Genomic DNA, 115,343 nt, shown 5'->3' with positions numbered 1-115,343 from the left:
GTGGCGTGAGGAGACCGTGGTGCCGTACGGGCGCATGCAGCTGGTCGAGGTGACCTCCGGGCCCGTCGAACGTCACTTCGGGCTCGCCAGCGTGCAGCTGCACACGGCCGCCGCGGCGACCGACGCGTGCATCCCGGGTCTCGACCCGGCCGAGGCCGAACGGCTGCGGGACCGGCTGACCGAACTGGGCGAGGCACGATCGGCGGGACTGTGAGCACGGCCTCCCCGCGCGATGCGGACTCCGCGGACTCCCTGGGGAACCTCCCTGCCGCGTCCCTCGTTCCGGCCGGAACGAGATCCCTGCCGGGCGACGACGGCCCCGCACGGGAGGAAAAGCCGCTGTACGAGCGCCGGTTGCACCCGGTGACCCCGTTCCGGCGCGCCTGGGCGCCGGTCACCGTGATCGCCGGCTGGGCCGTCCACGACCCCAACCAGGCGCAGGAGCAGCTGACCAGACTCACCACGACCGCCCTGATCGTCGGACTCGCCGTGATCGTCCCGGGCGCCGCCCTCTACGGCTTTCTGAGCTGGTGGTTCACGCACTTCGCGGTGACCGACACCGAACTGCGCATCCGTACCGGCCTGTTGTTCCGCCGTACCGCGCACATCCGGCTCGAACGGCTCCAGGCCGTCGACGTCACCCAGCCGTTGCTGGCCCGCGTCGCGGGCGTCGCCAAGCTCAAGCTCGATGTCGTCGGTGCGGACAAGAAGGACGAGCTGGCCTACCTGGGCGAGGGCGAGGCCCGGATGCTGCGCGCCGAACTCCTCGCCCGGGCCGCCGGTTTCGCACCCGAATCCGCCCACGAGGTCGGCGAGGCGCCGGTGCGCCGGCTGCTGCACGTCCCGCCCGGCGTCCTCGCCGTCTCGCTGGTGCTCACCGGCGCCACCTGGGGCTCCCTCCTCGCCGCCGTCGTCGTCCCCACGTTCCTGTGGCTCCTCACGCACAGCGTGTGGACGGTCCTCGCGACCGGACTGCCGCTGCTCGGCGCGGCGGGCGCGAGCAGCGTGGGACGGTTCGTCGGCGAGTACGACTGGACGGTGGGCGAGTCGCCCGACGGACTCCGCATCGACCACGGGCTCCTGGACCGCACGCACGAGACGGTGCCGCCCGGCCGCGTGCAGACCGTGCGGATCGTCGAACCCCTGCTGTGGCGGCGCCGCGGGTGGGTGCGCGTCGAGCTGGACGTGGCCGGGTCCTCGAACTCGGTCCTCGTGCCCGTCGCTCCGCGCGAGGTCGCCGGGACCGTGATCACCGCGGTGCTGCCCGGGGTGACCGTTCCGGTGTCCCTGGACCGGCCGCCGCGGCGGGCCGGCTGGTGCCTGCCGTTCTGGTGGCGCGGGTACGGACTCGCCGTCACCGACACCGTCTTCGCGGCGCGCCACGGGCTGCTGCGGCGCAGCCTCTCCCTCGTCCCGCACGCGAAGGCGCAGAGCGTACGGCTGACACAGGGGCCGTGGGAGCGCCTCAAGGGACTCGCCGACGTCCACATCGACACCGGCGCCGACAAGACGGTGACGGCACGGCTGCGGGACGCCGCGGAGGCGGCGGAACTCCTCAGGGCCCAGGCCGACCGGTCCCGCACAGGGCGGCGGGAAGCCCGGCCGGACCGGTGGATGGCCTGAGGCCTCGCACGGCCGCGAAGCCCGCCCACGGGCGGACCGAGGCGGCGGACCCAAGGTCCACGCCGGTCCACGCCGGAAACGGACCGATGAGACGGACCGACGGCTTGCGCCCGAAAAACGCCCGAAAAAAGGAGTGAGGGCAGTGGCGTGGTGCCACTGCCCTCACTCCGTCACGTCCGTCACGTCTGTCGGCCCGGGACGCGGGCGGCTCAGGAAGCCGCGCTCCGCAGCCCTGCCAGGTCGATGTGCTCCGTCTCGTCGTGCGCGGTCAGGTCGATGACCTGACGGCCGACATCGCGCGAACCCTCGCTCGCGGGCTTGAACCCGGACTCGGCCTCGGCCTTGTGCAGGGCGAGCGCCTCCTGGCCGACCACATCGGCCAGGTCCTCGTTCTGTACGGCTTCCATCGCGGCGGCGTCGGACGACTCCTTCTGCGTACCGAAGAAGTCGAACCCGCCCTCGACCGAGGGCCGTCGCACCGGCGCGGTGGGCGGGACGACGGCCACCGCCGTCGGCACGGTGAAGTGCCCGGACCGCTGGGCGGGCTTGGCGGAATGCGACGCCCGGGCCGGCTGCGCCGCCTCGGCCTGCGCCGCCGTGGCGGTTGCGGCGGATTCGGCGGACTGCGAAGGCTTGGCCTCGGCGACCGCGCGCTGATGCTCGCCGGCCGCCTCGGGCTTCCCCTGCGCCCCACCCGCTTCCGCGACGGCGTCCGGGGACGGACCCGTCTCGCCTGCCGAAGCACGCCTCGTGGGCTCGGCCTTCACGACCGTGTCCTTCGTCGCGACGGCGTCCTTGGTCGCGACCGCACCCCTCGCCGCCGCGTCCCTCTTCGCGGCCGCGTCCCGCTTGACGGCCGCGTCCAGCGCGGACTCGCCACGCGCGGGCGCCTCGCTCAGGGGTTCGGCCGTCGCGGAGCCGGCGTCCGCTTCGGAAACGGCATCGGCATCGGCATCCGAGTCCGGCTCCGAGTCGGGCAGCGCCAGGGCCACGGACCCCGAGATCGTCGAGGCCTCGGTGCCTTCCGCGTCCCGAGTACCGCCGGCTATCCGGCTCAGCGCCGCGCCGGCCCGCAGAAAGAGCGACGACCCGGCCGGAGAGAAGACCTCGGGAGACTCGTCGGCCGCGGCCTCGACCCCGGCGTCTGCCTCTCCGTCCGCCTCCGCCTCCGTGGAAGCCGTGTCGTCATCAGCCGTCGTGAAGGCCGCGATGGCCTCCGCCCCGCTCCCGGACACCGCGCCCTCGGAGCCGCCCGACTCCTCGGACTCCTCGGACTCCTCCGGCTCCTCGGACGTCTCGGGCGCGTCCGGCGAATCCACCGCGTCGGCGGAGCCCTCCGCGCCAGGGGAATCCGGCGTCTCCGGGGAGTCCGGCGCCCCTTCCGCATCCGGAGCCGTCCGCGCGGCCGGCAGGGCGCGCGTCGGCACTGCAGCCTCTATGGCGAGCTGCCTGCGGCCCTCCAGAGCGGTCGCCCGCTCCGTCTCCGCCGTGGCGTACCGCCGCAGCAGCGCCGCGTGTTCGTTGCGCAGGCCGGCCAGCTCGGTGCGCTTGGCGCGCAGCTTCTGCTCCAGCTTGACCCGCAGCTCCCGCGACTCGTCGAGGTCGGTCTCCAGTTCGGCGACACGCTCCTCATGGCGCCACTCGTCGCTCGCTCGCGCGCGCGTGAGGTCGGCGACGCGTTTACCGGCCGAGGTGTCCCAGCGGCGCATGACGACCGCACCGGCGACCGCTGTCGCCGCGGCGCCCGCGGCCAGCACACGGAGCACGAACGCCTCCGTGAACAGCCAGGGCCCTACGGCGCAGACGAGCGACACGCCGGCGATCGCCGAAGGAGGCAGCACCCTGTGCAAGGGCGGGGAATGGCGGTGGCGTCCACGTGGCATGGCCAGAAACTTACCGCGCGTAGGCGAATCTTGGTGCCCCGCCCGGTAAAAACACAGTCACCCCGGAACGATTGTCCCGTACCAGCCGCCGACAGGGCACACCGCTTGTCCCACAAGGCCCGTCATACCCCCGGTCACTCCGGCTCCTCGATCAATTCCGCGGCTCCGGACGGTTCACCGAATCGGAATCATCGGGGCACGACATTTCCCCGAGGGGCGACATTTCTCCGTGCCGGACACAGAATTCTTCCGGGGGCCCGGTCCGACACGACCCACTACACGGCCCGGCCCCGGCCCGACCGCAGCGGCCCGCACGACAAGGCAAGGCAAGGCAAGGCAAGGCTGGGCAGGGCAGGGCAGAGCAGGGCTGGACAGGGCAGGGATCGGCTGGGCGCGCGTCAGCGGTCGCTCAGCCGCCCGCTGATCCACTGAAGCGCCGCGGGGATCTCCCGCCGCCACGTGTTGAAGTTGTGGCCGCCGCTGTCGAGGATGATCGACGAGATCCTGGTACGCCCGTTGGACTTCACGAGGTCTATGAAGTCCAGCGTTTCCTTGTAGTTGGATTCGCCCGCCCTGCTGCTGCTGACGAGCAGTGAAGTGTCGGGCGCGGGCTTGTTCCTGAGATACCAGCGCAGGTCGGCGCTGTCGCGCAGCGCCTTGTCGCCATGGAAGAGATCGCCCGTCGTCCGGTCGACCGCCGCCTTGTAGTACGGCGACAGGCCCGCGCCGGCGGCGAACACCTCGGGGTGGTGGACGGCGAGCTTCAGCGCGCAGTATCCGCCCGTCGAATCGCCGATGACGCCCCAGCTCCCGGGCTTCCGGCCCACCCTGTAGTGGGCCGATACGGCGTCGGGGAGGTCCTTGGCGAAGAAGGACTCGGTCTGCGGACCGCCGGGCACGTCCACGCACTCGGTGTCCCTCGGGGGTGCCACGGTCGGCCGCAGCATGACCAGGATCATCGGCTGGATCTGGCCGTTCTTGGCCAGCCGGTTCGCCGTCTGCGGGAAGTGGAGGCCCTTGATGAGCGCTTCGGCGGTGCCGGGGTAGCCGGTCAGCACGGTCGTGACCGGGAACGTACGGGTGCGGGACCGCGGCTGGAAGTACTCCGGTGGCAGGTAGACGTACGCCGATGTGGCGATACGGGTGGTACGGCCGATGATGTCGATCTTCTGGATCTGGCCGCCCACCTGCGGCCGGGACCCGCCCGAGACATTCACCCGCCGGGTGTCCACCACCTGGAGGGGGCCGCCGCCCGGACCGCCCGCCCCGTTGTGGTCGACGACCACGCCCTCACCGCGCTCCCTGCCGAGGAGATCCGCCCAGCTGGCGTAGAACCCGAACGCCTGGTTGGCGCACAGCCCGACCGAGGCGAACAGCGCCACCTGGGTGGCCAGCAGCAGGCCCACACGTCCGCCGACGGACCGCCAGGTGCGCCGGGCCAGCCGGGGCCACCACCACACCGTGCCGACGAACAGCAGCACGGCGAGCAGGACCGCCAGAACCAGCACCTTGTTGCTCGTGAGACCCATCGCCTGTTCCCGCCTGCGCTTTCCGCCCGGGCCGGTCCCGCTCCTTCGCGAGTCCTTGCCCTGGACTTTTCTTGCCTTTTGAACCGGCTTTCCGGAGAGGAGTGAACCTGTCTCCCCAAGACACCGTCCTAGAGGGCGCAATGTCGCCGGATGCCGGATTGGCACCGGGTTCAAGGTCTCTCGCAGAACCACGGGATGCGATGTCTGTCAGGATAGATGGGGAATTGTCGGGCGAGGTTCCGGGCCGAACAGGCCGGACGCGGCGCATACTCCGCGGTCCGAGCCCCGAGGCCGTTCCCGCCCTGGTCGCCAGGGCCTGCACGCTCGTGGGCCTCCTGGACATCGCCGCGGGCGTGTTCCCGCGCTTCCGTCACAGCCGTATGCACGCCCTGGCGGAGGTGCTGCCCGGCTCGTTCGGCCCGTTCGCCGCGGCGCTCTCGCTCAGCGCCGGGGTGCTTCTGCTGCTGCTCGCCCACGGGCTGCGCCGCCGCAAACGGCGGGCGTGGCGCGCCGCGGTCGCGCTGCTCCCGGCAGGCGCCGCCGCGCAGTTCGCGTACCGCCACTCGTTGATCGGCGTCGTCATCTCGGCCGCGCTGCTCGCACCGCTGCTGCGCCACCGCGATGAGTTCGCGGCCCTGCCCGATCCACGCAGCCGCTGGCGCGCGCTGGCCAACTTCGTTCTCATGGGCGCCGGTTCCCTCGTCCTCGGACTCGTCATCGTCAGCGTCCACGAGAACCGCATGATCGGCGACCCGAGCCTGGCCGACCGCATCAGCCACGTCCTGTACGGCCTGGTCGGCTTCGAAGGCCCCGTCGACTACGCCGGACCCACCTCCTGGACGGTCGCCTTCTCCCTCGGCGCCCTCGGCTGGCTGACCGCCGTCACCACCGTCTACTTCGCCTTCCGCCCCGAACACCCCGCCGCCCGCCTCACGGAGGACGACGAGACCCGGCTGCGCGTCCTCCTGGACAAGCACGGCGCCCGCGACTCCCTCGGCCACTTCGCGCTCCGCCGCGACAAGGCGGTCGTCTTCTCGCCCAGCGGCAAGGCGGCGGTGACCTACCGGGTCGTCTCCGGGGTGATGCTCGCCAGCGGCGACCCCATCGGCGACGTGGAGGCCTGGCCCGGTGCGATCGAACGCTTCATGGACGAGGCCAAGGCACACTCCTGGACGCCCGCCGTCATGGGCTGCTCCGAGACGGGCGGCGAAGTGTGGACCCGCGAGACCGGCCTCGACGCCCTCGAACTGGGGGACGAGGCGGTGGTGGATGTCGCGGATTTCTCCCTCTGCGGACGCGCGATGCGAAACGTCCGCCAGATGGTGAAGCGCATCGAGCGGGCTGGTTACGAGACGCGGGTACGGCGCATCCGTGACCTCGGAGAGGGAGAACTGGACCGGATACGCCGGGCCGCGGACGACTGGCGCGGCACCGACACCGAGCGCGGCTTCTCCATGGCGCTCGGCCGCGTCGGCGACCCGTCCGACGGAAACTGCCTGATCGCCACCGCGCACAAGACCGACGACCCGCTAGGCCCGTACGGCGACCTGAAGGCCGTCCTGCACTTCGTCCCCTGGGGCACGGACGGTGTGTCGCTCGACCTCATGCGCCGCGACCGCGCGGCCGACCCCGGAATGAACGAACTCCTCATCGTGGCGGCGCTCCAGGCCTCGCCCCGCCTCGGCATCAACCGGATCTCGCTCAACTTCGCGATGTTCCGCGCGGCACTGGCCCGCGGCGAGAAGATCGGCGCAGGGCCGGTGCTGCGCGCCTGGCGCGGACTGCTGGTCTTCCTGTCCCGCTGGTTCCAGATCGAGTCGCTGTACAAGTTCAACGCCAAGTTCCGCCCGCGCTGGGAGCCGCGCTTCGTCGTCTACGGCTCCTCCCGCGACCTCCCCCGCATCGGCTTCGCCGCCATGCAGGCCGAGGGCTTCGTGAACCTGGCCCTGCCCCGGGTGCTGCGCCGCCGCGCACCGGCTCCGCGTCCGTGCCCGCACGCGGTGGCGGAGCGGGGGGTGAGAGCGGCGTAGCCGGCGGGCGGGCGGCCCGCGTCCGCGCACCGGGAACCGCTGAGACCGGCAGGGGGCGATTCCGCCCCTCGGCGGAGGCCTAGGCTGGACGTATGAGTATTGAGCGCGGGCGCGGCCGAGTCGCGGGACTGCCGACGTGGGACCGCTGCGCGGTCATGGGGGTCGTGAACGTCACCCCCGATTCCTTCTCCGACGGCGGCCACTGGTTCGACACGACGGCCGCGGTCAAGCACGGCCTGGAGCTCGTCGCCGAGGGCGCCGACCTCGTGGACGTGGGCGGCGAGTCCACCCGCCCCGGCGCCACCCGCGTCGACGAGACGGAGGAGCTCAAGCGCGTCATCCCCGTCGTGCGCGGCCTCGCCTCCGAGGGCGTCACCGTCTCCGTGGACACCATGCGCGCCTCCGTCGCCGAGCAGTCCCTCGCCGCGGGCGCGGCCCTCGTCAACGACGTCAGCGGCGGCCTCGCCGACCCCGCGATGATCCCGGCCGTCGCGGCCGCGGGCGCCCCCTTCGTGGTCATGCACTGGCGTGGCTTCCTGGCGGGCGGGAACGTCCAGGGGGCGTACGAGGACGTGGTCTCCGAAGTCCTAGACGAACTGCACGCACGCGTGGAGGCCGTTCTGGCGGGCGGCATCGCCCCCGACCGCGTCGTCGTCGACCCCGGGCTCGGTTTCTCCAAGGACCCCGAGCACGACCTGGCCCTCCTCGCCCATCTCGACCGCCTCCGCGCCCTCGGCCACCCCCTGCTGGTCGCCGCCTCCCGCAAGCGTTTCCTCGGCCGCGTACTGGCCGGTTCCGATGGCGCCCCGCCACCCGCGCGCGAGCGCGACGCCGCCACGGCCGCCGTCTCGGCGATCGCCGCCCAGCAGGGCGCCTGGGCGGTCCGCGTGCACGAGGTACGGGCCACCGCCGACGCCGTACGGGTCGCGCGCGCCGTCGAGGGTGCCCGGACCGGCGGGGCATCGGACGCCGCCGGCGGTCCGGCCGCAGAGGGAGCCCGGTGAGCACACCGCGTACCGACGTCGAGCAGGTCGAACTCGCCAACACCGCGTTCTACGAGGCGATGGAACGGGGTGACTTCGAGGAACTGTCCTCGCTGTGGCTGGCCCCGCTGGACACGTCCGACGACGACTTCGAGGGCGAGGGCGCGGTCGTCTCCTGCGTCCACCCCGGCTGGCCCGTCCTCAACGGCCGCGGCGAGGTCCTCCGCTCGTACGCGCTGATCATGGCGAACACGGAGTACATCCAGTTCTTCCTCACCGACGTGCGCGTCTCCGTGTCCGGCGACACGGCCCTGGTCACCTGCACCGAGAACATCCTCAGCGGCGGTCCCGCCCCCGACGAGGGCGAGGAGCTCGGCCCGCTCGTCGGCCAGCTGGTCGTCGCCACGAACGTGTTCCGCCGTACCGCCGACGGCTGGAAACTCTGGTCCCACCACGCCTCCCCCGTGCTCGCCGAATCCGGCGAGGAAGAGGACGAGGACACCGCCGGTTGAGTGGGTATACGGCCCGCAGGGACCAAAAGGTGGTTGGAATCACCAGCCCGGGGTAGGGGCGGCTATCAACCCGTGAGCCGCCGTGTTCCCCAGGGGAAACGCCCGGTGAAGCCTCGTGGCCTTCGCCCGGCGCCCGCCTCCGTGGGCGAACGTTGTCAGTGCCCGCAGGTAGATTCGTTCGAGGCCGGTGTGCCGACCGCATTCGGCGCACGACGGGCCGTCACCGACGATTGCAGGAGTGATTCGCGTGGATCGTGTCGCGCTGCGCGGCCTCAAGGCCCGCGGGCACCACGGCGTCTTCCAGAAGGAACGCGAGGAGGGCCAGACCTTCATCGTGGATCTGACGCTGGGCCTGGACACCCGGCAGGCCGCGGCCGACGACGACCTGGCGAAGACCGTGCACTACGGCATCGTCGCGGAGCAGGTCGTGGCCGTCGTCGAGGGTGAGCCCGTCGATCTGATCGAGACGCTCGCCGAGCGCATCGCCCAGACGTGTCTCAAGCACGACGGGGTCCAGGAGGTCGAGGTCTGCGTCCACAAACCGGACGCGCCGATCACGGTCCCCTTCGACGACGTGACCGTCACCATCATCCGGAGCCGAGTATGACCGCGTTCTTCACCGAGGGTCAGAGCGACCCGACCGTCCAGCCGGTCCCCGCCTCCGTGGTCGAGCAGGTGGACGCCGCGGACACGACCCTGTCCAACCCCAGGCGCGCGGTGATCTCCCTCGGTTCGAACCTGGGCAACCGCCTGGAGACGCTCCAGGGCGCCATCGACGCCCTGGAGGACACCCCGGGCGTCCGGGTCAAAGCGGTCTCCCCCGTCTACGAGACGGAGCCGTGGGGCGTCGAACCGGGCAGCCAGCCGTCGTACTTCAACGCGGTCGTGGTGCTCAGGACCACCCTCCCCCCGTCCTCGCTCCTGGAGCGGGCGCACGCGGTCGAGGAGGCCTTCCACCGCGTACGGGACGAGCGCTGGGGCCCGCGCACGATCGACGTGGACATCGTGGCCTACGCCGACGTCGTCTCCGACGACCCGGTGCTGACCCTCCCTCACCCGCGCGCCCACGAGCGGGCCTTCGTGCTCGCCCCCTGGCACGACGTGGATCCCGAGGCCCAGCTCCCCGGCCGCGGCGCCGTCGCCCAGCTCCTCGCCGCCGTCACCCAGGACGGTGTCGCGGAACGTCCCGACCTGGAACTCCGGCTGCCCGAGTAGTCGTTAAGGTCAAGACGACCACACGCCGGCCGGCCCGACACAGGCCCCGGCCACAGGCGGGCTACCGAAGGGGCATCGTGAAAGAGCTGCGCATCAGGACACTGGCCGCCGTGTTCGTGGTGGCCGGAGTGCTGTCATGGGCGGGCGCCCGCCTGTGGGCCGCGGTGGGCACGCTGCCCCGGGTCCCGCTGGCCGCCCCCATCGTCCTGGCCCTGATCGCGATCGTCCTTCTCGCGACGGCACTCTCGCTGCGTGCCCGCCTCAAGGCTCAGCGCGAGCGCCGCCCCGGCGCCAAGGGCGTCGATCCGCTGATGGCCGCCCGCGCGGTCGTCTTCGGCCAGGCGAGCGCCCTGGTGGCCGCCCTGGTGGCGGGCATGTACGGCGGCACGGGCGTGTTCCTCCTGGAATCCCTGGAGGTCCCCGCCCGCCGCGACCAGGCCATCTACGCCGGCCTGTCCGTCGTCGCCGGAATCGGCGTGATAGCGGCGGCCTTCTTCCTGGAGCGCGTCTGCAAGCTCCCCGAGGACGACGACGAGCACCACGGCGGCGTCGCTCCGGTGGCGTAGCCCCGAAGCAGGCCCGCGCCTGGGGGCCTGCCCGGCGTCCGTCCCGGCTAGCGGGCCATGATGAGGCTCATCGCCTCGTTGCGCGTCGCGGCGTCCCGCAGCTGTCCGCGCACCGCCGACGTGATGGTCTTCGCGCCCGGCTTGCGGATGCCGCGCATGGACATGCACATGTGCTCGCACTCGACGACCACGATCACACCGCGCGGCTCCAGGATCTCCATCAGGGAGTCGGCGATCTGTGTCGTCAGCCGCTCCTGCACCTGGGGGCGCCGGGCATAGACGTCGACCAGGCGGGCCAGCTTGGACAGGCCGGTGATCTTGCCGCTGGTGGCCGGGATGTAACCCACGTGCGCGACCCCCCTGAACGGCACCAGATGGTGTTCACAGGTGCTGAAGACCTCGATGTCCTTCACCAGGACCATCTCGTCGTGTCCGATGTCGAACGTCGTCGTCAACACGTCCTCCGGCTGCTGCCACAGGCCCGCGAATATCTCCTTGTACGCCCGCGCCACCCGCCCCGGCGTCTCCCTCAGGCCCTCGCGGTCCGGGTCCTCGCCGACAGCGATCAGGAGCTCCCGTACGGCGTTCTCGGCACGCTTCTCGTCGAACTCGCTGATAACTCCCTCGCCGTCCAGCGTCACGGGGTCGGTCATCTGGTCCTCGTTCCTGTGGATCCTGCGCGTGCCTCGACGCGTCCAAAAGGTGCGGGCACCCGAAAATGCCGCGCCCCCCAGGCTAGAACCTGGGGGGCACGGCATCCATTCCGGGCCTGGTGAGGCCGCCGGGAGCCGAACGATGTCAGCTCTCGGTGCGGTCCTCCGGGGCCGCCTCCGCCGCCGGGACGGACTCCGTCGCGGCGGCGATGGCCGCCGCCGAGCCGTTCGCCCCGTTCGTCAGTGACAGCTCCTTGGGGGAGAGCACCGGCGGGCGGGTGGACGGCGTACGACGGGAGGAGCCGGTCCACGCGGGGCGGGCCGGGCGCTTCACGATGGGAGCGAAGACCTCGGCGATCTGCTCCTTGCTCAGCGTCTCCTTCTCCAGCAGCTGGAGCACCAGCGCGTCGAGGACGTCACGGTTCTCGACCAGGATTTCCCAGGCCTCGTTGTGCGCGTTCTCGATGAGCTTCTTGACCTCTTCGTCGACGAGCGCGGCGACCTCTTCCGAGTAGTCGCGCGGGTGCGACATCTCCCGGCCCAGGAAGGGCTCGGTGTTGTCGCCGCCGAACTTGATCGCGCCCAGACGCTCGGTCATGCCGTACTGCGTGACCATCGCGCGAGCGGTGGCCGTGGCCTTCTCGATGTCGTTCGCGGCGCCGGTGGTCGGGTCGTGGAAGACGAGCTCCTCCGCGGCGCGGCCGCCCAGCATGTACGCGAGCTGGTCCAGCATCTCGTTGCGCGTGGTGGAGTACTTGTCCTCGTCCGGCAGGACCATCGTGTAGCCGAGAGCACGGCCGCGCGAGAGGATCGTGATCTTGTGGACCGGGTCGGAGTTGGGGGAAGCCGCCGCGACCAGGGCGTGGCCGCCCTCGTGGTACGCGGTGATCTTCTTCTCCTTGTCCGACATGATCCGGGTCCGCTTCTGCGGGCCCGCGACCACACGGTCGATCGCCTCGTCCAGCATGGAGTTGTCGATCAGCTTCATGTTGCTGCGCGCGGTGAGCAGCGCCGCTTCGTTCAGCACGTTCGACAGGTCGGCACCCGTGAAGCCGGGGGTCCGACGCGCCACCGCGGACAGGTCGACGTCCGGAGCGACCGGCTTGCCCTTCTGGTGGACCTTGAGGATCTCCAGACGGCCCTGCATGTCCGGGCGGTCGACCGCGATCTGGCGGTCGAAGCGGCCGGGGCGCAGGAGGGCCGGGTCGAGGATGTCGGGCCGGTTCGTGGCGGCGATCAGGATGACGCCGCCCTTCACATCGAAGCCGTCCATCTCGACGAGCAGCTGGTTGAGGGTCTGCTCGCGCTCGTCGTGACCACCGCCGAGGCCGGCGCCGCGATGGCGGCCGACCGCGTCGATCTCGTCGACGAAGACGATCGCCGGAGCGTTCGCCTTGGCCTGCTCGAACAGGTCACGGACTCGGGAGGCACCGACACCGACGAACATCTCGACGAAGTCGGAACCGGAGATGGAGTAGAAGGGAACGCCGGCCTCACCCGCGACGGCGCGTGCGAGCAGCGTCTTGCCCGTACCAGGAGGCCCGTAGAGCAGGACGCCCTTGGGGATCTTCGCTCCGACGGCCTGGAACTTCGCCGGCTCCTGGAGGAACTCCTTGATCTCGTGGAGCTCTTCGACGGCCTCGTCCGAGCCCGCGACGTCCGCGAACGTCGTCTTCGGGGTGTCCTTGGTGATGAGCTTCGCCTTGGACTTCCCGAAGTTCATGACCCGGGAGCCGCCGCCCTGCATCTGATTCATCAGGAACAGGAAGACGACGACGATGAGGACGAAGGGAAGCAGAGACAGCAGGATGCCCACGAAGGGGTTCTGCTTGGACGGCGAGACGGTGTAGCCGTCCGGGATCTGCTTGTTCTCGAATTTGTTCTGGAGTGTGCTGGCCAGGGACACGCCCTGGTCGCCGATGTAGCTCGCCTGGATCTTCGAGCTGTCGTCAACCTTCTCGCCGTCCTTCAGCGAGACCTTGATGACCTGCTCGTCGCCAGTGGTGATCTTGGCCGACTCGACCTGGTTGTCGTTGATCGCCTTGACGACCTGGCCGGTGTCCACCGTCTTGTAGCCGCCGGACGAACCGACGACCTGCATCAACACGACCACGGCAAGGACGGCCAGCACGATCCACATGACCGGCCCACGGAAGTATCGCTTCACGTCCATCCATACGGAGCGGAGCCGCCCCGTCCCTCCTGCCATAGTGAGTTTGATAAAGACTGTTCTTCGGACGGTACCCCAGCATTGTCACCCGAAGCCGCAGGGGACTGCTGGCAATCCCGTCCACGCATGCTCCAACGGCGCGAAACCCGCTGGGGTTCCCGAACGTCCCGCAAGGACTGAGACGCCCTCAGAAAGGGGGCGCTCAGCCGCCGTAGACGTGAGGCGCGAGCGTACCGACGAACGGGAGGTTGCGGTACTTCTCGGCGTAGTCCAGGCCGTACCCGATGACGAACTCGTTCGGGATGTCGAAGCCGACCCACTCCACGTCGATCGCGACCTTGGCCGCGTCCGGCTTGCGCAGCAGCGTGCACACCTTGAGCGAGGCGGGCTCGCGGGAGCCGAGGTTGGAGATCAGCCAGGACAGGGTCAGTCCTGAGTCGATGATGTCCTCGACGATCAGGACGTGCTTGCCCTTGATGTCGGTGTCGAGGTCCTTGAGAATCCGCACCACGCCGGAGGACTGGGTGCCCGCGCCGTACGACGACACGGCCATCCAGTCCATGGTGACGGGGGTGGACAGCGCACGCGCGAGGTCCGCCATGACCATCACGGCGCCCTTGAGCACTCCGACGATCAGCAGGTCCTTGCCCGCGTACTCCGCGTCGATCTTCGCGGCCAGCTCAACCAGCTTCGCGTCGATCTCTTCCTTGGTGATGAGCACCGACTTGAGGTCGGTGCCCATGTCTTTCGCGTCCACCCGCATCACTTTCGGTCGTCCGTCCCACTTTTTTGGGCTCGTTCACCTACGGGGCGCCTGTGTTGGCGGCGGTCCCCTTCGGCTCACCCGCGCACGGCCGCTCGGACCGCCCGCGACCCGAGTGAAGGGGTCCCGGGGAGCCGCGTGAGCGGCCCCGGTGCAGGGTCCGGTTTCAGCCTTGCCGAATCACCAGTCTGCCACCCTGGCGCTGAGCGACGACTTTGCCCGGGAGATTGATGGCCCCCTGACCGCGCCATCCGGTGATCAGCCGGTCGATTTCCTCGATGTGGCGGGCGAACAGCGAACCGGCCGGAGCGCCCGCCTCGATGGCCGCGCGGCGCAGGATCCGGCGGCGTACGGCGGGCGGCAGGGCGTAGAGCTTGGCGCACTCCAGGAGGCCGGCCGCGTCACGCACGGACGCCTCCGCCTGACTGGCCCACGCGTCGAGGGCGTCGGCATCGTCCCGGGAGAGCTGGGCCGTACGGGCGAGTGCCTCGACGACTCCCTTGCCGAGCGCCTTCTCCAGGGCGGGCAGGCCCTCGTGGCGGAGCCGGGAGCGGGTGTAGGCCGGATCGGCGTTGTGCGGGTCGTCCCAGACGGGCAGCGACTGGACCATGCACGCCTTGCGGGCGGTCTGCCGGTCCAGGTGCAGGAAGGGACGGCGGTAGCGGCCGTCGGCCCCCGAGACCGCGGCCATTCCGGACAGGGAGCGGATGCCGGAGCCGCGGGCGAGGCCGAGCAGGACCGTCTCCGCCTGGTCGTCGCGGGTGTGGCCGAGGAGGATCGCGCGAGCGCCATGGCGCTCGGCGGCGGAGTCCAGGGCGGCGTACCGGGCGTCGCGGGCGGCGGCCTCGGGGCCTCCGTCGCGGCCGACGGTGACCGTGATGGACTCGGCCGGGGCGAGCCCCAGCTCGGTGAGGCGCAGCACGACTTCGTCGGCGCGCAGGTCGGAGCCGGGCTGCAGACCGTGGTCGACGGTGATGCCACCGGCGCGGATGCCGAGTTTGGGGGCTTCGAAGGCGAGGGCGGAGGCGAGCGCCATGGAGTCGGCGCCGCCGGAGCACGCGACGAGCACGAGCGGCGCGGGGGGCGCCTCCCCGCCCGCTCGCGGCAGGGAGCCGGCGGGATGCCCGTCGTGCGTGGCGCGGGCGGGCGCGGGCATGCTGCGTCGTGTTCCGGGTGCGGGTACGCGCTCCGCGTCGGGCGCGCAGGGGCGCGCGGCACCGCGTGCGGGCGTACGCCGGGTGTCGGGGGTGGGCGGTTGCTCGGTCAGGATGTCGTGGAGTACGCGGCGGACCGCCAGGCGTATCGCCGCGACCGCAGGATGGGGACCCATGTCCGGTTCCCTTCATGAAGTTTTCGGGGGGTTAGCCCGGGATCGGTCACTCAGAGTGTGTCGATGGTGACAGAACCGGGGCGTTCCCCGAGCATTGCACGCCTACCCATGCCCCACGGTCCCTCGGACGGGTGATTGGAGGGGCGTTTGCCTGCCATCGGCCGGATTCCTTTCACGACCGTCCCGTAGGGTTCACGACTCCGCCTTGCGGTGCACCCGCGCGACCCAGTCCGCCGGTTTGGCGATCTCCGCCTTGGTCGGGAGCGTGTTCGGAGAGGTCCACACACGGTTGAAGCCGTCCATGCCGACCTCGTCGACGACCGCCCGCACGAACCGCTCGCCGTCCCTGTACTGCCTGAGTTTGGCGTCCAGACCGAGCAGCTTGCGCAGGGCGAGGTCCAGCCGGGAGGCGCCCCTGGCGCGGCGCTGCTGGAACTTCTCGCGGATCTCGGCGACGGAGGGGACCACGGCGGGTCCGACGCCGTCCATCACGAAGTCGGCGTGTCCCTCCAGGAGGGACATGACGGCGGTGAGCCTTCCGAGGATCTCCCGCTGCGCGGGAGTCTGGACGATTTCCACGAGGGAACGGCCTCCGTCGTCCTCCTCGGTGTCGGGGCGGGAGCCGGCGAGCGACTGGGCGGCTTCCCGGATGCGTTCCAGGACGGTCATGGGGTCGACTTCCGTCTCCGCCAAGAAAGACTGGATTTCGCCCTCCAGGTGGTCGCGCAACCAGGGCACGGCCGTGAACTGGGTGCGGTGCGTCTCCTCGTGGAGGCACACCCACAGGCGGAAGTCGTGGGGCTGGACGTCGAGTTCGCGCTCCACGTGCACGATGTTCGGGGCGACCAGCAGAAGCCTGCCGCCGCCATTACCCGAGCCGGTGGGGGCCCCGGCGGGCAGGTCCCGGGTCGCGGGGGCGAACGTCTCGTACTGCCCGAGGACCCTCGACGACAGGAACGACAGCAGCATGCCCAGCTCGACGCCGGTGACCTTGCCGCCGACGGCGCCGAGGACGGATCCGCCCGGGGAGCTGCCGCGCCGTTCCTGCATCTTGTCCAGAAGGGGCTTGAGGATCTCCCGGAACCCGGCGACGTTCGCCCGTACCCAACCGGGGCGGTCGACGACGAGGACGGGGGTGTCGTGCACGACGTCGTCACCCATACGGGTAAAGCCCCGGACGTGTTCCTCCGAGGCCTTGGCGTGCCGGCGCAGCTCCGCGACGATGGCGCGGGCCTCGTCGCGGCTCACCTCGGGGCCCGGCCGCACGAGTCGGGTCGCGGTCGCCACCGCGAGATTCCAGTCGACCATCCCAGTAGATGCAGCACCACCGATGCTCGTCATGCGTCAACCGTACGTGAGCGGGTCCGGCTGCGGTTAGGGGTACGGCGCCGTATGCCCCCCGGGCGAGGGGCCGGTGGTGCTCCTGGTGCTCGCGGGTCGGGCGGGTCGCACTCTCCCGTCGTGCGGCTACCGGCAGCCGCACGCCGCCAGTGCCGTCGCCGTGTGGTCCAACGCCGCCCGCGCCTCCAGGGGGTTCGGCGGGTGGGCCTCGTCGGAGGTCAGGAAGGCGAAGGCCAGGAGCCGGCCGTCCTTGTCGACGACGGTGCCGGCGAGGGTGTTGACGCCGGTCAGGGTGCCGGTCTTGGCCCGGACGACGCCGGTGGCGGTGGGGGCGTCGGCGTACCGGGTGCTCAGGGTGCCGGTGAAGCCGGCGACGGGCAGGCCGGTGAGGACCGAACGGAGCTCGGGGTGGGCCGGGTCTCCGGCCTTGGCCAGCAGGGCGGCGAGCAGGTCGGCGGAGAGCTTGTCGGCGCGGTTCAGACCGCTGCCGTCCGCGAACTGCGCACCGGACAGCGGGAGTCCCAGCTTCTTCAGCTGGGCACGGATCGCCTTCGCGTCGCCCTCGAAGCTGGGTTCCTCGCCGGTGGCGATGGCCACCTGGCGGGCCAGGGCCTCGGCGATGTCGTTGTCGCTGTTGGTCAGCATCCGCTCGACCAGGGCGGACAGCGGCGGCGAGGAGACGGAGGCGAGGGCCTGCGAGCGGCTCGTCGCCTTCGAGGGGCCGGGCGATGTCGTCTTGATGCCGGCGTCGTGGAGCAGGTCCGCGAACTTCCGCGCGGCGTCCGCCGCCGGGTCCGGGGCGCGCCCGGCCGTACCGCTGGTCGTGTCGTCCTGGCGGCCCTCGTCGGCCATCAGGGCGGTGACCTTCGCGATGTTCTCGTTGACGCCGATGGGGTGAAGGTCGGGGCCGGTGTACAGCGAGGTGTCGTAGGAGAGCGTCACATGGTCCATGTGACGGGCCTTCAGGGCGGTGGCCGTCTTCTCCGCGAGGGTGCGCAGGTCCGCCCAGCCGTCGGCGGGCTTGCGGGCGGTCAGCGTCGGGTCGCCGCCGCCGACGAGCACGAGCTCCTTGGTGTCGGGCTCGAGGACCGTACGCGTCCGGATGCGGTGGTCGGGGCCCGGTGCCGTGAGGGCGGCGACGGCGGTGGCGATCTTCGTGGTGGAGGCGGGTGTCTGGACCTGTTCGGCGCCCTTGCCGTAGAGCCGCTTGCCGGTCGCCACGTCGACCACGACGGCGGTGCGCAGCGAGCCGAGGACGGGGTTGTCCAGGAGGGGGTCGAGGACGTCCTTGAGGGCCTTCTCGGCGGGCGCGGGCACGGCGCCCGTGGAACCGCCGAGTCCGGCCAGGACGGAGGCGGCGCTGGGGGCGGGCCGGGGTGACGTTCGGGGCGTACGGGATTTACGTGCGTGATCTGTGCCACCCTCCGGCTCCCGCGATGCGGCCCAGTCGCGCTCGGCCGTACGCTGACCGGTGGAGTCCCAGGGACCGGCCGCGGTCACCGCCCCGGCCGCGAGGGCCAGGCCAACGGTGGCGGCAACGGCCGTGAGCTGCGGTGTCGTGAACCGAACGGCACGGGGCCGCATGGCTCGGGTGACCCGCGCCACACGCGGTTTCACCGTCCGCGCGACCCGCACCACATGCGGTCTCGCGGCCCGCCAAGCCCTCAGCTCTGGCACGACCACCAGCCCCTTTCGCGATCACCCACCTGCGTGAGGGACACTTAACCACCAGAACTATGTGCTGATCATGGAGGAGCCACCGGTGGAGTTCGACGTCACGATCGAGATTCCGAAGGGTTCACGGAACAAGTACGAGGTGGACCACGAGACCGGTCGGATCCGTCTGGACCGTCGACTCTTCACCTCGACCAGCTACCCGGCCGACTACGGCTTCGTCGAGAACACTCTCGGCGAGGACGGCGACCCGCTGGACGCCCTGGTCATCCTGGACGAGCCGACCTTCCCGGGTTGCCTCATCCAGTGCCGCACCATCGGCATGTTCCGTATGACGGACGAGGCCGGCGGCGACGACAAGCTGCTGTGCGTCCCGGCGCACGACCCGCGTGTGGAGCACCTGCGCGACATCCACCACGTGTCGGAGTTCGACCGCCTGGAGATCCAGCACTTCTTCGAGGTCTACAAGGACCTGGAGCCGGGCAAGTCCGTCGAGGGCGCCAACTGGGTCGGCCGCACGGACGCCGAGGCCGAGATCGAGCGTTCGTACAAGCGCTTCAAGGAGACGGGCGGTCACTGACCTCCCTCGCTTCCGAACGGGCCGCGCGATCCCCATGGGGGTCGCGCGGCCCGTTCGTGTATCCGTACGCATACTGAGGCATACGGAAGGCAAGTAGGAGAACCACACGGACGCGAAAGGCGAGGCTGGAGTTGGTGGCGGACCCGGAAGCGGAAGACCGCAAGCCGCAGTCGGACGAGGCGAGGAGTGCCTTCAGCCCTCCCGCCGGTGTGGCGGCGCCGGGACCGGCGGTGGCCGACGAGGAGTCGTCGACGACGTCGGAGTTCGCGCTCCCCGACGGTCTCGACGCTCTGCAGCCGCCCGGGCCGGAGCAGGAGGGCTCGGCGTTCAGCACCCCGCGCACCTACAACGCCAGGCAGGCGCCGCCCGCCTTCACACCGGCGACCGGCATCCCCCTGGTCAGTCTGACCAAGGACGCGCCGTGGCAGGACCGGATGCGCACGATGCTGCGCATGCCGGTCACCGAGCGGCCCGCGCCCGAACCGGTGCACAAGGAGGACGAGTCGGGGCCCGCCGTCCCGCGCGTGCTCGACCTGACCCTGCGCATCGGCGAGCTGCTGCTCGCGGGCGGTGAGGGCGCCGAGGACGTGGAGACGGCGATGTTCGCCGTCTGCCGCTCCTACGGTCTTGACCGCTGCGAGCCGAACGTCACCTTCACCCTGCTGTCGATCTCGCACCAGCCGTCCCTGGTGGACGACCCGGTGACGGCGTCACGGACCGTGCGCCGCCGGGGCACCGACTACACGCGCCTGGGGGCCGTCTACCGGCTCGTCGACGACCTGAGCGACCCGGAGACCGCGATCTCCCTGGAGGAGTCCTACGGGCGCCTCGCGGAGATCCGGCGCAACCGGCACCCGTATCCCGGCTGGGTGCTGACCGCCTCCGGAGGGCTGCTCGCCGGCGCGGCCTCCGTCCTCGTCGGCGGCGACGCGATCGTGTTCGTCGCCGCGGCGCTCGGCGCGATGCTGGGCGACCGGCTCGCGTGGCTGTGCGCGGGGCGCGGGCTGCCGGAGTTCTACCAGTTCACGGTGGCCGCGATGCCGCCCGCCGCGATAGGGGTCGCGCTCACGCTGGCGCACGTCGATGTGAACGCCTCCGCGGTGATCACCGGTGGGCTCTTCGCGCTGCTGCCGGGGCGGGCCCTCGTCGCGGGGGTGCAGGACGGGCTGACCGGCTTCTACATCACCGCGTCCGCGCGGCTGCTCGAAGTCATGTACTTCTTCGTGGGCATCGTCTCCGGCGTCCTGCTGGTGCTCTATTTCGGCGTGAAGCTGGGTACGCAGCTCAACCCGGACGCGGGGCTGAGCCTCTCCGAGCGGCCGGTGCTCCAGATCGCCGCGTCCATGCTGCTGTCGCTCACCTTCGCGATCCTGCTCCAGCAGGAACGGTCGACCGTCCTCGCGGTGACCCTCAACGGCGGTGTGGCCTGGTCGGTGTACGGGGCGATGCACTACGCGGGCGGCATCTCGCCGGTGGCCTCCACGGCCGTCGCCGCGGGCCTGGTGGGTCTCTTCGGGCAGCTGCTCTCGCGCTACCGGTTCGCGTCCGCGCTGCCGTACACGACGGCCGCGATCGGGCCCCTGCTGCCCGGTTCGGCGACCTACTTCGGTCTGCTGTCGATCGCCCAGAACGAGGTCGACAAGGGCCTGGTGTCGCTCACCAAGGCGGCGGCCCTCGCCATGGCCATCGCGATCGGCGTGAATCTGGGTTCGGAGATCTCGCGGCTGTTCCTGCGCCTGCCGGGCGGCTCCGCCGGGGGGCGGCGGGCCGCCAAGCGGACACGCGGGTTCTGAGGACTGGTCCCGGGAGGACCGGTCGCCGGAGGGCGGGGCCTCAGTTCTGCGCGGGGCCCTGGCCGTAGCGGTACTGCTCCGAGCCGTACTGCTCCGAGCCGTACTGCTGCTGCGGGTGGCCCTGGGGGTGCTGCTGCGGCGGGTAGGTCCGGCCCTGGTCGTAGCCCTGCTGGTAACCCTGGTCGTACTGCTGGTCGTAGCCGTAGCCCTGGTCCGAGCCGTACGGCTGCTGGTACGGCTCCTGGTGCTGCTGCTGGTGCGGGTAGCCGTTGCCCTGCTGGCCCTGCTGGCCCTGCTGGCCCCGGTGGTTGCCCTGCTGGCCGTAGCCCTGGCCGTGACCCTGGCCCTGGTTCCCGTATGCGTCGTGCTCCTGGTTCCCGTGGTTCCCGTACGACGCGTCGTGACCCTGGTGGCCGTACGACTGGCCGTGGCCCTGGTAGCCGTACGACGAGTCCTGGCCCTCCTGGACCGGCGGCACGCGCAGCGGCCTGGTCGCGTCGTCCATGACGGGCGCGGCGGGGCGGGTGCGGTCGGCCGCGGGCTGGGCCGGGGCGGGCTCCTGGGGCGGGTTCTTCTTGGCCTGGGAGCGGGCGCGCAGGAACTCGATGATGATCGGGACCACCGAGACGAGGACGATCAGGATCAGGATCGCCTCGATGTTCTTGTTCACGAAGTCGATCCCGCCGAGCCAGGAACCGAGCAGTGTGACGCCCGCGCCCCACAGGACGCCGCCGATGATGTTGAAGATGAGGAAGGGCCGGTACTTCATGCCGCTGACGCCGGCGATGATCGGCGTGAAGGTGCGCACGATGGGCACGAAGCGGGCCAGCACCAGGGACTTCGGCCCGTACTTCTCGAAGAACTCGTGGGCCTTGACCACGTTCTCCTGCTTGAAGAGGCGGGAGTTCGGGCGGGTGAAGAGCGAGGGTCCGACCTTCTTGCCGAAGAGGTAGCCCGCCTGGTCGCCCAGGATCGCGGCGAGGCAGATCAGCGGGATCGCCGCCCACAGCGGGAAGTCCATGGTGCCCGCGGTGATCAGCAGACCGCAGGTGAACAGCAGCGAGTCGCCCGGCAGGAAGAAGCCGATGAGCAGGCCCGACTCGGCGAAGACGATGAGCAGCAGGCCCCAGATGCCGAAGTTGTCCAGGAGCGTGTTCGGATCCAGCCAGCTGGGACCGAGGGCAAGCGTCGTCACGGTTCCGGGCTCCTGAGGGGTGAAGGGAGGTACGGCGGTCCTGTACGGCCGACCAAAGCTATCAACGCAATGTGTCCACGCCAGGTTCCACCCGTGACTCCAGGATGCACTGTGCGGCGACTGGGACAAAGCTGTGAGCCATGGGCATCGATGAATACGGCGGCGGCCAGGGTCCCCACGCGGACGTCCTGGTCGTGACGACGAACGACGTACCCGGCCATCGCGTCGAGCAGGTCATCGGAGAGGTCTTCGGCCTCACCGTGCGCTCGCGCCATCTGGGCAGCCAGATCGGCGCGGGTCTGAAGTCGATGATCGGCGGTGAGCTCAAGGGGCTCACCAAGACGCTGGTGGAGACCCGCAACCAGGCCATGGAGCGGCTCGTGGAGCAGGCACGCGCGCGGGGCGGCAACGGCGTGCTCATGTTCCGCTTCGACGTGTCGGAGGCGGCGGACGTGGGCACGGAGGTGTGCGCCTACGGCACGGCCGTGGTCCTGGTGAAGGAGTAGCGCGTACCGGTAAGGGGCGCCCGCAATGGCGGACGCCCCTTACCGGCGGCGACGGCACCTGCCCCGCACGGGCGGCACGGCGGCGCCCTCCTGCTCGGGCGGCGCCCGACCGGGCCGGCGCCAGTCGCCGTCACGGACGCCTCCCTGGTCAGGCTTCCCGGGGGTGCCGGGCGGCGTTCGCCGTGATCGCGTCCCTCAGGTGCTCGGCCAGCCCCGGCCGCATGGAGTCGTAGAACTCCTTGAACCGCTCGTCGGCGACGTACAGGTCGCCGAGCCCCTGGTGGATCTCGTAGGTGCACGCGTAGAACCACCGGGTGATGTGCAGCCGGTGCTCCTCGGCCATGTCCATGGCCCGCTCGCCGTCCGGCAGCTCACCGGCCTCCATCAGGGCGTCGTACCGCTCTCCCCAGGAGGCCACCTCGGCCTGCATGCGCTTCCAGTCGTCCTTGGTGTAGCGGGCGGCGCGGCGCTGCGACTCGGCGTACGTCTCCGTGCCGCCCCAGCGGCGCTCGGCCTCCTCCGCGTGCGCCTCCGGGTCCTTGTCCCCGAAGACCTCGAACTTCTCCTCGGGCGTGAGGTTGATGCCCATCGTGCGTGCCTCCATGGCGTGCTCCACGGCCGCGGCCATCTTCTGCAGCTTCTCGATCCGGGCGGTCAGCAGGTCGTGCTGGCGGCGCAGATGCGCGCGCGGGTCCGCTTCCGGGTCGTCGAGCAGGGCGGCGACCTCGTCGAGCGGGAAGCCGAGCTCTCGGTAGAACAGGATCTGCTGCAGCCGGTCGAGGTCGGCGTCGTTGTAACGCCGGTGACCCGCATGGCTGCGTTCGCCGGGCGCGAGGAGACCGATCTCGTCGTAGTGGTGCAGGGTGCGCACCGTGACTCCGGCGAACCCGGCGACCTGGCCCACTGAGTAGCCCACTTCCGCTCCTTCCTCGGTACGCCCTTCACGATGAGGCCTGACGTGACGTGAGGTGCAAGCCCGGAATTCCGGGATCGGGCGCGGACACCCGGGATGTTATGTCCGTTTCGCGCGTTTAGGGTGAGCCCGTGACCGACGACGCGGCTCCCCCGGGACCGGCCCCGACCCGGGCGACGCCAGCGCGGACCCTGCTGCCTCTGTTCCTTCCGTCCGTGGTCGTCGGCGCGGTCTCGGCCCTTCTCTACGTGGGTGTGAGCAAGCTGGCCGACCAGCTCAAGGACGTGCTGTGGACGGACCTTCCGGACGCGCTCGGCATCGGCGGGTACTCCTCCCTGTGGATGATCGTCATGCTCACCACCACCGGCATCCTGGTCGGTCTGGTGGTGTGGAAGGCGCCGGGGCACGCGGGACCCGATCCGGCCACCGTGGGGCTCCAGGCGGAGCCGATGGCCCTCTTCATCCTGCCCGGGCTGCTGGTGGCGACCGCGCTGATGCTGGCGGGCGGCCCGAGCCTCGGCCCCGAGAACCCGATCATCGCCGTCAACGTCGCGCTGGCGTTCTGGGCGGGCCGCAGGTTCGCGCCCAAGGCACCCGGCGCGCTGTGGGTGATGCTGGCCGAGGCGGGGACGATCGGCGCCCTGTTCGGTACACCGGTCGCGGCGGCGCTGGTCATCTCCGAGGCGCTCGCCGGACGGCAGATCAAGGGCCTGTTGTGGGACAACCTCTTCGCGCCGCTGACCGCGGCCGCCGTGGGCTCGATCACCACGTCGCTGATCGGCCATCCGAGTTTCGACCTGGATCTGCCCCCGCTCGGCGATCCCGGCTGGGCCGATGTGCTGTCCGCGCTGGTGATCGCCTCCGCCGCGGCGGTGCTCGGCATGGCCGCGGTCTACGTCTTCCCCTATGTCCACAAGGTCTTCACGCGCCTGCGGCACCCCATGGTGATGCTTCCCGTCGGCGGCCTCGTCCTCGGCCTGCTGGGCTGTCTGGGCGGCCCGCTGACGCTGTTCAAGGGCCTTGACCAGGTCGTCGAGCTGGCCCGGGACCCGGACGGCTATTCGGCGGGCCGCCTCGGGCTGATGGCCGTGGTGAAGCTGGCCGCGCTGGTCGTCGCGGCGTCCTGCGGGTTCCGGGGCGGCCGGATCTTCCCGGCCGTCTTCGCCGGTTCCGCGTTCGGCCTGTGCGCCCACGCGCTCGTGCCCTCGGTCCCGGCGTCGCTGGGCCTGGCCGCCGGAGTACTGGGCGTGCTCCTCGCGACCACCCGGCAGGGCTGGGTGAGCCTGTTCACGGCCGCCGTCCTGGTGTCCTCGCCCACGATCATCGCCCTGCTCTGCATCGCCTCGCTGCCGGCCTGGCTGCTGGTGACCGGACGGCCGCAGATGCAGCTGCACAAGGACGGAAGCCCGATCAGATGAACCACCGGAGAACGGCATCCCCGATGAACCACCGGGAACCCCCCATCCGATGAACCATGGGGACGCCCCGTCCCGCTGAACCGTTGGGAGAAGCCCGTGCCGCTCCACCAGGGCCACCAGACGCCCGATGAACGCCCCGCCTCCGTCAACCCGTTCTACGGGGAGACCAATCCGGTCAGCGGCATGGTCGAGGCGCCGCCGAAGCACCGGCTCCCGGACGGCCCGCTGCCGCCCACGACGGCGCTCCAGCTCGTCCACGACGAACTCATGCTGGACGGGAACTCCCGGCTGAACCTGGCCACCTTCGTCACCACCTGGATGGAACCGCAGGCCGGCATCCTGATGGCGGAGTGCCGGGACAAGAACATGATCGACAAGGACGAGTACCCCCGCACGGCCGAGCTGGAGCGGCGCTGCGTGGCGATGCTCGCCGACCTGTGGAACGCACCGGATCCGTCGGCCGCGGTGGGCTGTTCGACGACCGGGTCGAGCGAGGCCTGCATGCTCGCCGGCATGGCCCTGAAGCGGCGTTGGGCCCAGCGCAACGCCGACCGCTACCCGGGCGCGCGGCCCAACCTGGTCATGGGCGTGAACGTCCAGGTGTGCTGGGACAAGTTCTGCAACTTCTGGGAGGTCGAGGCCCGCCAGATCCCCATGGAGGGCGACCGCTTCCACCTCGACCCCGAGGCGGCGGCCGCACTGTGCGACGAGAACACCATCGGTGTCGTCGGCATCCTCGGCTCCACCTTCGACGGGTCGTACGAGCCGATCCAGGAGCTGTGCGCGGCACTGGACCGGCTCCAGGAGCGCACGGGCCTGGACATCCCGGTCCATGTCGACGGCGCGTCCGGGGCGATGGTCGCGCCCTTCATCGACGAGGACCTGGTCTGGGACTTCCGGCTGCCCCGGGTGTCGTCGATCAACACCTCGGGGCACAAGTACGGCCTGGTCTACCCGGGTGTCGGCTGGGCGCTGTGGCGGACGGCCGCGGAACTGCCGGAGGAACTGGTCTTCCGGGTGAACTACCTGGGCGGCGACATGCCGACCTTCGCCCTCAACTTCTCGCGCCCCGGAGCCCAGGTCGTCGCGCAGTACTACACGTTCCTGCGACTGGGCCGGGCGGGCTACCGGGCGGTGCAGCAGACGACCCGGGCGGTGGCGCGCGCGCTCGCCGAACGCATCGACTGTCTGGGCGACTTCCGGCTCATCACCCGGGGCGACGAGCTGCCGGTGTTCGCCTTCACGACGGCGCCCGAGGTGACCACGTACGACGTCTTCGACGTGTCCCGGAGGATGCGCGAGAGCGGCTGGCTGCTGCCCGCGTACACCTTCCCCGAGAACCGCGAGGACCTGTCCGTGCTGCGCGTGGTGTGCCGCAACGGATTCACCTCCGACCTCGCCGACCTCTTCATCGAGGACCTGAGCCGGCTGCTGCCCGAACTGCGCCGCCAGCCGCATCCGATGACCCACGACAAGGGCGCGGCGACGAGCTTCCATCACTAGGGGCTGTCGTCCACTGGGGGATGTCGTCCGTGCCGCGGGCGGCGCTCCTGGGGAGCGGTGGGCGCCCGCCCGGTTCGCGGCGCCGGACGGGCGAGGTGTTCCGCTAGCGGCTCAGGCGGGCGAACCGCCGTACCGCCAGCGGGAAGAAGACCGCGAGCAGGGCGAGGGGCCACAGAACCGCCGCCCCGATGTGGCCCGGCTCCCCGCCCGGTCCGCCGAACAGGTCGCGTACGGCCGTCGCCGTCTGGGACATCGGGTTCCATGCGACGACCGTGCCCAGCCAGCCGGGCATGGAGTCGGGGACGGCGAAGGCGTTGGACAGGAAGCCGACGGGCCAGACCAGGATCTGCACGGCCTGCACCATCTCCGGCCTCCCGGCCACCATCGCCAGGTGGATGCCGATCCACAGCATCGCGAAGCGGAAGAGCAGGAGCAGGCCCATCGCCGCGAGGAACGCTCCGGGCGTGCTGTCGGCGCGCCAGCCGATCGCGTACCCGACCCCGGTCAGCAGGGCCAGGCCCACGGCCGACTGGAGCATGTCGGCGGCCGAACGGCCCACCAGGACCGCGCCGTTGGCCATCGGCATGGACCGGAAGCGGTCGATGACGCCCTTGTCGAGGTCCTGGGTGACGGCCAGCATCGTGCCCTCCAGGCCGAAGGCCATGGTCAGGGCGAGCATCCCCGGCACCAGGTAGTCGACGTAGTCGCCCTCGACGCCCCGTCCGCCGCCGACCAGGTACCCGAACATCAGGAGCAGCATCACGGGGAAGACCAGGCCGACCGCGACCTGGACCGGTTGCCGTGCCCAGTGGGCGAGTTCGCGGCGGGTCATGGTCCAGCAGTCGGAGAGAAGGCGCGCTCCCGCACCGGACTCCCGTGGCTCCCGGGATCCCCCGTGCCGCCAAGGCCCCCGGTTCCTTTCCCGGGTGGTGTCGTACGTCGTGCTCACACGGCCTCCTTCACTCGCTGCTCGTCCCCGGTGAGGTGCAGGAACACCTCGTCCAGCGTCGGCCGGCGCAGCGCGATGTCCTCCGCCTCGATCCCGGCCTCCTCCAGGGCGCGTACGACCGCGGCGAGGGCCGCCATGCGGTCGGTGACCGGGGCGCTCAGCAGACGGCGGTCCGTGTCGACCGAGACGCCCTCCCCCGGGAACGGCAGCAGGGCCACGGCGGCGCCCAGCAGTCCCGCGTCGCGCAGCACCACGTCGATGCGGTCGCCGCCCGTCCGGGACTTCAGTTCGTCCGCCGTGCCGTCCGCGATGACGCGTCCGCGGTCGACGACCGAGATGCGGTCGGCGAGCTGGTCCGCCTCCTCCAGGTACTGCGTGGTGAGCAGCACCGTCGTACCGCCTCCGACCAGGGAGCGCACCGCGGCCCACACCTCGGCCCGGCCGCGCGGGTCGAGCCCGGTCGTCGGCTCGTCCAGGAACAGCACCTCGGGGTCGGTGATGAGGGAGGCGGCCAGGTCCAGGCGGCGCCGCATGCCGCCGCTGTACGCGCGGACCGCCTTGCGGCCGGTGTCGGCGAGGCCGAAGCGTTCCAGCAGCTCGCCGGCCCGCACGCGCGCGGCGCGGGCGCCCAGGTGGTGGAGGCGCCCGAACATCTCCAGGTTCTGCCGGCCGCCGAGTTCCTCGTCGAGCGCGGCGTGCTGGCCGAGCAGGCCGATGCGCGACCGCACCCGGCGGGCCTCGTCCAGCACGTCGTACCCGGCGACCTCCACCCGGCCGCCGTCCGGCCGCAGCAGCGTCGACAGGACCCGGACCAGGGTCGTCTTCCCCGCGCCGTTGGGGCCGAGCACTCCGTGCACCGTGCCACGCCCGACCCGCAGGTCCAGTCCGTCCAGCGCGTGTCTGCCCCCGTACCGCTTGCGTACGCCTTCGACGACGATCGCCTCGGTCATCCCGCTCCCTCCGCTCCGGCCCGCTCCCGGCCCACTCCCCGGAAGCAGTAATCAAACTTGACTACTGCCATGCCGCGAAGAGTATGCCCGGCCAAGGCATTAGTCAAACTTGATGAGCCAGGGTCTGTGCGCGGCTCAGCGCGCGTCCTCGGGGTGCCGCTCCCCCGTCGCGTACGGGTTCTCCTCGTCCTCCCCGAGGACGCCGACGAACGGCTCGCCCTCCCCGGCGAAGGTGTACGCTCCGCCCTCGACGCGGGCGATCAGGCCGCGCGTCCACGCGGCGTCGGCGTCGGCGGTGTGGACCCAGAGGTTCATGATCTCGCCGATGTGGCCGAGCTGCTCGGGGCCGTCCTCGGGCACGTAGTGCTCGGTGACGGCCGCCCGCCACTCCTCGATCCTGCGGATCCGCTCCTTCAGGAGGGCCACCGCCTCACCCCTCGGCAGGTCGACGATGAACCCGATGCCCGCCGACTGGACGTCCATCTTCTGGTCGTACGACGTCAGGGACTCGCGCAGCAGCGCCAGGAACTCCTCGGTGCCCTTGTCCGTGATCTCGTACTCGGTGCGCGGCGGTCCGCCGGCCGTGGACGGCGCGATCTCGTGGGCGTGCAGCAGTCCCTGCTTGGCCATCTGCTTGAGCGCGTGATAGATCGAGCCGGGCTTGGCGTTGGACCACTCGTGCGCGCCCCAGTACTCCAGGTCGTTGCGCACCTGGTAGCCGTGGGCCCGCCCGTGCTGGCGGACCGCGCCGAGCACGAGGAGACGGATCGCTGACATCCGTCCAGCCTAGGGGGTGTCCGCGCAGCCCGGTCGTCCGGTCAGCTCCAGGATGTGCCCTGTTCCATCGCCACCAGTTCGAAGGCGGTCCTGCCGTCCAGGGACTCGCGGATGATGTCGGCGTGCCCGGCGTGACGGGCCGTCTCGCGGATCAGGTGAAGGGCCAGCCAGCGCATCGAGACACGGCCCTCCGGCGGGAACCAGGGGTCGTTCGGGAGCGCGAAGGTGTCGTCGAGGCTCGGCACCGAGCGCAGGAACGCCTCCGTCTCGGCGGCGACCTTCTCCCAGTACGCGAGCTGGGAGGCGACCGTCTCACCCTCGGTGAGGACGAAGCACTCGTGCCAGTTCGACTCGTCCCGCTTCACCGCGGGCTGCTCCCCCTTGGCCCGTGCGACCCAGCCCTGCTCGACCTCGGCGACATGCTTGAGCAGCCCGCCGAGCGACAGTTCGCTGGCGCTCGGCCTGCTCGCCGCCTGCTCCTCGGTCAGCCCGAGCAGCGCCCGGCGGATGCCGCCGCGCTGCTCCTCCACGAAGGCGAGCAGCGCTCCGCGTTCGTCGCCCTGCTCCTCGGCTCGCACGTGCGTGACCATGAACGGCCGCCTCTCATCGGGTCCTGTTGTCTGACACCGATGACGCTACGGACCCTTGCGGTCAGTTTCTGTCCGCAAGGGTCCGGGGCGCGAAGACATGTCGGCAGGGCCTGTCGGGAAGGCGCGTCAGAAGGGGAAGAAGCTCCGCCCGTGCTGCACCGAGATCCACTTCGTCGTGGTGAAGGCGTCGACCGTCGTCTCTCCGTTCAGGCGGCCGATGCCGGAGTGCTTCTCGCCGCCGAACGGGACGAGCGGCTCGTCGTGGACGGTGCCGTCGTTGACGTGAAACATGCCGGCGTCGATCTGCTTGGCGAAGTTCACGCCGCGCTCGATGTCGGCCGTGTGGACGGCGCCGGAGAGGCCGTACGGGGTGTCGTTGACGATCCTGACCGCCTCCTCCTCACCGTCGAACGGGACGAGGAAGACGACCGGGCCGAAGATCTCCTGCCGGAGCAGGTCCGAGTCGGCGGGGAGGCCGGTCAGGACGGAGGGCTCGACCAGGTTGTCGGTGGTCGAGCCGTGCAGCAGGGCGGTGGCGCCCTCGGCGATCGCCTGGTCGACGGCACTGGAGAGCGCGTCCGCCTGCGAGGAGTTGATGACCGGGCCGATGACCGTCTGCGGGTCGCTCGGGTCGCCGGTCTTCAGGGTCCTGACCTTGGCGACGAACTTCTCGGTGAACTCGGCCTCGATCGACCGGTCCACGAGGACGCGGTTCGCGGCCATGCAGACCTGGCCCTGGTGGACGTAGCGGCTGAAGACCGCCGCGTCGACCGCGTAGTCGATGTCCGCGTCCTCCAGGACCACCAGGGCGCTGTTGCCGCCCAGTTCGAGCACCGAGCGCTTGAAGTTCGCGGCGCAGACCGTGGCCACGTGACGGCCGACCTTGTCGGAGCCGGTGAAGGAGATGACCTTCGGGACCGGGTGCTCGATGAAGGCGTCCCCGATCTCGGCGATGTCGGTGATGACCACGTTGAGGAGACCGCCGGGCAGGCCCGCGTCCTCGAAGATCTTCGCGACCAGGGAACCGCCGACGATCGGGGTGTTCTGGTGCGGCTTCAGGACCACGCCGTTGCCGAGCGCGAGAGCCGGCGCGACGGACTTGATCGACAGCAGGAAGGGGAAGTTGAAGGGGCTGATGACACCCACGACGCCGACCGGGACGCGGTAGAGGCGGTTCTCCTTGCCGTCGACCGGCGAGGGGATGATCTTCCCCTCGGGGCGCAGCGCCAACTGGATCGACTCGCGCAGGAACTCCCGGACGAGGTGCAGCTCGAAGGCCGCCTTGAGGCGGGTGCCGCCGAGCTCGGCGATGATCACCTCGGCGATCTCCGCCTCGCGCTCGTCGATGAGGGCGAGCGCCTTCTCGAAGACCGCACGCCGCGCGTACGCGTTCGTCGCGCCCCACTTCTTCTGGGCGCGCTCGGCGGCGCGGTAGGCGTCATCGACCTCTTCGACCGTGGCTATCGTGATCGACGCCAGCTTCTCGCCGTCGTACGGGTTGAAGTCGATGATGTCCCAGGAGCCCGTTCCCGGACGCCACTCGCCGTCGATGTACTGCTGGGCCAGGTCGGTGAAGTAGGACGACATGTGCTCCCTCAATCCCTGTGCTGCCGAGGCAGTCCTGGCCCGGGTCAGCAGACATCCGATCACGGTCTGATCACACGTCATCGTACTTGTGTTTCAAGGGAGTTGAAGAAGGCCTGAGAAGTCTGTGGAGACTCTCAGGACAGCTGGAGCAGCCCCCGCAGGAGATCACGGCTCTCGGACGGCCCGGGGCTGTCCTGCTGCAGCTGCTTGAGCGCGCTCTCGTACTGGGTGACGTCCTCGCGCTTGTCCAGATAGAGCGCGCTGGTGAGCTGCTCCAGATAGACGACGTCCGACAGATCGGACTCCGGGAAGCTCAGGATGGTGAAGGAGCCGCTCTCGCCGGAGTGCCCGCCGAAGCTGAACGGCATGACCTGAAGCCGTACGTTGGGCTGCTCCGAGACCTCGATCAGATGCTGGAGCTGTCCGCGCATCACCTCGCGGTCGCCGTACGGGCGGCGCAGCGCGGCCTCGTCGAGGACGATGTGGAACTCGGGAGCGTTCTCCGAGACCAGATACTTCTGGCGCTCCAGGCGCAGGGCCACACGCCGGTCGACGTCGGCGGCCGAAGCTCCCTTCATCCCGCGCCGGACGACCGCGTGGGCGTACGCCTCGGTCTGCAACAGGCCGTGCACGAACTGCACTTCGTACACCCGGATCAGGTGGGCCGCGCCTTCGAGGCCGACGTAGGTGGGGAACCAGCTGGGCAGGACGTCGGAGTAACTGTGCCACCAGCCCGCGACGTTGGCCTCTTTGGCGAGCGAGACCAGGGAGGTGCGCTCGGCCTCGTCGTTGATGCCGTAGAGCGTCAGCAGGTCCTCGACGTCGCGCGTCTTGAAGCTCACCCTTCCCAACTCCATGCGACTGATCTTCGATTCGGAGGCGCGGATCGAGTAACCGGCCGCTTCACGGGTGATGCCACGCGCCTCACGCAGGCGCCGCAGATGTGACCCCAGCAGCATGCGCCGCACCACCGAGCCGCTCGACTCACCAGCGCTCACGTTCGTCAGCCTCCCCAACCGTCTTCCAGACGCCGAAGTCTGCCACTAAAACACTTCAAGCTGTACTCGTTCGGTTACGGAAACGGAAAGTAGCCAAAGGAGCCGCACAGGAAAAGATCAGTCCGGCGCCAACAACTGGGAATAAGGTGACAGAAGAAATGAGTAAGAAGTAGGAGAGGAAGGTCCAATTCGGGCGCGTGCACGTGCATCTGCCCTTGCATCTGCTGTACGCATTCGGAACCATGGTCCCCGCGCCACCGCTGCATCGCAACGACCGCGAACACCCGGGAGTGCCTCGCATGGGGACGAATGGATCGACCATGCTCGAACCCTTACGGCAGGGACTTCCGCCTCTCGATCCCGCGGCCGTGTCCAGCGCCGCCTCGTGCGCCTTGCCCGCCCGCTACGAAGCGGTGCGCGAGGCCCGGCAGTTCACCCGCGGCACGCTGGACCAGTGGGAGATAGGCGACCGTTTCGACGACGTCTGTCTGGTGGTCTCCGAACTCGTCACCAACGCCCTGCGACACGCGCTGCCCTCGGACACGCCTCGCAAGGACGACCAAGGGCCGCCCGTACGGCTGCACTTGATGCGGTGGACCTCGCGTCTGGTGTGCGCGGTGCGCGACCCCAGCCACGACAGTCCGGTCGCCGGCGACTCGGAGGACTTCTCGGCGGAGTCGGGGCGCGGCCTCTTCCTGGTCGACTCGTTCTCCGACAGCTGGGGCTGGCACCCGCTCGCCGGGACGCTCAGCGGCAAGGTCGTGTGGGCGCTGTTCCGGCTGGGGCCACAACCCCCGGCCGCGCTCCCCTCCGAATGACGAACCGCGGCGCTTTTCGGCGCCGCGGTTCTACGCGCGTTACTGAACGGCGAGTGAGGATCGCTCCCGGTTGACACCGACCTGCCCGCCGGCACGCCCGCCGCAGGCGTCGCCACGGCCGGCACTCCCGCGGCCGACGCACTCGAAACGACCCGCGACCACGGCCGTCAGCCCGCGATCAGGTGATCGAACTCGCCGTCCTTGATGCCCAGCAGCATCGCCTCGATCTCGGCACGCGTGTAGACGAGCGCGGGCCCCTCGGGGAACCGCGAATTCCGCACGGCCACGTCACCGCCGGGCAACCGCGCGAACTCCACGCAGGAACCCTGTGAGTTGCTGTGCCGACTCTTCTGCCAGGCGACGCCGTTCAGCTCGGTCGCGGCCATGCCGTTGTACACGTCTTCAGCCATGCCGTCGTACACGTCATCCACGTCGAACACGTCGTGGTCCACAGGTCGCTCCCCGGTCGTGCAGTGGCTGAGGTGGCCATAGATGCAGTAGTCAACTGACTCGGATCATAGCTCTGTTCATGTGCAGTTGCATGGGCAGATGCACGTGCACGCGGGGTGGTCCTGCGGTTACAGCTTTTACCGGCACTTGACTACCGGCTGTCGTTCTCCCGACTACGGCCTGCAGCTCACCGGAGTGCGGAACGGACTACATCCGGTCCAGCGCATTCCCCAGAGATCGCATCACATGCGACCTCCAGCCCCCGTCCATGATCTTCCGCGCCATCATCTGTGCGGGATCGTCCGGATCGAATCCCTCGTGTACTAGGAAGAGACGCGTACCGCGCCCTTCCTGTTCCAGTGTCCAAGTAATGGTCCACTCGGCGGGACGGGAGACGTCCGCGTCCGCCCACCGGACGCTCAGCATCCGCTCCGGTTCATAGGCGAGAACGCGCACGTCGACGGTGCCGGAGAAGTTCGTGTTGGGGCGCGGGACCGCGGTCAGCGCGTACCGGTGGCCGACCTCGAGCCGGAAGTTCTCGGACCCCGGCATCTGCCACTGCGCGAGCAGTTCGGGCTCGGTGAGGGCGCGCCAGACCTTGGCGGGCGGATGCGGCAGGAACTGGTCGACGCGGATGGTCGTGAGGTCGTCGTCCTCTGGGGCGGAGTTCATGTCTCGGCATCGTCGGGCATGCGGTCGAGAAGATCGCCGAGCCCCTTCAGCCTGTCGCGCCAGAACCGCTCGTACGGATGGAGCCAGTCCTGTACATCGGCGAGCGGGGCGGCCTCCAGACGGTAGATGCGCTGCCGGCCCGCGCGCTCCTCGGACACGAGTCCGGCCTCCCGGAGCACCTTGAGGTGTTCCGAGAGGCTGGGGCGCCGCATGGCGAAGTGGTCGGCCAGGGCCTGGACGGGCTGGGGCCCCCGCTCACGCAGCAGCCGGAGCACCTCACGCCGGGTCGCGTTGGCGAGCGCGGCGAAGATCTGGTCCTCGCGGGCTCCGGCGGGAGTTCCGGCGGAAGCGTCGACGGGAACCTCTGCGGGGGCTCCGACGGGGACCCGGGCAGCGGTGCCGACGGGGACTCCCGCGGGGAGCCCGGCAGCGGTGCCGGTGGGGACTCCGGCAGCGGTGCCGGTGGAGGCTCCGGTGGAAGCCCCACCCCCCACTGCCGAGGCGGCTCCGCCCCCCGGGGCCGCCTCGATCCCGGTCTCGCTCCCGGTCCGGATCACCGTCATGGCGCGCTCAGCACCCTTCGCTCCTACTCCGAGGCCGTTTCCAGGGCCTTCTCCGTGATCAGCATCAGGCTGTTGCCGTCCGGGTCGCTGAACGAGGCCATGCGGCCCCAGGGAAGGTCGTCGGGACCCTCCACCGCGACACCCGCGGCGGTGAGCCGCGCGCAGTCGGCGTCGACATCGGTCGTGACCAACATGATCCCCCGGGTCTCGCCGGGCGTGAAACTCCCCATGCCCGGACCCGACAGCGTGAAGACGGTCTGCGCCCCCTCCGGCGCGACCTGGAGCCACCAGCCGGGCGGCATGTCCAGGTCGGCGGTGACCTCGAAACCGAGGACGTCCGTGTAGAAGCGCAGGGCCCGGTCCTGGTCGGCGACGGGGAGGGTGACGAAGGAGGCGTGGGTGATGTTCATGGACCGCAGAATAGGTAGGAGTTTCCCTACGCGTCAACCGTAGGGAAACTCCTACCTATGGCGTTCCGGGTGGGTGCGGGACCTCCGCCGCATCCGGGCCTTGGACCCCTCTCCGGTGTAGCCGCCTGAGGCCCGGGGAAGCCGCGTGAGCAAGCGCACGACGGTTTCCCGCCGGGGGCCCATGGGTCCTCCTGATAACTTGCGGCGATCGTTCGGGCGACCCGCATCCATCCCACCCTTGGGGGCTCCAGTGACTACGGCGACCTTCCCGTCCCGCCAGGCGCGCACCGCGGCCGCGGCCGTGGGCCTGGCCGCGGCGCTCGCGCTGACCGGTTGCAGCAGCGGCGGCGACGACTCCGGGGACCCGTCGGCGAGCCCGAGCGCGAGCGCGTCCGCCACGGACGGCACCGGAACGGGTGGCGGCTCCGGAAGCACGTCCTCGGCGGGCGGCAAGCTCCAGGGCAGTTGGCTCACCACCGCGGGCGGCAAGGCCGTGGTCCTGATGATCAACGGCAAGCAGGCGGGCCTCTTCGCGACCGGTGGCACCATGTGCAGCGGCACCTCGTCCAAGGAGGCGAACATGCGGATGATCCGCCTCACCTGCACGGACGGCAGCAGGAAGCGTGCCGTCGGCATGGTCGACTCCGTCAGCGGTACGACCCTGAAGGTCACCTGGGAGGGCGACCTCGGCCAGGAGACGTACACCAAGAGCGAGGGCGGGGAACTGCCCAGCGGGCTGCCCACCGCGAGCCTGGGTTCCTGATCGACCCTGGCTCGGAATCGGACCCGGGCCCGGACTCGGCTCGGACCCGGGCTCGGGCTCGGGCTCGGCTCGGACCCGGGCTCGGGCTCGGCTCGGACCCGGGCTCGGGCTCGGGCTCGGGCTCGGACCCGGGCTCGGGCTCGGCTCGGCTCGGACCCGGACTGGGCTGGGACTGGGACTCCCGCTCCCGCTCAAGTTCGGGCGATGGCCGGTCCCCGAAAGAGCGATCCCCTTCGGCCCGGAGTCGGCTCATTCCGTCAGCGCGGGGAAAGCGCTGGGACAAGAACGGGCGATATCGGTCCAGGGCGGGTGAACGGCCAGGGGCGCGCAACCTCGGTGGACCCGCGTGCGTGATGATCCATGCACATCGTCACGACCCCCAGGGGAACCCATGCGCGCTCTGCCCATCGCCGTCACCGTCCTCGCGGCGGCCCTCGCCCTGACCTCCTGCGACGACGGCGGTTCCAGCGACTCCGGGAAATCCGGAGGCTCCTCCGCCCCCGCGAAGAAGGCCGCCGTCGCGGCCTGCGGGATCGGTGACACCGGCATCCAGGTCGGTCCCGCGAACGCCGCCACGGCCGCCGGGGACACGGGCAACATCCCGGTCACCCTCACGAACAAGGGCGCCGCGTGCACCCTGAAGGGCTTCCCGAGCCTCTCCGTACAGGCGGGCGGCACCTCCGCGGACATCGTCGCGGACAAGTCCGCGCAGCCGGCCGAGCTGACCCTCGCCAAGGGCGACACCGCGTCCTTCACCATCACCTACGTCCGGGGCGCGGACGGCGACGCGAAGACCCTCGCCGCGAAGACCCTGAAGATCGCCCTGCCCGGCGCCGACGCCACCCAGGACTTCCCGTGGTCGTACGGCCCGCTCGCGGGCAAGGGATCGGCGACCGAACCGAACGCCTCCGTGACGGCGTTCCAGCACGCGGGCGACTGACGGCGGACGGACGCCCGCCCTGCCGGGCTCCTACGGGAGCGGGCGCCGGTCCCTGACCTGTGCCCGGTCCGCCGCCGCGGCACCCGCGTGCCATCCGGCCTCGTCGGTGACCCCACGCATCCGGGTCGTCACGGTCTCGGGGAACATCCGGTCCAGGTGGTCCGCGACCGCCACATCGCGGGCCGCGAGCACCGGCAGCAACTCCCCCTCCGTGGCGGTCACCTGGCCCTCTGCGACCGACGCGAGCCGGTCGCCGATCCGGTGCGCGTAGGCGGCGAGGAACGACTGCCGGAAGGTCTTCGTGCGCTTTCGGCCGCCCGCCCGCTGCGCCGCCTCCGCCTTCGTCATCGCCGCCGTGGCCTGCACGAGGAGCGAGGTGTAGAGCAGCTCGACCGCCTCCAGATCGGGTTCGAAGCCGACCACGGTCGAGAAGCCGAGGGCCTCGTTCCACACGGCCCGGCAGCGGTTCGCACCGGCCACCGCGTCCAGGAGCACCGCCTTGGCGGTCTCGTACGGCGGCTCGACGCCGATCCGGCAGGCGCCGGGCGCGTTCTTCGCGTGCGTCCGGGCGGCCAGCAACGCCTCGTCGATGCTGTGCCGCGCCATCAACTCCTGCGCCTTGGCGCTGAGTGCCTCCGCCTCCTCCGGGAACCCGGTCCCCTCCGCCTTCGCGAGCAGGGCGCGGATGCGGGTGAGCATGCGCGTCTCCTGCGGCGCGGCCGCCGTGGGCGCCGCACGCGGCGCGTCCAGCGGCTCGATGGCGGGCAGCCGCAGGAGCAGACGGTAGAGCTCCAGGACGGCGGTGGCACGGGAGAAGCGGTCGGTGCGGACGTCGTGGGGTTCGGCCTCCAACTCGTCGAGCTGGGCCGCCCAGCGCGCGCCCCTGGCCGAGCGGTCCGAGTCCCGCTCCTTGAGGATCGAGGACGTCACCAGGCGTACGTGTACGTCGTCCAGGTCGCGCCGCACGATCCGTACGACGTCGGCGGGCTGCCAGCCGCGCCGCCAGGCCGCCGCGACGAACTCCTCACCGCGCCCGGCGAGTTCGGCGTCGGAAGCCGGATCGGCGGCGAGCAGGGAGGCGCCGGTGTCGAGGGCCGATTCGGAGTCGGCGTAGAGGGCGGCCGCGAAGGCGCGCTCCACGATGCTGGACGTACTCATTCTCCGATCGTGTCACGGGCCGGCCGAGTCCCCGAGGTATGGCCTGCCCCACCCCCGGGACGCCCCCTGGTGGTCGTGTCCGGGCGGCCGGCGGACGGTTCGCTGGAGCCATGCCGAACACCGCCGCGCGCCTCCGATCCCCCGCGGACCTCCAGCCCTCCGCCCCCCTCCGGCCTTCCGCAGGTCCCCGGCCTCTCGCACGCCTCCGGCCTTGCGTACGTGTCCGGCCTTCCGTACGACTCCGGCCCCCCGTACGTGTCCGACCCTCCGTACGGCTCCGGATCCCCGTATGTCTCCGGGCAGCCGGGGAGAGCCGGGCGGCCCGTGCGACCGGGGCGGAGCGGGTGGCGTGCTGAGCATCGCGTCGCTGCGGTCGCGCTGGCCGTCCCTTCTCGGGTGCTTTGTCGCCGTCACGCTCGGGGTGGCGGTGATGACGGCCATGGGGCTGGGCCTCGCCGCCGCGGTCGATCCGCCCACGCGCCCGCCGACCCGGTTCGCGGCCTCGCCGGTCGTGGTGATGGGCCAGGACACCCTCACGATGGAGGTCCGGCGGGGGCCGGGTACCGCCCTGGCATCGAAGCCGCTGGCGCATCCACACCCTGTGGACAGCGAATTGATCGCCGAACTCGGGACCTTGGGACGGGTCCGGACCGACGGCGCGGCCCGGGACGCGGTCGGCGTCGACGCTCCCGTCGCGGCCGTACGGCGGCTCGTCGGCGATCGCGCCCGTGTGCTCACCGGCGACGAACGGCACCGGGCCGATCCCTCCGCCGCGCGGGACGCCGAGGCGCTGGTCGGAGTCGACGCGCTGCTGGGCACGGCCGCCGGCGTGACGGCCTTCGTCTCGGTCTTCGTGACGGCGTCGACCTTCGCCTTCGTAGTGGCCCTGCGGCGAAGGGAGTTCGGGCTGCTGCGGCTGGTCGGCGCCCTGCCGGGGCAGGTCCGGCGGACCGTGCTCGGGGAGGCGCTCGCGGTGGGGCTGACGGCCTCGGCTGCGGGCTGTGTGCTGGGCGGCCGTGAAGCGCCTCTGCTCGTACGGTCGTTGGTGGACGGCGGGGTGGCGCCGCCCTGGTTCGCGCTGCGGGACGGGACGTACTGGCCGTACGAAGTCGCCTTCTGCACAGGGGTTTCGGTGGCCCTCGCGGGCGCCTGGGCCTCCGCGCGGCGGGCAGGGCGGACCGGCCCCCTGGAGGCGCTGCGCGAGGCGTCGGTGGACACGGGGGTGATGCCGCGTTCCCGGCGGGTGACCGGGGTGGTCCTGCTCGCGGCCGGACTCGGACTGACGGCCTGGACGCTGTACGCGGACCCGGCGGCGCTGTTGAAGCGCAAGACCTACGCGACGCAGCCGATGGTGCTGATCACAGCGGTGGCCGTGCTGGCGCCGATGCTGGTGGGTCCGGCCGTACGGCTGCTTCCGCTCCGGCGGCTCCCTCGTGCCTACGGGCTGCTGATCCGCGAGAACGCGGCGGCCTCCGTCCGGCGCACCGCCGCCGTGGCGGCTCCCGTACTGGTGACGGTCGCGCTGGCCGGATCGCTGCTCGGGTCGGCGGCGACCGTGACCGGAGCGCGGGCGACTGAGGCACGGGAGCGGACGCTGGCCCAGTTCGTCGTCACCGGTGATCACCTGAAGAAGGTGACGGTACCCGGCGCGACGGTGTCCGGGACCGCGTCGACCGCCGTCTTCGTGCGCGAGGAAGGGACCGCGCTCCTACGGTCGGACGCACGGGCGGTGAGCGACGTGGCGGCGTTCGCGTCGGTGACCCGGCTGCCGGTGGTCGCGGGCGACGTGCGCGATCTCGACGACCGCTCGATCGTCGTCGACGAGGAGTGGGAACGCCACGAGGTGGGCTCCTGGGTCTCCGTCCGGCTGGGCGACGGGCGGCCCGCCCGGCTGCGGATCGCGGCCGTCCTGGCACGCGGCACGGGCGACAACGGGGCGTACGTGACGGCGGCCAACGCACCGGGTTCGACCGTCGACCGCCTCGACGCGCGGGTGCTGCGCGGGGCCGACCCGGCGGCGGTCGCACAGGCGCTGCGGCTGTCCGGCGGCACGGTGCGCGCCACCCCGGCCTGGCTGGCCGCGACCCACCCGCGCGGCGGCCCGCAGACCCGGCTCGGACTCCTGGTGGTCCTGGGGATCGCCCTCGTCTACGCCGGGATCTCCCTCGCCGGCACCTGTCTGATGGCGACCTCCGCGCGGGGTGCGGAACTCCGGTCCCTGCGCCGGGCGGGCGCCACCCGGGCACAGGCGCTGGGTGTGGTCGCCGGCGAGGCGGCGGTCGCGGTCTGCGTGGGCGCGGCACTCGGCGCCGCCGTCGCCGGGGTGAATCTCGCGGGGCTGGCGGGAGCGCTGGGGCGGTTGTCGGCTCCGGTGGGCGTGGTGGTGCCCTGGGGGCCGCTGTCCTGGTGCGTGGGGGTGTGCCTGGTGATCGGGGTGGGGGCCTCAGTGGCGGGGGCGTGGGGGCGGACGTGACGGAACGGCCCCGTCGACCGACGCGACTGCTCTTCCCGACGCGACTCTCCGGGCCGCCGCGACTCTCCGGGCCGCCGCGACTCTCCGGGCCGGCGCGACTCTCCGGGCCGACGCGCCCCAGGTCGGCGCAACGCTCACCGGGCACACCGAAGCGCTCAACCGGAGCCGCCGAGGCGCCCCCGACTCGCGGACGCCTCCACCAGAACAGCTGTCAACTTCGGGTTGACACTCATGGACTGTCAACCTACCGTTGACATATGACGACGAATCCACCCGGCAAGGCATCTGTGCGCCTCGACGACCTCATCGAGGCCATCAAGAAGGTTCACAGCGACGCGCTCGACCAGCTCCAGGACGCGGTGATCGCGGCGGATCACCTGGGCGACGTGGCCGACCACCTGATCGGGCACTTCGTGGACCAGGCGCGGCGCTCGGGGGCGTCCTGGACGGACATCGGCAGGAGCATGGGAGTCACCCGGCAGGCCGCGCAGAAGCGGTTCGTCCCGAAGGCGGAGGCGGACCTCGACCCCAGCCAAGGGTTCGGCCGCTACACCGAGCGGGCCCGCAAGGTGGTCATGGTCGCGCACAACGAGTCCAAGGCCACGGGCTGCACCGAAGGACTGCCCGCGCACCTCGTCCTCGGCCTGCTCAGCGAGCCCGACGCACTCGCCGCACGAGCGATCACCGCCCAGGGCGTCTCGCTGGAAACCGTCCGCGAGGCGGCCACCGCGGCCCTCCCGCCCGCCGCCGACGAGGTCCCCGAACTGGTCCCGTACGGCCCCGCCGCCAAGAAGGTCCTTGAACTCACCTTCCGCGAGGCTCTCCGCCTCGGCCACAACTACGTCGGCACCGAGCACATCCTGCTCGCCCTCCTGGAGTTCGAGAACGGCGAGGGCGTCCTCAGCTCCGCCGGCGTCGACAAGGCGGCGTCCGAGGCACACATCGGACGCATGCTCGATGAGCTCGTCGAGCAGAAGGCGGCGGAGGGGAACGGATAGCGGAGGGCGATGATCGGCGGGAGGCTGCGGGCCCGGCGCGTCACGCGCCGCGTCGCCGAAGGGCATTGTCAGACCCCCCTGCGAGACTCGGAAGCATGACCGAGCGCTGGGCTCTCGCGCCGGCCGAGGACGGCGGCGTGGAGATCGCCGCCCTCGGCCCGGACGGGCTGCCCACGGGGCCGGTCCGCCGGGAGGCGGACCTCACCGAGGCCGTGCGCACCCGTCCGGACGTGAGCCGGTGGGTGTGGCGGTCGACGGCCGATGTCTATCCGAGACTGCTCGCCACGGGGGTGCGAGTGGAGCGGTGTTACGACATGGAGGCCGCCGAGACCCTGCTGCTCGGACACGAGGGGCGGCTCGGCGAGCCCCGGTCGGCGGCCGCCGCGGTGGCAAGACTGCGCGGCGGCCCCGTGCCGCCCGACCCGCCGCAGCGCTCCGCCGAGCCCGGTTCACAGTCCTCCCTCTTCGAACCGCGCCCGGTCCACCTACCGCTGGCGGATCTCCTCACGGTGTACGCCGACCAGCAGCGCCGCCACGACACGGCCACGCATCCGGGGCGGATGCGGCTGCTCACGGCATCCGAGTCCGCGGGGATGCTGGTCGCCGCCGAGATGAACCAGTCGGGGCTGCCGTGGAGCGCGGACGTCCACCGGGACGTGCTGCACGAACTGCTCGGCGAGCGGTACACCGGAGGCGGTGAACCCCGGCGCCTCGCCGAGCTCACCGACGAGGTCTCCGCCGCCTTCGGCCGACGGGTCAGACCCGATCTGCCGGCCGACGTCGTCAAGGCGTTCGCGCAGGCCGGGATCAAGGTCAAGTCCACCCGGCGGTGGGAGATCGAGTCGATCGACCATCCGGCCGTGAAGCCGCTCCTCGAATACAAGAAGCTGTACCGCATCTGGGTCGCCCACGGCTGGTCCTGGCTCCAGGACTGGGTGCGCGACGGCCGGTTCCGGCCCGAATACCTGCCGGGCGGGACGGTCACCGGACGCTGGGTGACGAACGGCGGCGGCGCCCTCCAGATCCCCAAGGTGATCCGGCGCGCCGTCGTCGCCGATCCCGGCTGGCGGCTGGTCGTCGCCGACGCCGACCAGATGGAGCCCCGCGTCCTCGCGGCCATCTCGCGCGACCCCGGCCTGATGGAGGTCGCGGGCCGCGAGAGCGACCTCTACCAGTCGGTGTCGGACCGGGCCTTCTCCGGCGACCGCGCACAGGCCAAACTCGCCGTGCTCGGCGCCGTCTACGGCCAGACGTCCGGCGACGGACTGAAGAATCTCGCACTGCTCCGCCGCCGTTTCCCCCAGGCCGTGGCCTACGTCGACGACGCGGCCCGCGCCGGCGAGGAGGGGCGCCTGGTGCGGACGTGGCTCGGGCGGACCTGCCCGCCGGCGGCCGGGACGGGCGAGGACAGCGGGGAAGAGGCGGGCATCCCGCAGGACGACGCCGTGGACACCCCCGTCGACCAGGGCTGGGTGCCGGGTTACGCCTCCTCCGACTCCCGCGCCCGCGGACGGTTCGCACGCAACTTCGTCGTGCAGGGCAGCGCCGCCGACTGGGCCCTGCTGGTCCTGGCGGCACTGCGCCGCACCTGCTCCCAGCTCGCCGCCGAGCTGGTCTTCTTCCAGCACGACGAGGTGATCGTGCACTGCCCCGAGGAGGAGGCCGACACCGTGGTGGCCGCCATCCGCGACGCGGCCGAACTCGCGGGCCGCCTCACCTTCGGGGAGACGCCGGTCCGCTTTCCGTTCACGACGGCGGTCGTGCGGTGCTACGCGGACGCCAAGTAGCCCGCCCACGCGGCCTCCTGGGTCTTCGGCCTGGGATTTCAGCCTGAGTCTTCAGCCTGGGGCTTCGGCCTGGGGCTTCGGCCTGGGGCTTCGGCCTGGGGCTTCGGCCCAGGATTCCGTCCGGGACGGCGAAGACGGTGGTGCCGGCGACGGCGACAGCGGTGATGGCAGCGATCGCGGCGGTGGTGGCGATGGCGGAGGCGGAGCCGGAGGCGATGGCGATGGCGATGGCGATGGCGGAGGAATCGACGGTGGGCAGCGCTACGTCGCGAGCAGCTTCCGCAGCTCGCCCGCCACCGGGCTGTCCGTCTCCTCCAGCGCCTCCAGCGCCGACGCCCACTCCTGATAGGCCGCTTCGGCGTCGCCTCTCTCCCGCAGCAGCAGCCCCTGCTGGTGGCGGGCGAGGCCCCCGGTGTACCGGTCGGCGCGACGGTCGGCGCGGCACCGCAGCAGATCGCACTCGCGCGCGGCCCGTTCCCACTGGCCGACGCCCCGCAGGGCGCGCACCAGACCGAGCCGGGTCTGTGACTCGCCGTGCCAGTCGCCGTGGCCGCCCAGGATGCGCAGGCTCTCCTCGAAGTGCGGTACGGCGGCGGCCGGTTCGCCGAGCGTGAGATGGGCGTAGCCGATGTTGCAGTGCGCGGAGTGCCGGATGATCACGTCCTGCACGGCGTCACCGATCGCGAGGCTGCGCTTGTGGTGGTCGATCGCGGCCCGTGGGTCGGTGTGCTCGTACAGGTTGCCGAGGTGGCTGTAGGTGATGGCCTCCATGTGCGGGTCACCCAACTCCCGCGAGAACTGGAGACTTTGGAGCAGGGCCTCACTGGACTCGGCGTAACGGCCGAGGCTTTCGAGCAGCATGCCCCTGTTGTTCAGCCCCCGCCGCATCCAGGACAGCACCCCGAGCCGACGCCAGATCGCGAGCGCCTGGTCGTTCAGGGCCAGAGCCTCGCCCACACGGCCCGTCACGAAGTGCAGACCCCCGAGATCGCCGAGCGCGTACGCCTCGGCGGCCTCGTCGCCGAGCCGCCGCGCCGCGTCGAGCGCGGCCCGGTGGAGAACCTCCAACTCGGCCACACGGCCACTGCGTTGGATGTACGGGTTGAGCATGCGGGCCAGCAGAGGAACGTACGGCGAGGTCTGCGCGTATCGCTCCGCCAGCGCGACCACGTTCGACAGTTCCGTGTCGCCCCAGGCGAAGGCCTCTCGCGCCGAACAGAACGGGGGCGTGGCCGCGACGTCCGCCGCGTGCCCGGCCGGCTGCGAGGCGGTCGGCCGGCTGCGGTCCTCCCGGTCGAGGCCGGGTTCGAGGATCGCCTCCAGGGAACGGGCGGCGACACCGGCGTACCAGCGCAGGGCGCGTTCCGCGACGACCGCGTCATGGCCGAGGGGAACGTCGACGACCACGTCGTGACCGGGCGGAACGGCATTTCCGTGGCTGCCCGGGGCGGCAGACCGGTCACCACCGGAGGCGACAACGCCGCCGGGGATGCCGGGGGCCCCGCCGACCCCGGCGGCCCGAGCGCCCGCGCCCGCCGTCGCGGCGACGCATTCCGCCGCGCCCGCGATCTCCCGGGCGAAATCCCGTACGAGGTCGTGGGGCGCGTAGCGGCCGTAGGCCGTCTCCTCCAGGAGGGCGACGTCGACGAGACGGTCGAGCGCGGCCTCGGCACGGCGCTCGTCGGTGCCGGTGAGGCGGGCGACGAGGGCGGCTCCGTAGACGGGCAGGTCGAGCGCGCCGATCCGGCACAGGGCGAGCGCCGCGTCCCGGTCGGCCTCACGCTCGGAGGCGCGCAGTGCGTCGTGGGCGACGGCGAGTGAGCGGCGCACGCTCAGATCGTCGTACTCCAGATGGTGCAAGCGTCCTTCCGTGGCGGCCAGTTGACCGGCAAGAACGTCCGGGGTGAGCGCGCGACGGGCGGCCAGGCGGGCCGCGACGACACGGAGGGCGAGCGGCAGCCGGCCGGTGAGTTCGACGAGAGGGTGCCCGCCGTCGAGTCCGTCCCGGCGGCCGGAGACCGCGCGGAGCAGTGCCGCGCTGTCCTCCTTCGTCAGCGGCGCGAGCGGGAATCGGTCGGCGCCGTCGAGGGCGGTGAGCGGCGAGCGGCTCGTCACGATCACCGCACAACCCGCGCCCGCCGGCAGCAGCGGCCGCACCTGTGCGGCGTGCGCCGCGTCGTCCAGCACCATGAGGGTGCGGGTGGGCGCGAGCATCGAGCGGAGCAACGCCGCCGCCGCGTCCGGGTGTTCGGGGATGCGCCGGGGTTCCGCGCCCAGGTCACGCAGGAGCGCGGCGAGCGCCTGACCGGCGGTGAGAGGGGTCATGCCGGGGGTGGCGCCGTGCAGGTTGACGTACAGCTGACCGTCGGGGAATCGTTCCCTCAGCCCGTGGGCGACGTGCAGCGCGAGTGCGCTCTTGCCGACGCCGGCCATCCCGCTGATCACCGCGACAGGGGACATCCCGGTGATCGCCCCCGCGAGCTTCGCGTCGCCGGGCACGCCTGCGGACGCGGCCCCGCCGGACGCGGTGCTGCCGAGCTCGCCGCGAGGGCGCTCCGGGCCTTCCGGATCCACCGGGTGGCCCGGGTCCAGGATCAGCCGCAGTTGATCGTGGATGTCCTCGCGTCCTGTGAAGTACGCCGGGGGCGGAGGGAGTTGGGCGGGGCGAGGCGCCACATCCGCGTCCAGGCCTCCCTCACCCTCCTGGTCCGCGTCCGCGAAACCGTCCCGGCGCCCGCCCGCGTCGCCGTCCCGGCGCCCACCGGGGCCCCGATAGCTGTCCCGCAGGATCTCCAGGTGGGCCCTGCGCACAGCGGGGCCCGGCTCGATACCGAGTTCCTCCACCAGGCGGGCCCGCAGGTCGCGGTGGACGGCGAGGGCCTCGGCCTGGCGTCCGGTGCGGTGCAGGACGAGCATGAGAAGCCGGTGGAAGGACTCGCGGAGCGGATGCTCGGCCGTGCGGGCGGCCAGCTCCGGTGCCAGCCGGCCGAGTCGGGAGGCCGTCGGAGCGAGGCACAGCTCCGCCTCGTACCGCCACTCCAGGACCAGCAGCCGGGCCTCCTCCAGACGCTGGACGAAGGCGTGTCCGCCGGTCTCGGGCGGCAGACCGCTCAGCGGGGTGCCGCGCCACAGCGCGAGCGCGGCGGTGCACTCGCGCAGCGCCCGTTCCCAGTCCCGCTCGGCGTGCGCATCGCGCGCGAAGGTGGCGTGCCGCTCGAAGACGCGGACGTCCAACTCGCCCTCACCGACCCGCAGGACGTACCCCGGCGGTACGGCGCGCAGCCGTTCCGGATCGTCCAGGAGACGGCGCAGCCGGGTCACGTGGTTCTGCAGGGACGCCTGGGCGGAAGCGGGCGGCGCCCCGCCCCACAGCGCGTCCTTGAGGACGTCGACGGAGACGACCCGGCCCGGTTCGAGGAGGAGCGCGGCCAGCAGGGCACGCGTCTTGCCGCTGCCGATCGAGCCGACCCCGCCGTCGGCGTCGTACAGGACCGGCGGCCCCAGCAGCCCGAACCGCAGCCCGTTCCGCATCTCGCCGCCCCACTGCCTCTCCGCCCGGCCGCTCCGGCCGCGCACCACGGCGAGATCCCGCCTTCTCGAGACGATTTCACGCCGACCGACTGATCGTTCCCTAAAGAACCGTTGGCCTCATGTTAGCGATCCGTTGGCGGGGCCTGATGTGATCAATACATCGGATCTGGCCCGACGGTGCGCGCGTACTACGCGTAACTCGGGGGAGTGTCGCCGCCGTGGCCGGATCCGGGGACGTGAGAGGCCCCGTCGTCGAGGTGATCGACCGGGGCCTCCGTCCGTTCCAGGGCCTGCGAGCCGGGGCCTGTGGCTCCCGGGCCCCAGGACCCGCCTAGATGACGGGCGGGCGCCCGAGCCGGGTGAGCCTCCACACCGTCCGCCACCGCATCGGACGTCGCTCTCCGCCGGACTGCCGCAGCCCCTCGGCGAATCCGCCGAACCAGGCCTTCAGTCCGCCGGCCGAACGCGTCCGCAGAAGCGTGAGCACGATCCAGATGCCGAGGTGCAGCGGTATCAGCGCCAGGGGAAGCCTGCGGCGGGTGAGCCAGACCCGGTTGCGGGCGGTCACGCGGTAGTAGATGGCGTGCCGGGCGGGCGAGGTCTTGGGGTGCTGGAGGAGCAGTTCGGGCTCGTACAGCACGGTCCAGCCGGCGTCGATGGCCCGCCAGGCGAGGTCGGTCTCCTCGTGCGCGAAGAAGAACTCGGCGGGCCAGTCCCCGGTCTCCGCCAGCATCGGCATGGACAGCGCGTGGCCGCCCCCGAGGAAGCCGGTGACCGGACCGCCGCGCATCGGGTCCTTGGCCCCGACCCTCGGCACATGACGGCGCTGCGTCTCCCCGTGCTCGTCGGCGATGCGGAAGCCGACGATGCCGAGCCGCGGCCTGGTGGCGTACAGGTCGCGCACCTTGCGCAGCACGTCGGCGTCGACCAGCAGCCCGTCGTCGTCGAGCTCGACGACGACGTCCACGTCCCCGAACTCACGGAGCCGGCTCAGCCCGACATTGCGGCCACCGGGGCAGCCGAGGTTGTCGTCCAGTTCGATGGCGGTCACCTCTCCCGGCAGGCCGAGGCGCTCGGCGAACTCGGGCAGCGGACAGCCGTTGCCGACGATCACGATCCGGGTGGGCGCCACGTCCTGCTTGGCCACGGAGGTGAGCAGTGCGTCGACCTCGACGGGCCGGTTGCCCATGGTGACCACGGCAACGGCGATCCGCGGCCCCTCCTCCGCCTGTGACACGACACCCACCCCATCCCGGCCGACAACTGTGCCGCGATGCTAGTCGTTCACCGGGACGACCCCCCACGTACGCCCTCACGTCCGCCGCGCGTACGTCCTGATCTACGCCCATACGTCCGCCGTCAGGAGCGCCGGTTCTCCTTGCGCCGGACGAATTTCAGCCCCGACCAGTCCTCCCCCAGCGCCGCCACCTTCACGTCGACGACGCCGAGCGGCAGGAACAGGTCCCGCAGATCGTTCTCCGTGATGTCACTGACGTGCCCGGCCGCCCGGCGGGGCCAGGCGATCCAGAGCATGGCCCTGTCGGACAGGTCCCGGACCAACTCGGCCGCCCGCGAAGCCAGTTCCGCGCGCTCCCGGAAGAAGGCGACGGTGACGTCCGCCCCCTTCGGGCCGCCGTCCTCGACCTCGCAGCCCTCGGGCAGTCCGGGGATCTCCCAGTCCCGCGGCCCATGGGTCAGCCGTACCCGCTGCCCCGCCTTGATGCCGATCTTCCGGGCGAGCGGAGTACCGGAGTACCCGCCGCCCGCAGCGCTGGATCCCGTCATTCCCGCAGGATGGCACCGCGCGGGCCAGGTCAGCCCGCGTACACGCTCCCGGGCTCGATTACCGGTTGTCGGCGAGCGGGTTCATGCTGGTGAGAGCGGCCCGGCGCCCCGGACTTCCCCGGCACTCCCGAGGATTCCCGAGGTCTCCCGAGCCGGGAACAGCGGGCGTCCCGTCCACCACCGGCGGGCGCCACAAGGTTCCGGAGGCGCCATGAGCTCACCATCCGTCCCGCCGCCCGCACCGCTGCCCCCGCAGGGGCCGGGCACCACGGAGAAGGGCCTCAAGGGCGGCGCCCTGGGCCTGTTCTCCAGCACGGTGATCGGGCTGGCCTCCACCGCTCCCGCCTACAGCCTCGCGGCGACCCTGGGCGTGATCGTCGGGATCGTGGGCTTCCAGTCACCCATCGTGATCGTCCTCGCCTTCATCCCGATGTTCCTGATCGCCTACGGCTACAAGGAGCTCAACCGGGCCGACCCCGACTGCGGCACCACGTTCACGTGGGCGGCCCGCGCGTTCGGCCCCCGTACCGGATGGCTGGGCGGATGGGGCATCGTCGCGGCCGACATCATCGTGATGGCCAACCTGGCCCAGATCGCGGGCGCGTACGGCTTCCAGCTCGTGGGCGCGGACGGGCTGGCGGAAAACACGTTCTGGGTCACCGTGGTCGGCGTCCTGTGGATCGCCGTGATGACCCTGATCTGCTACATCGGCATCGAGCTCTCGGCCAGCCTGCAGAAGGTGCTGCTCACCATCGAGATCGTGGTGCTGTGCCTGCTGGCGGTCACCGCGCTGGTCAAGGTGTACGGCGGTACGGCACCGAGCGTCTCGTCGGAGATCTCCTGGTCGTGGTTCAACCCCTTCGAGATCGGCTCCTTCGACGACCTGACCAAGAGCATCCTCGCCGGAGTCTTCATCTACTGGGGCTGGGACACCGCCGTGTCCGTGAACGAGGAGACCGTGGACCGCGACCGCACCCCGGGCCGCGCCGCCGTCATGTCCACCGTCATCCTGCTGCTCGTCTACCTGATGGTCACCACGTCCGCGCAGGCGTTCGCCGGGGTGGGCGAGCACGGCATCGGCCTCGGCAACCCGGACAACTCCGGAGACGTCCTGTCCAGCCTGGGCTCCGAGGTCTTCGGCTCCGGAGGCTGGGGCGAGGTCGCCACCAAACTCCTGATCCTCATGGTCCTCACCTCGGCGGCCGCCTCCACGCAGACGACCATCCTCCCCACGGCCCGCACGACCCTGTCCATGGCCGCCTTCAAGGCCATCCCCGGCCACTTCGCCCGTATCCACCCCCGCTTCCTCACCCCGACCTGGTCCACCGTGGGCATGGGACTGGCGTCGATCGCCTTCTACGTCATGCTCACCCAGGTGAGCGAAGACGTCCTGGCCGACTCCATCGGCTCGGTCGGCCTGATGATCGCCTTCTACTACGGCCTCACCGGCTTCGCCTGCGTCTGGTACTACCGCAAGGTCCTGACCCGCAGCCCACGCGACCTCTGGACGCGCGGGATCATGCCGGGCCTGGGCGGCGCCCTGCTCCTCTACTTCTTCATCAACGCCTGCGTGGTGTACGCCGCGGCGGACTACGGCAGCACCTCGTGGACCATGCCCTTCCCGCCGCACTGGCAACTCGGCGGCGTCTTCGTCACCGGCATCGGCGCGCTCCTTCTCGGCGCCGTCCTGATGCTCGCGTACGGCGCGTTCCGCCCGTCCTACTTCCGCAAGGAGACCATCCCGGTCTCGTCCCACCACCAGGACGGCCACTGACGACCGACCCGGAAGCCGGCCTCCCCGCGAACCCGAGGACGAAGGTTCCGGCGGGGCGGGTCGGACACCCCGGCCCGGCTGCGCGGTCGCGGCTACGCGGCCGCCGTGACGGCGGATAGCGGTGCGGCGGTGCGTGTGGCGGCAGCAGGCGCCGAAGTCCCGGGCCGACCGGGAGAATCAAGGGCACGATCCTGACGCCGGGTGACCCGCGCCCGGCGTCGCCACCACATCCGGAAAAAGCAAAAGCCCCAGGTCACGGCGAGTGAGTCCTGAGGCTTCCACAGAGCCGCCTTCGGGATTCGAACCCGAGACCTACGCATTACGAGTGCGTTGCTCTGGCCATCTGAGCTAAGGCGGCGCGCTGCCCACACCTATGGTGCGATCAGCAACGTCGGTAAGTCTACACAGTTTCCGAGGGTGCTCCGTACACGCCCCGGGGCATGCGCTCCAGGGGTGCGTGGCAGGGCTATGAGCAGCGCTTTCCCTTCTGCGGAGGGGTGCCCTGGAGGAGGTATCGGTTGATCGTGGAGTCGATGCAGGAGCTGCCGCGGCCGTAGGCGGTGTGGCCGTCCCCGACGTAGGTGAGGAGGGTCCCGGAGGAGAGCTGGGAGGCGAGGGACTGGGCCCAGGGGTACGGGGTCGCCGGGTCGCGGGTCGTGCCGACGACAAGGATCGGCGCCGCGCCCTTCGCCTCGATGCGGTGGGGTTCGCCGGTGTTCTTCACAGGCCAGTACGCGCAGTTCAGGGAGGCCCAGGCCAGGCCCTCACCGAAGACGGGGGACGCCTTCTCGAACGCGGGCAGCGACTCCTGCACCTGGTCCGGGCCGGAGAAGGCGGCCGGCAGGTCGAGGCAGTTGACGGCGGCGTTGGCGGACATCAGGTTGGCGTACTGGCCGTCGGCGTCCCGCTCGTAGTAGCTGTCGGAGAGGGCGAGCAGCCCCGCGCCGTCGTTCTGCTTCATCGCGGAGGTGAGCGCGTCGCGCAGCTGCGGCCACGCCGTCTCGTCGTACATCGCCGCGATCACCCCGGTCGTCGCGAGTGCCTCTCCCAGCTTGCGGCCGTCCGCGTCACCCGCCGGGATGGGCGTCTTGTCCAGTTGCTGGAAGAACGCCTTCAGGTTCCTGCCGACCTGGTCCGGGCTCGTCCCCGCGTCGCCCAGCGGGCAGTCGCTGTGCCGCACGCAGTCCTTCGCGAAGGACTGGAACGCCGTCTCGAACCCCGCCGTCTGCTCCTCGTTCAGCTTGCGCGCGGTCAGGGACGGGTCCAGCGCGCCGTCCAGCACCAGCCGGCCCGCCCGGTCCGGATAGAGGCCCGCGTACGTCGCCCCCAGGAACGTCCCGTACGACGCCCCCACGTAGTTCAGCTTCTTGTCCCCCAACACGGCCCGCAGAATGTCCATGTCGCGGGCGGCCTCGACGGTCGAGACATGCCGGAGCAGCTCGGGCGAGTGCGCGCCGCAGCCCTCGGCGAACTTCTTGAACGCCCCGACGAGCTGATCGGTCTCCCGTCCGTCGTCCGGCGTGGTGTCCGTCTGCGTGTACGCGTCCATCTCACGGCCCGTGAGGCACTCGACCGGCTCGCTGCGGGCCACTCCGCGCGGGTCGACCGCGACCATGTCGTAGCGGGCACGGACCTCCGCCGGGTAGCCGATCCCGGCGTACGCCTGGAGGTAGCCGATCGCCGAACCGCCCGGCCCTCCCGGGTTGACCAGCAGCGAACCCAACGGCTTGCCCGGTCCCGTGGCCTTCTTGCGGGAGACCGCCAGCCTGACGTCTCCCTCGCCCGGCTTGGCGTAGTCGCGCGGCGCCTTCATCGTGGCGCATTCGAAGCCGGGGACACCGCAGCTGCGCCAGTTCAGCTTCTGCTCGTAGTACGGCGAGAGCGCCGTCGGCGTGGCCCGCGGCAGCGCGGTGAGCACGGCACTTGTCGACGCGGCCGTCGTCGTGGAACTCCCCGAGGAGCAGGCGGAGATGAGCAGCGCCGCGGAGGCCAGCAGCACGCCGCTCCTGCGGAGGGATCGGGACGGCCGGGAAGTGCGCCTCATGTGCATCTCGCGAGCGTAACCTTGCGCGATCAATTGATCACCTTCAGTCGCCGAAGCGGCCCGTACGAGTGACTCGGTCAACCCTCCGCCGGAAGCGTCGCCTCCTGGCGGGACGGCCCTGCCCGGCGAAGGGCCTGCCGGGGCGCGCCCACGGGGATCAGCCCGCTCTCAGCGCCATGGTCATCGCCTCCACCGCGAGCAGCGGGGCGACGTTGCGGTCGAGTGCTTCCCGGCACGCGGCGATCGCGTCGATCCGGCGCAGGGTCGACTCCGGCGAGCTGCCCCGGGCCAGCCGCTCCAGTGTGTCCCCCGCCTCCGCGTTGGCGATGGCCAGGCGGGAGCCGAACTGGACGGCGAGTACGTCGCGGTAGAAGCCGGTGAGGTCGATCAGGGCCAGATCGAGGCTGTCGCGCTGCGTACGCGTTCTCCGGCGCTTCTGCCGGTCCTCGAGCTCCTTCATGACGCCCGCCGTGCCGCGCGGCATCCGGCCGCCCTGAGCGGCGCCGAGTGCCGTCTTCAGGTCCTCGGTCTCCTTGACGTCGACTTCCTCGGCGAGCGTCTTCGCGTCCTCCGAAGCCGTGTCGATCAGCTCCTGCGCCGCCTTGAGGCAGCCACCGACGTCGTCGATCCGCAGCGGGAGCTTGAGGACGGCGGCGCGCCGCTGACGGGCGCTCGGGTCCGTGGCGAGGCGACGGGCCCGCCCGATGTGGCCCTGCGTCGCGCGCGCGACGGCCGCGGCGACATCGGGCTCGATGCCGTCACGGCGTACGAGGATGTCGGCGACCGCTTCCACCGGCGGAGTGCGCAGCGTCAGAAGCCGGCAACGGGAGCGGATGGTGGGCAGGACGTCCTCGATGGACGGGGCGCAGAGGAGCCAGACCGTGCGGGGAGCGGGCTCCTCGACGGCCTTCAGCAGGACGTTGCCCGCGCCCTCCGTGAGACGGTCCGCGTCCTCCAGGACGATGACCTGCCAGCGGCCGACGGCCGGGGACAGCTGGGCGCGGCGGACCAGGTCGCGGGTCTCCTTGACGCCGATGGAGAGCAGGTCGGTGCGGACGACCTCCACATCGGCGTGGGTGCCGACCAGGCTCGTATGACAGCCGTCGCAGAACCCGCAGCCGGGAATTCCGCCGAGCGCGCGGTCGGGGCTCACGCACTGCAGCGCGGCCGCGAACGCGCGCGCCGCCGTGGAACGGCCCGAGCCGGGCGGACCCGTGAACAGCCAGGCGTGCGTCATCTTGGACGCCTCGGGGAGCGGGGCGCTCGCGGCGACGGCCGTGACGAGGGCGTCGGCGTCCCGGGCAGCGGCGGCGAGCTGCTCGCTCACCTTCTCCTGGCCCACCAGGTCGTCCCACACAGGCATGGGCTCCGCCCTTCCGTCGCACTTTGTCTTGCGTCGTCCATTGTGCGGGTCGCCACTGACAATGGCCGCCACGGGCGATCGGGCCCATCAGGCCCATCGGGCCACGGAGAGAGCCGAGCCGCCCGCGGCAGCTCCGTGACGACCGGCGACCGGGTACCGGCGACCAGGGCAGGTCCGGATGCGGGCCCGCACCAGTCCCCGGGTCCGGGCCGGCGCCAGTCCCCAGGTCCGGGCCAGGTCCAAGCCCGGGCCCGGGTCTGCGGTCCCGGGCCCGGGACCGCAGAAGCCTCGTCGGCCCCGCGACGCCCGGCACGCCCTAGCGGCGCCGCCCGCCGCGCCCCTGCCCCTCGTCCCAGTCCTCGTCGTCCTCGCGCGGGCCCAGCAGTTCGTCCGCCAGGGTCGGGAGGTCGTCGAGCGGGGTCTCCTCGGCCCAGTCGGGGCGGGGCCTGCGGCGCGGAGCACCCGTCTCGTCCACCTGCGGCAGTTCACGCGTGCGGTCGACGGGACCCTCGGGCCCCGCTGCCGGCCGCTCGTCGCGGAAGTAGCCCCGGGGCATCCGGTCCGCGGGATCGTCGGACGGCGCGTCGGCCCCGGCGCGTGGGTCCCGCACCGGAGGAAGGACCGCCGTTTCGTCGGCCGCGCGCGGGCCCGGGGAGACGGGCGGCAGCACCGCCGTCTCGTCGGCCGCTCCGCCCGGCACCGGCGGCTTCGGCAGCGTGGCCGTGTCCTCGACGTCGGAGCGGGACGCCGAGCGGGCCCCCGGACGTGTACCCGCGCGGCCCCCGCCCGGTCGTACAGGCGGCAGCACGGCGGTCTCGTCAGCCGGCCCGCCGGACGCCCGGTCGGTCACGACCGGCGTGGGCAGCGTCGTCTCGTTGTCCGGCACGGAGGCCGCCGCGGTCCGTGAACCCGCGGACCCGGACCCGGCAGCGGACGGAGACGGGGACGGGGATGCGGAGGCCGAGGCGGTCGAAGCCTCAGCGGCGTCGCGCCGTGTCGCGGCACCGGCGCCCGAACCGGTCGGGGCACCGGCCCGCGGACCCGCCCCGGTACCCGTCCCCGCGCTCGACACCGCGGCCTCGGCCGAAGCCGCCGCGGCCGCCGAAGCGGCAGCCGCCTCCGCGGCGAGCCGGCGGGCCTCCTCGGCCCGCAGCAACGCCTCCTCGGCCTTCCGCTGCTTCTCCACGCGGCGTGCCTCGGCCTCGGCACGCAGCCGCGCCTCCTCCTCGGCCTGCCTGCGCACCCGCTCCGCCTCGGCGGCACGGGCCTGTTCCTCGGCGAGAAGCCGGACCCGCTCCTCCTCGGCACGGCGGCGGGCCTCCTCGGCGCGCTGCCGGGCCTCCTCCGCCTGGCGCTCGGCCTCGCGCCGCTGAGCCTCTTCCAGCTCGCGCTGCTTGCGCTCCTCTTCCTCGGCGCGCAGTTTCGCGAGCTGTGCCTGGCGCTCGCGCTCCAGGCGCTCCTCCTCCGCCTTGCGGGCGGCCTCTTCCTCGGCCTTGCGCCGGGCTTCCTCCTCGGCCGCCCTGCGGGCCTCCTCCTGGGCCTTCACCTCGGCCTCGGAGAGGGGCAGCATCACGTCGAGCCGGTGCCGTACGACCGTGGTGACGGCCTCCGGCTCCTGCGCGGCGTCGACGACCAGATAGCGGCTCGGGTCGGCGGCGGCGAGCGTCAGGAAACCGGACCGCACGCGCGTGTGGAACTCGACCGGCTCCGACTCCAGCCGGTCGGGCGCCTCGGTGAACCGCTCGCGGGCCGCTTCGGGCGACACGTCCAGCAGAACCGTCAGATGCGGTACGAGTCCGTCCGTCGCCCAGCGGTTGATACGGGCGATCTCCGTCGGGGACAGGTCGCGGCCCGCGCCCTGGTAGGCCACGGAGGAGTCGATGTAACGGTCGGAGATGACGACGGCGCCGCGCTCCAGCGCGGGCCGCACCACCGTGTCGACGTGCTCCGCGCGGTCGGCGGCGTACAGCAGCGCCTCGGCGCGGTGCGAGAGACCCGCGGACGACACGTCCAGGAGGATCGAGCGCAGCCGCTTGCCGACCGGCGTGGCGCCCGGCTCGCGGGTCACCACGACCTCGTGGCCCTTGGCCCGGATCCAGTCGGCGAGCGCCTGCGCCTGAGTGGACTTGCCGGCGCCGTCGCCGCCCTCCAGGGCGATGAAGAAGCCGCTCGTCGCGGGTACCTGCGCCGGGTCGTCGCCGCCGCGCAGCGCGTCCATCAGGTCCTGGCGCAGCGGCACCCCGGACCGGTCGTCGACCTTGGCGAGCACCATGGCGGCGACGGGCAACAGGAGCGCGCCCACCAGCATCAGCGTGAAGGCGGCGCCGCCGTGCGCGAACACGAACTTGCCGTTCTCCAGGCGGTGCGGGCCGATCGCGGCGGCCACCAGCGGCGCCACGATCGCGCCGACCGCCACGAAGACCCGAACCACCGCGTGCAGGTGCTCGGTCGTGCGGGCGCGCCGGTAGTCCTCGGCCTCCTGGTCGAGCAGCGCGTGCCCGGTGTTGGCGGCGACACCCGCGCCGACGCCGGCGAAGGCCACGATCAGCAGCACGGTGGTGACGTCCGGTACGAGTCCGGCGACCAGCAGCGCGACCCCGGTGAAGGCGATCGCGATCGCGATCAGCCTGCGCCGCGACAGCGAGGGGAGCACCGAGGGGGCCGTACGGATACCGACGACGACACCGCCGGTCAGGGCCAGCACCAGCAGCCCGTACGTCACCGGTCCGCCGCCCAGGTCCTTGGCCTCCAGCACGGAGACGGCGACGGCGGCCGAGATCGCGCCGGCGACCGCGGCGCAGGCCGGCACCAGGAGCGGGATCGCGCCGGTGCGGCCCTTGTCGATGCCGGTGCCCGTCTTCGGACGGCGCAGTCCCTCGAGCGGCGACCGCGCGCGCGGGGTGCGGGCGTCGGGCAGTTCGAGGAAGGTGACCACCGACAGGGAGGCGGCGAACAGTCCGGCCGCGACGTACGAGGCGAGCGCGGCCTGGTGCTGGTCGAACCAGTCGATCCCGGCGCCCAGCAGGTTGCTGACGAGGGAGACGGCGACCAGGGCGGCGGCCGCGATCGGCACCGAGATGAACGCCGTACGCAGGGACAGCCGCCGGAGCGCGTCCATGTGGTCCGGCAGCGGGCGCACCGTGGCGCCTTCCAGCGGCGGGGCGGGCAGCAGCGCGGGTGCCGCACTCTCCCGGCACACCGTCCAGAACCGCTCGGCGACCCCGGTCACGAAGGCGATCACGAGGAGGATGGCGAGCGCGTTGTCCGGGGTCCAGTCGATGAACAGCGGCGCGACGATGAGGAGCGCGGCCCGCAGACCGTCGGCTCCGAGCATGGTCCAGCGCCGGTCGAGGAGCCCGTCCGGGGAGGTCAGCGACGTCAGGGGTCCGAGGAGTACGGCTCCGAAGAGCAGCGTCGCGAGGACGCGGACTCCGAAGACGGCCGCCACGGCGAGGGCGGCCCCGCGGTAGCCGCCGCCGAAGGAACCCTCGGAGATCGCCGCCTGGAGGGCGAGGACGACCAGGACGAGCAGGGCCAGCGCGTCCGCGACACCTCCCACGAGGTGTGCGCTCCACAACCGCTTCAACTGCGGTTGGCGCAGCAGCGCGCGAACGGCGCGCTCGCGTGAATCTGCGACCAGGGCGTCGTCGGGGGCCCGATTGTGGGCCGTTGGCTGCTCGGCTCGCGTCATCCTGCCAGCCTATCCGGACCCACTGACTCCCCGAAGGGGTGCCCGAACATACGGACGCCCCCACACCAAATGGTGTAGAGGCGTCCACTTCTCTGACGTGGAAGAAGTCAGCCTTCGGAGGCAGCCGTCTTCTTCGCGGCGGTCTTCTTGGCCGGCGCCTTCTTGGCGGCCGTCTTCGACGCCGTCGTCTTCTTGGCTGCGGTCTTCTTGGCCGTTGCCTTCTTGGCGGGCGCCTTCTTGGCGGTCGTCTTCTTCGCGGTCTTCTTGGCCGGACCCTTGGCACGCTTCTCGGCGAGCAGCTCGTAGCCGCGCTCCGGCGTGATGTCCTCGACGCTGTCGTCGGAGCGCAGGGTCGCGTTGGTCTCGCCGTCGGTCACGTACGGCCCGAAACGGCCGTCCTTGACCACGACCGGCTTTCCGCTGACCGGGTCCTCGCCCAGCTCCTTCAGCGGCGGCTTGGCGGCCGCGCGGCCCCGCTGCTTGGGCTGGGAGTAGATCTCCAGCGCCTCTTCGAGCGTGATGGTGAAGAGCTGGTCCTCGGCGGTGAGCGACCGCGAGTCCGTGCCCTTCTTCAGGTACGGCCCGTAACGGCCGTTCTGCGCGGTGATCTCGACACCTTCGGCGTCCTTGCCGACGACCCGCGGCAGGGACATCAGCTTGAGGGCGTCGTCCAGGGTCACCGTGTCGAGCGCCATCGACTTGAACAGCGAGGCGGTACGCGGCTTGACGGCGTTCTTGCCCGTCTTCGGGGTGCCCTCGGGGAGTACCTCCGTGACGTACGGGCCGTAGCGGCCGTCCCTGGCGATGATCTGGTGACCCGACTTCGGGTCGGCACCGAGCTCGAAGTCACCGCTCGGCTTGGCGAGCAGTTCCTCGGCGAGGTCGACCGTCAGCTCGTCCGGGGCCAGGTCCTCGGGCACGTCGGCGCGCTGGTGGTTCTCGGAGTCCTTCTCGCCGCGCTCGACGTACGGGCCGTAGCGGCCGACGCGCAGCACGATGTCGTTGCCGACCGGGAACGAGGACACCTCGCGGGCGTCGATGGCGCCCAGGTCGGTGACGAGTTCCTTGAGGCCGCCCAGGTGGTCGCCGTCGCCGTTGCCGGCCTCGGCGGCGCCGGTCGCCTCGCCCTCACCGAAGTAGAAGCGCCTCAGCCACGGCACGGCCTGCGCCTCACCGCGGGCGATGCGGTCGAGGTCGTCCTCCATCTTGGCGGTGAAGTCGTAGTCGACGAGCCGCCCGAAGTGCTTCTCCAGGAGGTTGACCACGGCGAACGACAAGAAGGAGGGCACCAGGGCCGTCCCCTTCTTGAAGACGTAACCGCGGTCGAGGATCGTGCCGATGATCGACGCGTACGTCGACGGGCGGCCGATCTCGCGCTCTTCGAGCTCCTTGACGAGGGACGCCTCGGTGTAGCGCGCCGGGGGCTTGGTGGCGTGCCCGTCGACGGTGATCTCCTCGACGGACAGCGAGTCGCCCTCACCGACCTGCGGGAGGCGGCGCTCGCGGTCGTCGAGCTCGGCGTTCGGGTCGTCCGCGCCCTCGACGTACGCCTTCAGGAAGCCGTGGAAGGTGATCGTCTTGCCGGACGCGCTGAACTCGGCGTCACGGCCGTCGGCCGCCCGGCCGGCGATCTTCACGGTGACGGAGTTGCCGACCGCGTCCTTCATCTGGGAGGCGACGGTGCGCTTCCAGATCAGCTCGTACAGCCTGAACTGGTCGCCGGTCAGTCCGGTCTCGGCCGGGGTGCGGAAACGATCACCCGAAGGACGGATCGCCTCGTGCGCCTCCTGCGCGTTCTTGACCTTCCCGGCGTACGTGCGCGGCTTGTCCGGCAGGTAGTCGGCGCCGTACAGCTGCGTGACCTGGGCACGGGCGGCGGTGACCGCCGTCTCCGACAGCGTCGTGGAGTCCGTACGCATGTAGGTGATGAAGCCGTTCTCGTACAGCTTCTGCGCCACCTGCATGGTCGCCTTCGCACCGAAGCCGAGCTTGCGCGAGGCCTCCTGCTGGAGCGTCGTCGTACGGAACGGCGCGTACGGCGAGCGGCGGTAGGGCTTGGACTCGACCGAGCGGACCGCGAAGTTCGTGTCCTGGAGGGCGGTGGCGAGCGCGCGGGCGTTCGTCTCGTCCAGGTGGAGCGTGTTCGCGCTCTTGATCTGGCCCAGCGAGTCGAAGTCGCGGCCCTGGGCGACGCGCTTGCCGTCGACCGAGGTGAGGCGGGCGATCAGGTTGGCCGGGTCGCTCGCGTCGCCGGCGCGGCCGGTGCCGAAGGTGCCGGTCAGGTCCCAGTACTCGGCGGAACGGAAGGCGATGCGCTCGCGCTCCCGCTCGACGACGAGCCGGGTCGCCACGGACTGGACGCGGCCCGCCGACAGCCGCGGCATGACCTTCTTCCACAGGACCGGCGAGACCTCGTAGCCGTAGAGGCGGTCGAGGATGCGGCGGGTCTCCTGGGCGTCGACCATGCGCTTGTTGAGCTCGCGCGGGTTGGCGACGGCACTGCGGATCGCGTCCTTGGTGATCTCGTGGAAGACCATCCGGTGGACGGGAACCTTGGGCTTCAGGACCTCCAGGAGGTGCCACGCGATGGCTTCGCCCTCGCGGTCCTCATCGGTGGCGAGGAAGAGTTCGTCGGAGTCCTTCAGCAGGTCCTTGAGCTTCTTGACCTGGGCCTTCTTGTCGGCGTTGACCACATAGATCGGCTGGAAGTCGTTTTCGACGTCCACACCGAGGCGGCGGACCTCACCGGTGTACTTCTCCGGGACCTCCGCGGCACCGTTGGGGAGGTCACGGATGTGCCCGACACTCGCTTCGACGACATAGCCGGGGCCGAGATAGCCCTTGATCGTCTTCGCCTTGGCAGGCGACTCGACGATGACGAGTCGGCGGCCGCCGTGTGCGGTGTCGCTGGTCGGGGACAACTTCGCTCTTCTCTCCGGTCGACGCGGAATCTCCTCGGGGCTTGTTTCCCGAGGGGTCGGGTCGTGCTGACGCTGCGGAGTGTGACGGTACATCCCGCCCCCGTGTCAAACGGGAAAAGCCCGCAACGGCCACTCGAACGGTAACCCGACTACCGCCATTCCTGCCGCCCGGAGTGCCGACCAGCTCTTTCGGGCCTATCCGGAGGGTAACTTCCCAGTTACCCGAGTCCCGGTCCTCACGCGCGGTCTCACACGCGCGTGAAGCACCACATTCCCAGCGCCAGCGCCCCGCTCCCGGCAACGCTGGAGAGGGTCGCCGATGCGACGCGGTTCACACCGTGGGCGACGGACTCGCCCTGCCGCACCCGGACCACGGTCCAGGCCAGGATTCCCCCTCCGAACAGGGTGAACACCGCCCCCGCGAAGATCGCCGGTCCGCTTTCCATGGTTCTGTCCTCCCGTGCCGAGCCTCAGGCTCGGGACGCTGACACGCCCCGGCAGCGGACGGGCGAACCCACGGTGAACACCTGGCGACCGGCGACCCATGGGGCGCCCACACCGCACCAGGCGCCGCCGCACGCCCGGTCGCCCTCTTCTCCTCGGCGCGGCCCGCCACGCCGACCCGACTGTGGCGAATCCGTCGTTGCCGTCCCCCTCCATCGCCCAGCCGGCCGAACACCTCCGCCTCCACCCCGGTCACCCGACGCGACATGAACCGACCACCGCGTAGCTTTCCCGCAACCGATCCCCTTCTTCTCGCCCTTTTCTTGCGGGCCATTTCCCCAAGCCTTTCCCAAGACCGAGCCCGCCTCGATATCCATGCCGATGCGGATCTCCGTCCCCTGTCCCTGTTCATGTCCATGCCTATGCCCATAGCCGCGGCTCGGCGGGGCGGACCCGGCGGTGTGCTGAGGATTCCGGCCGTGGTGATGACTGAACGGGAGAGCGCAGCCGATGAGGGAGGCGGAGGCGGCTGCGACAGAGGGGGAGACGGCGACAGAGGCGGAACGATGGGCCAGGGTTCACGGGACTCCGGCGGAGGCGCGACACCGCAGTCACCGCAGTCACCGCAGTCACCGCAGTCACCGCAGTCACCGAGGTGAACGGCACGCGCTGGAGAGATGGCCGGAAGCATCCGTCACCGAACGGATGTTGGCCTGTTTCCCATCCCTGGGGAGAACGCCGACCCGATCCTCGTGCAGGACGCCGCTCCGGTGCCTGTCGGAGCCCTTTCCCGACGCCGAGCCGACCCCTGCGTCGGCCTGGCCTCCAACCCAGCGCAGACCCGGCCCCGGCCCCGGCTCAGCCCAGGCCCAGGCTCAACCCAGGCCCCGGCTCAACCACCGCCCCCGCTCCCGCTCCCCGCCCCGAATCGCATCCCAACTCCAGCCCCAGCCCCCTACTCCACCGGCTCCAGGAACCCCTGCTCCACCAGCAGGCGGATCTGCGCGGGCGTCCGGTCGCGCAGCAACACCGGATCCTCGCCGACCAGTTGGGCGATGGCGTCGAGGATGCGCCCCGCGCTCAGCGTGCCGTCGCACACCCCGGCGAAGCCCGCGCCGACCGTGTCCACCTTGGTGGCCCGGCGCATTCCGCGGTGCTGACGCAGCACCACATGCTCCGGGTCCTCGGCGCCGGGCAGTCCGACCTGCTCCTGCACGACCTCCGCCACGAGCCTGAAGTGGCCGGCGAGCAGACCCGCGTCGTCGTGGCGCCTCAGATAGTCGAGCCGGTCGAAGTGCGCGCGCACGGCCTCGCCGAGCGGCTGCTCGACCGAGTGCGGCCACTCCTCGACCGTGATCGAGGGCTCGGCGGCCGCTGTCCTGCGCAGCGTGATCCATCCGAAGCCGACGGACTTCACCTTGCGCGCCTCGAACTCGTCGAGCCACGCGTCGTAGCGCGCCTGGTAGTCGGCCGGGTCGGCACGGTGGTCACCCGCGTCGCGCAGCCACAACTCCGCGTACTGCGTGACGTCCTGCACCTCGCGCTGCACGATCCAGGCGTCGCAGCCGCGCGGCACCCAGGAGCGCAGCCGGTCCTGCCAGTCCTCGCCTTCCACGTGCTGCCAGTTGGCCAGGAACTGGGCGTACCCCCCTTCGTTCAGCCGGTCCCCCGACTCCTGAACGAGCGTGCGGCACAGATCGTCCCCGCCCATTCCGCCGTCGCGGTACGTCAGCCGGGCGCCCGGCGAGATCACGAAGGGCGGGTTCGAGACGATCAGGTCGTACGTCTCGTCGGCGTGAACGGGCTCGAAGAGGGAGCCCTCGCGCAGGTCGGCGGCCGGGGCCCCGGAGAGGGCGAGGGTGAGCGCGGTGATGTGCAGCGCGCGGGGATTCAGGTCGGTCGCGGTCACACGCGTGGCGTGCTGCGCGACGTGCAGGGCCTGGATTCCGGAGCCGGTGCCGAGGTCGAGCGCGGAGTGGACGGGCGTGCGCACGGTGATGCCGGCGAGGGTCGTGGAGGCGCCTCCCACGCCCAGGACGACACCTTCCTCCCGGCTGCCGATGCCGCCGGCACCGCCGACGGCGCATCCGAGGTCGGACACGATGAACCAGTCCTCGCCGTCGGGCCCGCCGTAGGGCCGGATGTCGACGGTCGCCGCGACCTCGTCCCCGCCCGTCCGGGTCAGCCAGCCGCTCTCCAGGGCCTCCTCGACGGGCAGCACGTCCACCACGCGCGCGTGCGGCACGGGCTGCTGCAGCAGGAACAGCCGTACGAGCGTCTCCAACGGTGTGTCCCCACGGGTCGCCCGGAGGGCGGGCACGGTCTCGCTGCGTGCCAGCGCCGTGTAGGCGGGGGCGCCGAGCAGGTCGAGCAGGCCGTCGGCGGTGAAGGAGGCGTCGAGCAGGGCGCTCCGCAGCCGAGCGGCGACATCGGCGCGATCGGACGAGGGCAACGGTGACAGGCTGGTGTGACTCACGCCTCCCATTGTGTCCGCTATCGCCCACCGGCACCCACACCTGTGGACAGAGCCTCACGGTGTGGACAGTGCATGCCGAGAGCCCGGCACGCACCCGCGCCGGGCTCTCATTCGGCCGACCAGACGATCATCGCCGAGGGGGCTCCTCCTCGGAGCTCCCTTCTCGGCAGCCGACGGGGAGTCCCCTCGGCCACCGTCGCGGGCTCCTCCGGAGACTCAGCCCTTGGCGGTAGCCGGGGACCCGGAAGCCGACTTGCAGCTCGTCTGCTGGGCCATCGCCTGTCCCACGTCGCCCTCCTCCAGCTTCTTCAGGGCGTCGTTCCCGCTCTGGCTCAGCTTGTCGAGCTGGGTCGCGATGTCCTTGAGGCCGTCGGCGAACTTGGCCTGGTCCTTGGTGTCGAGCTTGTCGACCTGCGCCTTCAGGTCGCCGTACGACGCGGAGATGTCGTTGAGTTCCTTGACCGCGTTGGTCTGCTTCGTCTTCCCGCCGTCGACGTTCGGCGCTCCCGCGTTGTCGACGGCGCTGCCGATCGCCTTGTAGGCGTCGGACATGTCCTGGAAGGCCTGTGCGTCTGTGTTCTGGACGTCTTCCGGCGTGCTGTTGTCCGAGGTCTGCTTCTGGATCGCGGCGTTCGCGGCCTCGATCTTCTGCGCCTGCGGCTTCACCGCGTCACAGACCTGCTTGGCCCAGGAGTCCAGCTTGTCGTTGCCGTTGTCGTCGCTGCTGCTGCATCCCGACAGCGCGAGTACCAGTACCGCACCGCCGGACAGTACGGCCGCGAGCTTCTTGTTCACCGGTTTGGTCCCTTCCATGGCCCTCGGCCCCGGAACATACACGCCATGTGGGCGACACTCATATGTCGAATGTCCGCTAAGACACTTATTAAAGCCATTTGCACCAAGCGAGAGAAGGCTCACGACGAGGGTGTGAACACACACAGGGCGGGCGCGCAGCGCGTCAACACGCGCCGTGCACCCGCCCGTTGGCCCCTTCCCTGACCTGGCACGGAAAATCCGTACCGCATCAGGCGCGGAACCTGTGAGCTAGGAAACCACCGCCGGATCGGCCGACTTGGCGACCCCTTCGTCGTTGTCCTCCTCATCTCCCATGACGATCCCGCGCCGCTTGGAGATGTACACCGCACCCACGATCACGAGGATCGCGAAGACGGCGATGAACACCCGTACACCGACGCTCTTGTCGTCGCCGTACGAGAACTTGACGATCGCCGGAGCGATCAGCAGCGACACCAGGTTCATGACCTTCAGCAGCGGGTTGATCGCGGGGCCCGCCGTGTCCTTGAAGGGGTCACCGACCGTGTCGCCGATCACCGTCGCGGCGTGGGCCTCGCTGCCCTTGCCGCCGTAGTGGCCGTCCTCGACCAGTTTCTTGGCGTTGTCCCACGCGCCACCGGAGTTGGCGAGGAAGACGGCCATCAGCGTGCCGGTGCCGATGGCGCCCGCGAGGAACGAGCCGAGCGCGCCGACACCGAGCGTGAACCCGATGGCGATCGGCGTGAGCACCGCGAGCAGGCCTGGTGTGGCCAGTTCGCGCAGCGCGTCCTTGGTGCAGATGTCGACGACCCGCCCGTACTCGGGCTTCTCGGAGTAGTCCATGATCCCGGGGTGCTCGCGGAACTGCCGCCGCACCTCGTAGACCACCGCTCCGGCGGACCGCGACACCGCGTTGATCGCCAGCCCCGAGAAGAGGAAGACGACCGCGGCGCCCGCGATGAGACCCACCAGGTTGTTGGGCTGCGAGATGTCCATCATCAGGTTCATCGGCGCGCCGGGGCCGGAGACCTTCTCGCCCACGTCGCTCGCGGCCGTCGTGATCGCGTCACGGTACGAGCCGAAGAGGGCCGAGGCCGCGAGGACCGCGGTGGCGATGGCGATGCCCTTGGTGATGGCCTTGGTGGTGTTCCCGACGGCGTCCAGGTCGGTGAGCACCTGCGCGCCCGCGCCCTCGACGTCGCCGGACATCTCTGCGATGCCCTGCGCGTTGTCGGAGACGGGACCGAACGTGTCCATCGCGACGATGACACCGACCGTGGTGAGCAGGCCGGTTCCGGCGAGCGCCACCGCGAACAGCGCCAGCATGATCGACGTACCGCCCAGCAGGAACGCCCCGTACACGCCGAGGCCGATCAACAGAGCGGTGTAGACGGCCGATTCGAGACCGATGGAGATGCCGGCGAGGACGACGGTGGCCGCGCCGGTCAGCGAACTCTTGCCGATGTCCCGCACGGGACGGCGGGTTGTCTCGGTGAAGTAGCCGGTCAACTGCTGGATGAGAGCGGCCAGCAGGATGCCGATCGCGACGGCGACGACCGCGAGGATCCGCGGATCGCCGTCCTTGGCCCTGATGGCCGCGTCCGTGACACCTTCCAGTTCGGCGTAGGTCCCCGGGAGGTAGATGTAGACGGCCAGGGCGACCAGCACGAGCGAGATCGCCGCGGAGATGAAGAAACCACGGTTGATCGCGGACATGCCGCTGCGGTCGGAGCGCCGGGGCGCCACCGCGAAGATGCCGATCATCGCGGTGAGTACGCCGATCGCGGGCACGATCAGCGGGAACGCGAGCCCGGAGTCGCCGAACGCCACCTTGCCGAGGATCAGCGCGGCGACGAGCGTGACGGCGTACGACTCGAAGAGGTCCGCGGCCATACCGGCGCAGTCGCCGACGTTGTCGCCCACGTTGTCGGCGATGGTCGCGGCATTGCGCGGGTCGTCCTCCGGGATGCCCTGCTCGACCTTGCCGACCAGGTCGGCGCCGACGTCGGCGGCCTTGGTGAAGATGCCGCCGCCGACACGCATGAACATGGCGATCAGGGCCGCGCCGAGGCCGAAGCCCTCCAGGACCTTCGGCGCGTCGGCCGCGTACACGAGCACCACACAGGAGGCGCCCAGCAGACCGAGCCCCACCGTGAACATGCCGACGACGCCGCCGGTGCGGAAAGCGATCTTCATGGCTTTGTGCGAGACAGCGGTGAGATCCTTTTCGGGCTCACCCTCCGCCGGAGTCGCTTCCCGTGCCGCGGCGGCCACGCGGACATTGCTCCGTACGGCGAGCCACATACCGATATAACCGGTGGTCGCCGAGAACACCGCGCCGATCAAGAAGAAGATCGACCGTCCGGCGCGCTGATTCCAGTCGTCCGCGGGCAGCAGCATGAGCAGGAAGAACACCACGGCGGCGAATACGCCGAGCGTACGCATCTGACGTCCCAGGTAGGCATTCGCACCTTCCTGGATCGCCGTCGCGATCTCCTTCATGCTGTCGGTGCCCTCGCCTGCCGCGAGAACCTGGCGGACCAGGATCCCGGCGACCACGAGCGCCGCCACGGCGACAACCGCGATGACCATCACGATGAGACGGTTGTCGTCCGTCAGAACCGCGGCCGCGAGGGTTGTGGGGTGGTCAAACTGATGAGGGGTAGAAAGCCCCGCCATTCGTCCTCCTTGACGCTTGGGCTGAGCTCAAGATGTGGACGGATTGTAGGTACCGGAACCTGATCAAAACAGTGCGCGGTAAGCGGAATTAGTCTTCACATGCTCTTCAGCAAATGATCGACAGGCACCCACGGAACCCGAAAGCAGTAATGCCCCAGAAGCGTTGACGCTTGATCCAATTATCACGCGAGTGATCGTGAATGAATTCACGAAACGCCGTGCACGATCAACTCGGGGACGCGCGCAAGAGCCCTGACATGCCGGCCCGGACATGCCGAAGGGCCCCACCGAGTAGGGCCCTTCGGGGCAAGAAACAGGGGCGGCTGTCAGGAAAGAGCCACGGCCGGCGGCGTAGTGGGCCAGCTCATCCTGATCAGTCCGCCATGTTCACCGGCGGTGACTTCCACATCGTCGACGAGGCCGCTGATGACCGCGAGGCCCATCTCGTCCTCCTCGGTTTCCGCGTCCGAACCACCGGAAGCGGCGCCGGGCGCCGCTCCTCCGGGCACCGAACCCGGCGCCTCGTCACCGACCTCGATGGAGAACTGCTTCTCCTCCTCGATCAGCGTCACCTGCACCGGCGCCAAGATGCCGTTGCTCTGGTGCAGTCCGACGGCACGAGTACAGGCCTCGCCGACGGCGAGCCTGACCTCGTCGAGTACGGCCTCGTCCACTCCGGCCCTGCGCGCCACCGCTGCCGCCACCAGTCGGGCGGTCCTGACGTGCTCGGGCAGCGCGCTGAAGCGGAGTTCAACGGTGGCCATGCATCCCCCTCTGAACTACGGGCGTGCTGTCAGGGGGCCGGGCCGTGGGCCCGGTCCCCCACTGCTGCGAAGCCGGGCCCACGACCCGGGAGACCGGTGGTCAGTCGGTCGCGTTGACCGCCTCCTCCACCGAGGTGTGAATCGGGAACACCTTGGTGAGACCAGTAATACGGAAGATCTTCAGAATGCGCTCCTGGTTGCAGACCAGACGCAGCGAGCCCTCATGGGCCCGTACGCGCTTCAGGCCGCCCACCAGCACGCCCAGACCGGTGGAGTCGAGGAAGTCCACGCCCTCCATGTCGACGACGAGGTGGAAGCTGCCGTCGTTCACCAGCTCGACCAGCTGCTCCCGCAGCTTGGGCGCGGTATATACATCGATTTCGCCGCCGACCTCGACGACCGTACGGTCGCCATTAGGGCCGGACACATTGCGAGTCGACAGGGACAGGTCCACGGATCCTCCAGCACCTTGCTATCGAGCGGTCGCCCCATGGGACACCTCGGCAGAGCCCCCGGGACGGTTCGCCAGCCGCGATGGCATTCAATCACTTACCGGCAGGCGTGCACGACGCCTTGAGCCCATTGTCCGTCACGCCAGTGACACACTCGATGCCGATGGCCAAGAATCACCGATCCGATCGATCCTCGACGGACACAGTTTCCCGCCCCTCGCCGAGCACCGTCCTGGACCGGCTCGCCTCGGGGCCGAGCCGGGCTTCGCGCATCACTCATACGGAGCACTTGCCCCCGCGAGCGGGTCGCCATGCCGTCTGGCCCGACCGGATCCGTTCCGAGGTCATCGCCGCGGTGCAGGCCGCGGGCATCGAACACCCCTGGGCCCACCAGGCACAGGCCGCCGAGCACGCCCTCGACGGCGAGTCGGTGATCGTCGCCACCGGCACCGCCTCGGGCAAGTCCCTGGCCTACCTCGCCCCGGTCCTGACGGCCCTCCTGGACGGCTCCGAGGCCCCGAACGGCCGGGGTGCCACCGCCCTCTATCTGGCCCCCACCAAGGCCCTGGCGGCCGACCAGCGCCGCTCCGTGAAGGAACTTTCACAACCTCTGGGCAATGCCGTACGCCCAGCCGTGTACGACGGCGACACGCCCTTCGAGGAACGCGAATGGGTACGGCAGTACGCCAACTACGTCCTGACCAACCCCGACATGCTGCACCGCGGGATATTGCCCTCCCACCCCCGCTGGTCCTCCTTCCTGCGCGCCCTGCGCTACGTCGTCATCGACGAATGCCACACCTACCGCGGCGTCTTCGGCTCCCACGTCGCCCAGGTGCTGCGCCGCCTGCGCCGCCTGTGCGCCCGCTACGGCGCCTCTCCCGTCTTCCTGCTGGCCTCCGCGACCGCCGCCGAGCCCTCGGTCGCCGCGCGCCGCCTGACCGGCCTCCCGGTGGTCGAGGTCGCCGACGACGCCTCCCCCCGAGGGGAACTGGTGTTCGCCCTGTGGGAGCCCCCGCTCACCGAACTGCACGGCGAGAAAGGTGCACCCGTCCGGCGTACCGCAACCGCCGAAACGGCCGACCTGCTGACCGACCTCACCATCCAGGGCATGCGCTCGATCGCCTTCGTACGATCCCGCCGTGGCGCCGAACTGATCTCGGTGATCGCCCAGGAACGCCTCGCCGAGATCGACCGCTCACTCGTCCGCCGCGTCGCCGCCTACCGCGGTGGCTACCTCCCCGAGGAACGCCGCGCCCTGGAACGCGCGCTGCACTCCGGCGAACTCCTCGGCCTCGCGGCCACCACCGCCCTCGAACTCGGCGTCGACGTCTCCGGCCTCGACGCCGTCGTGATCGCCGGCTACCCGGGCACCCGCGCCTCCCTCTGGCAGCAGGCGGGCCGCGCGGGCCGCTCCGGGCAGGGCGCCCTGGCGATCCTGGTCGCCCGCGACGACCCGCTGGACACGTTCCTCGTCCACCACCCCGAGGCACTGTTCGACCAACCGGTGGAATCCACGGTCCTCGACCCCGACAACCCGTACGTCCTGGCCCCTCACCTGTGCGCCGCCGCCTCCGAGATCCCGCTCACGGAGGACGACCTGGAGCTGTTCGGCCCCGCCACCGCCGGTCTGCTGCCGCAGCTGGAGGCCGCGAAGCTGCTCCGTCGCCGGGCGACGGCCTGGCACTGGACGCGCCGGGAGCGGGCCGCCGACCTGACCGACATCCGCGGGGGCGGCGGCAGCCCCGTGCAGATCGTCGAGTCCGGGACCGGGCGCCTGCTCGGCACGGTCGACGAGGCCGCCGCGCACACGGCCGTCCACGAGGGCGCGGTCCATCTTCACCAGGGCCGTACGTACCTGGTGCGCAAGCTGGACCTGGAGGACTCCGTCGCACTGGTCGAGGAGGCCAGCCCGCCGTATTCGACCGTCGCCCGCGACACCACGTCCATCTCCGTGCTCGAGACCGACGTCGAAGTCCCCTGGGGCGAGGGCCGGTTGTGCTACGGCTCCGTCGAGGTCACCAACCAAGTCGTCTCCTTCCTGCGTCGACGCGTCATCACCGGTGAGGTTCTCGGCGAGACGAAACTCGACCTCCCTCCTCGTACGCTCCGCACCCGTGCCGTCTGGTGGACGGTCACCGAGGACCAATTGGACGCGGCCCGGATCAACCCGGAGATCCTCGGCGGCGCCCTGCACGCCGCCGAGCACGCCTCGATCGGCATGCTGCCGCTCTTCGCCACCTGCGACCGCTGGGACATCGGCGGCGTCTCCGTCCCCCTCCACCCGGACACACTCCTGCCGACCGTCTTCGTCTACGACGGCCACCCGGGCGGCGCCGGATTCGCCGAGCGCGCCTTCCACACGGCCCGCTCCTGGCTCACGGCCACCCGTCAGGCCATCGCCTCCTGCGAGTGCGAGGCCGGCTGCCCTTCCTGCATCCAGTCCCCCAAGTGCGGCAACGGGAACGACCCCCTGCACAAACGAGGCGCCGTACGCCTGCTCACCGAATTGCTGCGAGCGGCGCCGGAGGAGTCAGAGCCGGAAGAGGGCCGGAGGAGTGAGAGCCGGAGGGGTGAGAGCCGGGACAGTGAGGGCGCGGAGTCGGGGTTGGGTGCGCCGGGGGTGAGAGCTCAGGACCAGACGGCCGAGGGCTCAGGGCCGGAAGAGTGAAAGCCGCGTGCGCGAGGGCCGAGCACCGAGGAGCCGAGCACCGAGGAAGTGAGGGCCGAGCCCGAGGAAGACGGTTCGCAGGATCTCTAACCGCCGGGCTCCGGCCCGCGGATGCCGCGGGCCCCACGGATCCTGAAGATCCGCCTGAAGATGCCGCAGGCCCCGCAGGTCCGCCCGCCGGTCCCGCCCTCGATCTGACCTCCGCCGTGAACGGCCCCTTTCCGGATGCCGCCGTCACGTCCGAGATCTCGCCCTCGACCGCGCACCGGACGAGCCGCGCGCTCTGCGCCCGGGCCACGCGGTCGGCGCGGGCGCAGGCCACCGCGCCGCCGTCGCTCCAGTGGTCCGCCGCGGCGAGGGCCGCCAAGTCGGCCGCCCCCGCTGCCCGGTGCCGCACCACGACGGCCTGCCCCATCGCCAGAACCGCTCCGAAGACGGCGCACAGCACAGCGATCGCACCCACCGTCCAGACGGTCGCCGATCCTCTGTCCGAGGCCGCACGCCACCGCGCACACCAGCGGCTCAGAACGGATGACGACACCCATCGCCCGCTCCGCCGGCGATTCCAGCGCCTCATCTCCCGGCCACCCCCACCGTCTCCTCCGCCAGCGCCACCGCCTCGTCGCTCAGTTCCAGGGACAGCGCGGCGGGCCCCGGCGTACTCGCACCGACCCTCACCCTGACCAGATCCGCCTCCCGGCTCACCGTGACCCTCGCGCCGGGCGGGGCGGCCCGGCGGGTCGTCGCCAGGACCGCTTCCGGTGAGTCCTGACGCGCCGCCGCCCGGGCGCCCGCCCTCGCCGCGTCCACGCACTGGATCTGCGCGGACGCGGCGAGCAGGGCCCAGACCAGCGCCATGCCGACGAGCACCAGCGAGGGCAGCACCACAGCGGCCTCAGCCGTTACGAATCCACCGTCTCGACGCCTGACCGGTCCGACCCTCAACAGGCCTGTCCGCAAGCCCCGTTCACATCTGGACATTGAGCGCCCGCCCCACGATGCCCTGCAGTTCCTCACCGACCTGCCCGCTCGTCACGACCTTGTAGAGCGCGGCCGCGAAGGCCACCGCGGCGATGACACCCACCGCATACTCGGAAGTGACCATTCCCCTGTCCCTCCGCACCACCGACGCCAGCAGCCGGACCCGAGTCCGAACCCGCCCTCGCCCTTGCTCTCGTCCCTGCGCTCGTTCCTGCGCTCGTGCTTGTCCGAGAACTCGTACCGTCCTGCGCATTTCAACCCCCGTAAGGTCCGGGCCTGTCGGCCATTTCGTCCACCTGTCATTCACCGCTCGCCGCACCTGTCGCTCGTCAGCCACCGCCCCCTCGCAGCAACCCGCCGGCCAGCCCGATCACCACGGGCAGCACGCCGATCGCGAGGAAAGCGGGCAGAAAACAGAGCCCCACGGGCGCGGTGACCATGACGGCCGCCCGGCGTGCCCGCGCCGTCGCGGCGCGTCCCCACTCGGCTCTGGCCTCCGCCGCGAGCCGGCCGACGGGCACAGCCGCCGGTACGCCCGACTCGCCCGCCCGCTCCAGCAGACGCGCCAACCCGTGGGCACCCGGTATCGACGCCAGGCTCCGCCACGCATCGACCGGTTCACCCCCGAGCCGCACCTCCGCCGCACCCCGCGCCAGCCGTTCACCCACCGGTCCGCCCAGGGCCTCGCCGACGGCCTGTGCCGCCGCCACAGGGCTCGCCCCTGCCGCGATACATGCGGCCACCAAGTCGGCAGCGAGCGGTAGTTGGCGAGCTGCCCGCGTCCTGTCGTACTCCTCCAGCGGCGCCGGATTCCGCCGTCGGCGCCACCGTCGGAGCCCGAATCCGGCCACCAGTCCCACCAGAATTCCGGGGAGACCTCCGATCAGGACCCAGCCTGCGCACGCCACACCCAGCACGGGCAGCCACTGTCGGCCGTAGCCCCGTACGTCGTGGCGCCTCGGCGACGGCGCCGTCTTGCGGCTCAGCAACGCGGCCAGCCGCTGTCGTGCTCTCCTCTCGCGCCGCACTGCCCCGAACCAGCGGGCCGACGAGCCGGCCAGGAGCAGTCCGCACACAACTACCCCCAGCCTGTGGACAACTTCCGCGCTCATGCCGTCTCCGCTCCTCGGACGATCCTCAGCGCCCACCACATCCCCACGCCCTCCAGCACGCCGCCCACCAGCAGACAGCCCAGCCCGGGACGGGTGTGCAACAGCACGTGCAGCGGGTCCGCGCCGAGCGCGGTGCCGAGCAGCAGACCGAGGACCGGCAGACCCGCGAGCATCGAGGCCGTCGAGCGCGACCCGGCCAACTGGGCGCGCATGTCCGCTCTTTGATCGCGCTCGGCGCGCAGCGCGCCTTCCAGACGGTCGAGACCCGCCGCGAGTCCCGCACCCCGGTCCACGGCCACGCGCCAGCACGCGGCGAGCCCCACCAGACCGTCGGCGCCGGGTTGCCGCGCCGCCTCGGTGAGCGCACCCGGCACGTCCCCGCCGAACCGCGCCGCGGCCAGCACCACCGGCTGCGCGTCACCGAGTCCGTCCGAGTCACGCACGGCTCCGAGCAGCGCCTCGCCGGGCTGATGTCCGGCCCTCACCTCGCCGGCGACGGCACCGCACAGGGCGATCACCGTGTCACCGCGCCTCTCCCGCTCCCGCCGGGCCTCTCCCGCCCGCCGTACCCTCCCCAGCAGCGGCACGCCGGCCGTCCCGAGGAGAAGCGGCAGTACCGAGGCGCCCAGCACCGCGATCACCGATCCCGCCACCAGAGACCAGAGTTCGGGCCGCATCCGCCCGCGCAATCGCCGCCAGTCGACAAGGACCCGTTCCCACCGGTGCGGCCCCGTCGCCGCCCCGCCACCCGCGAGCAGCAGTCTCGCTCTGCGTGCCCCCGAGTCCCGCCCGCCGATCATCCAGGCCGCGATCCCGGCACACGCCATGGCCGCTCCGGCGGGCGCGTCCGTCATCTCACCGATCCCCATCCCGCTCCCCGTTCGTACTCCGTTTCCGCCGCCCGAACCCCGTCACGTCCCCGCGTCCCTTCCGTCCGAAGGACTCGTTGCACTCCACGTGTCCCGAGGAAATCCCTCCGTCCCGGACCGAATCGGCCCGCGGCCTCCCTCGCTCCCGTCCCGAAGCAGTCCCCTCAGCCGCTCCCACCCCCGCTCGTACGTGAAGGCGTCCTCACCCCACCGCAGGGCCGGCACCGTCACCACCAGCCCCGAGGGGTCGCGTTCCAGCACATGCACCTCGGCGATCCGGCGTCGTCCGGCCCGGTCCCGCACGAGATGCAGGACAACGGAAAGCGCCGCCGCCAACTGGCTGTGCAGGGCCGCCCGGTCGAGCCCGGCCGCAGTGCCCAGGGCCTCCAGCCGGGCCGGGACCTGCGCCGCCGCGTTCGCGTGGACCGTGCCGGAGCCGCCCTCATGGCCGGTATTCAGAGCGGCCAGCAACGAGACGACCTCGGGACCGCGCACCTCGCCGACCACCAGCCGGTCCGGTCTCATCCGCAGGGCCTGCCGGACGAGATCGTGGAGCGCGACGAGTCCGACGCCCTCCTGGTTGGCCGGCCGCCCTTCCAGACGCACCACATGCGGATGGTCGGGCCGCAGCTCCGCCGAGTCCTCGGCGAGCACGATCCGCTCACCGGGACCCACCAGCCCCAGCAACGCGCTCAGCAAGGTCGTCTTCCCTGAGCCTGTGCCCCCACTGATGAGGAAGGACAACCGGGCGTCCAACAGCGCTCTGAGCACCCGGTCCCCGCCGGGCGGCACCGTCCCTGCCGCAACCAGCTCGTCGAGGGTGAACGCGCGCGGCCGTACGACACGCAGGGAGAGGCAGGTGGAGCCGACGGCGACCGGTGGCAGTACCGCGTGCAGTCGTGTCCCGTCCGGCAGCCGGGCGTCCACCCAGGGGCGGGCGTCGTCGAGCCTTCTGCCGGCCACAGCGGCGAGGCGTTGAGCGAGACGTCGTACGGCTGTCGCGTCCGGAAAGGTCACGGCGGTCAGTTCCAGGCCGCCGCCCCGGTCGACCCACACCCGGTCGGGCGCCGACACCAGCACATCGGTCACCGACGGGTCGGCGAGCAGCGGTTCCAGCGGGCCGCTGCCGACCAGCTCGGACCGCAACCGCTCGGCCGCGCCGAGGACTTCGGCATCCCCGAGGACCCGCCCCTGTTCGCGCAACGCCTGCGCCACGCGCGCGGGGGTCGGCTCGGAGCCGCTCTCCGCCAGCCACTGCCGCACGCCGTCCAGCAGCCCCGCACGTCCGTCCGCCCCGCCGCCGGGCCCGTCCCACTGCTCCGTGCCTCCGGGCAGGGAGCCTCCTGGGCCGTCCCGAGCGTCCGTCCGGCGGGAGAGGTAGCGCCTGGGCCCGTCCCTCGCCTCCGTCCACCCGTACGAGGAGCTCTCATGGGTGACCCGGGGCCTCGGGCCCGGTCGCCTGCCGAGTCCTCCGGCGGGTTCTGTGCCCGTGGCGGCCTCCCTGTTCATACGCCCCCTCCTTCGACCGGAACCCGCTGCCAGAAGGTCGCGCAGAACCGGGCCAGAGGCCCCCTCGGCATGCTCCCCGGAGGCGGTCCGCCGTCCAACGGGAAAGGTTCGGCGGGCACTTCGCCCACCAGGGGCAGGTCGAGCAGGCGGGCGACCTCGCGGTCGTCGAGGCCCGGTGCGTAAGGGCCCCGCACCACGACCCGGAGATCGCGCAGGACCATGCCGACCGCGGACACCACCCGCCCGGCCGCCGCGATGGAGCGCAGGTCGGCCGGGACCACCACCAACCCCATGTCGAGCTGGGCGAGGATCTCGGCGACTCCCTCGTCGATGCGGCGGGGCAGGTCGACGATCACCGCGCCCCCGCGCCGTCTGGCGGCGGCCAGCACCGCACGTACCGCCTGCGGAGGAATGGTGACCGCGTCGCTCCGGTCCCAGCTCAGGACCCGCAACGCGTGCAGTTCGGGCAGGGACTCCTCCAGCGCGCCGCCGCCGACCCTGCCGCGGGACGCGGCGAACGCCGGCCAGCGCAGGCCCTCGGAAGCCTCTCCGCCCAGGAGTACGTCGAGTCCGCCGCCTAGGGGGTCCGCGTCCACAAGCAGGGTGCGCTTCCCCTCACGCGCCGAGGTGAGGGCGAGCGCGCAGGCCAGCGTGGAGGCCCCGGCCCCGCCGCGGCCGCCGAGTACGCCGACGGCGAGGGCGGGCCGGCCGACTCCTTCTGTCACGTCGGCGATGCGGTCGACAAGCCATTGCTCGCCGTCCGGCAGCACAAGGACGTGGTCGGCGCCGATCTCGACTGCGCGCCGCCAGACTCCGGAATCGTCCTGATCCCGGCCGACCAGCACCACTCCCCTTCTCCGCACGGCCCTCCGCACACGCGGTGCGGCGTCGTCTCCCACGAGGACGAGGGGTGCCGCCTCCCAGCTGCCCCTGCGTTCCGGAATCCCCGGGTGGACCTCGGGGCGTGCTCCCGCCGCCGCGCACAGGCGCAGCAGGTCGTCGAGGAGGTCGACGTCCTCGGTGACGATCAATGGTCCGCCCTGCCGCCCCTCGGCGGTGGGCGACCGGTCATGGGTGATGGCTCCCGCCACGATCTCCAGCCCCCTTCGCTGCTTCCTGCGCGGGGCCCTCCAGGACCCCGCCATTCCCGCTCGTGCGAAGAACCGGCAAGCGGCCTCCATACGAACGGCCGATACGAACCGGCCAAACGCGTCCGACAAACGGAACCGGCCATGAACTGGCCGCGAACGGAGCGCGTGGGAATCACGGTGCAGCGATCCCGGAAATCGTGTGGATCTTGGTCGAAAACTGTGGACAACTCAGCGGCTGTGAATATCGCCTTCACCCCTACCGGTGAGCGCTCAACGACTTCCGCAGAGCATCCCAACGGCTACGCACAGTGACGAATCACGGGGACGCGAAGAAGGCGGAATCAACGGTGCCGAGAAGGCTTCGGGGCCGCGCAGAAGAGGGGAAAACCCATCCGGACATGCGACGACCCCCGCCGGGGGGGAGAGCGGGGGTCGTCCCCACGGCCGACTCGGGGGGGGAGGAGTCGGACCGGGTTAGCACGGTCGCGAACGATCCGTGACTTCCATGGTGTACCCGAGAGCCCTCTCAGGCAAACCCACGCGCCTCACCTTACGCCGAATGGTGGGCCCTATGCTCAACCTCGTGGAAAACCACTCCTTGCCTCGTACAGCAGCCTTCTTTGACCTGGACAAGACGGTCATTGCGAAGTCGAGCACGCTCACCTTCAGCAAGTCTTTCTACCAAGGCGGTCTGATCAACCGCAGGGCGGCCTTGCGCACCGCATACATCCAGTTCGTGTTCCTGGCGGGCGGCGCCGACCACGACCAGATGGAGCGGATGCGCAAGTACCTGTCCGCGATGTGCCGCGGGTGGAACGTCCAGCAGGTCAAGGAGATCGTCGCCGAGACACTGCACGACCTCATCGACCCGATCATCTACGACGAGGCCGCGTCGCTCATCGAGCAGCACCACAAGGCCGGCCGCGACGTCGTGATCGTGTCCACGTCGGGTGCCGAGGTGGTCGAGCCGATCGGCGAACTGCTCGGCGCGGACCGTGTGGTGGCGACCCGCCTGGTCGTCGGCGAGGACGGGTGCTTCACCGGCGAGGTGGAGTACTACGCCTATGGGCCGACCAAGGCCGAAGCGATCAAGGAGCTGGCCGCGTCCGAGGGCTACGACCTCCCCCGCTGCTACGCCTACAGCGACTCGGCGACCGATCTGCCGATGCTGGAGGCCGTCGGGCATCCGCACGCGGTGAATCCGGATCGCACACTGCGCCGCGAGGCGGTCGCCCGCGCGTGGCCCATCCTGGACTTCCACCGTCCGGTCCGGCTGAAGCAGCGGCTGCCCGCTCTGTCCGTACCTCCCCGGCCCGCACTGGTCGCGGCGGCCGCGATAGGAGCGGCGGCGGCCACGGCAGGGCTCGTCTGGTACGCCAGTCGGCGCCGCGCGTCGGTCGCGTGAGCCGTCACGCGTACGCGTGCGGCTTATTAATGTCCATTACTCACCCTTTTGAAGCTAAAAGTAAAGAAGTGCGGTCAGGGGTTCCGCTTCCTCCGGACCTGGAGTACAAAGGGGTTAGCGGCCCGCGAGACCAAGGACATCCGAGAGGATCACCTTCAAACGCAACCCGGCCCCACGGACCGAGCACGAACATCGAGCACCCACGCGACGTCGACCCGTCGATTACGGGCCAGCCGCACCAGGTGACGGGCAGAAGTTCCCGACCTGATGGGCAATTTTCGAGGACGCTTGGTAACCCGGTGAACGTGCCAGCGGCGGTACGAGAACTCGTACCGCCGCAACCCTTTTCGGGGAGTCGCGCGCCCGCTACGCGGCGCCGCGCTGGAGCGCCTCACAGACCGCGGCGGACTCCCTGACACCCAGCTCGACAGCCCTGCCGCAGTGGGCGATCCAGGCAGCCATGCCGTCCGGGGTTCCCGAGACGTAGCCGTCCAGTGCCGCGAGGTAGGCCGCACGGCCGAGTTCCGCGTGACCGACCTCCGCCGGACAGATGGACTTCGGGTCCAGACCGCTGCCGATCAGGACGATGCGCTCCGCCGCGCGCGCGACCAGGCCGTTGTGCGAGGTGAAGGGGCGCAGGGCGATCAGTTCACCGTGGACGACGGCCGCCGTGACCAGAGCGGGGGCCGAGCCACCCGCGATGATGAGCTGCGAAAGGCCTTCCAGACGGCCGGCGACCTCGTTCGCGTCGGGCAGCGGCAGCTCCACCAGAGGCTCGTCCACCCGCTCCCCGTTCTGCCGCGGCCGGCCGACCTCGTCACCCTGATCGGCCGCCGCCACCAGGTGCAGCCTGGCCAGCACACGGAGGGGCGACTGCCGCCAGATGGACAGGAGTTGACCCGCCTCCGAGGTCAGCCGCAGGGCGGCGCCGACCGTGCGACCCTCGTCGTCCGCGCTGAAGTCTGTACGCCGACGCACCTCCTCGAGGGCCCAGTCGGCACCGGACAGCGCCGCGGAACCCCGGGCCCCGCGCAACGCCGCCTCGGACGTGATCTCGTTGCCGCGACGCCGCATGATCCGGTGGCCGTAGACCCGGTCCACGGCCTTGCGGACGGATTCCACGGATTCGGCCACCCCGGGAAGCGAACCCAGGACCGCGAGCGGATCGGCGGTCGCACCTGTCGTACTCATGAGTACGACATTACGCACCCAGAGACCGCACCCCACGAAGGAGTGGTCTTCTTCACGCGCCGCGAGCACCCAGAGCTACTGTCGCACTACCCTTGGTGAACATGAAAATTGCTTTCGTCGGGAAAGGCGGCAGTGGCAAGACCACACTGTCGTCGCTCTTCATCCGCCACCTCGCCGCTTCAGGGGCACCGGTCGTCGCCGTCGACGCCGACATCAACCAGCACCTGGGGGCCGCGCTCGGGCTCGAAGAAACGGAGGCCGCCGCACTGCCCGCCATGGGCGAGAGGCTGCCGCTGATCAAGGACTACCTCCGCGGTTCCAATCCGCGCATCACGTCCGCCGAGACGATGATCAAGACGACCCCGCCCGGTGCGGGCTCCCGGCTGCTGCGCGTCGATGAGGCCAATCCGGTGTACGACGCCTGCGCCCGGCCGGTGGAACTCGACGGCGGAGCGGTCCGTTTGATGGTCACCGGCCCATTCACCGAGGCCGATTTGGGGGTGGCTTGCTACCACTCCAAGACCGGTGCTGTGGAGCTCTGCCTGAACCATCTCGTCGACGGCCCGGGCGAGTACGTCGTCGTCGACATGACGGCGGGTTCCGATTCCTTCGCGTCCGGCTTGTTCACCCGCTTCGACATCACGTTCCTCGTCGCCGAACCGACCCGGAAGGGAGTCTCCGTCTATCGCCAGTACAGGGAGTACGCCCGCGACTTCGGCGTCGTCCTGAAGGTCGTCGGCAACAAGGTGCAGGGCCAGGACGACATCGACTTCCTTCGAGCCGAGGTCGGTGACGACCTCCTGGTCACGGTCGGGCACTCGGACTGGGTACGCGCCATGGAGAAGGGCCGCCCACCCCGGTTCGAGCTCCTGGAGGAGGCCAACCGGCTTTCGCTGCACGCCTTGCGGACCGCCGCCGACGCCACGTACGAACTGCGCGACTGGGAGCGGTACACGAGCCAGATGGTGCAGTTCCACCTGAAGAACGCCATCAGTTGGGGCAACACCAAGACCGGAGCGGACCTCGCGGAACAGGTCGACCCCGGCTTCGTACTCGGCGAGAGTCCGATGGCAGCGGCGTGAGCGGCCGGCCGGCCCGGAGCGTCACAACGGGATGAGCGACAGGCCGGCCCGGGGCACCGCTACGGCTTGGCCGCCGGCGCCCCGGGGACGCCCTTCGGGGCGGGGGCCGGGTGGCCCGAGAGGAAGGATGTCCAGCCCTGCTTCGGCGCTTCACCGACATCGAGGCCGCGGAGCTTGTCGAGGGTGACCGGGTCCTGGGCGTCGAGCCAGTCGGCGAGCTGCCTGAAGGAGACACAGCGCACGTCGGCCTTGGTGCAGACGCGCTCGACGACCTCGTCTACAGCACGCATGTAGTTGCCGCCGTTCCAGGACTCGAAGTGGTTCCCGATGATCAGCGGAGCGCGGTTGCCGTCGTAGGCGCGGTCGAAGCCCCTGAGCAGGCCGTCACGCATCTGATCCCCCCAGAACCGCTGCTTGCCGGAGTCGCCCTGGGTCTGGGTGCCCGACTGGTTGACCATGAAGTTGTAGTCCATGGTGAGCTGCTCATAGGAGTGACCGGGGAAGGGCACGAGCTGCATCGACAGGTCCCACAGGCCCTTCTCCTTCTTCGGCCAGAGCTGATTGTTGACACCGCTGGTGTCGTAGCGGAAGCCCAGCTCGTGGGCCGCCTTCATGAAGTTCTGCCGGCCCTCCAGACAGGGGGTGCGGGCACCGATGAGTTCCTTGTCGTAGTCGAAGGGCAGTGATGCCGCCCCCGTCAGGCCCGCGTTGGTCTTCCAGGACTTCACGAACGACTTCGCCTGGGCGATCTCGCTCTTCCAGTCCGCGACCGACCACTGGCCGACCCCGCCTTCGGTACCGCAGAAGTGGCCGTTGAAGTGCGTACCGATCTCGTTGCCCTCCAGCCACGCACCACGCAGTTGCTTCGCGGTGTCCTTGATGCCCTGCTCGTCGTTGAAGCCGATCTCCGAGCTGCCGGGCGAGTGCTGCGGCGGCCGGTACAGGTCGCGCTTGTCCTCCGGCAGCATGTACACGCCGCTCAGGAAGTACGTCATCGTCGCCTTGTTGGCCTTGGAGAGCTTCCGGAAGTGGGAGAAGAGCTTCTGGCTGTCCTCGCCAGCGCCGTCCCAGGAGAAGACCACGAACTGCGGGGGCTTCTGACCCGGCTCCAGCCGTTCGGGCCGGGGGAGATGCGGCTGCGCCCCGGTGTACGAGGTGGAACCGTCACCGATCAGACGGACCGCGGCCCGGGGTGCCGCAGGGGCCCCCGCCGCCTTCCTCGCACCGTGGGCACCTTCCTGGGAAGCGGTGGTACCGCCCGCACAACCGGCGAGCGCCGTGGCGCAGGCCGCGGCGAGTGCTACACCCGTGGCGATCCTCTGGGTGGCGGCCATCTTCCGCCCTCCTTTTTCTCGGTCGGGTCAACGCCGATCAGGGCGCTATCGCGGTTATGTGCAGCTATGCACCGACAGCGCCGTCAAGGTTTCACGGGACCGAGAAGTAATAAGTACGACAAGCCGATCAAAAGACCACTTCACCCTGAAGGGTGATTGAATGCCCCATTTGCTCCTATATTCGACATAAAGCCTTTACTCTGCATTACGATCCGTTTACCGAGCGTTGAAAATCCCGCCGCTGCACGCCGTGACCCACGGCCGCGACCCGCCCCCCGCCGATATGGACGGGGGACCACCTGTTCCGCGACCGCGCTGCCCCGGAGGAGACGGGAACCATGTCTGCCTGCGTCCCCACTCGCGCCGCCGATTCGACTCGGCCCGCGCACGTCCACCCACCCCACAGCCCCCCGCCGATCCCGCCCCGCCGCTTCCGTATCGCGGGCGCGGATCTGTCGGCCTCGATCGCCGTCTTCCTGATCGCCCTGCCGCTGTCACTCGGCATCGCCCTCGCCACCGGCGCGCCGCTCCAGGCCGGCCTCGTCGCCGCCGCCGTCGGCGGACTCGTCGCGGGACGCCTCGGCGGCTCACCGCTCCAGGTGAGCGGACCCGCCGCCGGGCTCACGGTCGTCACCGCCGAGCTCATCCACCACTACGGCTGGCGCGCGACCTGTGCCATCACCGTGCTCGCCGGAATCACCCAACTGGGCCTCGGCTGCCTGCGCGTGGCCCGCACGGCCCTGGCCGTCAGCCCCGCGATCGTGCACGGCATGCTCGCCGGAATCGGCGTGACCATCGCCGTCGCCCAGCTGCACATCGTGCTGGGAGGCATCCCGCAGAGCTCCGTCCTGGACAACCTCGTCGCGCTGCCGGACCAAGTGGCGCGTATGCACCCCGCAGCGGTGTCGATGAGCGCGCTGACACTGGCGCTGCTGTTCGCCTGGCCGCGTATCCCCGGGCGCACCGGGCGGATGCTGCGCAAGGTTCCCGCCGCACTGGTCGCCGTCGCCGGAGCCACAGCGACCGCCTCCCTCGCCGGGCTGACGCTGCCCAGAGTCGACCTGCCGTCCTGGAGCAGCCACGCACTGGCCGGGCTGCCCGAAGGCCCGGTGCTCGGCATCGCCGCCGCCGTCCTCACCGTGACGCTGGTGTGCAGCGTGCAGTCACTGCTCGGCGCCGTCGCGGTGGACAAGCTGGTGAGCGGCCGCCCGGAACTCCAGGCACACGTGGGCCGTTCCCGACTCGACCGGGAACTGCTCGGGCAGGGCGCTGCCAACCTCGTGTCCGGCGCGCTCGGCGGACTGCCGGTCGCCGGCGTCGCGGTGCGCAGTTCCGCGAATGTGCAAGCAGGTGCCGTCAGCCGGAACTCCACGATGCTGCATGGCGTTTTCGTAGTAGTTGCCGCGCTGCTGATGGTCCCGATCCTGGAGCTGATCCCCCTCGCATCGCTCGCCGCCCTGGTGATGGCCGTCGGCATCCAGATGGTGTCCCTGCACCACATCCGCACGGTCACCCGCCACCGCGAAGTGCTGGTCTACGCCGTCACCACGCTCGGCGTCGTGTTCCTCGGAGTTCTCGAGGGCGTGGCGCTGGGGGTCTCCGTGGCCGTCGGCGTCGCCCTGCACCGTCTCGGACGCACCCGGATCACCCACGACGAGAAGGAAGGAGTCCATCACGTACACGTACGAGGGCAGTTGACGTTCCTCGCGGTGCCTCGGCTCAGCCGCGCCCTGCATCTGGTGCCCCGAGGGGCGGACACCGTCGTCGAGTTGGACGGCTCGTTCATGGACCACGCCGCGTACGAGTCGCTGCACGACTGGCAGAGCACGCACACCGCCCAGGGTGGCACGGTCGAGCTCACCGGCCGGACCGGACAGCGGATCGCCGAACCCACGAATTCCACGCACTGCCGCTGCCGGCCCTGGACTCCCTGGCGGAATCATCAGTGCGAGGCCTCCGCCGTCCCAGGGTCCGCTGCGTCGCATGACCCTTCGGCCGGGCAGGACGAGGGGACCGGCGAGGCCAGACCGAGCGGACACCAACTGGCGCGCGGGATCAGCGCGTTCCAGCGCAACACCGCACCCCTGGTACGCGATGAGCTGGCCCGGCTCGCACGGGAGGGACAACGGCCGTCCCAACTGTTCCTGACCTGTGCCGACTCTCGGCTCGTCACCTCGATGATCACCTCCAGTGGTCCGGGAGACCTGTTCGTCGTACGAAATGTGGGCAACCTCGTGCCGATGCCCGGAGAGGAGAGCGGGGACGACTCCGTGGCCGCGGCCATCGAGTACGCGGTGGACGTGCTGAAGGTGCGGTCCATCACGGTCTGCGGGCACTCCGGGTGCGGAGCCATGCAGGCCCTGCTGGCCTCGGAGCCCGGAGGGGCGCTCACGCCGCTCAAGCGGTGGCTGCGGCACGGGCAGCCGAGCCTGGACCGGATGGCCGCCAAGGACAGGCCGTGGGCGCGGCTCGCCGGACGGGCGCCCGCCGACACGGTGGAGCAGCTCTGTCTGACCAATGTGATGCAGCAGTTGGAGCACCTGCGGGCGCACGAGTCCGTGGCGCGGGCCCTGCGGGAGGGCGTGCTCGAGCTGCACGGAATGTACTTCCACGTGGGTGAGGCCCAGGCGTATCTGCTGGCCGACGCCGACGGGGCCGAGCTGTTCGATCATGTGGGCGCGGCAGAGGATCTGCGGCATCCGGCGTGATCGCACATGGTGCGCGGCCCCGGTCGGCAGGGCCGCGCACCACATACAACCCCCCGCTCTCGGCACGTCGGCCCCGGCCGGCTACGGCGGCTACGGCGGCTACGGCGGCTACGGCGGCTACGGCGGCTACGGCGGCTACGGCGGCTACGGCGGCTACGGCGAGGGGATCGTCGACACGCCCGGTCGCGAAACGGGATGCGGGGGTGGGGGTGGGGGTGGGGGTGGGGGAGATCTTGGCCGGCAGGGGAAGATGTACCGGGCGTATCGCGCGCGGGGCCAGGAGAAGCGTTCGGCGTGTGATGGTTCCTGCCTCCGCCGAGGGAGGCGGAGGGACTCCCCCCTCCCTCACCGTTCCTCGGGTCCCTCACCGTTCCTCGGGTCAGTCGGCCCAGTGGGCGTGGCCGATGCGCGCGGTCAATGTGCGCCGTCGATGTCCTTGGTCGTTGCGCGCTGTCGATGCGCCCGTCGATGCGCGCGGTCGAAGTGAACCCGGTGGCCGGTGCGTACGTGCCCCAGGGTGCGGACTTCGTGTGTTCTCGTGAGAGGCGCCGGGCCGTGCCGCGGGGCGAGGACGTGCCGCGCGGACCGAAGCCCCGGGCCGGCGACACAGGATAGGTCTAAACCAATTTCGGATCGGGCCTTGTCACCGAGCCCCCCGGTCTGATGAGCTGTGGCCTGGGACACAACGGACACCCTGGGAAAGGGAGATGTCGTGAGCAACGAAAGCCTGGCCAACCTGTTGAAGGAAGAACGCAGGTTTGCGCCGCCCGCCGACCTGGCGGCGAACGCCAATGTCACCGCGGAGGCGTATGAGCAGGCCAAGGCTGACAGGCTCGGCTTCTGGGCCGAGCAGGCCCGCCGCCTGACCTGGGCCACCGAGCCGACCGAGACGCTGGACTGGTCGAATCCGCCGTTCGCGAAGTGGTTCGCCGACGGAAAGCTGAACGTCACGTACAACTGCGTGGACCGGCATGTCGAGGCCGGGAACGGCGACCGCGTCGCCATCCACTTCGAGGGTGAGCCGGGCGACAGCCGGGCCATCACCTACGCCGAGCTCAAGGACGAGGTGTCGAAGGCCGCGAACGCCCTCACCGAACTGGGTGTCGGCAAGGGCGACCGGGTCGCCGTCTACCTGCCGATGATTCCCGAGGCCGTCGTCGCGATGCTGGCCTGCGCCCGTATCGGCGCCGCGCACTCGGTGGTCTTCGGCGGGTTCTCCGCGGACGCGATCGCCACCCGCATCCAGGACGCCGACGCCAAGCTGGTCATCACCTCCGACGGGGGCTACCGGCGCGGAAAGCCGTCGGCGCTGAAGCCGGCCGTCGACGACGCGGTGAGCCGGGTCGACGGGGTCGACAAGGTGCTGGTCGTCCGTCGTACCGGCGAGGACGTCGCCTGGACCGAGGGCCGCGACGTGTGGTGGCACGACATCGTGGGACGGCAGTCGGCCGAGCACACTCCGGAGGCGTTCGACGCCGAGCACCCGCTGTTCATCCTCTACACCTCCGGGACCACCGGGAAGCCGAAGGGCATCCTGCACACCTCGGGTGGCTACCTCACGCAGGCCTCGTACACCCACCACGCCGTCTTCGACCTCAAGCCGGAGACCGACGTGTACTGGTGCACGGCCGACATCGGCTGGGTCACCGGGCACTCGTACATCACGTACGGACCGCTCTCGAACGGCGCGACGCAGGTGATGTACGAAGGGACGCCGGACACGCCGCACCAGGGCCGGTTCTGGGAGATCGTCCAGAAGTACGGGGTGACGATCCTCTACACGGCGCCCACGGCCATCCGTACGTTCATGAAGTGGGGCGACGACATCCCCGCGAAGTTCGATCTGTCGTCGCTGCGGGTGCTCGGGTCGGTCGGCGAACCGATCAACCCCGAAGCGTGGATCTGGTACCGCAAGCACATCGGCGGGGACCGTACGCCGATCGTCGACACCTGGTGGCAGACGGAGACCGGCGCGATGATGATCTCGCCGCTGCCCGGAGTCACCGAGACGAAGCCGGGGTCGGCACAGCGGGCCCTGCCCGGCATCGCGGCGACGGTGGTCGACGACGAGGCGAACGAGGTGCCCGACGGAGGTGGCGGTTACCTCGTGCTGACCGAGCCGTGGCCGTCCATGCTGCGCACGATCTGGGGCGACGACCAGCGGTTCCTGGACACGTACTGGTCGCGTTTCGAGGGGAAGTACTTCGCCGGGGACGGGGCCAAGAAGGACGACGACGGCGACATCTGGCTGCTCGGGCGCGTCGACGACGTGATGCTCGTGTCCGGGCACAACATCTCGACGACCGAGGTCGAGTCAGCGCTCGTCTCCCACCCGTCGGTCGCCGAAGCGGCGGTCGTGGGTGCGGCGGACGAGACGACGGGGCAGGCGATCGTGGCCTTCGTCATCCTGCGCGGGACGGCTTCCGCCGAGGACGCCGGACTGGTGGCGGACCTGCGCAACCACGTGGGCACCACGCTCGGTCCGATCGCCAAGCCGAAGCGCGTCCTGCCGGTGGCCGAGCTGCCGAAGACCCGGTCGGGGAAGATCATGCGCCGCCTGCTGCGCGACGTGGCCGAGAACCGCGAGCTCGGTGACGTCACGACGCTCACCGACTCCACGGTGATGGACCTGATCCAGGCGAAGCTGCCGGCCGCGCCCAGCGAGGACTGACGCGGGGTCACCCCCGCCCGGCCCTGAGGGGTGTGGGAGCACTGGGTGCTCCCACACCCCTCGCGTCGTCCGGGAGGGCCGCCACCGAGCCGCCGAAGTGCCCCTCTCAGCCCAACCGGCAGCCCTCCGCGTCCGGTTTCGCCGTAGTGTGAAGATCCCGCAGCGACCCGGCCGCATCTTAGGTAAAGTAAGCAAAGCGTCAAAGACGCGACAAGATCGTTCATGGTGTGCCGGGAAGTCTGGTCGGCGAGTGCTTTGTCCTGCCTGCTGGACCGGAGGTCCTCACCGTGGCCGCGCCCCCTTCCACCGCCCGCAAGTTCTTCGGCCGCATGTCCCTGCCCGAGCGGAACTTCGTGGCGGACGCGCTGCGCGCCGAGACCGTGGGCGGGGTGCTGCTGCTGATCGCGGCGATCGCGGCGCTGATCTGGGCGAACACCCTGCCGGACAGCTACGAGACCGTCTCGCACTACCACTTCGGGCCGGCCGCGCTCGGACTCGATCTGTCCGTGGAGCACTGGGCGGCCGACGGACTGCTGGCCGTGTTCTTCTTCGTCGCCGGGATCGAGCTGAAGCGCGAGCTGGTCGCCGGGGATCTGCGGGACCCGAAGGCCGCGGTACTGCCCGTGGTCGCCGCGGTCTGCGGCATGGCCGTTCCCGCGCTCGTCTATGTGCTGACCAACGTGTTCGGCAACGGTTCACTCGAAGGCTGGGCGGTCCCCACCGCCACCGACATCGCCTTCGCGCTCGCCGTGCTCGCCGTCATCGGGACGTCGCTGCCGTCCGCGCTGCGCGCCTTCCTGCTCACCCTCGCCGTCGTCGACGACCTGTTCGCGATCCTGATCATCGCGGTCTTCTTCACCGACTCCATCGACTTCGCCGCGCTCGGCGGGGCGGTCGTGGGCCTCGGCGTCTTCTGGCTGCTGCTCCGCAAGGGCGTACGCGGCTGGTACGTGTACGTCCCGCTCGCCCTGGTGATCTGGGGCCTGATGTACAACAGCGGCATCCACGCCACCATCGCCGGAGTCGCGATGGGCCTGATGCTGCGATGCCACCCGCACGAGGGCGAGGAGCACTCCCCCGGCGAACACATCGAACATCTGGTGCGCCCGGTGTCGGCGGGACTCGCCGTGCCGCTGTTCGCCCTGTTCAGCGCGGGTGTCTCGATCTCCGGCGGGGCGATCGGCGAGGTGTTCACCCGGCCCGAGACACTCGGCGTGGTGCTCGGACTCGTCGTCGGCAAGGCGGTCGGCATCTTCGGCGGTACGTGGCTGACGGCCCGGTTCACCCGGGCCTCGCTCAGCGACGACCTGGAATGGGCGGACGTCGCCGCCGTCGCCACCCTCGCCGGAATCGGCTTCACCGTCTCCCTGCTCATCGGCGAACTCGCCTTCGAAGGCAACACGAGCCTCACCGACGAGACCAAGGCCGCCGTCCTGATCGGCTCGTTCATCGCGGCCGTGCTCGCCACGGCGCTGCTGAAGCTGCGCAACGCCAAGTACCGCGCGATGTGCGAGGACGAGGAGCGCGACGAGGACCTCGACGGCATCCCGGACATCTATGAACAGGACAACCCCGCGTACCACCTGCGCATGGCCGCCATCTACGAGCGGAAGGCCGCGGAGCATCGCAGGCTTGCCGAAGTGGCGGGTGGGGCAAGCGAGGGGAACGACGGTCCGGCATGATCTGACAGGACCGCACAAACACATGCAGAAGAGGGAGATCGCGATGAGCGCACCCGACGGCAGCCCGGTCGGCGCCGAACGCAGCATCGGCCAGCTGGTCGCCTCGGCGACGACCGAGATGTCCGCACTGGTGCACGACGAAATCGCCCTGGCGAAGGCGCAGCTCAAGCAGGACGTCAAGCGCGGCGCGGTCAGCGGGGGCGCGTTCTCGGCGGCCGGCGCGGTGCTGATCTTCTCCCTGCCGATGCTCAGCTTCGCCCTCGCGTACGGCATCCGGACCTGGAGCGACTGGAATCTCGCGATCTGCTTCCTGCTGTCGTTCGCGGCGAACGTGCTGGTCGCGGCCGTGCTCGCACTGGTCGGTGTGATCTTCGCGAAGAAGGTCAAGAAGAGCCAGGGCCCGCAGAAGGTGGCCGCCTCCGTGAAGGAGACGGCGGGTGTTCTGCCGAACGCCAAGCCGCACCCGCGGCCCGAGCCGGTCGAGGACGTCGTCAAGGCTGTGGCACGCTCATCCTCATGACGGACCCCGCCACACCTTCGGCGCAACCCACCTCGGCCGTACGGATCGACCTTCCCGGCGGACGCAAAGTGATCCACCGGGACGTGGCCGCCAACGGCGCGCGTTTCCACATCGCCGAGCTCGGCGATGGGCCGCTCGTCCTGCTGCTGCACGGCTTCCCGCAGTTCTGGTGGACCTGGCGGCACCAGCTCACCGCGCTCGCGGACGCCGGGTTCCGGGCCGTGGCCATGGACCTGCGGGGCGTCGGCGGCAGCGACCGCACCCCGCGCGGTTACGACCCGGCCAACCTCGCGCTCGACATCACCGGGGTCGTACGGTCCCTCGGCGAGCCCGACGCCGCGTTGGTCGGCCACGATCTCGGCGGCTATCTGGCGTGGACGGCGGCCGTCATGCGGCCCAAGCTCGTCCGCCGGCTCGTGGTGTCGTCCATGCCGCATCCGCGGCGCTGGCGCTCCGCCATGCTCTCCGACGTCAAGCAGACCGCGGCGGGCTCGTACATCTGGGGATTCCAGCGCCCCTGGATCCCGGAGCGCCAACTCCTCGCGGACGACGGCGCCCTGGTGGGCCGTCTGGTACGGGACTGGTCGGGGCCGCGGCAGCCGGACGACGACACCGTGGAGGCGTACCGCCGTGCCATGTGCATCCCGTCGACCGCGCACTGCTCCATCGAGCCGTACCGGTGGATGGTGCGGTCCATGGCGCGCCCGGACGGCATCCAGTTCAACCGGCGCATGAAGCGGCCGGTGCGGGTGCCGACGCTGCATCTGCACGGCTCGCTCGATCCGGTGATGCGGACGCGGAGCGCGGCGGGTTCCGGAGAGTACGTCGAAGCGCCGTACCGCTGGCGGCTGTTCGACGGGCTCGGGCACTTCCCGCACGAAGAGGATCCGGTCGCCTTCTCCACCGAACTGGTCAACTGGCTGAAGGATCCGGAACCCGACCGGTGACGCTCCGGTCACCCTTGCGTGACCGCCCGAACGCGCCCGGTTCATGCCCGGAAATACGGACGGTGAACGCCTGTTCCTCGAACGGCCAATTGCCTCGCGCATAGGCCAATTGAGGGGCTGGGGCGAGGTTATCGACCTTGGGGCGGGGGCAGACGTCGGGGTATGGGCTGGACGCACGACTACAGTGACGCAGCACGCAATCGCCGCTCGGCCACGGGTCTGAGCTCCCATCAGAGGGGCACCCCGCAGCTGACAGGCACGGATCCTCGCGTGGGGATTCCGCACATTCTGCGCCGCAGGGCCCGATGGGTCTCGATGCGGCTGCGCCATCCACGCGGCTGAGGCCCTGCCCGCCGGTCAGAGCGCGCAGCTGTCGCTGTCCACCTGCTGGTTGGCCGTACGCCCCTCGGCGATGTCCTCCCGGATCTCGTCCGCGGTGAGCGCGTAGCCGGTGTCGGCGTCGTCGAGCGACTTCGCGAAGACCACGCCGTAGACCTTGCCGTCGGGTGTCAGCAGCGGTCCGCCGGAGTTGCCCTGACGGACCGTCGCGTACAGCGAGTAGACGTCGCGGCGCACCGTCTTGCGGTGGTAGATGTCCGGGCCGTTGGCCGTGATGCGGCCGCGCACGCGCGCGGGCTGGACGTTGTACGAGCCGTTCTGCGGGAAGCCCGCGACGATCGCGCTGTCGCCGCTGCTCGCGTCCTTCGTGCTGAACCGCAGCACGGGCGCCTTCAGGTCCGGTACGTCGAGTACGGCGATGTCGCGTTCCCAGTCGTACAGGACGACCGTGGCGTCGTACTTCTTGCCCTCGCCGCCTATCTGGACGGTGGGCTCGTCGACTCCGCCGACCACGTGCGCGTTGGTCATCACCCGGCGGTCGCTGAAGACGAAGCCGGTGCCTTCAAGGACCTTGCCGCAGCTCTGGGCGGTGCCCATGACCTTGACGATGGAATTCTGCGAGCGGGTGGCGACGGGGCTGCCGGCGAGCGCCGGGTCGGGCGGCTTGACCTCGGTGATGGGCTCGTTGGCGAACGGGCTGAAGACCTGCGGGAAGCCGTTCTGGGCGAGGACCGAGGAGAAGTCGGCGAACCAGGTGTTGGCCTGGGAGGGCAGCGCGCGGGACACGCCGAGCAGCACCTTGGAGCTGCGGACCTCCTTGCCGAGCGTCGGCAGCGTGGTGCCGGCGAGGGCCGAGCCGATCAGCCAGGCGACGAGCAGCATCGCCACGACGTTCACCAGGGCGCCGCCGGTCGCGTCCAGGGCTCTGGCGGGGGACCAGGTGATGTACCGGCGCAGCTTGTTGCCGAGGTGGGTGGTGAGGGCCTGGCCGACGGAGGCGCAGACGATCACGACGACCACCGCGACGACGGCCGCGGTCGTGCTCACCTCGCTGTCGTCGGTCGCCCAGCCCCAGATGACCGGGAGCAGGTAGACGGCGACGAGACCACCGCCCAGGAAGCCGATCACCGACAGGATGCCGACGACGAAGCCCTGGCGATAGCCCACGATCGCGAACCACACAGCGGCGACCAGCAACAAAATGTCCAGCACATTCACGAAGGTCACCTTGTCATGCGCGCCAGTCGAGCGGGACCTGCTTATCGCGGTCCCACGGGCGCTCCCAGCCCGCGAAGTGCAGGATCTTGTCGATCACCCCGGCGGTAAAACCCCAGACCAGGGCCGATTCGACCAGAAATGCCGGACCCCGGTGACCGCTGGGATGCACGGTGGTCGCGCGGTTCGCCGGGTCCGTGAGATCCGCCACGGGGACGGTGAAGACGCGGGCCGTCTCGCCCGGGTCGACGACGCCGACCGGGGTCGGGCGGCGCCACCACCCGAGGACCGGGGTGACCACGAAGCCGCTGACCGGGATGTACAGCTTGGGCAGCACGCCGAAGAGCTGGACGCCGCTCGGGTCGAGGCCGGTCTCCTCCTCGGCCTCGCGCAGGGCGGCCCGCAGCGGCCCGTCGGCCTTCGGGTCGCCGTCCTCGGGGTCGAGCGCGCCGCCGGGAAAGGACGGCTGCCCGGCGTGCGATCTGAGGGTGCCGGCGCGCTCCATGAGCAGCAGCTCGGGGCCGCGGCCGCCCTCGCCGAACAGGATGAGCACCGCGGACTGACGGCCCGTGCCGTTCGCCGGCGGCAGGAAGCGGCTCAGTTGGAGCGGTTCCACCGTCTCCGCGGCGTGCGCGACCGGGCCCAGCCAGTCGGGCAGACCGTCCTTGCTGAGGACCACCGGCCCGCCCTGCGTGTTGCTCGCGTCCTGTGTGTTGCCTGCGCGCTTCATCGCCACCCCCGTTCTGCTGTTCCCAACGCCCGCCGGGGCCGTGTTCGTTCCGTCATCCGGCGCCCAGTGGGGGTGCGGGGATGCCGCCCGCGTCCAGATAGGACTGCGGGGGGTTGAGCCGCTGGCCGGGGAAGCCGCCCTTCTCGTACTTCAGGAGCTTCTGCGCCTTCTCGGGGTCGGTCTCGCCCTCCCCGTACGCCGGGCAGAGCGGGGCGATGGGGCAGGCGCCACAGGCGGGCTTCCGGGCGTGGCAGATGCGGCGGCCGTGGAAGATCACGTGGTGCGACAGCATGGTCCACTCGCTCTTCGGGAAGAGCCCGCCGACGGCCGCCTCGATCTTGTCCGGGTCGGTCTCCGCGGTCCACTGCCAGCGCCGCACCAGCCGCTGGAAATGGGTGTCCACGGTGATCCCGGGCCGCCCGAAGGCGTTGCCGAGCACGACGAAGGCGGTCTTGCGGCCCACTCCGGGCAGTTTGACGAGGTCTTCGAGGCGGCCGGGCACTTCGCCCCCGAAGTCGTCCCGCAGGGCCTTGGAGAGCCCTATGACGGACTTGGTCTTGGCCCGGAAGAACCCGGTCGGGCGCAGGATCTCCTCGACCTCCTCCGGGTTGGCCTCGGCGAGGTCGTCGGGAGTGGGGTACTTGGCGAAGAGCGCCGGCGTCGTCTGGTTCACCCGCAGGTCGGTCGTCTGGGCGGACAGGACCGTGGCGACGATCAGCTGGAAGGGGTTCTGGAAGTCCAGCTCCGGGTGGGCGTACGGGTACACCTCGGCCAGCTCGCGGTTGATGCGGCGGGCCCGGCGGACGAGAGCGGTGTGCGATTCGTTCCGCGGCGGCTCGGGGGCGGCGCGCGGCACGGGCGCCGCCTTCTTGGCGACAGCTCCGGCGGACCCGGCCTTCTCGGAGGCCGCCTTCGCCGACACGGCTTTCTTGGAGGCCGCCTTCTTGGACGCCGCCTTTTTGGCGACGGCCTTCGTCGGCGTCACCTTCCTGGCGGCCGTTTTCGCGGGCGTCACCTTCCTGGCGGCCGTCTTCGCGGGCGTCGCCTTTTTGGCCGTCTGACGGGCGGTCTTCTTCGCGCCCTCCTCGGCGACCGCCTTCGGTTCCGCCTTCCGTGCCGTCTTCACCGGCGTCGACTCTGTCGCTTTTGTCGTTTCTTTGGTTCCGTCGGGGGCCTGTTCGCCCACAGCGGAATCGCGACGTACAACCACCCGCCCAGCCCCCTTGGCCTGTGCTCTCACCGGCGATTTGGACACCCGGCCAGCCTAGAGCCCGGCACCGACATCCGCCCCGGACCCTGAAGATCGGCCCCCAATTGGCCCCCTGCCGCACTCGTTGGGACGCCAGTGCGGCAGACTTGTGACTGATCACACTGTTTGGACCGTCCGGCAAGATGGGGAACACGGTCCCCTGGTACCAAGGGGGAGCAAGATCCCCTGAGCAGGTCGACAAGGAGAGAACTCGTGGACGACGTTCTGCGGCGCGCCCCGCTCTTCGCGGCGCTCGATGACGAGCAGGCCGCGGAGCTCCGCGCCTCCATGAGTGAGGTGACCCTCGCGCGAGGCGACGCTCTCTTCCATGAGGGCGACCCCGGCGACCGCCTCTATGTGGTCACCGAGGGCAAGGTGAAGCTCCACCGCACCTCACCCGACGGGCGCGAGAACATGCTGGCCGTCCTCGGCCCCGGTGAGCTGATCGGCGAGCTGTCGCTGTTCGACCCGGGTCCGCGCACGGCGACCGCCACCGCACTCACCGAGGTCAAGCTGCTCGGCCTCGGCCACGGCGACCTCCAGCCGTGGCTGAACGCGCGGCCCGAGGTGGCCGCGGCGCTGCTGCGCGCCGTCGCACGGCGCCTGCGCAAGACCAACGACCAGATGTCCGACCTGGTCTTCTCCGACGTGCCCGGCCGTGTCGCGCGCGCCCTGCTCGACCTGTCGCGCCGCTTCGGCGTGCAGTCCGAAGAGGGCATCCACGTCGTGCACGACCTGACACAGGAAGAGTTGGCCCAGTTGGTCGGCGCCTCCCGCGAGACCGTCAACAAGGCGCTCGCCGACTTCGCGGGCCGCGGCTGGCTCCGCCTGGAGGCCCGCGCGGTGATCCTCCTGGACGTGGAGCGGCTCGCCAAGCGCTCGCGCTGACACCTTCCGCCGTACGTCGACGGGGTCCCGCCTTCTTCCGAGGCGGGGCCCCGTCGTCGTCGCCCGTGCCTGCCCCTTCCCGCCGTCACCCCTGCCCGCCCTCCGGGTCTCACACGGCCCGAGCGGGCGTAAATGACCTGCTCCAGGACGGTCCGCCCGGGCACAGTGGGCGCATGGCCGTTCAGGAGAACCACAGAGGACTCGACGCGCAGGGGTACATCCGGCGCGAGGGATCGCCCGCGCGCGTCCCGTACGCCTTCCGACCGGTCGTCGCGGCGGCCCGCGACCGCCTCTCGGACGTCTTCGGGGCGCGGCTGGACGGCGCGTACCTCTACGGCTCGGTCCCGCGCGGAACCGCGCGCCTGGGGCGCTCCGACCTCGACCTGCTGCTCTCCCTGCGCGACGAGCCGACGGACGCGGACCGCGCAGACGCCCGCGCGCTCGAAGCCGCGCTCGACGAGGAGTTCCCCGAGATCGACGGCGTGGGAACGCTCCTGTTCAGCCGTACACGGCTGCTGAGCGACCTGGAGAGGTACGACCTCGGCTGGTTCGTCGCCTGCCTCTGTACGCCCCTCCTGGGCGAGGATCTGGCCGCACACCTGCCCCGCTACCGCCCCGACGCGCTGCTCGCCCGCGAGACGAACGGCGACCTCGCCCTGCTGCTGCCGCGCTGGCGCGAGCGGATCGACGGTGCGGCGGACACCGAGGAGGCCCGGCGCACCCTGGTCCGCTCGATGTCGCGGCACCTCGTGCGCACCGGCTTCACGCTCGTCATGCCGCGCTGGAACGGCTGGACCAGCGACCTCGGGGAGATGGCCGAGGCCTTCGGCGCGTACTACCCGGAGCGGGCCGCGGACCTGCGGAAGGCAGCCGTCCGCGGATACGAGCCGACCGGCGAACCGGCCGTGCTCCGCTCGTACACGGACGACCTCGGGCCCTGGCTCGCCGGGGAGTACGCGCGCGTGCACGGCGTCAAGGCGCCCCGCCCGTGAAGGCCTTCTCCAGGCGGCCGGAAAACGCCGCCCTGGCCCGCCGAACCCATTCCCAGGCCCAGGTGCTTTCCGTGCCCTGCGACCTGATCCAGACGACAGCCCCTAGATGAGCCCGTGCTCCCGCAGATAGTCCATCTGCGCCCGCACCGACAACTCGGCAGCGGGCCACAGCGACCGGTCCACGTCCGCGTAGACGCGGGCGACGACCTCGTCCGGCGACCGGTAGCCGTTCTCGACGGCCGTCTCCACCTGGGCGAGCCGGTGGGCGCGATGGGCGAGGTAGAACTCGACCGCGCCCTGGGCGTCATCGAGGACGGGACCGTGACCGGGCAGCACGGTGTGGACACCGTCGTCGACCGTCAGGGAGCGGAGCCGGCACAGGGAGTCGAGATAGTCGCCCAGACGGCCGTCGGGATGGGCCACCACGGTCGTCCCGCGCCCCAGGATGGTGTCCCCGGTCAGCACGGCCCGATCGGCCGGGAGATGGAAGCACAGCGAGTCCGCGGTGTGCCCGGGGGTCGGCACGACGCGCAGCTCGAGCCCGCCGAGGCTGATCACGTCTCCCGCGGCCAGTCCCTCGTCACCCAGCCGCAGCGCCGGATCCAGGGCCCGCACCTTGGTCCCCGTCAGCTCGGCGAACCGCCCCGCGCCCTCGGCGTGATCGGGATGCCCGTGGGTCAGCAGGGTCAGCGCGACACGCTTCCCGGCCTTTTCGGCCGTATCCAGCACACTCCGCAGATGTACGTCGTCCAGGGGCCCCGGGTCGATGACGACCGCGAGCTCGGAGTCCGGCTCGGACACGATCCACGTGTTCGTGCCGTCGAGGGTCATCGCGGAGGCGTTGGGGGCGAGGACGTTCACCGCGCGCGCGGTGGCGGGGCCGGAGAGGACCGTTCCTCGCGGCTGGCCGGGAAGCGCTGCTGCGTCGGTCATGCGGATGCTCCGCCGGTCGGGATGTGCTTGGTGAACTCGTCGTGCCCGGGCCAGGAGAGGACGACCTCCCCGTCCTCCAGGCGCGCCTCGGCCAGGACGGGGGTCAGATCCCGGGCGGCCTCGCCGGCGAGGGCGTCGGCGGAGCTCTCGTACTCCACGAGCCCGCGCAAGGTCGCGATGGTGGGCGGCATCATCAGCAGCTCGCCCTTGTCGTAGCCCGCCGCCGCGTCGGCCGGACGGATCCACACCGTGCGGTCGGCCTCCGTGGAGGCGTTCCGCGTGCGCTGGCCCTCCGGCAGGACGGCCACGAAGAACCAGGTGTCGTAGCGGCGGGACTCGAATTCCGGGGTGATCCAGCGGGCCCAGGCCCCGAGCAGGTCCGAGCGGAGCACGAGCCCTCTGCGGTCGAGGAACTCCGCGAAGGACAGATCCCTGGCGACCAGGGCCGCGCGGTCCGCCTCCCAGTCGTCCCCCGTGGTGTCACCGACCACGGTGTCCGGGCTGGGGCCGGCGAGCAGGACGCCCGCCTCCTCGTACGTCTCCCGTACGGCCGCGCAGACGATGGCCTGGGCGGAGGTCTCGTCCACGCCGAGCCTCTCCGCCCACCACGCGCGCGTGGGCCCCGCCCAGCGGATCTGCTGCTCGTCGTCGCGCGGGTCCACGCCGCCGCCCGGATACGCGTACGCGCCTCCGGCGAAGGCCATGGAGGCCCGTCTGCGCAGCATGTGGACCACGGGGCCGGCCTGGGTGTCCTTGACCAGCATCACGGTGGCCGCGCGCCGGGGCGTCACCGGCGTCAGCGTGCCCTCGGCAAGCGCCCGAATCCGCTCCGGCCACTCCGCCGGAAACCATTGCCCATTCCCCATGGCCGGAGGCTATCCCGAGCCGGGCGGATGTTCGAGGCCCCACCGCCCCCACAGGCGCCTCGCGCCCCGCCCAGAGCCTGGGTTTCCGCCCCAGCCCCCACTCCTAGAACACCGGAGGGACTGAAACTTCCCCGCACTCGAAAGACACGGGAAGGGAAGCGCGCGCAAGCCACGCACCACCCGCAGCCGAGAACGCGCGGAAGGGGCCGTGCCGGTACATCCCACATGTCCGTTGCTTACGTCCGGATCGAGCAGCGGCTCCCCAGGAGCCCACGTCTGATCCAGCGGCGACGGACGGGGATGTACCGGCACGGCCCCGACCCACATCAGAACCGGCACCGCAAAAACGGCCGGAGGTCTACGCGTGCGTGAGCTCCACCTGGATCTCGACCTCGACCGGCGCGTCCAGCGGCAGCACGGCCACACCGACCGCGCTCCGGGCGTGCACGCCCTTGTCGCCCAGCACCGCACCCAGCAGCTCACTCGCACCGTTCAGCACGCCCGGCTGCCCGGTGAAGTCCGACGCCGAGGCCACGAAGCCCACGACCTTCACGACACGCGCGATGCGATCGAGGTCGCCCACGACCGACTTCACCGCCGCCAGCGCGTTGAGCGCGCACGTACGGGCCAGCTCCTTGGCCTCCTCGGCCGTGACCTCGGCCCCCACCTTCCCGGTGACCGGAAGCTTCCCGTCCACCATCGGAAGCTGCCCGGCGGTGTACACGTACACGCCCGACTGCACGGCGGGCTGGTACGCGGCGAGCGGCGGGACCACACCCGGAAGGGTCAGGCCGAGCTCGGCGAGCTTCGCCTCGACCGCGCCGCTCATGCGGACCTCTCGCGCTTCAGGTAGGCCACCAGCTGCTCGGGGTTGTTCGGCCCGGGCACGACCTGGACGAGCTCCCAGCCGTCCTCGCCCCAGGTGTCCAGAATCTGCTTCGTGGCATGGACGAGCAGCGGCACGGTTGCGTATTCCCACTTGGTCATGTGGCCGACTGTAGCCGCTGCCGACCACCACCTCCCGCCCGAGCCACCCCCCTCCCGCCCGCCTCACCACCACCCGCGCCCACCGACCACATCCGGCCACATCGCGCCTCCCCGCGCGCAGCTTGTCCACAGCCTCCTGCTTAGTCCGGCGGCGGACTGGTTAGGCTCGAATACGTGAGCAGGCTCCAGGTCGTCAGCGGCAAGGGCGGTACCGGCAAGACCACGGTGGCCGCCGCCCTCGCGCTCGCCCTCGCGACCGAGGGCAAGCGTGCCCTCCTCGTCGAGGTCGAGGGCAGACAGGGCATCGCGCAGCTCTTCGAGACAGAAGCGCTGCCCTACGAGGAGCGGAAGATCGCCGTCGCTCCAGGGGGCGGGGAGGTGTACGCCCTCGCCATCGACCCCGAACTGGCGCTGCTGGACTACCTCCAGATGTTCTACAAACTGGGCGGCGCCGGCCGCGCCCTGAAGAAACTCGGCGCGATCGACTTCGCGACCACCATCGCGCCGGGCCTGCGGGACGTGCTCCTCACCGGCAAGGCCTGTGAGGCGGTGCGGCGCAAGGAGAAGAGCGGGCGCTTCACGTACGACTACGTGGTGATGGACGCGCCCCCGACGGGCCGGATCACCCGCTTCCTGAACGTCAACGACGAGGTGGCCGGCCTCGCGAAGATCGGCCCGATACACAATCAGGCCCAGGCCGTCATGCGCGTCCTCAAGTCCCCGGAGACGGCGGTCCACTTGGTGACGCTGCTGGAGGAGATGCCCGTACAGGAGACCGCGGACGGGATGGCGGAGCTGCGCGCGGCGAAGCTGCCCGTGGGCCGGATCATCGTGAACATGGTCCGCCCGGCACTCCTCGACGGCACCGACCTGGCACTCGCGGAGGCCGCTCCCCGTACGGCGATCGCCAAGTCGCTCTCGGCGGCCGGCCTCGGCGGCGCGCGGCGCGGCGGACTCGCCGAACGGCTGGTGGGGCCGCTTCTCCAGCAGGCCGGGGAGTACGCCGAGCGGTACACCCTTGAGACCGAGCAGCGGAGCGTCCTGGCCGAGCTGGGCCTGCCGCTGCACGAACTCCCGTTGCTCGCCGAGGGCATGGATCTGGCGGGTCTCTACCAACTGGCCGCACAGCTGCGTAAGCAAGGGATGTCATGAGTCTGGACCCCGCCCGCGTCCTCGACCTCGACCCGCTGCTCGACGACCCGAAGACCCGCATCGTGGTGTGCTGCGGCTCGGGCGGCGTCGGCAAGACGACCACGGCCGCGGCCCTCGGGCTGCGTGCCGCGGAGCGCGGCCGCAAGGTGGTCGTGCTCACCATCGACCCCGCGCGCAGACTGGCGCAGTCCATGGGCATCGACTCCCTCGACAACACTCCGCGCCGGGTGAAGGGCGTCGAGGGGAGCGGCGAGCTGCACGCCATGATGCTCGACATGAAGCGCACGTTCGACGAGATCGTCGAGGCGCACGCGGACGGCGAGCGGGCGGCCGTCATCCTCAACAATCCCTTCTACCAGTCGCTTTCGGCGGGCTTCGCGGGCACGCAGGAGTACATGGCGATGGAGAAGCTGGGCCAGTTGCGGGCGCGCGACGAGTGGGACCTGATCGTGGTCGACACCCCGCCGTCCCGCTCGGCACTGGACTTCCTGGACGCCCCCAAGCGGCTCGGGTCCTTCCTCGACGGGCGGCTGATCCGGCTGCTGACGGCGCCGGCGAAGCTGGGCGGCCGGGCGGGCATGAAGTTCCTGAACGTCGGGATGTCGATGATGACCGGCACCCTGGGCAAGCTGCTCGGGGGTCAACTCCTCAAGGACGTCCAGACGTTCGTCGCGGCGATGGACACCACCTTCGGCGGGTTCCGGACGCGGGCCGACGCCACGTACAAGCTGCTCCAGGCGCCCGGCACGGCGTTCCTCGTGGTGGCGGCTCCGGAGCGGGACGCGCTGCGTGAGGCCGCGTACTTCGTGGAGCGGCTGGCCGCGGAGGACATGCCGTTCGCCGGGCTGGTGCTCAACCGGGTGCACGGCAGCGGCGCCGCCCAGTTGTCCGCCGAGCGTGCGCTCGCCGCGGCGGAAGACCTCGATTCCGTCGTCGCGGAAGATCTTGAATCCGCCGCCGCAGAAAATCTTGACGAGGCCCGCATTGTGGATCAGGGGGACGGGAAAGCTGGACTTCGTAACTCTCCCGACACGTACGGCAGTTCAGAATCACCGGCTTCCGAGACACCAGCTCCTGACGAAGGCTCCCCCGCCGCCACGGACAGGACGACCGCCCCGGAGAGCACCACCGCTACGGACCGGACCGCCGCCACGGACCCCGAGCGATCCATCGACCAGCTCACCGCAGGACTTCTGAGGCTCCACGCCGAGCGCATGCAGTTGCTCTCCCGCGAGCAGCGCACGCGTGACCGCTTCGCCGCGCGCCACCCGGAGGTGCCGGTGGCCGAAGTGGCCGCGCTGCCCGGTGACGTACACGATCTCGTGGGGCTGCGGGACATCGGAAACCGGCTCGCGGCCCATCGGCACGAGCTGCCCGAGAGCTGAGCCTGCGAGAGAAGCCTGAGGGGCGCACTCAGCCCCTGCCGGCCCCCGCGACACCGGACGGGCCGCAGAAGGGCCCGGACGGGCTTGAGGGGCCCGGGGATGACGTCCTGCCCCCGAAGGGGCGGACTCCCCTCAGCCCACGGCCGCGTAGCGCTCGTACACCTCTTCCTCGTCGAGGGGCAGCAGGCCCGCGCCGCGCTCGTACTCCGTACGCGCGGTCTCGAGCAGGCGACGCCACGAGGTGACGGTCGGTCGCCGGCGCAGCAATGCGCGGCGCTCGCGCTCGGTCATGCCACCCCACACGCCGAATTCGACGCGGTTGTCGAGCGCATCGGCGAGGCACTCCGTGCGAACCGGACATCCGGTGCACACTGCCTTGGCCCTGTTCTGCGCTGCTCCTTGAACGAACAGTTCATCCGGATCGGTAGTGCGGCAGGCCGCCTGCGCACTCCAGTCGGTTACCCAGCCCATACCGGCGCCGTCCTCTCCCGAATCGAGGCTCCCCCACGGCGGCAGCGGCATATTCACCGCCGCCAGTTGAGGACGTTACGGAAGGTGGGCACAGCGCAACACCCCCTTCGGGCCCAATCTTGAATGGCCCGAACGGACTATGCGTAAGCGGCAGATCACCCGGGGGAGTGAGCCGAGGACATGCGCGACCATCCCGGCAAACCGGGACAGTTCAGTTGAGTCACAACGGACGCCGAGTGACACACAAGGCTGATTCGGACACACGCTCCACAGGAACGCGGAACCTCCGGAACGATTCGGGGTCGCCGGACGTATTGATACGTGGCCGCACTGCTGTGACAGTTGAGAGCAGCTTAGGCCAAGGCATATACGCGTGTCCGGCGAATGAGAACGTAGGCTGCCCTCATGCCAAAGAAGCGCTCGGGTGGTGGTCTGTCCCCTACGCAGCAGGCCGCCAAGTTCCTCGGTGTCAGCGTGCTCGCGGGCGCCGTCATGGCCGGAATCGCGCTGCCCGCCGCGGGCGCGCTCGGCCTTGCGGCCAAGGGCTCGGTCCAGGGGTTCGATGACATTCCGGACAATTTGAAGAGCCCGTCGCTGAGTCAGCGGACCACGATCCTGGACAGCAAGGGCGGCCAGATCGCCACGGTCTACTCACGCGACCGCACGGTGATCGACCTCAAGGACATCTCGCCCTACATGCAGAAGGCGATCGTCGCGATCGAGGACTCGCGCTTCTACCAGCACGGCGCGGTCGACCTGAAGGGCATCCTGCGCGCGGTCAACCAGAACGCGCAGAACGGCGGGGTCGCCCAGGGCGCCTCCACGCTGACCCAGCAGCTGGTGAAGAACTACTTCGTGGAAGAGGCCGGCGACGACCCGACGAAGGTCGCCCAGGCCACCCAGCAGACCATCGGCCGCAAGATCCGCGAGCTCAAGTACGCGATCCAGCTGGAAGAGAAACTGGGCAAGAAGAAGATCCTCGAGAACTACCTGAACATCACGTTCTTCGGGGAGCAGGCCTACGGCGTCGAGGCCGCCGCCCAGCGCTACTTCTCCAAGCCGGCCAAGAAGCTGAACCTCCAGGAGTCGGCGCTCCTCGCGGGCATCGTCCAGTCGCCGAGCCGGTACGACCCGGTCAACGACGAGGAAGAGGCCACCAAGCGCCGCAACACCGTCCTGCAGCGCATGGCCGAGGTGCACGACATCTCCCAGGAGCAGGCCGACACCGCGAAGGCGGCGAAGCTCGGGCTGCACGTCAGCAAGCCGAAGAACGGCTGCATCACGGCGGCCAAGGGCTCCAGCTTCTTCTGCAAGTACGTGGAGAACGTCTTCCTGAGCGACCCGGTCTTCGGCAAGACCAAGGAAGCCCGGGCGAAGGTCTGGAACCGGGGCGGCCTGACGATCCGCACGACGCTCGAACCGCAGTCCCAGGCGTCGATCCAGGCGTCGCTGAAGGATCACGTCAACAAGTCCGACAAGGTCGCCGCCGCGGCCACCCTGGTCGAGCCCGGGACCGGCAAGATCCTCGGCATGGGCCAGTCGAAGCCGTACGGCTACGGGAAGAACGAGACGGAGATCAACTACTCCGTCAACTACGGCATGGGCGGCTCGAACTACGGCTTCCCGACGGGTTCGACGTTCAAGCCGTTCGTGGCCGCGGCCGCGCTGGAACAGGGCCGGCCGGCGACCCAGGAATACTCCTCGCCGAACAAGATGCCGTACCCCAGCCCCGTGCAGACCTGCGGCAGCAAGCCGTGGACGAACCAGGCGAACGAGCAGGTCCCGAACGAGAGCGCGGACGAGAAGGGCCCGTACCAGCTGAAGGAGGCGATGGCCAAGTCGGTCAACACCTACTTCGTGCAGATGATCTCCGACATCGGCCTCTGCCCGGTGATGGACCAGATCGGCAAACTCGGTGTGGTCCAGGGCAACGGCGACAAGCTCCCCCAGGTGCCCTCCATCGCCCTGGGCGCCAAGGGCATCTCGCCGCTCACCATGGCCACGGCCTACGCCGCCTTCGCCTCCCGCGGCATGTACTGCACCCCGATCGCCATCGAGTCGATCAGCCAGCAGATCGGCGAACGCGAGAAGTCCCTGGACGTGCCCAAGTCGACGTGCTCGCGGGCCATGTCCGAGAAGACCGCGGACACCGTCAACAGCCTGCTGAGCGGCGTGATCGACTCCGGTACGGGCCAGCAGGCCGGTCTCACCGACCGCGCCAACGCCGGTAAGACGGGTACCACCGACGAGCGCAAGAACGCCTGGTTCGTCGGCTACACGCCGAACATGTCCGGCGCGGTCTGGGTCGGCAGCGCCTCGCAGCGGGTCCACATGGTGGGCATCCAGATCGGCGGCGTCTACCACGACAAGGTGTACGGCGGTCAGGTCCCCGGCCCCATCTGGCGGGACCTGATGACGGGCGCCCTCGTGGGCAAGGACTCCCCGTCCTTCAACCTGGTCAACATCCCCGACCCCAAGAAGGACAAGGACGAGGACCGCGGCCGCGACGACGGGAACAACGGCCGTCACGGCGGCAACGGGAACGGCAACACCACCAACGGGAACACCATCAGCGGCCTGACCGACGGCGGTCTCACCGACGGCGGAGTGGTGGTCCCGACGCCTTCCTTCTCCATCCCCGAGGGATGGATCCAGGGCAACGACAACGGCGGCAACGACAACGGCGGTCAGCGCAACTGACCCGTACGCCGGCAACGGCGCGTGAACGCCGAACGCCCCGTGGGCCAGGATCTGCTCCTGGCCCACGGGGCGTTCGGCGTGAGGCGTCAGCCCGCGAGCAGCTGCTTCACGACGGCGGCGACACGGCCGCCCTCGGCCTGGCCGGCCACCTTCGGGTTCACGATCTTCATGACCTGGCCCATGGCACGCGGTCCCTCGGCACCCGCCGCCTTCGCCTCCTCGACGGCCTGGGCGACGATCTGCTGAAGCTCCTCGTCGGACAGCTGCTTGGGCAGGTATGTGGCGAGCACCTCGCCCTCCGCCCGCTCCCGCTCGGCCGACTCGGCACGCCCGCCCTGCGCGAAGGCGTCGGCGGCCTCACGACGCTTCTTCGCCTCGCGGGCGATCACCTTCTGCACTTCGTCGTCGGAGAGTTCGCGCTTGGTGGTACCCGCGACCTCTTCCTTGGTGATCGCGGTGAGGGTCAGCCGGAGCGTCGAGGAGCGGAGCTCGTCGCGCCCCTTGATCGCGGCGTTGAGGTCTTCCTGCAACTTCGACTTGAGCGTGGTCATGCCGTCAAGTGTCGCAGGTGCGGTGACGCGGCCGCCTGTTGATTTCACCGCGCGCCCGGGCGGACGGGCAGAGGCCGATCGAGGCCCACGAGCCCGATCGGCGGCTCTCGCACCTTTCGTGCCGGCTTGTCCACAGGGGGGCACGCGGGCTCTCCGGGGTCTGACACGATGGACGTATGCGCGCGCGATACGGAGTACCCCTGGGAATCACGGCGGTGGGCGCCGCCGGTCTGCTGTACTCGGCGGGGTTCGAGGCCCGTTCCTTCCGCCTCCGGCGGGTGACGGTCCCCGTCCTGCCGCCCGGGATGCGACCGCTGCGCGTCCTGCAGGTCTCGGACATCCACATGGTGGGGGGCCAGCGCAAGAAGCAGCGCTGGCTGCGCTCCCTGGCCGGCCTGCGCCCCGACTTCGTGATCAACACCGGGGACAACCTCTCGGACCCGGAGGGCGTGCCCGAGGTCCTGGACGCGCTCGGCCCGCTGATGGAGTTCCCGGGTGCGTACGTCTTCGGCTCCAACGACTACTACGGGCCCACGCTCCGCAACCCCGCCCGGTACTTGCTCGAGAAGGCACAGGGCCGTCATGGACTGAACGGCAACAAGCCGGTCGTGGGCGCCGTCCACAACCCGTGGGAGGACCTGCGCGACGGCTTCGACACCGCGGGCTGGCTGAACCTGACGAACACCCGGGGGACGCTGAAGCTCGAGGGCGCGGAGGTGGAGCTGACCGGCCTCGACGACCCGCACATCAAGCGCGACCGCTACGCACGCGTGGCCGGCGGCCCGTCCGAGTCGGCCGACTTCTCGATGGGCGTGGTGCACGCGCCGTACCTGCGCGCCCTGGACGCGTTCACGGCCGACGGCTACCCCCTGATCCTGGCGGGCCACACACACGGCGGCCAGCTCTGCCTCCCCTTCTACGGCGCCTTCGTCACCAACTGCGACCTCGACACGGACCGCGTCAAGGGCCTCTCCAGGCATATGGCGGAGGGCCGGACGTCCTACATGCACGTCTCCGCCGGCTGCGGAACGAGCCGCTACACCCCGGTCCGGTTCGCCTGCCCGCCGGAGGCGTCACTGCTGACGCTGGTGGAACGGACGTAACACGTACTCCTCCGGGCTCCGGGCTCCGGGCTCCGGGCTCCGGGCTCCGGGCTCCGGGCTCCGGGCTCCGGGGGATGATCACTCAGCGGGGCGCGAGACCGAGACGGTTCGGCGCGTCGGGGACGCGAGCCGGAGGCGGTGCGAGGTTCCGGTGACACGGGGCCTCGGCCTGTACTGGGTCAGGCCGCACGGGCCGGTGCGGAGTCCGGCTCCGACGCCGACTCCGGCTCCGACGCCGACGCCGACGCCGGAGTAACCCACCCAGTCGCCCCATATCGCCCGAAACGCCCCACCCGCTTAGCGTGGGGCCATGATCAACCCCATACCCAGGGACATACCCGATCTCCCCGCGATACCGGGTATCCCCTCGTCGAACCACTACTCCTTCGTCCCCGCGACGGCGGTGGTGGCTCCCACGCGCCGCCCGGCCACGGCGGCCTACCGCGTCCTGGTGGCTCTCGCGGCAGCAGCGGGCGTGGCCATCGACCTGAAGCTGGGCGACCCGGCCCGGGTGCTGAGCTACTTCACGATCCAGACCAACCTGCTCGTCGCCGTGGTCTTCACGGCGTCGGCCCGCCGGGCCTGGTCAGCTCGCCGGCCCCTGCCCGGAGTACTGACGGGCGGCACGCTGATCTACATCTCGATCACGGGCCTGGTCTACCACCTGATCCTGGCGAACGAGTCGGCCCCGTTCTCCATGACAGGGGAGATCGACACGCTCTCCGGCTGGCACGCGGTCGCCAACCAGCTCCTCCACACGGTCACGCCGATCGCCGTGGTCCTCGACTGGCTACTGCTGACCCGCCCCACCCCGCTGGCGCTGCGCAACGCGGCGACCTGGCTTCTCTACCCCCTCGCCTACCTGGCCTTCTGCCTGGCCCGCGGCGCGATGATGTCGCCCGGGACCCCGGCGCGCTACCCCTACCCGTTCGTCGACGTGGACCGGCACAGCTACGGAGGCACCCTCGGCAACGCCGCCGTCCTCAGCGTCGCCTTCTACGCCCTGGCCCTCCTCATCGTGGCCCTCGACCACGTGCGCCCCGACCCCGTCCGACGCCGCGTACGACGCCCCGAAAACCGGATTTCGTCTCCGGCCACCAGTGGGCTAAAGTAAACGACGTCGCAGCGAGAGCAGCGGCGATCGGGGTGTAGCGCAGCTTGGCAGCGCGCTTCGTTCGGGACGAAGAGGTCGTGGGTTCAAATCCCGCCACCCCGACAGTGAAGTACCAGGTCAGGGGCCTGATCCGCATGGCGGGTCAGGCCCCTGAGTGGTTTCCAGAGCCTCTTGGGAGAACTCTGGGAGAAGATCTTGAAGGCGTCCTCGCTAGGGTCGCCGTTTGAGAGGCCGCCGAGCCCCCTCCTCCACTCGTCCCCTTAATTCACTCGCGCCCCCCAGAAGTGGACGAGTAGGGTGATCTCGACAAGGGCTGCCGCTCTTGTCGAGACTTCTAGGGCTGCGGTTCTAGGGGAGAAGGGGGCAGGTATGCCCAGGTACGTGCATGTGCCTACGGAGGCCACGCCACATCTCATCCGCCAGGCGTACGAAGCCGGCGGGCCCTACCAGTGGGCGCGAGAGGCGTGGAAGAACTCCGAGGAAAGCGGCGCATCGATCATCCATTTCGGGATCGAGGAGCAGGCCGCAGAACGACAGGGCGTTCTCCGTCGCACGATCATGGACAACGGCACCGGTATGCGTCCGGAGGACCTCAAGGTCTTCCTCACGACCTTCGGCGGCGGCGGCAAACCCATCGGCGTGGACGGCAACTTCGGCCAGGGTTTCAAGTCATCAGTCTTGCCGTGGAACTCATACGGCGTCGTCGTCATCAGCTACACGACCGAAGCGCCGGACGGCGCCATGCTGTGGATCTACCGTGACAACGACGGCAACTACGCCCTCAGGGAGTGGTCCGCCGAGGACGAGAACGGTGAATTCGTTAGCCTCACCGACGTTGTGCGGCCGTTCATGGACGATGAACACGGCTGCGACTGGAGTCGCGTCCGCCCTTCATGGATGACGACCGGAACGATCATGGTGCTGCTGGGGGCGGAGCCCGACAGCGACACGTGGATGGGAGACCAGGAGCCTTCTCGTAAGGAAACGGTCGACGACCTCATCCGGTACCTCAACAGCCGACTGATCGAAGTGCCGAAGAGGGACGGCGCGGCAATCGAGACTACGGTTGTAGACCTGTACGCCAAACGGAACAGCGACCGTCGAGACACCCGGGACAAGACTGTGGCACTGCCCGATGGCAGGGCCATGGTGTGGCGCCCTCGGCGCGTCTACGGTCTGCGGCACTACATCCCTGATACTGCCGTGACAGGCACAATCACGGTCGACGAGCACGGGACCGAGGTGGACTGGTTCTATGTCCCGGAGCCGGAAAATCCCGTCAGCGGTACGTCCGACTACATCGCCCAGCGGCCCACCGTGGTCGTGGACTATCAGGGCGAGGCCTATCACGCGGACCGGAGCAAAAGCCGATACCGCTTGTTCGGCATCACCGACGAAATCATGGGACGTACCTGGCTGATCGTCCGCCCTCCGGTCTACAGCGACAGTCGGCCCACCCAGTGGGGTGTGATCACTCAGGCATCCCGCCACATGCTTTTCGGCAAGGGCGGCTTGGAGTTGCCCTGGGAAGTGTGGGGAGACGCCTTCTTTGACAACTTCCCGGAGGAGTTGGCCAAGGCGCGGGAGGCTGCCCGAGCTCGCGACACCACGCAGACGGACGCGTCGATGGCCAAGAACCTTGCGCGGATCCTCGATCGGCTGAACCCTCGCTTCAAGGCCTCTCGAGTTCTCAGCTCAGCCCTGGGCAAGGTACTTGGTAACCCGAGCGGCTCGTTCGCCGGCAGTCCAGGCGTCCGCGGTCCGCGGCCCGCCGGAGGAAACGGGCGGCCTGGAGGAACAGGCGGAACGTCGGGCCCTCGACACGTGTTGGTACCTACGGCGGCCGGTTCGATGCAGGGGTCGCCTTCCCGAGTACGGGGCGGCTATCCCGCGTTCATCTGGAAGCGCTTTGACCCCGACGAAAGCAAGCACTTGGGGCAGTACGTACCCAACGACGTGTACACCGTCGACGAGACGGTGTACCGGGGTGTCGTGTACCTCAACTCCGCTCACCCTGTTTTCGTGCAGGAGTTCAATCACTGGGCCGACCAGATCTGGCCGAAGGCCGATCCGACGAAGGTGCAGGAGTTGGTGCAGCGGGTCTACGGCGAAGAGGCGGTCGCGCACGTGGTGCACGCCCAACGGCTGAACGGAACTCTCGTCGGCAAGACGGAGAACGCTGAACCGATCCGCATCGGTGAGGAAGACGTGCGGCAGCTACTTGAGCCAACCGCCCTGTCCGCCGCGCTCCTGGGACTCGTCAACGTCGAGCAGCGAATCCTGACCCAGGGCGGAGGACTCTTCGGGCGTCGAGCCGACTCATAGAGGACGCCAGGCCGATCGGGCCGTCACCTGTGGAAGGTGACGGCCCGATCGATCGCTAAATCGTCATCTCCTTACAAGCCCGAGAGCCGCCTCCAGGTCGCATCCCGTCTCGTGATTTAAGACCTTGCTCGACGCATTCCGGTAAACCGTACATAGGCCACCCCCACAGGGCATGACTCACGCATCGCGCGCAATTGACGTGCCGGCAGAGCCATTCACGGCAGGGCATCGCGCCGCTACGGCCATTACCTGTATTTTCCGAGCGCTTGATCGGGAACAAAGCAACGTCACCCCAAAGACGCTACGCCGAGCACCTCCTCGCACCAGTTCAAGATTCATCTGCGAGCCGTTTGGCTATGTGGCCGGCAAGCCGTCGAGCCTTGCTTCGTAGCTCTTCCTCGGTGAAATCATTTACCTTTATATACAGTCTTTCTCGAATTGGCCTGGAAAGCCGCTTGTTCCAATTACTCTTAATCTCGTCCATAACTGCGTCACCTCTGTCGTCAAGGACAACAGGCAAAACTATGGTTCGCCCTTGCCGTTTCTCCTCTTCAAAGGCCCAACTCAGCTCTCTTTTCACCCAGTCTGCTTCCACACTCCTGTCACTCAGGAATGGAATAACCAGTTGATCCTCTTCGGCCATCGCTGCGCGAATTTCATCCTGCAGGATGTCACCTGCCTTAATTTCCCTCTCGTCAATCCACATTGTCGAGCCCTGGATGTGGCCCTGCAGATATCCAATGAAGGCCCGAACCGTCGGCTTGTCTCGACTGGCATGGCACGCGAATAGCCTAACCTTCGCCGTTCTCTTCGCCGCTATTATTTGCGGCGGCAGAGAGTCGATTGGTCGGTCTGGGAAGATGGCGCCAATCTGCGAATAGTTGTGATAGCCAATGGAGACTCGACTACCGGTGGAGTACTCGCCATTCAAATACACCCCCACAGCGGCGCCTTCCGCCGGGGAACCAGAAACTACATCTTCCGCTTCAACATTGCTCCCATTGTGGTTAAGCACAATCTTCCGACTTTCGCAAAGAAAAGCAATGATCGATGCATTCCTGTTGTAGTTAGCGTGCACTGTACCCATGAGAATTTTGGCATTCAAATCAAGCGGGTCCATCTCCATTAGATAGAAATTGCCATCCTCCGCCTCGGCTCTTACCAAACGCAACATGACTTTATCGTTGATCTCATCGAGCCATATAGGAACATTGGGCCAAACATTCACATCCCATCTATTCAAGGATGAGGCGATAGTAACTAGATGGGCCTTGGGCTCGACAGGAATCGCCACCCTTTCGGTCACCATTCTATTCAGCTCGTCTTTCGTGAAACCCCAGTAGTTGGCGAGGAAGTCGATTGGAGGCTGGTCGTTGATCTCCTGTATGTAGAAATACCTGCCCTCGGCATACTGATCCTGAGGGTGGAAAACTATTTTCAGCTTCCCTTGATCGGCCACATGCTTATACGGGTGGTTTAGGTGCAGTCGCGCACGGATATGCGGCAGGAGAGCCAGCACCGCTGCATGCTGATAGGTGTACTTATACCGCACTCGATGATTGATTTCGTCAGAATAATATAGAGACTGCAACTGGTTCTTCGATCGGTTCGTGGCACACCCCCCGACGAGCTCCGCGTTCAATTCGTCTGCTGCCGCCAGCAGCTCTTGCCCGACAGCGAAACAGTCCTTAAAATCAACAACTTGCCGAGCTTCCGTATGACCGCTACCGCTCGTAAATATGATGCCTGTCGAGCTCTCCGCCACGTCATCTTGACTCATATTAAGCCCGAAGTCTGAAATCTTCTCGCAGTATGCCTGAATTGCACTGTGAAGCACCCGCTTTCCAGCGTAACGTCGATCGCCCTGCTTTTTAGTTACCTCGCACGCCACCGGAATTTTATCGAATACTGAACTCGAGAACGCCACCACGAGCAGGCCGTCAGATATGTCAAGGTTCGATTGGTCAGCCGACCGGAAGAATGAGCTGAATACAGACGCGCCAATCAGCGAGGGCCACCAATCCTCGCTTGAACAAAACTCCTCAAGGCCTTCCCTGATGTTCTGATCGGTGTCTTGTTGCACATTAATGGTAGCTGCATTTTTCGAATTTGCTACGAGTAGCAGCGAAACATCGCGCCACGTCAACATTCGTCGCTCAAGCACGCCACCGAGCCGCTCGAGGAGATGGACGACCTGATGAGTTCCAATTACGTCGCCAGGAAGGTCTTCTCCGTATGCGGCGACCTTAAGTATCGAGTCCATCTTCTCACCCTGTCGCTGTGCGCCAGAAGCACCGATGGGGATCGATCGGCTGAATGCAACAGCCGACACCGGGGGCCTCAGCACCCGCCGGGTCAGTAATTTATAGGACTACCTGCAGCGAGGTACGGACTCCCTAACACCTCCCAGACTAGTAGCACTTGGCAGCATCGCAACTTCGGACTGTTGTCAAGTGGATGAACCAAAGTCCAGGTCACTGACCTGCTGTCCTGAGACCTGCAGGACCCAGCCCACCGCGAACGTCTGCTCGGCCGATCCCCCGGGCACTCGCACTAACCCCACTTTCCCCACTGCAAGCGCTGCCCCCGCAACGTTGGCAGGTTGTCGCGTGGCAGCAGGACACAGCTGGCAACGGCTTCGGGCTGAGGAGCCGTGGCTTTGACTCTCGCCACCAGGACGAGAAACATCGGGTCAGGCCCGACACTGACCGGTCAATGCCGGGCCTGAATTATTGTGTTGGGTATTCCTGGGAGGAAATCTTGAAATTCCGCTCCCAGACGGCGCCTACCGGCGCGCCCTCAGACGCTCGCGTAAGAGGTCGTTGAGCACCGCAACCGGCGACGTCGGACACATCGCGATACGAGCATCTAGCGACGTCTCCCATTCGGTGGTGAGGTCCTTCAACAGCTCCTCCCGCATCTCGCGGGTGATGTGCGAGTAGCGCGCCTGCACCGAGCCGTCGATGTGCCCCATGCGCTCGTCCATCAGCTTCGGCGGCGTGCGGAATCCCTCCATGCGTGTCTTGTGCGTGTGGCGCAGCCCGTGCGGAGTGAGCCCCTTCGCGATCGGCACCCAGCAGGTGTCTGCTCGCGCCTGTGCGCCTCTTCCGCGCGCTGGCACCCCTGGCCATGGATCGGCCAGGACCGGCACGGGCCGTGCCTCTTGTGGTGCCTTCTTCGGGTACCAGCCCGAGACTGCTGGCGTGAACAGCCACGTGGCGAACCCGTTCCGTCGCCAGTGCTCGGCCTGGTCGACGGCGCCGCCACCGCGAGTGAATCCGAGAGCGCCGATTGCCTCCCGTACGCGCTGTCTGGTGGCTTCGGCCACGACGTCGGGCCGGTTGAGGACGTTGGAGACGGTGCCGGTGGAAACGCCGGCCCGTCGCGCCACATCGATCACCTTCGCGCCGGTCTCCCCCGTGCGGGAAACTCCCTGCCCGCGGAACATGTACGTGTTTCCGTGGCAAGCGCAGGGCTTCGGCTGTGTACGGGCTACGTGATTGGCCCACAGGCTAGTGAGCCATGTCGGGGCGTCGATCGTGCGGTAGCTGTCGTCTTTGGGAGGGCAGCGCTCGAACTCCCCCGAATCGAGTTCGTAGAGCTGCCACTCCACACGCACGACCCCTCTGCGAACGAACTCAGTCTCCAGTCCCACAACTTCGCCCCACCGCATGCCTGTGTAGCCCTTGGTCACGACGGCAACGAACTCGTCATCGCGCCCCGCGAGCAGAGAGGCACGTTCAGCACACAGCAGGATGCCAAGAGGCTCGGTGACGACCTTCTCGGGTCCCCGGTCACGCGAGCGTCCGGCGCGTTTTCCCCTACCCCGACGTTTGGTGGCCGGGTTGGCGCTGATGAGTTCGTCGTCCATCGCGTCTTCGAGGACCAGGTGGAGCGTGCCGCGCCATGTCTTCACGCTCGATACGGCATAGAGCGCCTTCTCCTTCTTCTCCCACGCATCGACATCCACGCACTGGATTGAGGCGAGCTGGCGCTCCTCGAACTCTGGGAGCAGGTGCTCTTCCAAGTGCCGGCGGTAGTTCTGCATCGTGGACGCAGCTAGATCCTGCGCCGCGTACCAGCGCGAGGCGTACTCGCCGAATGTGACCTGTCCGGCCGCTGGGTCCTTCCAGCCGCCCGATCGAACCTTCGCTTCTTCGGCATCAGCGGCTTGCTTGGCTTCGCGCTTCGTGCGGAAGCGGACGGTCTCACCCCTCTCGTCAGCAACGGTGCCGTACTTACCTGTTGAGATCTTGTAGCGGCCACGCCAGTACGTGCCGCGTTCCTCCGCAAACCCCATGCTCCCTCTCATGGCAAAGCGATGGGTGGAAGCTCGGTTTGAGCTCCCACCCATTGCGTCATCTCATCTGTCAGGCGGTGGTCCGGGCGCGCCTCGGACGCCGCGCCCGGAGCTGCACCACAGGTGCGTCGAAAAAGGTGACCGTGCGACGTCCCGTCGAAGTCGCCCTGTCCTCGGACTTGTTCTCCTGGTCGGGACGCTCCTCGAGGATGTGGAAGATGTCCTCCACGTGGCTCCTTGTGAAGCGGTAGCCGCTGCCGCTGCGGATGAACGGGATGCGGCGTCGCCGGGCCTGCTCCTTCACCCACCACTCTGAGCAGCCGAGCGCTTCGGCAATTTCGGCAGGCGAGTACGTCGGGGGAAGGGTGTTGCTCTTCTGACCCGCGTTCATGGCTCCTCTTCTTGGATGTTGCGCCACGCAGGAAGGAGGAGCGAACAGCCCCCCTTCCTGTCAGGTCCGCTACTTCCGCTACCTCCGCTACCGCCCTGGTCAGGGGCATGATCGAGGTAGCGGATAGGGGTAGCGGTAGCGGATAGAGCCGCTACCGGCCGACGGGCGGGCCGTGGGCCGGTAGCGGATGAGGTGGTGCGGGTAGCGGATAAATCCGGGCTTGCCGCTACCTTTTCTAGGCCTCTGACCTGCTCGGTAGCGGAGGTAGCGGAAGTAGCGGACTCTCAGGGGGTGGGGGGCAATAGCGCTCCCACGCGTCGTGAAGGTCCGCGGCGTAATAGCCCTTCATCACGCTGCCGCCCGTCTTGATGTTCCGGGCCGCTACCGGGGTGTTGTCCGCGGTCATGTACTCGCGCAGCATTCTCGCGAGCCCGCGGGCATCGAGGGGCTTGCCGCTCATGTCCGCCCACGGCGCCTCTTCGAGGCTGTGGAGGCGGTCAAGGACGGCGACGGTGGGCAGGCGGTCGATGCCGTTGAACACGTAATCCCGCAGGTCCGTCAGGAGCCGGATTCCGATGCTGCCCTTGTCTCCGACTTTGGCGGCATTGACCAGTTCCACGCACGCCGCGCGAGCCCGGTCCGGCCACTCTCCCCCGGCTGCATCGGCAACCGCGAGCAGCGGTTCCCACACGTCCGCTGGCCGGTCGGTGACCTCCGGGGGCAACGTGGGAAACACGCCGTCGACCAGGTGCCGCACGGACTGCGCCCAGTCGGCGAGCCGGTCGCGCAGGGCGTTGCCTTCCTTCTCGTGGATGCGCTGCCGGTAGGGCTCCACGTATTCGTTCCTCGCGCGGCGACGCATGCGGACGATGACCGAGCGGGTCAGGATCGTGTCCGGCAGCGAGCCGAGCCCCGCCATGGCGACGGCGCAGTACGAGGGGAACTCCTGCACTTGCTGATTGGCTCCGTCGCCGACGCAGCGCCACATCCCAACTCCGCGGCGATGTCCAGCGTTGAGGAAGCCTCGCAGGGGTTCGTTGTCTCCGGCCTTGGGCCCGAACACGGTGTCCACTTCGTCGAAGAGGATTGTGGGTCGGGTCTCCAGGGTCGACACCGCACGGAAGAGCACCGACGCGGAGGCGTTGGCCGCAACAAGCGGCTTGGGCACCAGAGTTTCGATGATCTCCAATGCGCGGGACTTCCCCGAGCCGGGCTCCGGCGAGAGGAACGCGATCCTCGGAGTTGCGTCGAAGCAGTCGAGCAGGTGCGCGTGCGCGTTCCACAACGTCACGGCGACGTAGGCCGCTTCGAGCGGGAAGACGTTGAAGCGGCGGTGGAAGGCTTCCACCTCATCGAGCAGGGCGGAGCCGTCGGTGGGGTGTGCCGGCGGTTTGGTGGTCATGCCGCGGCCCTCCCTTTCTGGGTGGTGCGGAGCGGACAGTTGTCGCGGTGGGCGGTGTGGTCGCTGATCAGGGCCAGTACCTTGCGATGTCCCACGGCGCTGCGGTCCCTGCCGCACAGGCAGCGCGATGCGGCCGTGGGGACCGCGCCTTTCGGTGCGCGGATGTGGAGCCAGGCGACCGGGTACCGACCGTCTCCCTGCTTCGCGACAGGGCGAAGAGCTGAAATGACGCCTTCGGCGCCGCCTTTCGGCTCGCCCTCGGTCGGACCGGGTGCAGTCTGCGCGGCGGCGCGCAGGCCAGTCGGAGTGGCAGAGAGGCTCTTCAGTGAGGGGCGGGGCGGGGTACTCATGCGACCCTCCCTCGCTGGTTGCGGGTGATCGACCAGTTCAGACCGCTGCGAATGGTCGCTTCGCAGGATCGCGGCGAGAGACCGGCCTGCTCCCCCGCCCACTGAAGAGCCTCCTCAACCTGCTCCCTGGGGAGGTCGCCCCACGCGATGAACCGCCCCAGGGCTCGCGCGGCCCGCAGCAGCGTGGCGTTGCGCTCGCCCTCCGGGGCCTGCCGTACGGACGCGGTTTCCGCGTTCAGGCCCGCTATGGCGTAGCTGGATGCCTGTGCGGACGACGGAGCAGCCGCCAATGCCTGCGCTACCTGTCGGACCGTCAGGCGGGCATACAACCAATCCGGCAACACGATGGGCGGGGTGTCGTCGACG

Annotated in this window: 93 protein-coding genes, 2 tRNA genes and 2 pseudogenes (2 of these 97 only partly in view); 38 read left to right on the top strand and 59 right to left on the bottom strand. The window is 70.1% G+C overall.

The window, feature by feature from the left end:
* Together OG788_RS25435 and OG788_RS25430 are read left to right on the top strand one after the other, a co-directional pair.
* Nucleotides 1-214, top strand: partial view of a PH domain-containing protein gene (locus OG788_RS25435; RefSeq protein WP_406373660.1) — the final stretch only. Its footprint begins 290 nt before the window's first position; 214 of the gene's 504 nt are visible here — the last part of the coding sequence; the start codon falls outside the window, past its left edge; it ends in the stop codon at nt 212-214.
* A gap of 86 nt (nt 215-300) precedes the next feature.
* The gene (locus OG788_RS25430; protein WP_406376836.1) at nt 301-1,623 is read left to right on the top strand and encodes a PH domain-containing protein; all 1,323 of its coding nucleotides are present in this window, start codon (nt 301-303) and stop codon (nt 1,621-1,623) included.
* 209 nt (nt 1,624-1,832) lie between these two features.
* Here the strand turns inward: OG788_RS25430 and OG788_RS25425 are convergent, their stop codons facing one another.
* Together OG788_RS25425 and OG788_RS25420 are read right to left on the bottom strand one after the other, a co-directional pair.
* Entirely contained in the window at nt 1,833-3,506 is a 1,674-nt protein-coding gene (locus OG788_RS25425) for a hypothetical protein (RefSeq protein WP_406373659.1), read from the bottom strand.
* A 398-nt stretch (nt 3,507-3,904) separates the two neighbouring features.
* Complete coding sequence (locus OG788_RS25420; RefSeq protein ID WP_351542521.1) at nt 3,905-5,035, bottom strand: alpha/beta hydrolase-fold protein; 1,131 nt, start codon at nt 5,033-5,035, stop codon at nt 3,905-3,907.
* Nucleotides 5,036-5,259: 224 nt separating this feature from the next.
* Here OG788_RS25420 and OG788_RS25415 point away from each other — a divergent pair, with 224 nt between their 5' ends.
* The 6 genes from OG788_RS25415 to OG788_RS25390 all read left to right on the top strand — a co-directional run bounded on the left by OG788_RS25415 (nt 5,260) and on the right by OG788_RS25390 (nt 10,341).
* Nucleotides 5,260-7,065 (top strand): phosphatidylglycerol lysyltransferase domain-containing protein, encoded by a 1,806-nt coding sequence (locus OG788_RS25415; RefSeq protein WP_406373656.1) that lies wholly within the window; start codon nt 5,260-5,262, stop codon nt 7,063-7,065.
* A 92-nt stretch (nt 7,066-7,157) separates the two neighbouring features.
* On the top strand, nt 7,158-8,069 hold the full coding sequence (folP, locus tag OG788_RS25410) for a dihydropteroate synthase (protein WP_406373654.1): 912 nt from the start codon (nt 7,158-7,160) through the stop codon (nt 8,067-8,069).
* Complete coding sequence (locus tag OG788_RS25405; protein WP_351542524.1) at nt 8,066-8,560, top strand: nuclear transport factor 2 family protein; 495 nt, start codon at nt 8,066-8,068, stop codon at nt 8,558-8,560. Before folP ends, OG788_RS25405 begins: the two co-directional genes overlap by 4 nt.
* Nucleotides 8,561-8,807: 247 nt before the next feature.
* Nucleotides 8,808-9,167, top strand: coding sequence for a dihydroneopterin aldolase (gene folB / locus OG788_RS25400; RefSeq protein ID WP_351542525.1), 360 nt, complete (start codon nt 8,808-8,810; stop codon nt 9,165-9,167).
* Entirely contained in the window at nt 9,164-9,775 is a 612-nt protein-coding gene (folK, locus tag OG788_RS25395; RefSeq protein WP_351542526.1) for a 2-amino-4-hydroxy-6-hydroxymethyldihydropteridine diphosphokinase, read from the top strand. Before folB ends, folK begins: the two co-directional genes overlap by 4 nt.
* Before the next feature lie 77 nt (nt 9,776-9,852).
* On the top strand, nt 9,853-10,341 hold the full coding sequence (locus OG788_RS25390) for a DUF3180 domain-containing protein (protein WP_266761223.1): 489 nt from the start codon (nt 9,853-9,855) through the stop codon (nt 10,339-10,341).
* 47 nt (nt 10,342-10,388) lie between these two features.
* Here OG788_RS25390 and folE read toward each other — a convergent pair whose 3' ends face one another.
* The 6 genes from folE to dacB all read right to left on the bottom strand — a co-directional run bounded on the left by folE (nt 10,389) and on the right by dacB (nt 18,281).
* The gene (gene folE / locus OG788_RS25385) at nt 10,389-10,994 is read right to left on the bottom strand and encodes a GTP cyclohydrolase I FolE (RefSeq protein WP_351542527.1); all 606 of its coding nucleotides are present in this window, start codon (nt 10,992-10,994) and stop codon (nt 10,389-10,391) included.
* Nucleotides 10,995-11,139: 145 nt separating this feature from the next.
* Complete coding sequence (ftsH, locus tag OG788_RS25380; RefSeq protein WP_406373651.1) at nt 11,140-13,167, bottom strand: ATP-dependent zinc metalloprotease FtsH; 2,028 nt, start codon at nt 13,165-13,167, stop codon at nt 11,140-11,142.
* A 199-nt stretch (nt 13,168-13,366) separates the two neighbouring features.
* A complete protein-coding gene (hpt, locus tag OG788_RS25375; protein ID WP_261704688.1) occupies nt 13,367-13,927 on the bottom strand; it encodes a hypoxanthine phosphoribosyltransferase in 561 nt (186 codons plus the stop codon).
* Nucleotides 13,928-14,093: 166 nt separating this feature from the next.
* Entirely contained in the window at nt 14,094-15,257 is a 1,164-nt protein-coding gene (tilS, locus tag OG788_RS25370) for a tRNA lysidine(34) synthetase TilS (RefSeq protein WP_406373649.1), read from the bottom strand.
* A gap of 192 nt (nt 15,258-15,449) precedes the next feature.
* A complete protein-coding gene (locus tag OG788_RS25365) occupies nt 15,450-16,598 on the bottom strand; it encodes a zinc-dependent metalloprotease (protein WP_406373648.1) in 1,149 nt (382 codons plus the stop codon).
* Nucleotides 16,599-16,724: 126 nt separating this feature from the next.
* Entirely contained in the window at nt 16,725-18,281 is a 1,557-nt protein-coding gene (gene dacB, locus OG788_RS25360) for a D-alanyl-D-alanine carboxypeptidase/D-alanyl-D-alanine-endopeptidase (protein WP_351542531.1), read from the bottom strand.
* A gap of 79 nt (nt 18,282-18,360) precedes the next feature.
* Between dacB and OG788_RS25355 the strand changes: the two genes are divergently transcribed.
* Nucleotides 18,361-18,852: an inorganic diphosphatase gene (locus OG788_RS25355; RefSeq protein ID WP_033321679.1), complete on the top strand. Its 492-nt coding sequence runs from the start codon at nt 18,361-18,363 to the stop codon at nt 18,850-18,852.
* Nucleotides 18,853-18,986: 134 nt separating this feature from the next.
* Complete coding sequence (locus OG788_RS25350) at nt 18,987-20,645, top strand: threonine/serine exporter ThrE family protein (protein WP_406373645.1); 1,659 nt, start codon at nt 18,987-18,989, stop codon at nt 20,643-20,645.
* A 40-nt stretch (nt 20,646-20,685) separates the two neighbouring features.
* On the opposite strand, the gene OG788_RS25345 is transcribed toward OG788_RS25350, so the two are convergent.
* Nucleotides 20,686-21,840 (bottom strand): DedA family protein, encoded by a 1,155-nt coding sequence (locus OG788_RS25345; protein ID WP_406373644.1) that lies wholly within the window; start codon nt 21,838-21,840, stop codon nt 20,686-20,688.
* Between the two features lie 140 nt (nt 21,841-21,980).
* On the opposite strand from OG788_RS25345, the gene OG788_RS25340 reads away from it, so the two are divergent.
* On the top strand, nt 21,981-22,346 hold the full coding sequence (locus tag OG788_RS25340; RefSeq protein ID WP_351542534.1) for a YbjQ family protein: 366 nt from the start codon (nt 21,981-21,983) through the stop codon (nt 22,344-22,346).
* Nucleotides 22,347-22,494: 148 nt separating this feature from the next.
* On the opposite strand, the gene OG788_RS25335 is transcribed toward OG788_RS25340, so the two are convergent.
* Nucleotides 22,495-23,262, bottom strand: coding sequence for a MerR family transcriptional regulator (locus OG788_RS25335; protein ID WP_406373642.1), 768 nt, complete (start codon nt 23,260-23,262; stop codon nt 22,495-22,497).
* Nucleotides 23,263-23,390: 128 nt separating this feature from the next.
* Between OG788_RS25335 and OG788_RS25330 the strand changes: the two genes are divergently transcribed.
* Nucleotides 23,391-24,677: an ion channel protein gene (locus OG788_RS25330; RefSeq protein WP_406373640.1), complete on the top strand. Its 1,287-nt coding sequence runs from the start codon at nt 23,391-23,393 to the stop codon at nt 24,675-24,677.
* A gap of 96 nt (nt 24,678-24,773) precedes the next feature.
* The gene (locus tag OG788_RS25325; RefSeq protein WP_406373638.1) at nt 24,774-26,180 is read left to right on the top strand and encodes a glutamate decarboxylase; all 1,407 of its coding nucleotides are present in this window, start codon (nt 24,774-24,776) and stop codon (nt 26,178-26,180) included.
* A gap of 103 nt (nt 26,181-26,283) precedes the next feature.
* On the opposite strand, the gene OG788_RS25320 is transcribed toward OG788_RS25325, so the two are convergent.
* The 6 genes from OG788_RS25320 to OG788_RS25295 form a co-directional block, all read right to left on the bottom strand.
* Nucleotides 26,284-27,012 carry an ABC transporter permease gene (locus tag OG788_RS25320; RefSeq protein ID WP_351542557.1) on the bottom strand — a complete coding sequence of 243 codons (729 nt, stop codon included), beginning with the start codon at nt 27,010-27,012 and terminating at the stop codon, nt 26,284-26,286.
* A 113-nt stretch (nt 27,013-27,125) separates the two neighbouring features.
* The gene (locus OG788_RS25315; RefSeq protein ID WP_406373636.1) at nt 27,126-28,079 is read right to left on the bottom strand and encodes an ATP-binding cassette domain-containing protein; all 954 of its coding nucleotides are present in this window, start codon (nt 28,077-28,079) and stop codon (nt 27,126-27,128) included.
* A 135-nt stretch (nt 28,080-28,214) separates the two neighbouring features.
* Entirely contained in the window at nt 28,215-28,856 is a 642-nt protein-coding gene (locus OG788_RS25310) for a PadR family transcriptional regulator (protein WP_356752052.1), read from the bottom strand.
* A gap of 41 nt (nt 28,857-28,897) precedes the next feature.
* Nucleotides 28,898-29,446 (bottom strand): DinB family protein, encoded by a 549-nt coding sequence (locus OG788_RS25305; protein WP_266761193.1) that lies wholly within the window; start codon nt 29,444-29,446, stop codon nt 28,898-28,900.
* Nucleotides 29,447-29,572: 126 nt separating this feature from the next.
* Nucleotides 29,573-31,033 carry an aldehyde dehydrogenase family protein gene (locus OG788_RS25300; protein ID WP_406373634.1) on the bottom strand — a complete coding sequence of 487 codons (1,461 nt, stop codon included), beginning with the start codon at nt 31,031-31,033 and terminating at the stop codon, nt 29,573-29,575.
* A 134-nt stretch (nt 31,034-31,167) separates the two neighbouring features.
* Complete coding sequence (locus tag OG788_RS25295) at nt 31,168-31,992, bottom strand: helix-turn-helix transcriptional regulator (protein ID WP_266765787.1); 825 nt, start codon at nt 31,990-31,992, stop codon at nt 31,168-31,170.
* A 338-nt stretch (nt 31,993-32,330) separates the two neighbouring features.
* On the opposite strand from OG788_RS25295, the gene OG788_RS25290 reads away from it, so the two are divergent.
* On the top strand, nt 32,331-32,849 hold the full coding sequence (locus OG788_RS25290; protein ID WP_406373632.1) for an ATP-binding protein: 519 nt from the start codon (nt 32,331-32,333) through the stop codon (nt 32,847-32,849).
* Nucleotides 32,850-33,016: 167 nt separating this feature from the next.
* Here OG788_RS25290 and OG788_RS25285 read toward each other — a convergent pair whose 3' ends face one another.
* From OG788_RS25285 to OG788_RS25270, 4 genes are all read right to left on the bottom strand, one after another.
* Nucleotides 33,017-33,301, bottom strand: a complete 285-nt coding sequence (locus OG788_RS25285) for a DUF397 domain-containing protein (protein ID WP_406365887.1) — start codon at nt 33,299-33,301, stop codon at nt 33,017-33,019.
* Between the two features lie 205 nt (nt 33,302-33,506).
* On the bottom strand, nt 33,507-33,971 hold the full coding sequence (locus OG788_RS25280) for an SRPBCC domain-containing protein (protein ID WP_406373630.1): 465 nt from the start codon (nt 33,969-33,971) through the stop codon (nt 33,507-33,509).
* Entirely contained in the window at nt 33,968-34,282 is a 315-nt protein-coding gene (locus OG788_RS25275) for a metalloregulator ArsR/SmtB family transcription factor (protein ID WP_356752156.1), read from the bottom strand. Before OG788_RS25275 ends, OG788_RS25280 begins: the two co-directional genes overlap by 4 nt.
* Nucleotides 34,283-34,557: 275 nt before the next feature.
* Nucleotides 34,558-34,944, bottom strand: a complete 387-nt coding sequence (locus OG788_RS25270; RefSeq protein WP_406373628.1) for a VOC family protein — start codon at nt 34,942-34,944, stop codon at nt 34,558-34,560.
* Nucleotides 34,945-35,194: 250 nt separating this feature from the next.
* Between OG788_RS25270 and OG788_RS25265 the strand changes: the two genes are divergently transcribed.
* On the top strand, nt 35,195-35,707 hold the full coding sequence (locus OG788_RS25265) for a hypothetical protein (protein ID WP_406373626.1): 513 nt from the start codon (nt 35,195-35,197) through the stop codon (nt 35,705-35,707).
* Nucleotides 35,708-36,098: 391 nt separating this feature from the next.
* Nucleotides 36,099-36,647: a DUF4232 domain-containing protein gene (locus tag OG788_RS25260; RefSeq protein ID WP_406373625.1), complete on the top strand. Its 549-nt coding sequence runs from the start codon at nt 36,099-36,101 to the stop codon at nt 36,645-36,647.
* Between the two features lie 30 nt (nt 36,648-36,677).
* Here OG788_RS25260 and OG788_RS25255 read toward each other — a convergent pair whose 3' ends face one another.
* Nucleotides 36,678-37,805 carry a DUF2786 domain-containing protein gene (locus tag OG788_RS25255; RefSeq protein ID WP_406373623.1) on the bottom strand — a complete coding sequence of 376 codons (1,128 nt, stop codon included), beginning with the start codon at nt 37,803-37,805 and terminating at the stop codon, nt 36,678-36,680.
* 349 nt (nt 37,806-38,154) lie between these two features.
* Here OG788_RS25255 and OG788_RS25250 point away from each other — a divergent pair, with 349 nt between their 5' ends.
* The 3 genes from OG788_RS25250 to OG788_RS25240 all read left to right on the top strand — a co-directional run bounded on the left by OG788_RS25250 (nt 38,155) and on the right by OG788_RS25240 (nt 43,063).
* Nucleotides 38,155-40,278 (top strand): FtsX-like permease family protein, encoded by a 2,124-nt coding sequence (locus tag OG788_RS25250; RefSeq protein WP_406373621.1) that lies wholly within the window; start codon nt 38,155-38,157, stop codon nt 40,276-40,278.
* Between the two features lie 257 nt (nt 40,279-40,535).
* A complete protein-coding gene (locus OG788_RS25245) occupies nt 40,536-41,276 on the top strand; it encodes a Clp protease N-terminal domain-containing protein (protein ID WP_351542548.1) in 741 nt (246 codons plus the stop codon).
* Nucleotides 41,277-41,371: 95 nt separating this feature from the next.
* Nucleotides 41,372-43,063 (top strand): bifunctional 3'-5' exonuclease/DNA polymerase, encoded by a 1,692-nt coding sequence (locus OG788_RS25240; RefSeq protein WP_406373619.1) that lies wholly within the window; start codon nt 41,372-41,374, stop codon nt 43,061-43,063.
* A gap of 261 nt (nt 43,064-43,324) precedes the next feature.
* On the opposite strand, the gene OG788_RS25235 is transcribed toward OG788_RS25240, so the two are convergent.
* The 3 genes from OG788_RS25235 to OG788_RS25225 form a co-directional block, all read right to left on the bottom strand.
* A complete protein-coding gene (locus OG788_RS25235; protein ID WP_406376835.1) occupies nt 43,325-46,594 on the bottom strand; it encodes a BTAD domain-containing putative transcriptional regulator in 3,270 nt (1,089 codons plus the stop codon).
* Between the two features lie 331 nt (nt 46,595-46,925).
* Nucleotides 46,926-47,840, bottom strand: a complete 915-nt coding sequence (locus OG788_RS25230; RefSeq protein ID WP_406373617.1) for a glycosyltransferase family 2 protein — start codon at nt 47,838-47,840, stop codon at nt 46,926-46,928.
* A 113-nt stretch (nt 47,841-47,953) separates the two neighbouring features.
* On the bottom strand, nt 47,954-48,379 hold the full coding sequence (locus OG788_RS25225; protein WP_406373615.1) for a DUF3052 domain-containing protein: 426 nt from the start codon (nt 48,377-48,379) through the stop codon (nt 47,954-47,956).
* A gap of 211 nt (nt 48,380-48,590) precedes the next feature.
* On the opposite strand from OG788_RS25225, the gene OG788_RS25220 reads away from it, so the two are divergent.
* Complete coding sequence (locus OG788_RS25220; protein WP_406373613.1) at nt 48,591-50,153, top strand: APC family permease; 1,563 nt, start codon at nt 48,591-48,593, stop codon at nt 50,151-50,153.
* Between the two features lie 284 nt (nt 50,154-50,437).
* On the opposite strand, the gene OG788_RS25215 is transcribed toward OG788_RS25220, so the two are convergent.
* From OG788_RS25215 to bldG, 11 genes are all read right to left on the bottom strand, one after another.
* Nucleotides 50,438-50,511, bottom strand: a tRNA-Thr gene (locus OG788_RS25215).
* Nucleotides 50,512-50,619: 108 nt separating this feature from the next.
* Nucleotides 50,620-52,203, bottom strand: coding sequence for an alpha/beta hydrolase (locus OG788_RS25210; protein ID WP_406373612.1), 1,584 nt, complete (start codon nt 52,201-52,203; stop codon nt 50,620-50,622).
* Nucleotides 52,204-52,354: 151 nt separating this feature from the next.
* Nucleotides 52,355-53,560, bottom strand: coding sequence for a DNA polymerase III subunit delta' (locus OG788_RS25205; RefSeq protein ID WP_356752080.1), 1,206 nt, complete (start codon nt 53,558-53,560; stop codon nt 52,355-52,357).
* Nucleotides 53,561-53,876: 316 nt separating this feature from the next.
* Nucleotides 53,877-57,251: a dTMP kinase gene (gene tmk / locus OG788_RS25200; protein WP_406373609.1), complete on the bottom strand. Its 3,375-nt coding sequence runs from the start codon at nt 57,249-57,251 to the stop codon at nt 53,877-53,879.
* A 107-nt stretch (nt 57,252-57,358) separates the two neighbouring features.
* A complete protein-coding gene (gene topA / locus OG788_RS25195) occupies nt 57,359-60,172 on the bottom strand; it encodes a type I DNA topoisomerase (RefSeq protein ID WP_406373608.1) in 2,814 nt (937 codons plus the stop codon).
* Nucleotides 60,173-60,420: 248 nt separating this feature from the next.
* The gene (locus OG788_RS25190; protein WP_356752085.1) at nt 60,421-60,618 is read right to left on the bottom strand and encodes a hypothetical protein; all 198 of its coding nucleotides are present in this window, start codon (nt 60,616-60,618) and stop codon (nt 60,421-60,423) included.
* 953 nt (nt 60,619-61,571) lie between these two features.
* Nucleotides 61,572-63,101 carry a methyltransferase gene (locus OG788_RS25185; protein ID WP_406373606.1) on the bottom strand — a complete coding sequence of 510 codons (1,530 nt, stop codon included), beginning with the start codon at nt 63,099-63,101 and terminating at the stop codon, nt 61,572-61,574.
* Between the two features lie 207 nt (nt 63,102-63,308).
* A complete protein-coding gene (locus OG788_RS25180) occupies nt 63,309-63,905 on the bottom strand; it encodes a small secreted protein (protein ID WP_406373605.1) in 597 nt (198 codons plus the stop codon).
* 231 nt (nt 63,906-64,136) lie between these two features.
* Nucleotides 64,137-66,545, bottom strand: coding sequence for a sodium-translocating pyrophosphatase (locus OG788_RS25175; protein ID WP_406373603.1), 2,409 nt, complete (start codon nt 66,543-66,545; stop codon nt 64,137-64,139).
* A gap of 326 nt (nt 66,546-66,871) precedes the next feature.
* Nucleotides 66,872-67,309 (bottom strand): ATP-binding protein, encoded by a 438-nt coding sequence (locus tag OG788_RS25170; protein ID WP_356752093.1) that lies wholly within the window; start codon nt 67,307-67,309, stop codon nt 66,872-66,874.
* 100 nt (nt 67,310-67,409) lie between these two features.
* Complete coding sequence (gene bldG / locus OG788_RS25165; protein WP_028799135.1) at nt 67,410-67,763, bottom strand: anti-sigma factor antagonist BldG; 354 nt, start codon at nt 67,761-67,763, stop codon at nt 67,410-67,412.
* Between the two features lie 80 nt (nt 67,764-67,843).
* Between bldG and OG788_RS25160 the strand changes: the two genes are divergently transcribed.
* On the top strand, nt 67,844-70,432 hold the full coding sequence (locus tag OG788_RS25160) for a DEAD/DEAH box helicase (protein ID WP_406373602.1): 2,589 nt from the start codon (nt 67,844-67,846) through the stop codon (nt 70,430-70,432).
* 157 nt (nt 70,433-70,589) lie between these two features.
* Here the strand turns inward: OG788_RS25160 and OG788_RS25155 are convergent.
* From OG788_RS25155 to ssd, 8 genes and pseudogenes are all read right to left on the bottom strand, one after another.
* Nucleotides 70,590-70,973: pseudogene (locus tag OG788_RS25155) on the bottom strand (Rv3654c family TadE-like protein); the annotation flags it as partial.
* Between the two features lie 32 nt (nt 70,974-71,005).
* On the bottom strand, nt 71,006-71,413 hold the full coding sequence (locus tag OG788_RS25150; RefSeq protein ID WP_406373600.1) for a TadE family type IV pilus minor pilin: 408 nt from the start codon (nt 71,411-71,413) through the stop codon (nt 71,006-71,008).
* Nucleotides 71,400-71,537, bottom strand: coding sequence for a DUF4244 domain-containing protein (locus OG788_RS25145; RefSeq protein WP_382783924.1), 138 nt, complete (start codon nt 71,535-71,537; stop codon nt 71,400-71,402). The genes OG788_RS25150 and OG788_RS25145 overlap by 14 nt, the downstream gene beginning before the upstream one ends.
* Nucleotides 71,538-71,742: 205 nt before the next feature.
* Nucleotides 71,743-72,525, bottom strand: coding sequence for a type II secretion system F family protein (locus OG788_RS25140; protein ID WP_406373599.1), 783 nt, complete (start codon nt 72,523-72,525; stop codon nt 71,743-71,745).
* Nucleotides 72,522-73,379, bottom strand: a complete 858-nt coding sequence (locus OG788_RS25135; RefSeq protein ID WP_406373597.1) for a type II secretion system F family protein — start codon at nt 73,377-73,379, stop codon at nt 72,522-72,524. Before OG788_RS25135 ends, OG788_RS25140 begins: the two co-directional genes overlap by 4 nt.
* A 57-nt stretch (nt 73,380-73,436) precedes the next feature.
* Nucleotides 73,437-74,903, bottom strand: coding sequence for a TadA family conjugal transfer-associated ATPase (locus OG788_RS25130; RefSeq protein ID WP_406373596.1), 1,467 nt, complete (start codon nt 74,901-74,903; stop codon nt 73,437-73,439).
* The gene (locus OG788_RS25125; protein ID WP_406376834.1) at nt 74,821-75,111 is read right to left on the bottom strand and encodes a hypothetical protein; all 291 of its coding nucleotides are present in this window, start codon (nt 75,109-75,111) and stop codon (nt 74,821-74,823) included. Before OG788_RS25125 ends, OG788_RS25130 begins: the two co-directional genes overlap by 83 nt.
* Nucleotides 74,996-76,048: pseudogene (gene ssd, locus OG788_RS25120) on the bottom strand (septum site-determining protein Ssd); the annotation flags it as partial. The pseudogene ssd and the gene OG788_RS25125, both read right to left, overlap by 116 nt.
* A gap of 517 nt (nt 76,049-76,565) precedes the next feature.
* On the opposite strand from ssd, the gene OG788_RS25115 reads away from it, so the two are divergent.
* Nucleotides 76,566-77,399: an HAD family hydrolase gene (locus OG788_RS25115; RefSeq protein ID WP_351543113.1), complete on the top strand. Its 834-nt coding sequence runs from the start codon at nt 76,566-76,568 to the stop codon at nt 77,397-77,399.
* 366 nt (nt 77,400-77,765) lie between these two features.
* Here OG788_RS25115 and OG788_RS25110 read toward each other — a convergent pair whose 3' ends face one another.
* Complete coding sequence (locus OG788_RS25110; RefSeq protein ID WP_351543110.1) at nt 77,766-78,590, bottom strand: oxidoreductase; 825 nt, start codon at nt 78,588-78,590, stop codon at nt 77,766-77,768.
* A 101-nt stretch (nt 78,591-78,691) separates the two neighbouring features.
* Here OG788_RS25110 and OG788_RS25105 point away from each other — a divergent pair, with 101 nt between their 5' ends.
* The gene (locus OG788_RS25105; RefSeq protein ID WP_406373594.1) at nt 78,692-79,672 is read left to right on the top strand and encodes an ATP-binding protein; all 981 of its coding nucleotides are present in this window, start codon (nt 78,692-78,694) and stop codon (nt 79,670-79,672) included.
* Nucleotides 79,673-79,731: 59 nt separating this feature from the next.
* On the opposite strand, the gene OG788_RS25100 is transcribed toward OG788_RS25105, so the two are convergent.
* Nucleotides 79,732-81,006, bottom strand: coding sequence for a hypothetical protein (locus tag OG788_RS25100; RefSeq protein ID WP_406373592.1), 1,275 nt, complete (start codon nt 81,004-81,006; stop codon nt 79,732-79,734).
* 338 nt (nt 81,007-81,344) lie between these two features.
* On the opposite strand from OG788_RS25100, the gene OG788_RS25095 reads away from it, so the two are divergent.
* From OG788_RS25095 to OG788_RS25070, 6 genes are all read left to right on the top strand, one after another.
* Complete coding sequence (locus OG788_RS25095) at nt 81,345-83,714, top strand: SulP family inorganic anion transporter (RefSeq protein WP_406373591.1); 2,370 nt, start codon at nt 81,345-81,347, stop codon at nt 83,712-83,714.
* Nucleotides 83,715-84,384: 670 nt separating this feature from the next.
* Nucleotides 84,385-86,385 carry an acetate--CoA ligase gene (gene acs, locus OG788_RS25090; RefSeq protein WP_406373590.1) on the top strand — a complete coding sequence of 667 codons (2,001 nt, stop codon included), beginning with the start codon at nt 84,385-84,387 and terminating at the stop codon, nt 86,383-86,385.
* A 287-nt stretch (nt 86,386-86,672) separates the two neighbouring features.
* The gene (gene nhaA, locus OG788_RS25085; RefSeq protein WP_406373588.1) at nt 86,673-88,067 is read left to right on the top strand and encodes a Na+/H+ antiporter NhaA; all 1,395 of its coding nucleotides are present in this window, start codon (nt 86,673-86,675) and stop codon (nt 88,065-88,067) included.
* 43 nt (nt 88,068-88,110) lie between these two features.
* Nucleotides 88,111-88,587, top strand: a complete 477-nt coding sequence (locus OG788_RS25080; protein WP_351543093.1) for a phage holin family protein — start codon at nt 88,111-88,113, stop codon at nt 88,585-88,587.
* Nucleotides 88,584-89,534 (top strand): alpha/beta hydrolase, encoded by a 951-nt coding sequence (locus tag OG788_RS25075; RefSeq protein WP_351543090.1) that lies wholly within the window; start codon nt 88,584-88,586, stop codon nt 89,532-89,534. Before OG788_RS25080 ends, OG788_RS25075 begins: the two co-directional genes overlap by 4 nt.
* Before the next feature lie 162 nt (nt 89,535-89,696).
* Nucleotides 89,697-89,876 (top strand): hypothetical protein, encoded by a 180-nt coding sequence (locus OG788_RS25070; RefSeq protein ID WP_266761078.1) that lies wholly within the window; start codon nt 89,697-89,699, stop codon nt 89,874-89,876.
* A 15-nt stretch (nt 89,877-89,891) separates the two neighbouring features.
* Here OG788_RS25070 and OG788_RS25065 read toward each other — a convergent pair whose 3' ends face one another.
* The 3 genes from OG788_RS25065 to nth are packed head-to-tail and all read right to left on the bottom strand — an operon-like array spanning nt 89,892 to nt 92,944.
* Nucleotides 89,892-91,091: a MarP family serine protease gene (locus OG788_RS25065; RefSeq protein ID WP_351543086.1), complete on the bottom strand. Its 1,200-nt coding sequence runs from the start codon at nt 91,089-91,091 to the stop codon at nt 89,892-89,894.
* Nucleotides 91,092-91,104: 13 nt separating this feature from the next.
* Entirely contained in the window at nt 91,105-91,818 is a 714-nt protein-coding gene (locus OG788_RS25060) for an NUDIX hydrolase (protein ID WP_406373585.1), read from the bottom strand.
* Between the two features lie 52 nt (nt 91,819-91,870).
* Nucleotides 91,871-92,944: an endonuclease III gene (nth, locus tag OG788_RS25055; protein WP_406373583.1), complete on the bottom strand. Its 1,074-nt coding sequence runs from the start codon at nt 92,942-92,944 to the stop codon at nt 91,871-91,873.
* Nucleotides 92,945-93,280: 336 nt separating this feature from the next.
* On the opposite strand from nth, the gene OG788_RS25050 reads away from it, so the two are divergent.
* Both OG788_RS25050 and OG788_RS25045 read left to right on the top strand, forming a co-directional pair.
* Nucleotides 93,281-93,955 (top strand): Crp/Fnr family transcriptional regulator, encoded by a 675-nt coding sequence (locus tag OG788_RS25050; RefSeq protein WP_006382668.1) that lies wholly within the window; start codon nt 93,281-93,283, stop codon nt 93,953-93,955.
* Between the two features lie 173 nt (nt 93,956-94,128).
* Nucleotides 94,129-94,947 (top strand): nucleotidyltransferase, encoded by an 819-nt coding sequence (locus tag OG788_RS25045; RefSeq protein ID WP_406373581.1) that lies wholly within the window; start codon nt 94,129-94,131, stop codon nt 94,945-94,947.
* A 102-nt stretch (nt 94,948-95,049) separates the two neighbouring features.
* Here OG788_RS25045 and OG788_RS25040 read toward each other — a convergent pair whose 3' ends face one another.
* The 4 genes from OG788_RS25040 to OG788_RS25025 form a co-directional block, all read right to left on the bottom strand.
* Nucleotides 95,050-95,880, bottom strand: a complete 831-nt coding sequence (locus tag OG788_RS25040) for an MBL fold metallo-hydrolase (protein ID WP_406373579.1) — start codon at nt 95,878-95,880, stop codon at nt 95,050-95,052.
* A complete protein-coding gene (locus OG788_RS25035; RefSeq protein ID WP_406373577.1) occupies nt 95,877-96,746 on the bottom strand; it encodes an NUDIX hydrolase in 870 nt (289 codons plus the stop codon). Before OG788_RS25035 ends, OG788_RS25040 begins: the two co-directional genes overlap by 4 nt.
* Nucleotides 96,747-97,104: 358 nt before the next feature.
* Entirely contained in the window at nt 97,105-97,575 is a 471-nt protein-coding gene (locus tag OG788_RS25030; RefSeq protein ID WP_261704750.1) for a RidA family protein, read from the bottom strand.
* Complete coding sequence (locus tag OG788_RS25025; protein ID WP_143608830.1) at nt 97,572-97,733, bottom strand: DUF4177 domain-containing protein; 162 nt, start codon at nt 97,731-97,733, stop codon at nt 97,572-97,574. Before OG788_RS25025 ends, OG788_RS25030 begins: the two co-directional genes overlap by 4 nt.
* A gap of 174 nt (nt 97,734-97,907) precedes the next feature.
* Between OG788_RS25025 and OG788_RS25020 the strand changes: the two genes are divergently transcribed.
* A complete protein-coding gene (locus tag OG788_RS25020) occupies nt 97,908-98,885 on the top strand; it encodes an ArsA family ATPase (protein ID WP_406373575.1) in 978 nt (325 codons plus the stop codon).
* The gene (locus OG788_RS25015; RefSeq protein WP_351543064.1) at nt 98,882-100,270 is read left to right on the top strand and encodes an ArsA family ATPase; all 1,389 of its coding nucleotides are present in this window, start codon (nt 98,882-98,884) and stop codon (nt 100,268-100,270) included. Before OG788_RS25020 ends, OG788_RS25015 begins: the two co-directional genes overlap by 4 nt.
* Before the next feature lie 132 nt (nt 100,271-100,402).
* Here the strand turns inward: OG788_RS25015 and wblA are convergent, their stop codons facing one another.
* Nucleotides 100,403-100,741 (bottom strand): transcriptional regulator WblA, encoded by a 339-nt coding sequence (gene wblA, locus OG788_RS25010; RefSeq protein WP_028799159.1) that lies wholly within the window; start codon nt 100,739-100,741, stop codon nt 100,403-100,405.
* A gap of 405 nt (nt 100,742-101,146) precedes the next feature.
* Here wblA and OG788_RS25005 point away from each other — a divergent pair, with 405 nt between their 5' ends.
* A complete protein-coding gene (locus tag OG788_RS25005) occupies nt 101,147-103,441 on the top strand; it encodes a transglycosylase domain-containing protein (protein WP_406373573.1) in 2,295 nt (764 codons plus the stop codon).
* An 86-nt stretch (nt 103,442-103,527) separates the two neighbouring features.
* Here the strand turns inward: OG788_RS25005 and OG788_RS25000 are convergent, their stop codons facing one another.
* Nucleotides 103,528-103,992: a GatB/YqeY domain-containing protein gene (locus tag OG788_RS25000; protein WP_351543058.1), complete on the bottom strand. Its 465-nt coding sequence runs from the start codon at nt 103,990-103,992 to the stop codon at nt 103,528-103,530.
* A gap of 176 nt (nt 103,993-104,168) precedes the next feature.
* Between OG788_RS25000 and OG788_RS24995 the strand changes: the two genes are divergently transcribed.
* The 4 genes from OG788_RS24995 (at nt 104,169) to OG788_RS24980 (ending at nt 108,534) form a co-directional block, all read left to right on the top strand.
* Entirely contained in the window at nt 104,169-105,095 is a 927-nt protein-coding gene (locus OG788_RS24995; protein ID WP_406373571.1) for a metallophosphoesterase, read from the top strand.
* A gap of 310 nt (nt 105,096-105,405) precedes the next feature.
* The gene (locus OG788_RS24990) at nt 105,406-106,209 is read left to right on the top strand and encodes a Pr6Pr family membrane protein (RefSeq protein ID WP_406373569.1); all 804 of its coding nucleotides are present in this window, start codon (nt 105,406-105,408) and stop codon (nt 106,207-106,209) included.
* 28 nt (nt 106,210-106,237) lie between these two features.
* Nucleotides 106,238-106,311, top strand: a tRNA-Pro gene (locus tag OG788_RS24985).
* Nucleotides 106,312-106,578: 267 nt separating this feature from the next.
* Nucleotides 106,579-108,534: a hypothetical protein gene (locus OG788_RS24980; protein WP_406373567.1), complete on the top strand. Its 1,956-nt coding sequence runs from the start codon at nt 106,579-106,581 to the stop codon at nt 108,532-108,534.
* Nucleotides 108,535-108,862: 328 nt separating this feature from the next.
* Here OG788_RS24980 and OG788_RS24975 read toward each other — a convergent pair whose 3' ends face one another.
* From OG788_RS24975 to OG788_RS24955, 5 genes are all read right to left on the bottom strand, one after another.
* Nucleotides 108,863-110,797, bottom strand: coding sequence for a toll/interleukin-1 receptor domain-containing protein (locus OG788_RS24975; protein ID WP_406373565.1), 1,935 nt, complete (start codon nt 110,795-110,797; stop codon nt 108,863-108,865).
* A 522-nt stretch (nt 110,798-111,319) separates the two neighbouring features.
* Entirely contained in the window at nt 111,320-112,834 is a 1,515-nt protein-coding gene (locus tag OG788_RS24970) for a LacI family DNA-binding transcriptional regulator (protein ID WP_406373563.1), read from the bottom strand.
* 70 nt (nt 112,835-112,904) lie between these two features.
* Nucleotides 112,905-113,225: a helix-turn-helix domain-containing protein gene (locus tag OG788_RS24965; RefSeq protein ID WP_406373561.1), complete on the bottom strand. Its 321-nt coding sequence runs from the start codon at nt 113,223-113,225 to the stop codon at nt 112,905-112,907.
* Between the two features lie 235 nt (nt 113,226-113,460).
* Nucleotides 113,461-114,627 (bottom strand): DUF3631 domain-containing protein, encoded by a 1,167-nt coding sequence (locus OG788_RS24960; RefSeq protein WP_406373559.1) that lies wholly within the window; start codon nt 114,625-114,627, stop codon nt 113,461-113,463.
* 346 nt (nt 114,628-114,973) lie between these two features.
* Nucleotides 114,974-115,343, bottom strand: partial view of a bifunctional DNA primase/polymerase gene (locus OG788_RS24955; RefSeq protein WP_406373558.1) — the final stretch only. The gene runs 521 nt beyond the window's last position; the window shows 370 of its 891 coding nt (coding positions 522-891); its start codon lies off the right edge, out of view; the stop codon is at nt 114,974-114,976.

The organism is Streptomyces sp. NBC_00647 (genome assembly GCF_045207245.1).
GTDB lineage: Bacteria > Actinomycetota > Actinomycetes > Streptomycetales > Streptomycetaceae > Streptomyces.
This window is presented reverse-complemented; position numbering and strand designations above follow the sequence as displayed.

Excerpts from the sequence above, each read along its gene's own strand:
- OG788_RS25425 (WP_406373659.1), bottom strand. The coding sequence starts at position 3,506 with ATGCCACGTGGACGCCACCGCCATTCCCCGCCCTTGCACAGGGTGCTG.
- OG788_RS25420 (WP_351542521.1), bottom strand. The coding sequence starts at position 5,035 with ATGGGTCTCACGAGCAACAAGGTGCTGGTTCTGGCGGTCCTGCTCGCC.
- folP (WP_406373654.1), top strand. The coding sequence starts at position 7,158 with ATGAGTATTGAGCGCGGGCGCGGCCGAGTCGCGGGACTGCCGACGTGG.
- folK (WP_351542526.1), top strand. The coding sequence starts at position 9,164 with ATGACCGCGTTCTTCACCGAGGGTCAGAGCGACCCGACCGTCCAGCCG.
- folE (WP_351542527.1), bottom strand. The coding sequence starts at position 10,994 with ATGACCGACCCCGTGACGCTGGACGGCGAGGGAGTTATCAGCGAGTTC.
- ftsH (WP_406373651.1), bottom strand. The coding sequence starts at position 13,167 with ATGGACGTGAAGCGATACTTCCGTGGGCCGGTCATGTGGATCGTGCTG.
- hpt (WP_261704688.1), bottom strand. The coding sequence starts at position 13,927 with ATGCGGGTGGACGCGAAAGACATGGGCACCGACCTCAAGTCGGTGCTC.
- tilS (WP_406373649.1), bottom strand. The coding sequence starts at position 15,257 with ATGGGTCCCCATCCTGCGGTCGCGGCGATACGCCTGGCGGTCCGCCGC.
- OG788_RS25365 (WP_406373648.1), bottom strand. The coding sequence starts at position 16,598 with ATGACGAGCATCGGTGGTGCTGCATCTACTGGGATGGTCGACTGGAAT.
- OG788_RS25340 (WP_351542534.1), top strand. The coding sequence starts at position 21,981 with ATGGGCATCGATGAATACGGCGGCGGCCAGGGTCCCCACGCGGACGTC.
- OG788_RS25320 (WP_351542557.1), bottom strand. The coding sequence starts at position 27,012 with ATGACCCGCCGCGAACTCGCCCACTGGGCACGGCAACCGGTCCAGGTC.
- OG788_RS25315 (WP_406373636.1), bottom strand. The coding sequence starts at position 28,079 with ATGACCGAGGCGATCGTCGTCGAAGGCGTACGCAAGCGGTACGGGGGC.
- OG788_RS25310 (WP_356752052.1), bottom strand. The coding sequence starts at position 28,856 with ATGTCAGCGATCCGTCTCCTCGTGCTCGGCGCGGTCCGCCAGCACGGG.
- OG788_RS25305 (WP_266761193.1), bottom strand. The coding sequence starts at position 29,446 with ATGGTCACGCACGTGCGAGCCGAGGAGCAGGGCGACGAACGCGGAGCG.
- OG788_RS25300 (WP_406373634.1), bottom strand. The coding sequence starts at position 31,033 with ATGTCGTCCTACTTCACCGACCTGGCCCAGCAGTACATCGACGGCGAG.
- OG788_RS25295 (WP_266765787.1), bottom strand. The coding sequence starts at position 31,992 with ATGCTGCTGGGGTCACATCTGCGGCGCCTGCGTGAGGCGCGTGGCATC.
- OG788_RS25290 (WP_406373632.1), top strand. The coding sequence starts at position 32,331 with ATGGGGACGAATGGATCGACCATGCTCGAACCCTTACGGCAGGGACTT.
- OG788_RS25280 (WP_406373630.1), bottom strand. The coding sequence starts at position 33,971 with ATGAACTCCGCCCCAGAGGACGACGACCTCACGACCATCCGCGTCGAC.
- OG788_RS25270 (WP_406373628.1), bottom strand. The coding sequence starts at position 34,944 with ATGAACATCACCCACGCCTCCTTCGTCACCCTCCCCGTCGCCGACCAG.
- OG788_RS25260 (WP_406373625.1), top strand. The coding sequence starts at position 36,099 with ATGCGCGCTCTGCCCATCGCCGTCACCGTCCTCGCGGCGGCCCTCGCC.
- OG788_RS25255 (WP_406373623.1), bottom strand. The coding sequence starts at position 37,805 with ATGAGTACGTCCAGCATCGTGGAGCGCGCCTTCGCGGCCGCCCTCTAC.
- OG788_RS25245 (WP_351542548.1), top strand. The coding sequence starts at position 40,536 with ATGACGACGAATCCACCCGGCAAGGCATCTGTGCGCCTCGACGACCTC.
- OG788_RS25240 (WP_406373619.1), top strand. The coding sequence starts at position 41,372 with ATGACCGAGCGCTGGGCTCTCGCGCCGGCCGAGGACGGCGGCGTGGAG.
- OG788_RS25235 (WP_406376835.1), bottom strand. The coding sequence starts at position 46,594 with ATGCGGAACGGGCTGCGGTTCGGGCTGCTGGGGCCGCCGGTCCTGTAC.
- OG788_RS25225 (WP_406373615.1), bottom strand. The coding sequence starts at position 48,379 with ATGACGGGATCCAGCGCTGCGGGCGGCGGGTACTCCGGTACTCCGCTC.
- OG788_RS25220 (WP_406373613.1), top strand. The coding sequence starts at position 48,591 with ATGAGCTCACCATCCGTCCCGCCGCCCGCACCGCTGCCCCCGCAGGGG.
- OG788_RS25210 (WP_406373612.1), bottom strand. The coding sequence starts at position 52,203 with ATGCACATGAGGCGCACTTCCCGGCCGTCCCGATCCCTCCGCAGGAGC.
- OG788_RS25205 (WP_356752080.1), bottom strand. The coding sequence starts at position 53,560 with ATGCCTGTGTGGGACGACCTGGTGGGCCAGGAGAAGGTGAGCGAGCAG.
- tmk (WP_406373609.1), bottom strand. The coding sequence starts at position 57,251 with ATGACGCGAGCCGAGCAGCCAACGGCCCACAATCGGGCCCCCGACGAC.
- OG788_RS25190 (WP_356752085.1), bottom strand. The coding sequence starts at position 60,618 with ATGGAAAGCGGACCGGCGATCTTCGCGGGGGCGGTGTTCACCCTGTTC.
- OG788_RS25185 (WP_406373606.1), bottom strand. The coding sequence starts at position 63,101 with ATGGGAGGCGTGAGTCACACCAGCCTGTCACCGTTGCCCTCGTCCGAT.
- OG788_RS25180 (WP_406373605.1), bottom strand. The coding sequence starts at position 63,905 with ATGGAAGGGACCAAACCGGTGAACAAGAAGCTCGCGGCCGTACTGTCC.
- OG788_RS25175 (WP_406373603.1), bottom strand. The coding sequence starts at position 66,545 with ATGGCGGGGCTTTCTACCCCTCATCAGTTTGACCACCCCACAACCCTC.
- OG788_RS25170 (WP_356752093.1), bottom strand. The coding sequence starts at position 67,309 with ATGGCCACCGTTGAACTCCGCTTCAGCGCGCTGCCCGAGCACGTCAGG.
- OG788_RS25160 (WP_406373602.1), top strand. The coding sequence starts at position 67,844 with ATGGCATTCAATCACTTACCGGCAGGCGTGCACGACGCCTTGAGCCCA.
- OG788_RS25150 (WP_406373600.1), bottom strand. The coding sequence starts at position 71,413 with ATGTCCAGATGTGAACGGGGCTTGCGGACAGGCCTGTTGAGGGTCGGA.
- OG788_RS25145 (WP_382783924.1), bottom strand. The coding sequence starts at position 71,537 with ATGGTCACTTCCGAGTATGCGGTGGGTGTCATCGCCGCGGTGGCCTTC.
- OG788_RS25140 (WP_406373599.1), bottom strand. The coding sequence starts at position 72,525 with ATGAGCGCGGAAGTTGTCCACAGGCTGGGGGTAGTTGTGTGCGGACTG.
- OG788_RS25135 (WP_406373597.1), bottom strand. The coding sequence starts at position 73,379 with ATGACGGACGCGCCCGCCGGAGCGGCCATGGCGTGTGCCGGGATCGCG.
- OG788_RS25130 (WP_406373596.1), bottom strand. The coding sequence starts at position 74,903 with ATGAACAGGGAGGCCGCCACGGGCACAGAACCCGCCGGAGGACTCGGC.
- OG788_RS25115 (WP_351543113.1), top strand. The coding sequence starts at position 76,566 with ATGCTCAACCTCGTGGAAAACCACTCCTTGCCTCGTACAGCAGCCTTC.
- OG788_RS25110 (WP_351543110.1), bottom strand. The coding sequence starts at position 78,590 with ATGAGTACGACAGGTGCGACCGCCGATCCGCTCGCGGTCCTGGGTTCG.
- OG788_RS25105 (WP_406373594.1), top strand. The coding sequence starts at position 78,692 with ATGAAAATTGCTTTCGTCGGGAAAGGCGGCAGTGGCAAGACCACACTG.
- OG788_RS25100 (WP_406373592.1), bottom strand. The coding sequence starts at position 81,006 with ATGGCCGCCACCCAGAGGATCGCCACGGGTGTAGCACTCGCCGCGGCC.
- OG788_RS25095 (WP_406373591.1), top strand. The coding sequence starts at position 81,345 with ATGTCTGCCTGCGTCCCCACTCGCGCCGCCGATTCGACTCGGCCCGCG.
- OG788_RS25080 (WP_351543093.1), top strand. The coding sequence starts at position 88,111 with ATGAGCGCACCCGACGGCAGCCCGGTCGGCGCCGAACGCAGCATCGGC.
- OG788_RS25075 (WP_351543090.1), top strand. The coding sequence starts at position 88,584 with ATGACGGACCCCGCCACACCTTCGGCGCAACCCACCTCGGCCGTACGG.
- OG788_RS25070 (WP_266761078.1), top strand. The coding sequence starts at position 89,697 with ATGGGCTGGACGCACGACTACAGTGACGCAGCACGCAATCGCCGCTCG.
- OG788_RS25060 (WP_406373585.1), bottom strand. The coding sequence starts at position 91,818 with ATGAAGCGCGCAGGCAACACACAGGACGCGAGCAACACGCAGGGCGGG.
- OG788_RS25045 (WP_406373581.1), top strand. The coding sequence starts at position 94,129 with ATGGCCGTTCAGGAGAACCACAGAGGACTCGACGCGCAGGGGTACATC.
- OG788_RS25040 (WP_406373579.1), bottom strand. The coding sequence starts at position 95,880 with ATGACCGACGCAGCAGCGCTTCCCGGCCAGCCGCGAGGAACGGTCCTC.
- OG788_RS25035 (WP_406373577.1), bottom strand. The coding sequence starts at position 96,746 with ATGGGGAATGGGCAATGGTTTCCGGCGGAGTGGCCGGAGCGGATTCGG.
- OG788_RS25030 (WP_261704750.1), bottom strand. The coding sequence starts at position 97,575 with ATGAGCGGCGCGGTCGAGGCGAAGCTCGCCGAGCTCGGCCTGACCCTT.
- OG788_RS25025 (WP_143608830.1), bottom strand. The coding sequence starts at position 97,733 with ATGACCAAGTGGGAATACGCAACCGTGCCGCTGCTCGTCCATGCCACG.
- OG788_RS25015 (WP_351543064.1), top strand. The coding sequence starts at position 98,882 with ATGAGTCTGGACCCCGCCCGCGTCCTCGACCTCGACCCGCTGCTCGAC.
- wblA (WP_028799159.1), bottom strand. The coding sequence starts at position 100,741 with ATGGGCTGGGTAACCGACTGGAGTGCGCAGGCGGCCTGCCGCACTACC.
- OG788_RS25005 (WP_406373573.1), top strand. The coding sequence starts at position 101,147 with ATGCCAAAGAAGCGCTCGGGTGGTGGTCTGTCCCCTACGCAGCAGGCC.
- OG788_RS25000 (WP_351543058.1), bottom strand. The coding sequence starts at position 103,992 with ATGACCACGCTCAAGTCGAAGTTGCAGGAAGACCTCAACGCCGCGATC.
- OG788_RS24995 (WP_406373571.1), top strand. The coding sequence starts at position 104,169 with ATGCGCGCGCGATACGGAGTACCCCTGGGAATCACGGCGGTGGGCGCC.
- OG788_RS24990 (WP_406373569.1), top strand. The coding sequence starts at position 105,406 with ATGATCAACCCCATACCCAGGGACATACCCGATCTCCCCGCGATACCG.
- OG788_RS24980 (WP_406373567.1), top strand. The coding sequence starts at position 106,579 with ATGCCCAGGTACGTGCATGTGCCTACGGAGGCCACGCCACATCTCATC.
- OG788_RS24975 (WP_406373565.1), bottom strand. The coding sequence starts at position 110,797 with ATGGACTCGATACTTAAGGTCGCCGCATACGGAGAAGACCTTCCTGGC.
- OG788_RS24970 (WP_406373563.1), bottom strand. The coding sequence starts at position 112,834 with ATGGGGTTTGCGGAGGAACGCGGCACGTACTGGCGTGGCCGCTACAAG.
- OG788_RS24965 (WP_406373561.1), bottom strand. The coding sequence starts at position 113,225 with ATGAACGCGGGTCAGAAGAGCAACACCCTTCCCCCGACGTACTCGCCT.
- OG788_RS24960 (WP_406373559.1), bottom strand. The coding sequence starts at position 114,627 with ATGACCACCAAACCGCCGGCACACCCCACCGACGGCTCCGCCCTGCTC.